Below are 115,164 nucleotides of genomic sequence, written 5' to 3'. Positions count from 1 at the left end.
TTCGAGACTTGGTGCCTGGCACTACGGCAGTGAACACCACTGTCACCGATACCCCCGGTACCGACAACACAACGACTGTCACGCTGACTGCCCCAAGTGTCGTTAATGAAGGTGGCCAGATCACCTACACCGCGACCTTGAGCAATAAGGCCGGTACTGACGTCACGTTGAAACTCGACAACGGCTCAAGCATCACCATCAAAGCTGGCGACACTGTCGGCACTGTGACCATTCCAGCACCTACCGATGACGTGTTCATCGATAAGAGCACCCAGACGGTCAAGATCACCGACGCTTCCGGCGGCAACTTCGAAAAGCTCGAAGTGGCAGGCAACGGCGCAACCACCACCATCAACGACACCATCGACAAGGTCGATGTGGTCCTGACCGCTACCACCACCGTCGGTGAAGGCGGCAATATCGTTTACACCGCAAGCCTTGTGGATAAGAACGGCGCCCCGGTGACTAACATCACCAATCCGCTGACCGTCACCCTGGACAACGGCGAGACCATCACCATCGGTGTGAATCAGTCGAGCGGCACTGTTTCGGTCTTGGCACCGGATGACGTCTACAAAGGCGATCAAACCGTCACTACTGCTATCAGCGGCGTGACCGGCGGCGATCACTTTGAAAATCTGATTCCAGGTACCGATAAAGTCACCACGACTGTCACTGACACTCCGGGCACCGATAACACTACGACTGTCACGTTGACCGCGCCAAACGCAGTGAGCGAAGGTGGCCAGATCACCTACACCGCAACTTTGAGCAACAAGGCCGGCACCGACGTCACCTTGAAGTTGGATAACGGCTCGTCGATCACCATCAAAGCGGGCGACACGGTCGGCACTGTGACCGTCCCTGCGCCTACCGATGACGTGTTCATCGATAAGAGCACCCAAACGGTCAAGATCACCGAGACCACTGGCGGCAACTTCGAAAAACTCGAAGTGGCAGGCAACGGCGCAACCACCACCATCAACGACACCATCGACAAGGTCGATGTGGTCCTGACCGCCACCACCACTGTTGGAGAAGGCGGCAATATCGTTTACACCGCAAGCCTTGTGGATAAGAACGGCGCGCCAGTAACCAACATTACTAACCCATTGACTGTCACTTTGGACAATGGCGAGACCATCACCATCGGTGTGAATCAGTCGAGCGGCACTGTTTCGGTCTTGGCACCGGATGACGTCTACAAAGGCGATCAAACCGTCACCACCGCTATCAAAGGCGTCACTGGCGGCGAGCACTTCGAGAACCTGGTCCCGGGCACTACGGCGGTGAACACTACCGTTACGGATACACCGGGTACCGACAACACTACGACTGTAACGTTGACTGCGCCGAGTGCTGTCAACGAAGGTGGCCAAATCACCTATACCGCTACCTTGAGCAACAAGGCCGGTACCGACGTCACGTTGAAACTCGACAACGGCTCAAGCATTACCATCAAAGCTGGCGACACCGTCGGCACCGTGACCGTCCCTGCGCCTACCGATGACGTGTTCATCGATAAGAGCACCCAGACCGTCAAGATCACCGAAACCACGGGCGGCAACTTCGAGAAGTTGGAAGTTGCAGGCAATGGTGCGACCACCACGATCAACGACACCATCGACAAGGTGGACGTAGTTCTGACCGCCACCACCACCGTCGGTGAAGGCGGCAACATCGTCTACACCGCCAGCCTTGTGGATAAAAACGGCGCGCCGGTGACCAACATCACCAACCCGCTGACCGTGACCTTGGATAACGGTAAAACCATCACCATCGGCGTGAACGAATCGAGCGCTAGCGTTTCGGTTATTGCTCCTGATGATGTGTACAAAGGCGATCAAACCGTCACCACCGCCATCAAAGGCGTCACTGGCGGCGAGCACTTCGAGAACTTGGTGCCTGGCACTACGGCAGTGAACACCACTGTCACCGATACCCCCGGTACCGACAACACAACGACTGTCACGCTGACTGCCCCAAGTGTCGTTAATGAAGGTGGCCAGATCACCTACACCGCGACCTTGAGCAACAAGGCCGGTACTGACGTCACGTTGAAGCTGGATAACGGTTCTTCGATTACCATCAAAGCTGGCGACACCGTCGGCACTGTGACTGTGCCTGCTCCTACCGATGACGTGTTTATCGATAAGAGCACTCAAACCGTCAAGATTACTGACGCTTCCGGCGGCAACTTCGAAAAACTCGAAGTGGCAGGCAACGGTGCAACGACCGCGATCAACGACACCATCGACAAAGTCGATGTGGTTCTGACGGCCACCACCACCGTTGGCGAAGGCGGCAATATCGTCTACACCGCCAGCCTTGTGGATAAAAACGGCGCGCCGGTGACCAACATCACCAACCCGCTGACCGTGACCTTGGATAACGGTAAAACCATCACCATCGGCGTGAACGAATCGAGCGCTAGCGTTTCGGTTATTGCTCCTGATGATGTGTACAAAGGCGATCAAACCGTCACCACCGCCATCAAAGGCGTCACTGGCGGCGAGCACTTCGAGAACTTGGTGCCTGGCACTACGGCAGTGAACACCACTGTCACCGATACCCCCGGTACCGACAACACAACGACTGTCACGCTGACTGCCCCAAGTGTCGTTAATGAAGGTGGCCAGATCACCTACACCGCGACCTTGAGCAATAAGGCCGGTACTGACGTCACATTGAAACTCGACAACGGCTCAAGCATCACCATCAAAGCTGGCGACACTGTCGGCACTGTGACCATTCCAGCACCTACCGATGACGTGTTCATCGATAAGAGCACCCAGACGGTCAAGATCACCGACGCTTCCGGCGGCAACTTCGAAAAGCTCGAAGTGGCAGGCAACGGCGCAACCACCACCATCAACGACACCATCGACAAGGTCGATGTGGTCCTGACCGCTACCACCACCGTCGGTGAAGGCGGCAATATCGTTTACACCGCAAGCCTTGTGGATAAGAACGGCGCCCCGGTGACTAACATCACCAATCCGCTGACCGTCACCCTGGACAACGGCGAGACCATCACCATCGGTGTGAATCAGTCGAGCGGCACTGTTTCGGTCTTGGCACCGGATGACGTCTACAAAGGCGATCAGACCGTCACCACCGCTATCAAGGGTGTGACCGGCGGCGAGCACTTTGAAAATCTGGTTCCAGGTACTACGTCAGTAAACACCACCGTTACGGACACACCGGGTACCGACAACACCACTACCGTGACGCTGACAGCTCCGTCCGAAGCGAACGAAGGTGGTCAAATTACGTACACCGCTACGCTTTCGAATAAAGCGGGCACTGACGTCACCTTGAAGTTGGATAACGGTTCGTCGATCACCATTAAAGCGGGCGACACCGTCGGCACTGTGACTGTGCCTGCGCCTACCGATGACGTGTTCATCGACAAGAGCACCCAGACCGTTCAAATCACCGAAACCACCGGCGGCAACTTCGAAAAACTGGAAGTTGCGGGCAACGGCGCCACCACCACGATCAACGACACCATCGACAAGGTCGATGTGGTCCTGACCGCTACCACCACCGTCGGTGAAGGCGGCAATATCGTCTACACCGCCAGCCTTGTGGATAAGAACGGTGCACCGGTGACTAACATCACCAATCCGCTGACTGTCACTTTGGATAACGGCCAGAGCATCACTATTGGTGTGAACCAAAGCAGCGGTTCTATCTCGGTTTTGGCACCGGATGACGTGTATAAGGGCGACCAGACCGTCACTACCGCCATTACTGGTGTCACTGGCGGCGAGCACTTCGAGAACTTGGTGCCGGGCACTACGGCGGTGAACACCACTGTCACCGATACACCGGGCACCGACAACACTACGACTGTCACGCTGACCGCGCCGAGTGCAGTGAACGAAGGTGGCCAGATCACCTACACCGCGACCTTGAGCAATAAGGCCGGTACTGACGTCACGTTGAAACTCGACAACGGCTCAAGCATCACCATCAAAGCTGGCGACACTGTCGGCACTGTGACCATTCCAGCACCTACCGATGACGTGTTCATCGATAAGAGCACCCAGACGGTCAAGATCACCGACGCTTCCGGCGGCAACTTCGAAAAGCTCGAAGTGGCAGGCAACGGCGCAACCACCACGATCAACGACACCATCGACAAGGTCGATGTGGTCCTGACCGCCACCACCACCGTCGGTGAAGGCGGCAATATCGTTTACACCGCAAGCCTTGTGGATAAGAACGGCGCCCCGGTGACTAACATCACCAACCCGCTGACCGTCACCCTGGACAACGGCGAGACCATCACCATCGGTGTGAATCAGTCGAGCGGCACTGTTTCGGTCTTGGCACCGGATGACGTCTACAAAGGCGATCAAACCGTCACTACTGCTATCAGCGGCGTGACCGGCGGCGATCACTTTGAAAATCTGATTCCAGGTACCGATAAAGTCACCACGACTGTCACTGACACTCCGGGCACCGATAACACTACGACTGTCACGTTGACCGCGCCAAACGCAGTGAGCGAAGGTGGCCAGATCACCTACACCGCAACTTTGAGCAACAAGGCCGGCACCGACGTCACCTTGAAGTTGGATAACGGCTCGTCGATCACCATCAAAGCGGGCGACACGGTCGGCACCGTGACCGTGCCCGCACCGAGCGATGACGTGTTCATCGACAAGAGCACGCAGACGGTCAAGATCACCGACGCTTCCGGCGGCAACTTCGAAAAACTGGAAGTTGCAGGCAATGGCGCAACCACCACCATCAACGACACCATCGATAAAGTCGACGTGGTTCTGACCGCCACGACTACCGTGGGCGAAGGCGGCAATATCGTCTACACCGCCAGCCTGGTGGATAAAAACGGTGCGCCGGTGACCAACATCACCAACCCGCTCACCGTGACATTGGATAACGGCAAAACCATCACCATCGGCGTTAACGAATCGAGCGCTAGCGTTTCGGTTATTGCTCCTGATGATGTGTACAAAGGCGACCAGACTGTCACCACCGCGATCAAGGGTGTGACGGGCGGCGAGCATTTTGAAAACCTGGTACCGGGCACTGCGGCGGTAAACACCACCGTCACCGATACCCCCGGCACTGACAACACCACGACTGTCACACTGACTGCACCAAGTGCTGTCAACGAAGGTGGTCAAATTACGTACACCGCCACGCTTTCCAACAAAGCGGGCACTGACGTTACCTTGAAGTTGGATAACGGCTCGTCGATCACCATCAAAGCGGGCGACACCGTCAGCACCCTGACTGTGCCTGCTCCTACCGATGACGTGTTTATCGATAAGAGCACTCAAACCGTCAAGATTACTGACGCTTCCGGCGGCAACTTCGAAAAACTCGAAGTGGCAGGCAACGGTGCAACGACCGCGATCAACGACACCATCGACAAAGTCGATGTGGTTCTGACGGCCACCACCACCGTTGGCGAAGGCGGCAATATCGTCTACACCGCCAGCCTGGTGGATAAAAACGGCGCCCCGGTGACCAACATCACCAACCCATTGATCGTCACCCTCGATAACGGCAAGACCATCACCATCGGTGTAAACCAATCGAGCGGTAGCGTTTCGGTTATTGCTCCTGATGATGTGTACAAGGGCGATCAGACCGTCACCACCGCTATCAAAGGCGTGACAGGTGGCGAGCACTTCGAAAACCTGGTCCCTGGCACGACGGCGGTGAACACCACCGTTACGGACACACCGGGTACTGATAACACCACCACCGTTACGCTGACAGCGCCAAGTGCCGTTAACGAAGGTGGCCAGATCACCTATACCGCTACCTTGAGCAACAAGGCCGGTACTGACGTCACGCTGAAACTCGACAACGGCTCAAGCATTACCATCAAGGCTGGCGACACCGTCGGCACCGTGACCGTCCCTGCACCTACCGATGACGTGTTCATCGATAAGAGCACCCAGACCGTCAAGATCACCGAGACCACTGGCGGCAACTTCGAAAAACTCGAAGTCGCAGGCAACGGCGCAACGACCACGATCAACGACACCATCGATAAAGTCGATGTAGTCCTGACCGCCACGACTACCGTGGGCGAAGGCGGCAACATCGTCTACACCGCCAGCCTTGTGGATAAGAACGGCGCGCCGGTGACCAACATCACCAACCCATTGATCGTCACCCTCGATAACGGCAAGACCATCACCATCGGCGTGAATCAGTCGAGCGGCTCCATTACCACCGTAGCGCCTAACGACGTCTACAAAGGCGACCAGACCGTCACCACCGCCATCAAAGGCGTGACCGGCGGCGAGCATTTCGAAAACCTGGTCCCTGGCACTACCGCAGTAAATACCACCGTCACCGACACGCCGGGCACCACCGACCTGACCACCGTCACCCTGACCGCCCCGACGGCTGTCAACGAAGGCGGCCAGATCACTTACACCGCTACCTTGAACAACAAGGCCGGCAGCGACATGGTGGTCCAGCTCGATAACGGTTCGAGCATCACCATCAAGCAAGGCGCGACCGTGGGCACGGTGACCGTCCCTGCGCCGACTGATGATGTGTTCATCGACAAGAGCACCCAGACCGTCAACATCACCGGCACTACCGGCGGCAATTTCGAGGGTGTGAGCATCACACCGGGCGGCGCCACGACTACCATCAACGACACCATCGACGACGTGACTGTGGTGCTCAAAGCCACTGGTTCTGTCAGCGAAGGCGGGCAGATCGTGTACACCGCGTCCCTGGTCGACAAGAACGGCGTGGCGGTGAACAACGTTGGCTCAGACCTGGTCGTCAAGCTGGATAACGGCTCGACCATTACCATCGGCAATGGCAAGTCCACCAGCTTCACCACCGCCACAGCACCTAACGATGCGTATGTCGGCGCCAATGACGTCACCACCAAAATCACGGGTGTGGTCAGCGGTGGCGACAAGTACGAACACTTGATCGTCGACGGCAGCACCGTGGTCACCAAAGTGACCGATGTGGTCAGCAACACCACCATCAGCATTACCGGCGATGCGTCGGTGACTGAAGGCGGTACGGCGCACTACACGCTGACCCTGAGCAACCCGCCGCAAACCGACGTGACCGTGACGCTCAAGTACAGCGGCACCGCTACCGACGGTTCGGACTTCAATGGCGTGTACACCGTGAAGATCCCGGCAGGCTCCAGCAGCGTACCGTTTGATATCCGCACGCTCGACGACAAGATCACCGAGCCGACGGAAAATATCGTCATCACCATCGACAAGACCACTGGCGGCAACTTCGAAAACCTGGTGGTCGGCAATGGCAGTGTTACCACCAACATCATCGACAATGATGCGCCGCCGGTCATCGACCTGGATGCCAACAACTCCAGCGGCGCCAGCGGTGCGGACTTCAAGACCACCTTCACCGAAGGCGGCACCGGTGTGTCAATTGCTGACACTGACATCAAGATCACCGACCCGGACAGCACCCAACTGACCGGCGCCACCGTGGTATTGACCAACAGCCAGCCAGGCGACTCGCTGAACTTCAGCGGCGTGACAGGCATCAACGTGACCCCGACCACCGACCCTGTGACCGGTAAAATCACCTTGACCCTGACCGGCACGGCGTCGCTGGCCGACTACATGCAGCAGATCAAGAACATCACGTTCACCAACAACAGCCACGACCCAAGCACCACGCCACGCACCATTACCGTGAGCGTGACCGATGGCGGCAACTACTCCAACGTTGCCACCACCACCGTCAACGTGGTGGCGGTCAATAATGCGCCGGTGGCGACTGGCGGTGCCGTAACCGGCACTGAAGACACCGCGCTGGCCCTCACCTGGGCCAACTTCGGCGTGACCGATGTGGACTCGCCGCAAGCCAGCCTGGGGGTGAAAATCACCGAGCTGCCAGTCGCCGGCAAATTGCAGTTCCTGGCAGCGGATGGCAGTACCTGGACCAACGTGACCAACGGCCAGACCTTCACCAAGGCCCAGATCGACGGCGGCCAGTTGCGCTTTATGCCTAACGCCAACGAATCCGGCGCCGATGGTTACGGCGGCACCGGTGTGGGCAACAAGCAAGCGGACTACGCACAGTTCAAGTTCCAGCCAACCGATGGCAAGGACCTGGGCACCAGCGCCACGGTGAAAGTCGATATCACACCGGTAGCCGACGCGCCGACCCTGAGCGTGGCAGACAACAACGTTGCCTCCACCGGCCTGGTCAAACAGGGCTGGAACAGCATTGCCGGCCTCGGCAACAACGGCAACGGCGCTGCACCGGACGTGCTGAAAAAAGCCATCGATAACGCGGGCACGCCGAACAACACCTCGGTGGTGACCAACGTCGAATCTGTCGACAACGTCACCGCCGGCTCTGGTTCCAAGATTTCCGGCCTGATCTACATGGAAGCGGGCAAGAGCTACACCTTCAGCGGCATCGCCGATGACAGCGTGGTGGTCAACGTTGGCGGTAAAGACGTGGCCAGCGGCTTGTGGGGCACCAACAGCGGCAAGTTCAGCGGCTCGTTCACGCCAACCACCACCGGTTACTACAGCCTTGAGATCTACCAGGCCAACCAAGCGGGGCCTGGCAGCTTTGACGTCAACCTGTCGATCAACGGCGGGGCGGTGCAGAACCTGAGCACCAGCACCGTGCCGTTGTACACCGGCCTTACCGACCTGACCAACGCCGGCGTCACCGTGTCCGACCTGCATGGCAGCAACGGTGACGGTTACTACGTGGGTTACAAGCTCAACGAAGGCCAGGAAAACGGCACGGTCAAACTGTCCAAGGTCACCACCGCACTGACCGATACCGACGGCTCGGAAACCTTGAGCGTGAAGGTCAGTGGCATTCCGGCAGGTTCGGTACTCACCGACGCGTCGGGCCACACCTTTACCGCAAGTAAGACCGTGGGTGAAGTCAACGTCACCGGCTGGGACCTGAACACGCTGAGCATCAAGCCGCCGACCTACTACAGCGGCCAGTTCAACCTGACGGTCACCTCGACCTCCACCGAAAGCATTGGTGGTTCGGCGACTACCACCGCGCAATTGCCAGTCACGGTGCATCCGGCAACCTACAACCCGGTAACCGGCACTTCGGGCAGCGACACCATCAATGGCAGCGATGGCAACGACATCGTCGTGGCCGACGTCGCCGGCCTGAACGTGGTGCAGGGCAAGAACTACAACATCGCGTTCATGATCGATACGTCGGGCAGTATGGGCGCGAACTCGATAGCGGCGGCGAAAGCCTCGCTGACCACCACGTTCAACTCGCTGAAAAACAGTATCGGCTCCAGCACCTCTGGCACGGTGAACATCTTCCTGGCTGACTTCAGTGACCAGGTCAATCGCACGGTCACAGTCAACCTGAAAGACCCAGGTGCGTTGGATTCGCTGCAGAAAGTCCTGGATTCCATGGTATCTACCGGCGGGACCAACTACGAAGACGTGTTCAAGGCCGCGTCCAACTTCTTCAAAAGTGCCCAGGCGACTGGCAACACAGACGCAATCAACACAACGTACTTCATCACCGATGGTCAACCGACGTTTTACCAGGCGGCCGAGCAGACCAACCCGTACTTGTACGGCAACGTCAGGCTTGATGATGTCGTCACCATGAACAACTACACCATAGGTACCGCCACCCGGATCAACATCGACTCGAGTCATTTAATTGATATCGACTCTGCTGGCAAGGTAACCCTGTGGACCAACAACTGGTGGGGCTGGACGCAGTCCAACCCTGGAACAATCCATGCCCAAGGGGATGGCACCTATGAAATATCCGTACAAGGCGGCCTCGGGTACGATACCGACTACTCCACCACCCTCAACTCCAACAGCGCGTTCGCACTGCTCAAAGGCCTGTCCACAGGTGGTGTAGAAGCCATCGGCCTCAACAGCGGGGTCAGCTTGAACCAGCTGGCTCCGTACGACAGCGATGGCAAGCCGCAAGCCAACATCGATCCGAAGGACCTGGCCAACGCGATCCTCGGCCACACCGAGGCGACGTTGCCTGGCGCAGACACCGTCATCGGGGGCGATGGCAACGACATCCTGTTCGGCGACCTGGTGAGCTTCAGCGGGATCAACGGTGAGGGCTACAACGCACTGCAGGCATTTGTGGCGCAGAAGACCGGCGTGACCGTCTCTTCGGTGACCGCCTCTAACGTTCACCAGTACGTTACCGAGCATTACGTGGACTTCGACGTCTCCGGCGCCAAGGACGCCAACGACACGCTGCTGGGCGGCGCTGGCGATGACATCCTGTTCGGCCAGGGCGGCAACGACCTGCTGGACGGCGGCAAAGGCAATGACATCCTGTTGGGCGGCACCGGCAACGACACGCTGATCGGCGGCCAGGGCAACGACATCCTGATTGGTGGTTCGGGTGCCGACACCTTTGTGTGGAAGGCGGGTGACATCGGCAACGATGTGATCAAGGACTTCAAGGCCTCGGAAGGCGACCGCATTGATCTGCGTGATTTGTTGAAAGGTGAGACTGACAGCACCATCGACAACTACCTGAAGATCACCACGGTAGATGGCGTGTCGACCCTGCAAGTCAGCAGCGAAGGCAAGCTCAACGCCGCCGGTGGCCTGGCCAATGCCGATGTGACCATCAAGCTGGAAGGCAATGATTGGTCCCATGTCAGCATCAACTCGCTGATCACTGGCGCCGACCCTACCATCAAGATCGACCATAGCTAAGATGCAATGGATCGGCCGCCTTCCCGGGCGGCCGATTTTTTTTGCCTTATGGGCCGCTGGCCCTGGCGGGCGGTGCGTCGCATACTCACGCTCATACACGCAGCGTTGACCTATGCTGTTGAACGCATGTGGCTCATATTCGAGGGGTTCTTATGTTTTACGTGCAACGTGATGCACTGGGCGCGCTGATTCGCGTAGAGGCGGCCGCCTTTACCGAGTCCACCGAAACCCTGCCGGCCGATCACCATGAGATCCAGGCCTGGTACGCCAACGAAGTGGTGGAAACCAGCCTGGCCCAACTCAAGCAGAGCGACCTGGAGATGATCCGGGTGCTGGATGACTTGATCCAGGTGCTGACCCGCAAAGGCGTCATCAGCGTGACCGACCTGCCGCCGGCGGCACAGGCCAAGTTGATGGACCGTAACCACGCGCGGGAAGCGTTGGGTGGGTTGAGCCAGTTGATTGATGATGACGAGAAAGGACTGATCTGAGCCCTGACGCCGAACCTTTATTCAAATGTGGGAGGGGGCAAGCCCCCTCCCACATTTGAATGTCCTGATGTCAGTGTGATTTCCAGGGCGCAGGCTCGCCAAACAGCTGGCCCTGCACACCAAAAATCCCCATCTCGCGAATGACCTTCAGCTCGCCCTCGGTCTCCACACGTTCGGCAATCAACGGCAGATCGATGCTGTGGGCTGCACGCTGGATGGCTTCGATAAACAGACGCTTGTCACTTTCCTGGTCGATGTCGCGAATGTAGCTGCCATCGATCTTCAGGTAGGCCAGGCCCAGGCGTGCCAGGTTGCCGATCATGCTGAACCGCCCACCAAAACGCTGCAGGCTGAGGGAAAAACCCAGCTCGCGCAGGCGGTGGGTAATCTGTTCCAGCACCGGCTGCTCGGGGAGTTGCTCTTCACCAATCTCCAGGGTGAGGCGTGAGCCCAGGTTGCTGTGCTGGCGCAGCAGGTCATAAATCCGATTCAGGGCCTGGGTATCCTGGAACGTTGCGGCCGAGAGGTTCAGCGCCAGGTTATGGTTGTGGCTGGCCATCTGCTTGAGGACTTGTTCCAGCATCAAACGGTCCAGGCGGGCCGACCAGCCGAAGCGCTCGAGCCACGGCAGAAAGCGCCCGGCCGGTATCGTGTGGCCTTCCTCGTCCTGCAGGCGCGACAGTACTTTGTAATGCAAGACCAATTGTGGGTCCTGGCTGGCGACGACCGGCTGGAAGTACAGCTGGAAGCGCTGCTGGGTCAGGGCCTGGTCCAATAATGTGTGCCAGGCATGGTGATCGTCACCGACGCTGGCGGCGGCGCTGCTGTCCAGGCACACCCAACTGGTATCGCCCTGCGCTTCGGCCTGGGCCAGCGCCTGATCGGCGAGGGTCAGCAGTGCTTGTGGCGCATCGCCATGGCTGAACGGCGCCAGGCCGATATAGGCCACCGGCATCACATCGCTGGCGCCGGTCGCCTGCAAGCTGAGCAAGGTGCTTTCCAGGTTCTGCGCCAATTGCAGCGCTTCTTCACGCATCAGTCCCGGTGCCAGCACAGCGAATTCGCCGCCGCGGATACGGGTAACGAGGTTATGGGTTTCCGGGTACGGCTCGCACTGACGCAGCAGTTGTTGGCCGACCGCTTGCAGCAATTGGTCGGTGCGCTGGCCGCCCAGGCGTTGGTTGAGGCCGGCAAGGTCCTTGACCCGCAGTAGCAGCAAGTAACCGGAGTTGGTGTCTTCCGGGTTACTGACACGGGCGTTGAGCTGCATTTCGAAATAACGCCGGTTAGCGAGGCCGGTGAGGTTGTCCTGATAGGACTCGGTGCGCAGTTTTTCGCTGCGTTCGGCCTGTTCCTGGAACAACGCCTTGAGCTTTTCCACCATCTGGTTCATGGCTTGCACCACTCGCCGCAGTTCCGGCGTGCGAGGCAGGTCGGGCAGGCTGAGGAATTCTCGGCGGGCAATCGCGTGGGACTGTTTGACCATGTAGTCCAACGGCTTCAATTGCCGGCGCAGTAACAGCCCACCGAGCACCACACTGACCGCACCGCACAGCAGTAGCCAGCCCAGGCTACCCAAGGCGCTTTGCCAGAGCTTGGCCAGGGCGAACATTGGATGGCTGACCACTTCGACTCGCGCCGCCTGCTCCCAGCCACGGCTAACCAGCGCATCACCACCTGCCGGCTCCAGGCCGATCAACTTTACGAACCAGTTGGGCACGCCGTTGTTATCAGGAATGCCGCTGCGCTCGACGATGGTTTTATCCGTCGCCAGGTCCACCACACGGATGCTGGCGTAGTAGCCGCTGTCGAAGATCGAGCTGACCAGCAGCTCCACCATGGCTGGGTCGTCGATATTGGGGGTCAACGACAGCGCCAACGCCGTCGCGGCATCCTGAGCATGGGAGCGCAGCTGGTTGACGTATTGGGTGCGCGAGCTTTCCAGGCTGACCATGAAACTGCCGCTGAAGGCGACCACCAGGAACAGACAGATTGCGATCAATAGTTGTTTGAACAGAGACATCCGATCAGTTACTCCTAGTTGGCAGGCTCGGCTGGGAAGCCTTCCGCACGCATTTTTTTCAACACATCCTGCCAGCGCGACAAGCGTTTGGTATCACCGATTTTCTTGTTGCCCTTGGCGCCGGGCAAGTACAAGCCCTCGGCGTTGAATGAATACACCGGGACCAAATCGGTGCGGCGGGTAGCCGGCAGGATTTCGTCCATCAGGCTGTCGAGCACCAGCGGGATAGCGTCAGGCGTCGAATAATAGGTCAGAACCATGTGCGCGCGATTCTGCCGCAAAGCCTTGACGTAGGTAATGCGTAATTTGTCGCTGGACACACCCAGATGACGCAAACTGAAATACTTTGCGATCGCGTAGTCTTCACAGTCACCGGCCCCCTTCCAAAGGGCCTCGACGGGCGTCTCCCAATAATCGACAGCGTGCCAGAGGTCGATGTCTTCCACGTAGGTCATTTGCTTGTTGAAGAACAAATTCACGACCTTGAGCTGCTCCGGCTCGCTGACCTGTTTTTGGCTCGCCAATAGCCGCTGCCAGGCGTCGATACGCTGCTGCCCTTCGCCGAGCGGCCCGTACACGGCGGTAGCCTTGCGGCTGATCTGAGAGAAATCCCAATCGGCACGCAGCCCGCCAAGCATCAAGCCGGCCAACAGAATTGCTGATAACAGCCAGCAAAGAACTCGATAGGGAATAAAACTTACCGCCAAGGCGTTCTGTCCATGAAAGAGACGGAATTTCGAGGAATGGTGAAGCCTGGCCCTACAAAAAACAATGGCACAGTGCAATCATTCATAGGAGGACCGAGTTTATAACCGCCCCTTGTGGGAGACACAAAGTATGCTGTGTAAGCCCTTACAAACGGAAACTTTGGCTGTTTGACAAGCGCTTGGGCCGTCTTTAGTGTGCATTGGATCCAATTGACCACACTATTATTCAAGAAAGGAGGATAGCGTAACCGTGACGCAGAAGCCGAACCCTTTAAGCAGCATCAAAATAAGCGGGCCTATTCCCGCCCATCTTGCTCGCGCCGTCATTGAAGAAACGTTGCGCAACGCCATCCTCGATGGGCGATTACCCTGTGGCACCGCGATGCGCCAGCAGGAACTGGCGAGTCTGTTCGGCGTCAGCCGTATGCCCGTGCGCGAAGCCTTGCGCCAACTGGAGGCGCAATCCCTGCTGCATGTGGTGACCCACAAGGGGGCCGTGGTGGCGCCGTTGATCGAGGACAATTCGGCTGAGACCTATGCACTGCGCATGTTGCTCGAATCTGAAGCCCTGCGCTTGTCGATCCCGTTGCTCAGTGACGCCGACCTTGCCGAGGCCGAGGCCTGTATCAATGCGCTGGAATGTGAGAAAGACTACAGAGAGATTGGCCGCCTCAATCGCCTGTTTCACATGGTCTTGTACGGCAAGGCCCCCAATCAGCGACTGCTCGATCTGGTGGAGCACGGGCTGAATGAAGAGGAACGCTTTCTGCGCTTCAATCTTGAAGCGATGGGATTGGGCGAAACGTCTCAGGAGGATCACCGTGAACTGTTGAGCCTGGTGGCGCAGAAAAAGATCGACGAGAGCATTCTGACGCTGCGTAATCACTTGATGCGCGGTATGGAAGTGATCGCTAACTACCTCAAGGGTCTCGAAAGCGCCGACAAAAAAGTCGCGCAATAGGGCCTTCATTACTCGCTGATCATTACACTATGCGGGGTAACTTTCCATCAGGAAAGTTACCATAATGACAGGCAGTAAAACTTACAAGGCTACTAACACCGAGGAACTCTCCCACACTTAAACAACCCGTTGCTCCTGCAACAGCTTGCGGACAAAACATCTAATACTTTTATAATCCGCCCCTAACGTTTAATCAGCTTATTATCTTCGCCCGACCAACCGCACCCCTTCAATCCACTGGGCACAACTCTATCAAGAGTTGCGCTATCTGCGCGGCCTTGACTAAACGTTACACTTCCAACACAACTAAAAAAATCCCAACACTGCTTTTAGAGCACTTGCAACAACTTATAGGCGTCAACCATGCATCAACATTTTATCGAACAAAGAAAACAAAAACTTTTCGGCCATCCGTTATTTATAGAAATAACCTCACTCGCCAAGTTGCGATACTTTATGGAGCACCATGTATTCGCCGTTTGGGACTTCATGACTCTGACCAAGCGCCTGCAACAAGACCTGACGTGCACTCAAATCCCCTGGCTCCCTCCCGCAGACCCCCACGCTGCCCGCTTGATCAATGAAATTGTGCTGGGCGAGGAATCGGATGAGCATCCAACACGCGGCCATTGCAGTCATTTCGAGCTTTACCTGGACGCCATGACAGAGGTAGGCGCCAACACCGCCGCCATCACACGCCTCATTGATCTGCAGCATCAGGGCGTGGAAGCCAGCGCGGCTTTGCAGATGATCGATGCGCCGCGTGGCGTGGTGCAATTTGTCGACAGCACATTGCAAATCGCGCTCAGTGCGCCCACCCACTGTGTGGCGGCGGCCTTCCTGCATGGACGCGAGAGTGTCATTCCCTCGATGTTTGAAGGCTTGATGCACAGCAACGCGTTCATTGAGCGTGAAACACCTACCTTCTTCCACTACCTCAACCGCCATATCGAAGTGGACAGCCACGACCATGGGCCAGCGGCAGAACAGTTGCTCCAGCGTTTGATCGGCACAGATCCGCTTCGCCAGAAACAAGCCGATAACACCGCCCTTGGCGCCGTGGAGCGCCGTATTATGTTCTGGGACAGTGTGCTGGCTACGCTGCAAGAGGTTCGCCCATGAACGCCGTCAATTACCAATCCTTTGCCGATGATTGGGAGCGTCGCGCTACCATCCGCACACGCCCCCGACGCGTACTGGAAAACGACGGCAAACTCATCTTTCCCCTGTGCCGCCAACCGCTGGTGCTGAGTGCAACTTTCCTTGAACACTGCCCGCAGTGGCGCAACTTCGTGCTGACGCAAAGCTTCTATAAATTCGTCAATGATGTGGTGATCTTCGAAACCGAAATCGTCGACAAGACCGCTCGCAGCATCGCGAAAAACCGCTTCTCCCTGCCCTTCCCACTCGCTTGCCGCTACGACGCGATGACGGTCGTTGTGGACGAGGATTACCACGCGTTGGTCGCGCTGGATTTTCTTCAGCAAGCCGTGGAAATGACCGGGATCGAACCGCTCAATCTACCCGGGCAAATTGAATTGAGCCGCGCGCTACCGGCAGCGCAGGCAAAGGTGCCGGCGCACTTGCACGATGCCGTTGAATTAATCGTCGTGGCCATTGCTGAAAATACCGTTACCCATGATGTGGCAGCGTTCTCAAAAGACGCCAGCGTCAAATCGTCTGTGCGCGGCCTGATGGCCGATCACCTGTTCGATGAGGGCCGTCATGCGCGGTTCTGGGCTCAGTTGGTGCGTATTTACTGGCAGTCGGCAACCCCGCAAGATCGCGACAGCATCGCTCAAGCGCTGCCTGTTTTCCTGGCGCGCTACCTGACCAACGATCTGCAACAAGACTTCGACCTGCAACTGATCGAACACCTGGACATCAGTGCCGATACTCGTCTTGCGCTACGTCATGAAATCCATGCGCTGGATTTTCCCATCACCCACCAACATCCACTGGTGGCCAATATCATGGGGTTGCTGCGCCACAGCGGTGTACTGCAAACGCCCAGCGTCGCCCAGGCATTGAGCGCCTACCTGCCGGTACCAGGGAGGTTGGCATGCGGCGTTTAAAGATCGCGTGGAGTACCTCCAGCAAAGCCCTGGACGAGCTCAAGCAAGTGCTGGAGCAATACGGCCATATCGCAGGAGCAGGGTCTGTCGACCTGATAATCGAAGATGGGGGGCAGCCGCTGCCGCCATTGCCAACCGACGTGCCATGGATAAGCCTGCGCGTGGGTATCGGCCCGCTATCCGAGCACGGGCTGCCCTCGCTGCAGTTGCGCTGCTATGACCGCGAGCGCCGCCTGTTGGCTGTGCAGGGCGTCGCCGAGGAACCCAGCGGCAACGGCCAGCGATTACACCAGCAGGCAACGCACGCATTGGTGGAGTGGGCAGCTTGGTTGGTCTGTGGTTTTTCAAGGGATCCAGGTTATTTCTCTATAGCCGCTACCGCTAACGACTGGCCCGAACAGGGCCTGCAAGGGCTGGAAGCAGTGGCATTCATGCATCGGTTCAACCGCACGACAGACCCGGCCTTACTGCGGGCAGCCCAGATGCCCATGATTGAAGCGCTACAGGCCAGTCTTGAGACCTTCGCGAATCGAACAGCGTTGAATATCGCGGGGGGCATGCTGACTTATCAGCAACTTCATCGCCATGCCATAGCGATCCAGCAACGCCTGCTTCCCTTGCTGGGAGGCGTGCAAGCACCACGGGTGATCGGCGTGTGCCTGGAAAAATCCACCGAGCTGTATGCAAGTATTCTTGCGGTGCTGGGTTGCGGCTGTGTGTATTTGCCGTTGGCCCCGGATCACCCGGTGCAGCGTCAGCGCAGCATGTTGGAAAGCCTCCAGGCCTTTGTGCTGCTGGATAACGGTCATCATCCTTTGCGAGATGGCTTCGCGTCCCTTGATGTCAGCCAAATCGCTGTGCACGACGTCGACGCGATACAACCGCTGATGCGCCATCACCCCCTTGCCGACGAGCCTTGCATGGCCTTGTTCACGTCGGGGACCACCGGCCAGCCCAAGTGTGTACTCCTGAGCCACTACAATCTGGCGCATTTCAGCGCGTGGCTCACAACCTGTGTGGGGTTGGATCAACACAGTCGCGTCCTGCAGTTTTCGCCACTGGGCTTCGACTCGTCATTGATCGATATTTTCCCGGCCTTGATCGCCGGCGCTGAATTGATTGTCCCCAGCGCAGATCAACGTCACGACCCTCACCAACTGGTAGAGCTGATTCGCCAGCAACGCATCAGTCATGGATTTCTGCCACCGGCGCTGCTCAGCATTCTGCCGCTGGATAAGCCACTGGGCCTTACTCACTTGCTGACCGGCGGCGATTTCTGCGAGCCCTATGTGATCGAACAACTGGCGGGGCAATGCCAGTTGCATAACCTTTATGGGCCCACCGAGACCACGGTGTTGGCAACACACCGGGTATTCCAACAAGGTGATAGCCATCGCAACATCGGCTACCCCATCGCCAACAGCCAGGTGTTAATCCTCGACGAAAACCTGCAACCGGTGGATGAACAGGTCACGGGCGATTTGTACATTGCCGGTCCAGGCGTCAGCCTCGGCTATTGGAATGCACCGCCGCAACCCGACAGTCCATTCGTTAGGCTGAGGCTGCCGAATGGACAGGTTCTCAAGGCTTACCGCAGCGGCGATTTGGCGAAATGGACGCAAGATGGCATCGAGCTCGGCGGGCGTCGGGATGATCAAGTCAAGATCCGTGGCTTTAGAGTCGAGCCTCAGGAGATTGAGCAGTGCCTGCGCAACAGTCGATTGTTTCGCCAAGTGGCAGTGGTGATCGATCCGACGCACAGAGTCATAGGTTTTGCCGCCCAGCCCGAACCCGGCGCTACGCTGCAGAGCCTGAAGGAACATGCCCGGCAGTGGTTGCCTGTACATATGCAGCCGGTCGCCTGGAGCGAGTTGGCCTGTATGCCCGGTACGAGTAACGGCAAGGTCGATCGGAAGGCATTATTGGCCCTGCCAATATCCACGCTGGCCGGGGCGACTCGCAACCCTGTACAAACACCTCTGCAGGAACAGTTGGTGGACTTATGGGCAGAGTTGTTGGCCTTATCCGCAGGCGAAATTTCGATCGATGACAGTTTCTTCAACCTCGGCGGCCACTCCATCCTGTTGTCGAGCCTATTGTTGCGCCTGCGTGAGCAGTTTGGTCGTAGCTTCTGCCTGAGCCCCTTTTTCGAGACACCGACCATCCGCACGTTGGCCGCACTGATGGACGGCGGGGCGCTGCCTGATACCCCTACCCACCGGATGGAAAAAGATGCAGCAAGAATGCTGGGGATCGAGGTGCTGCCTGATACCCGCATGGGTGACCCACGCAAAGCGATCGTCACCGGGGCGAACAGTTTTGTCGGGGTACATATCGTCCAAGCGCTACTGGCCGGCGGGGCGCTGGAAGTAGCGTGTCTGGTGCGGGAACTGCCCGGGCATTCAGCGGCGGCGCGATTCACCCAGGCACTGCGGGAATACCGCCTGGAACATTTGGACCTGAGCCGAGTGCGGGTGTATGCCGCTGACATGCGCGAACCCCGCCTGGGCTTGGCCGGCAATGTGTATGACTATCTTGCCCGTCATTATGGTGTGCTGGTGCATAACGCCGCACAGGTCAATCATGTACTGGATTATGCGTCACTCGCCAGAGACAACGTCGAGCCGGTGTTTGAGTGCCTGCGCCTCTGCGAGACCCACTGTAAGAAGGTCCTTAACTTCATCTCGACGCTGTCGGCCTGCAGCAGCGTGGACGCCGATGGGCACGTCCTTGAATCGCCCGCCGGGCGCGCGCAGCCGCTGTATGTGAAAAATGGCTACAACCTCTCGAAATGGGTAGCTGAGCGATTGTTGGGAAGGGCCGTCGAACAAGGGGCCTGGGTCAATATTCATCGGCCGGGAAATATCAGTTTCAACAGCCAGAACGGAGTCTGCCAACCTCAGAAGAACCGCCTGATGCTGATGCTCAAGGGGTCTCTGCAATTGGGGCTGGTCCCCCGGTTGGAGGTGAACTTCGATCTGATGCCGGTGGATTTCCTGGCCGGCTTCATAGCCTTCCACAGCGCCCAATTTGCCTTTGGGCGAAACGTGTTCAACCTGCACAACCCACAGCCCTTGAGCTGGGATAAGTACCTCGACGCATTCAGCCAGGCCGGGCACGCCTTCGACCGGGTAAGCGTTGAAGACTGGCAGCAGGCGCTGCGAACGGTTGGCCGTGATAACGCGTTGTTCGGTGTGCTGGGTTTCTACCTGGACGAACTGGACGAAGACATCGGCGATACGTCGATGATCCGTTACGACAATGCCCGATGGGGTCTGGAAAGAATGGGTATGGACTATCCGTCAAAGAGCCCGGCGCTGTTACGCAAAGGCTGTGATTACCTCAGGGCCATCAGCTTCCTCTGAACAGCTTCAGAAATTGCCGACAACACTACTGCGCCAATCAGCATTCGGAGCGAGAGGCCTCGCTCCAATGCAAACAGGATCAGATCTTGAAGCTATCAACCAATTGCTTCAATCGACTGGCCTGCTGGGACAGTGCATCACAGTCTTTGAGCGTCTCGTTGAGGTTGGCCACACCCTGCTGGTTCAACAGGTTGATCTGGTTGATGTCGACGTTGAGGGTTTCAACAACAGCGGTCTGCTCTTCGGTGGCAGCTGCAACCGACTGGTTCATTCCATCAATCTCAACGATACGCTGCGTCACGCTGATCAGGCGCTCACCCGCCTGGTTGGCCACTTCAACGCTTTCTTCGCTGGAAGTCTGGCTGGCATTCATGGTGGTCACCGCTTCACGCGAGCCCACCTGCAACGAAGTGATCATCTTGTGGATCTCCTCTGCCGACTCTTGGGTACGGTGTGCCAGGTTGCGCACTTCATCTGCCACTACGGCGAACCCACGCCCGGCTTCGCCAGCACGGGCGGCTTCAATTGCCGCATTGAGGGCGAGCAAGTTGGTCTGCTGGGAAATGCCTTTGATCACATCCAGAATATGCCCGATGTTGTCGGTACTGGCGTTAAGGGTTTCGATCTGAGTGCAGGACAGACTGATCTTCTGCGACAGCTCTGACATCGCCAGGATGGTTTGCTCAACCACCTTGCGGCCATCGTCAGCCTGTTCGCTGGCACCGCTGGCATGCTGCGAAGCATCTGCTGCATTGCGGGCGATTTCCTGGGTGGCAGCGCCCAGTTCGTTGATGGCCGCAGCTACGCTGTTGGTACGCGCACTCTGTTCGTCGGAACCGATGATCGAAGCATTGGACGATGCCATTACGCGCTGGGACAAATCATGCACCTGACGCGTTGCCGAAGACACCTCGGAAATCGAGGCGTGGATGCGTTCGACGAATTGATTGAATGCACTGCCGACTTCGCCGAATTCGTCTTTGCTGGTCACTGCGAGTCGTCGGGTCAAATCGCCTTCGCCTTGGGCGATGTCTTGCATGGCGACGCCCATGGTGGTCAACGGACGCAGCAACACTTGAATCAACAGGCTCAAGAGCACGGCAATGGCCACAACGGCGATCAGCATTGCAATCAAAGCCGAGGTACGGAACTTGCCCAGCGGGGCGTAGGCTTTTTCTTTATCAATGGATAGACCGATGTACCAGTCGGCGCCGGGCAAACCGCTGATAGGCGTGAACGAAAGAATACGATCCTGGCCATTGAGAACAACGTCCTGGTTGAGCTTCTCGATGCGCACGTTGGTGCCAGGGTAGATGTCCTTGAGATTTTTCATCACCTGGTCCTGGTCAGGGCTCACGATGACCTGACCATCGCCACTGACCAGAAACGCATGGCCAATGCCGCCGAAGTCTACCGAGTTGATGATCTTCACCAGGGTTTGCAGGCTAAGGTCACCCCCAACAACACCCAACAGTTCGCCGTTCTTCTTCACCGGCATGGCAATTGTCACGATCTGACCGCCTACAGCCGCCATATAAGGCGGGGTAAGCATTGTTTTGTCTGCAGCTACTGCCTGCTTGTACCAAGGGCGCTGACGAGGGTCATAGTCGTCAGGCATCTTCGCGTCAGGGCGTTGTGTAAATACGCCATTGGTTTGGCCCACGTAGGTGAACTGGAAGTTGGAGGTAAACGCTGGCTGATCCACCAACCCGGGAAGATCGACGGCACTGCCTTGATGGGCAACGTTCTGCGCCAGGTTCTCGAGGACCAGGATGCGACCACTGAGCCAGTTCTGCACACTGCTGGCGGTAAGCTCGCCGGATTGCTCGATAGACGAGGCCAGGTTTTGCCTGATCGTGCTGCGTTGCAGGTAGTCGTTGTAGAGGGTGAATAACGCGAAGGCTAAAACCACGACGCCTGACGCGGCCAACAGAATTTTATGACTGAACTTGAGATTCATTTCATCGACTTCTTTTTGCCAAAGGGGGGTGAGCGTGCCGAGTAGAACATTCCATGTAACGGGATAGGCGGACTCTGCGGTCGCTCTATTTCGGTGCACGCATGGCTCGTCAGGCTTTCGGCCAAACATCGGCAAAGCTTAGAAATTTGTGTGAAGCATCTTCTTTTTACGTAGGAAACCGACAGGCGGTAGCTGAAGGCGGGAGGGTGTGAAATAGAGCCTTAAACGACAAAACCCCTGTCTGCGTTAGCAGACAGGGGTTTCGGAATTCAATCTTGACGATGACCTACTCTCACATGGGGAAACCCCACACTACCATCGGCGATGCATCGTTTCACTGCTGAGTTCGGGATGGGATCAGGTGGTTCCAATGCTCTATGGTCGTCAAGAAATTCTGTGTACCAGACCGTTGCGTTGGCAACGTGCCGGTGAAATTCATGAGCTTCTACATAAACAAAACCCCTGTTTGCGTTAGCAAACAGGGGTTTCGGAATTTAATCTTGACGATGACCTACTCTCACATGGGGAAACCCCACACTACCATCGGCGATGCATCGTTTCACTGCTGAGTTCGGGATGGGATCAGGTGGTTCCAATGCTCTATGGTCGTCAAGAAATTCGGGTACTGAGTCGCGACCAGTTGGTCTCGCTTCAGCAAATTGGGTATGTGACAGCTTTCGGTGTTTTGTGAGCGTCGAACTTTCGGTTCATCTTCGTCTTCACACACCGCAATCTGATGCTCTTTCGAGAAACAAATTGCTTGGGTGTTATATGGTCAAGCCTCACGGGCAATTAGTATTGGTTAGCTCAACGCCTCACAGCGCTTACACACCCAACCTATCAACGTCGTAGTCTTCGACGGCCCTTCAGGGAACTCAAGGTTCCAGTGAGATCTCATCTTGAGGCTAGTTTCCCGCTTAGATGCTTTCAGCGGTTATCTATTCCGAACATAGCTACCCGGCAATGCCACTGGCGTGACAACCGGAACACCAGAGGTTCGTCCACTCCGGTCCTCTCGTACTAGGAGCAGCCCCTCTCAAATCTCAAACGTCCACGGCAGATAGGGACCGAACTGTCTCACGACGTTCTAAACCCAGCTCGCGTACCACTTTAAATGGCGAACAGCCATACCCTTGGGACCGGCTTCAGCCCCAGGATGTGATGAGCCGACATCGAGGTGCCAAACACCGCCGTCGATATGAACTCTTGGGCGGTATCAGCCTGTTATCCCCGGAGTACCTTTTATCCGTTGAGCGATGGCCCTTCCATACAGAACCACCGGATCACTAAGACCTACTTTCGTACCTGCTCGACGTGTCTGTCTCGCAGTCAAGCGCGCTTTTGCCTTTATACTCTACGACCGATTTCCGACCGGTCTGAGCGCACCTTCGTACTCCTCCGTTACTCTTTAGGAGGAGACCGCCCCAGTCAAACTACCCACCATACACTGTCCTCGATCCGGATAACGGACCTGAGTTAGAACCTCAAAGTTGCCAGGGTGGTATTTCAAGGTTGGCTCCACGCAGACTGGCGTCCACGCTTCAAAGCCTCCCACCTATCCTACACAAGCAAATTCAAAGTCCAGTGCAAAGCTATAGTAAAGGTTCACGGGGTCTTTCCGTCTAGCCGCGGATACACTGCATCTTCACAGCGATTTCAATTTCACTGAGTCTCGGGTGGAGACAGCGCCGCCATCGTTACGCCATTCGTGCAGGTCGGAACTTACCCGACAAGGAATTTCGCTACCTTAGGACCGTTATAGTTACGGCCGCCGTTTACCGGGGCTTCGATCAAGAGCTTCGCGTTAGCTAACCCCATCAATTAACCTTCCGGCACCGGGCAGGCGTCACACCCTATACGTCCACTTTCGTGTTTGCAGAGTGCTGTGTTTTTAATAAACAGTCGCAGCGGCCTGGTATCTTCGACCGGCATGAGCTTACGGAGCAAGTCCTTCACCCTCACCGGCGCACCTTCTCCCGAAGTTACGGTGCCATTTTGCCTAGTTCCTTCACCCGAGTTCTCTCAAGCGCCTTGGTATTCTCTACCCAACCACCTGTGTCGGTTTGGGGTACGGTTCCTGGTTACCTGAAGCTTAGAAGCTTTTCTTGGAAGCATGGCATCAACCACTTCGTTAACTAAAAGTTAACTCGTCATCAGCTCTCGGCCTTAGAATCCCGGATTTACCTAAGATTCCAGCCTACCACCTTAAACTTGGACAACCAACGCCAAGCTGGCCTAGCCTTCTCCGTCCCTCCATCGCAATAACCAGAAGTACAGGAATATTAACCTGTTTTCCATCGACTACGCTTTTCAGCCTCGCCTTAGGGACCGACTAACCCTGCGTCGATTAACGTTGCGCAGGAAACCTTGGTCTTTCGGCGTGGGTGTTTTTCACACCCATTGTCGTTACTCATGTCAGCATTCGCACTTCTGATACCTCCAGCAAGCTTCTCAACTCACCTTCACAGGCTTACAGAACGCTCCTCTACCGCATCACTTACGTGATACCCGTAGCTTCGGTGTATGGTTTGAGCCCCGTTACATCTTCCGCGCAGGCCGACTCGACTAGTGAGCTATTACGCTTTCTTTAAAGGGTGGCTGCTTCTAAGCCAACCTCCTAGCTGTCTAAGCCTTCCCACATCGTTTCCCACTTAACCATAACTTTGGGACCTTAGCTGACGGTCTGGGTTGTTTCCCTTTTCACGACGGACGTTAGCACCCGCCGTGTGTCTCCCATGCTCGGCACTTGTAGGTATTCGGAGTTTGCATCGGTTTGGTAAGTCGGGATGACCCCCTAGCCGAAACAGTGCTCTACCCCCTACAGTGATACATGAGGCGCTACCTAAATAGCTTTCGAGGAGAACCAGCTATCTCCGAGCTTGATTAGCCTTTCACTCCGATCCACAGGTCATCCGCTAACTTTTCAACGGTAGTCGGTTCGGTCCTCCAGTTAGTGTTACCCAACCTTCAACCTGCCCATGGATAGATCGCCCGGTTTCGGGTCTATTCCCAGCGACTAGACGCCCTATTAAGACTCGCTTTCGCTACGCCTCCCCTATTCGGTTAAGCTCGCCACTGAAAATAAGTCGCTGACCCATTATACAAAAGGTACGCAGTCACCCAACAAAGTGGGCTCCCACTGCTTGTACGCATACGGTTTCAGGATCTATTTCACTCCCCTCTCCGGGGTTCTTTTCGCCTTTCCCTCACGGTACTAGTTCACTATCGGTCAGTCAGTAGTATTTAGCCTTGGAGGATGGTCCCCCCATATTCAGACAAAGTTTCTCGTGCTCCGTCCTACTCGATTTCATGACTAAGAGATTTTCGCGTACAGGGCTATCACCCACTATGGCCGCACTTTCCAGAGCGTTCCGCTAATCTCAAAGCCACTTAAGGGCTAGTCCCCGTTCGCTCGCCACTACTAAGGGAATCTCGGTTGATTTCTTTTCCTCAGGGTACTTAGATGTTTCAGTTCCCCTGGTTCGCCTCTTGCACCTATGTATTCAGTACAAGATAACCATCTTATGATGGCTGGGTTCCCCCATTCAGACATCTCCGGATCAAAGTCTGTTTGCCGACTCCCCGAAGCTTTTCGCAGGCTACCACGTCTTTCATCGCCTCTGACTGCCAAGGCATCCACCGTATGCGCTTCTTCACTTGACCATATAACCCCAAGCAATCTGGTTATACTGTGAAGACAACATTCGCCGAAAATTCGAATTTCTCGATTAAGAGAACTCACAAATTTTACCTTAGCCTGATCCGTTACCAGTGAAAGTAACGTTCAGTCTATCTTTCTATCACATACCCAAGTTTTTAAAGAACGAACTAGTCAAAGACTAGAAATCAACATTCACCATCACAACGATGGAATGCTCATTTCTAAGCTTTATACAAACAGAAGCAGTAGTGGTGGAGCCAAACGGGATCGAACCGTTGACCTCCTGCGTGCAAGGCAGGCGCTCTCCCAGCTGAGCTATGGCCCCGTATTTCTACAGGCGTTTCCCACACAAAATTGGTGGGTCTGGGCAGATTCGAACTGCCGACCTCACCCTTATCAGGGGTGCGCTCTAACCAACTGAGCTACAGACCCAATTTCGGGCTGCTTCTTTCGTCTTCTTCAATGAATCAAGCAATTCGTGTGGGAACTTATGGAGCAGCTGATGTCGTCGATTAAGGAGGTGATCCAGCCGCAGGTTCCCCTACGGCTACCTTGTTACGACTTCACCCCAGTCATGAATCACACCGTGGTAACCGTCCTCCCGAAGGTTAGACTAGCTACTTCTGGTGCAACCCACTCCCATGGTGTGACGGGCGGTGTGTACAAGGCCCGGGAACGTATTCACCGCGACATTCTGATTCGCGATTACTAGCGATTCCGACTTCACGCAGTCGAGTTGCAGACTGCGATCCGGACTACGATCGGTTTTATGGGATTAGCTCCACCTCGCGGCTTGGCAACCCTCTGTACCGACCATTGTAGCACGTGTGTAGCCCAGGCCGTAAGGGCCATGATGACTTGACGTCATCCCCACCTTCCTCCGGTTTGTCACCGGCAGTCTCCTTAGAGTGCCCACCATGACGTGCTGGTAACTAAGGACAAGGGTTGCGCTCGTTACGGGACTTAACCCAACATCTCACGACACGAGCTGACGACAGCCATGCAGCACCTGTCTCAATGTTCCCGAAGGCACCAATCTATCTCTAGAAAGCTCATTGGATGTCAAGGCCTGGTAAGGTTCTTCGCGTTGCTTCGAATTAAACCACATGCTCCACCGCTTGTGCGGGCCCCCGTCAATTCATTTGAGTTTTAACCTTGCGGCCGTACTCCCCAGGCGGTCAACTTAATGCGTTAGCTGCGCCACTAAAAGCTCAAGGCTTCCAACGGCTAGTTGACATCGTTTACGGCGTGGACTACCAGGGTATCTAATCCTGTTTGCTCCCCACGCTTTCGCACCTCAGTGTCAGTATTAGTCCAGGTGGTCGCCTTCGCCACTGGTGTTCCTTCCTATATCTACGCATTTCACCGCTACACAGGAAATTCCACCACCCTCTACCATACTCTAGTCAGTCAGTTTTGAATGCAGTTCCCAGGTTGAGCCCGGGGATTTCACATCCAACTTAACAAACCACCTACGCGCGCTTTACGCCCAGTAATTCCGATTAACGCTTGCACCCTCTGTATTACCGCGGCTGCTGGCACAGAGTTAGCCGGTGCTTATTCTGTCGGTAACGTCAAAATTGCAGAGTATTAATCTACAACCCTTCCTCCCAACTTAAAGTGCTTTACAATCCGAAGACCTTCTTCACACACGCGGCATGGCTGGATCAGGCTTTCGCCCATTGTCCAATATTCCCCACTGCTGCCTCCCGTAGGAGTCTGGACCGTGTCTCAGTTCCAGTGTGACTGATCATCCTCTCAGACCAGTTACGGATCGTTGCCTTGGTGAGCCATTACCCCACCAACTAGCTAATCCGACCTAGGCTCATCTGATAGCGCAAGGCCCGAAGGTCCCCTGCTTTCTCCCGTAGGACGTATGCGGTATTAGCGTCCGTTTCCGAACGTTATCCCCCACTACCAGGCAGATTCCTAGGCATTACTCACCCGTCCGCCGCTCTCAAGAGAAGCAAGCTTCTCTCTACCGCTCGACTTGCATGTGTTAGGCCTGCCGCCAGCGTTCAATCTGAGCCATGATCAAACTCTTCAGTTCAAACATCTTTGGGTTTTTAAGAAACCCTAAACTTGGCTCAGCAATCGTTGGTTACATCTTTGATTTCTCGCGGAGTAACTTGTGATGCTGATAATCTTGTTGACTATCAGTCTGACTCCACAAGCACCCACACGAATTGCTTGATTCAGTTGTTAAAGAGCGGTTGGTTAAGATCTTTCGTCTCAACCGAGGCGCGCATTCTACAGCAGCCTCATTTGCTGTCAAGTGATTATTTTCAGAAGCTTTCGAAGATTTCTTCAACAACTTCAACCACTTGCGCTTAAGATCTCTCCGAAGCGGGAGGCGAATTCTACAGCGTTACACGCTGCTGTCAACACCTCTTTTTCAACTTCCTTTTGGCTTCGATGAACTGAAGCAACTTGCTGTCGAAAACTGCGTAACTCATTGTTTACCAAGGAGTTTTCCGTTTCGACTGCGCCGGAAGTGGGGCGAATTATAGGCTTCCAGAATCTGCCGTCAACTCTTAATTCCGCTTTTCTATCAATTAGTTAGAATTGATTAGAAAACCACCACCACTTATAGGAACGCCATGATTTCCCTCTATATAGAAGGAAATCATTCAGACGATACCCGCCTCCTTCAACGCAGCCACATTAGCTGCCCCTAGCCCCAAAATCCCCTGCAGCACCTGAAGCGTGTGCTCCCCCAGGAGAGGTGGTGCATTTCGATATTCCACTGGCGTCTTGGACAAGCGTATCGGGCTGGCCACCTGAGGCACCATCCCCGCCAGCGCATGGGGAAGCTCCATCGCCAGGCCGCGCGCCTTGACCTGAGGATCGGAGAAAACTTGCGCCAGATCATTGATCGGTCCACAGGGCACGCCCACTCTCTCCAATTGCGACACCCACTCAGCCGTTGCCTTGAAGACAGTCGCCTGGCGGATCAACGGAATCAGTGCAGCACGGTTGGCCACTCGCGCCTGGTTAGTGGCGAAACGCGGGTCATCCCCCCATTGCGGCTGCCCAGCAACTTCAGCGAACTTGCGGAACTGGCCGTCATTACCCACCGTCAGGATGAAATCACCATCAGCCGTAGGAAAATCCTGATACGGCACGATGTTCGGATGCGCATTGCCCAGGCGTTTTGGCGACACTCCGGTGGTCAGGTAATTCATCGCCTGATTAGCCAGGCAAGCCACCTGCACATCCAGCAGCGCCATATCGATATGTTGCCCACCGCCATCATGATCGCGGTGAGCCAACGCTGCCAGGATCGCGACGGTCGAATAGAGCCCCGTGAGAATATCGGTCAATGCCACACCGACTTTCACCGGTCCTGCGCCCTCATCACCTTCAGGCCGGCCGGTCAGGCTCATCAACCCACCCAGCCCTTGAATCATGAAGTCGTAGCCGGCACGCGCTGCATAAGGCCCCGTCTGCCCAAAGCCCGTGATCGAGCAGTAGATCAACTCAGGATTTATCTCCTTGAGCGACTCGTAATCCAGCCCATAAGCCGCTAGACCACCGACTTTGAAGTTCTCGATCAGGATGTCCGACTTGGCCGCCAGATCACGCACCAGTTTCTGCCCTTCAGGCTTAGTGAAGTCGATGGTCACCGATTCTTTATTTCGGTTAGCGGACAGATAGTACGCCGCCTCACTGGTATTTTCGCCGTATGCGTCCTTGAGGAAGGGCGGCCCCCAGGCGCGCGTGTCATCACCGCTGCCTGGCCTTTCGACCTTGATCACCTCGGCCCCAAGGTCCGCAAGAATCTGCCCGGACCAAGGGCCCGCCAGTACACGCGATAAATCCAGTACCCGCAGGTGGGAAAGCGCGCCCATGTCCGTGCTCCTATTAATAGAACGCCTGAAGACCGGTCTGTGCGCGCCCAAGAATCAAGGCATGCACGTCGTGGGTTCCCTCATAGGTATTGACCACTTCGAGGTTGACCAGGTGGCGCGCCACCCCGAACTCGTCGGAGATGCCGTTGCCGCCCAACATATCGCGGGCCATGCGGGCGATGTCCAGGGACTTGCCACACGAGTTACGCTTCATGATCGATGTAATCTCGACCGCTGCGGTCCCCTCGTCTTTCATCCGCCCCAGACGTAGGCACCCTTGCAGAGCCAAGGTGATCTCGGTCTGCATATCGGCCAGCTTCTTCTGGATCAACTGCGTTGCGGCCAATGGCCGACCAAACTGCTGACGATCCAGGGTGTACTGACGCGCGGTATGCCAGCAGAACTCAGCAGCCCCCAACGCCCCCCAGGAGATACCGTAGCGCGCCGAATTCAGGCAAGTAAAAGGCCCCTTCAAGCCACGTACATCCGGAAAAATGTTCTCGTCCGGCACAAACACGTTATCCATGACAATTTCGCCGGTAATGGACGCTCGCAAGCCGACCTTGCCGTGAATCGCCGGGGCGCTAAGGCCCTTCCAACCTTTTTCCAGGACGAAACCACGGATATCGCCTGCATCATCTTTGCCCCACACCACAAACACGTCGGCTATCGGGCTGTTGGTGATCCACATCTTCGCGCCGGTCAGGCTGTAGCCGCCATCTACCTTTCGCGCACGGGTAATCATCGCGCCCGGATCAGAACCATGGTTGGGTTCGGTGAGCCCGAAACAGCCAATCCATTCGCCGGACGCCAATTTCGGCAAGTATTTTTGTTTTTGCGCCTCGGTGCCGAACTCATTGATCGGCACCATGACCAGTGACGACTGAACACTCATCATCGAACGATAGCCGGAGTCGACACGCTCCACCTCACGCGCAATCAGCCCGTAGCTGACGTAGTTCAAGCCGCTGCCACCGTATTGCTCCGGAATCATCGCGCCCAGCAAACCGGTTTCTCCCATCTCACGGAAGATAGCGGGATCAGTCTTTTCATGACGGAAGGCTTCGAGCACGCGAGGGGCCAACTTGTCCTGAGCAAACTGCTCGGCACTGTCACGCACCATGCGCTCCTCTTCAGTGAGCTGTTGATCCAGCAGCAGTGGATCGATCCAGTTGAAGCTTGCCTTGCCAGCCATGAATAAGTCCTCGCGGATAAAAACGGAAGTCGTGATTCAGACTAGGCCGGCCACGCGCAGAGGGCAAACGAGGTTTCTGCATAGGGTTGTGCTAATTTCTCACTCCGTAATACTCGAAAAGCCCATAAATGCGCCTTATCTGTGAGGGCAACGTACATGCGCAGAAAAATCCCTAGCACCACCGCGCTTATCAGCTTCGAAGCGGCAGCCCGTCACGAAAGCTTCACCAAGGCGGCACAGGAGCTTTCCATCACCCAAGGCGCCATCTGTCGACAGATCGCCAGCCTTGAGGAGTTTTTAAGTGTCGAACTGTTTCGCCGATCGCGTCGAGGGGTGAAGCTGACAGAGGCAGGGCTCTCTTACAGCCGCAGAGTTGCTACACAGCTGGACGCCGTAGAGCGCGACACCCTCTCGGTCATGGGTCAGCAGGGCACCAACGCCATCGAGTTGGCGGTGGTACCGACCTTCGGCACGCAATGGCTGATTCCACGCCTCAAGGACTTTCAGGACCGGCACCCGGAGGTGACCGTGAATCTGACCAATCGGACACGCCCGTTCCTGTTCGCCGACACTGCGTTCGACGCCGCGATCTACTTCGGCGATGCCGATTGGTCCGGCACAGAGTCACACCGGCTGATGGGAGAAAACCCTGTCCCGGTGTGCAGTCCACACTTACTTGGAGGCCGCGCGCACTTAACTCCTCAAGAGATCGCCGAATTACCGCTGCTACAGCAGACAACACGCCCCTATGCCTGGCGTCAGTGGTTCAACGCGCAACAGCTGAGCCTGCCGCGCGACATGACAGGCCCTCGATACGAGCTATTCTCGATGTTGTCCCAAGCGGCTATGCATGACATGGGCATCGCACTCATACCTCCCTTCCTCATCCAGCGCGAGCTGAAGGAGCAGCGACTGGTGATTGCGAGCACCGAAACGCTAAGCAGCGAAAAGGCGTACTACCTCATGATTCCCGATAAAAAAGTCGAATCGGCCTCGCTACACGCATTCAAGGACTGGCTGATTGAACAATCAAAGCGCTACAACCCCGGCATTTAAAGGATAAAGCTAACTTGCTGACCCTGTAGTCAGGTTATTTTTAATCCTACAGATATACGTATATGTCGCATTTAGACAGTCTGTACCGGTCGAGCGAAAACAAGGCTCAAGGCCATGATCTACATGGCTTGTAGCGACTAATACCAGCCTATAAGCGACCATTCACGTCGGCGATTGGAAAACATCGAATAAATGCCCTTGACCCTTTAAAGACTTGTATTTAAAGAGGTTATTTAAGTCGGTTGCGACAATCAGTCACAGGGTGACTTGTAGTTAATTTTTCGTCACCCGTCATAATCTCTTGAAGGCCGTAAAGTTCGCCTGCAAAATGCCGCGCCCCGCTGTCATTTCAGCGGGATCGTGCTGATCGGTCGCCCCAGTTGCGCCACTCGCGGTGCACTGGCCTTTTTACAAAAAGATCAAAAGCAAAAAGATCATGCAGGAGATTTGACGTGCACATTGGTGTTCCTCTCGAAACCCAGACCGGTGAAACGCGGGTGGCTGCCACCCCGGAAACCATCAAGAAGCTGATCGGCCAGGGCCATAAGGTCACTGTACAAAGCGGTGCAGGCATTAACGCCAGCATCGTCGACAGTGCTTATGAAACGGCAGGCGCAACCATTGGCAGTGCCAGCGATGCGTTCGGCGCCGAGCTGATCCTCAAGGTGGTTGCCCCCAGCGACAGCGAACTGGCGCTGATCAAAAGCGGCACCGTATTGGTGGGCATGCTCAATCCGTTCAGCAACGAAACCATCGCCAAGCTTGCCGAATGCGGCATCACCGCCTTCGCCCTCGAAGCCGCGCCGCGCACTTCACGGGCCCAAAGCCTCGACGTGCTGTCTTCGCAAGCCAACATCGCCGGTTACAAGGCTGTGTTGCTGGCCGCCCATCACTACCCGCGCTTCATGCCGATGCTGATGACCGCCGCTGGCACTGTGAAAGCTGCGCGCGTGTTGATCCTCGGCGCCGGTGTCGCGGGCCTGCAAGCTATCGCCACGGCAAAACGCCTGGGCGCGGTCATCGAAGCGTCCGACGTCCGTCCGGCGGTAAAAGAGCAAATCGAATCCCTGGGCGCCAAGTTCGTCGACGTGCCCTACGAAACCGATGAAGAGCGTGAATGCGCCGTCGGTGTCGGCGGCTACGCGCGCCCGATGCCCACCAGTTGGATGCAGCGCCAGGCCCTGGCCGTGCACGAACGTGCCAAGCAGGCCGACATCGTCATCACCACCGCACTGATCCCAGGCCGCAAGGCGCCTACCCTGCTTAGCGCCGATACCGTCGCGCAGATGAAACCCGGCTCGGTGGTCATCGACCTCGCCGCAGCTCAGGGCGGCAACTGCCCGTTGACCGTCGCTGACCAAGTCGTGGTGGAAAACGGCGTGATCATCTGCGGCCCGACCAACCTGGCAGGCGCTGTCGCCGCGGATGCCTCGGCCTTGTACGCACGCAACCTGCTGGACTTCCTGAAGCTGGTCTTCACCAAGGAAGGGCAGTTTGAAATCAACCTCGAAGACGACATCGTCGCCGCGTGCCTGATGTGCCGCGACGGCCAAGTCATCCGCAAAAACGCCTAAGCAGGGATTCAGACGATGGAAGAGCTTATCTCCCCCGGTATCTACAACCTGATCATCTTTGTGCTGGCGATTTATGTCGGTTACCACGTGGTCTGGAACGTTACCCCCGCGCTGCATACGCCATTAATGGCAGTGACAAACGCGATTTCCGCGATCGTGATTGTGGGCGCCATGCTGGCCGCCGCCCTCACCGTGACGCCGTTGGGCAAGACGATGGGCACCCTGGCGGTAGCTTTGGCTGCGGTTAACGTGTTCGGCGGTTTCCTGGTTACGCGTAGGATGCTTGAGATGTTCAAGAAGAAAGCGCCCAAAGCTGTGAAAGAAGAGGTGCAGAAGTAATGAGCATGAATCTGGTGACGACGCTCTACCTGATCGCGTCGATCTGCTTCATCCAGGCCCTCAAAGGCCTGTCGCACCCCACCACCTCCCGACGCGGCAACCTGTTCGGCATGCTCGGCATGGCACTGGCGGTGCTGACCACCGTAGGCCTGATCTATAAGCTCGGCGCGGAGCTGGCCACCGCCGGTATCGGCTACGTCATCGTCGGCCTGCTGGTCGGCGGCACGGCCGGCTCGATCATGGCCAAACGCGTAGAGATGACCAAGATGCCGGAGCTGGTGGCGTTCATGCATAGCATGATCGGCCTGGCAGCGGTGTTTATCGCGATTGCAGCGGTCGTCGAGCCACAGTCCCTGGGTATCGTCAAACACCTGGGCGATTCGATCCCGGCCGGTAACCGCCTGGAGCTGTTCCTCGGTGCCGCCATCGGTGCTATCACCTTCTCCGGCTCGGTGATCGCATTCGGCAAGCTATCCGGTAAGTACAAGTTCCGCCTGTTCCAAGGCGCACCGGTACAGTTTGGTGGGCAACACAAGCTGAACCTGGTGCTCGGTTTGGCAACCCTGGGTCTGGGCCTGGCGTTCATGTTCACCGGCAACCTCACTGCGTTCGCGCTGATGCTGGCCCTGGCCTTCGTGCTGGGCGTGCTGATCATCATCCCGATCGGCGGCGCCGACATGCCGGTAGTGGTATCGATGCTCAACAGTTATTCCGGCTGGGCAGCGGCGGGCATTGGCTTCTCGCTGAACAACTCGATGCTGATCATCGCCGGCTCCCTGGTCGGCTCCAGCGGCGCGATCCTGTCTTACATCATGTGCAAGGCGATGAACCGCTCCTTCTTTAATGTACTGCTGGGCGGTTTCGGCAATACGCCAGACGCCGGTGCAGCAGCTGGCTCTAAAGAAGCTCGCCCGGTGAAGTCCGGCTCCGCCGACGACGCTACCTTCCTGCTGACCAACGCCGACACGGTCATCATCGTGCCGGGCTATGGCTTGGCCGTTGCGCGGGCACAACACGCGCTTAAAGAGTTGACCGAAAAGCTCACCCATCGCGGCGTCACCGTGAAGTACGCGATCCACCCGGTGGCGGGCCGTATGCCTGGGCATATGAACGTGCTGCTGGCCGAGGCCGAAGTGCCTTACGACCAGGTATTCGAGATGGAAGACATCAACTCTGAGTTCGGCCAGGCTGACGTGGTGCTGGTGTTGGGCGCCAACGACGTGGTCAACCCGGCGGCCAAGAACGATCCGAACTCACCGATTGCCGGTATGCCGATCCTCGAGGCGTTCAAGGCCAAGACCATCATCGTCAACAAGCGCTCGATGGCCAGCGGCTATGCAGGCCTGGATAACGAGTTGTTCTACCTGGACAAGACCATGATGGTCTTCGGTGATGCCAAGAAGGTCATCGAAGATATGGTCAAAGCTGTCGAATAACACTGCGCCAGCGCAATACCCGAAACCCTGGCCTCACGTAGGCTGGGGTTTTTTATTAGCGGATGAAACCCGACCAAAGGCTCTAAATCGCCACCTGGCATTCGACCATGGTAGCGGGCCGAAACTTTTTGAAATCACTACACTGCCCACCTTGCTTCCGTAGCCTGAGATAACAATTCATGTACCGTGATCGTATCCGCTTGCCTTCGTTGTTGAACAAGGTCATGAGCGCGGCAGACGCCGCTGCACTGATCGAGGACGGCATGACCGTCGGCATGAGCGGCTTCACCCGTGCCGGTGAAGCCAAGGCCGTCCCCCACGCCCTGGCCGAACGCGCCAAGACTTCGCCCCTCAAAATCACGCTGATGACGGGCGCCAGCCTGGGCAATGACCTGGACAAGCAACTGACCGAAGCTGGCGTACTGTCGCGACGTATGCCGTTTCAAGTCGACAGCACGCTGCGCAAGGCGATCAATGCTGGCGAGGTGATGTTTATCGACCAGCACCTATCGGAAACCGTCGAGCAACTGCGCAACAACCAGCTCAAGTTGCCGGACATTGCGGTAATCGAAGCGGTCGCAATCACTGAACAAGGGCACATCGTGCCCACCACCTCCGTAGGCAACTCAGCCAGCTTTGCAATTTTTGCCAAACACGTGATCGTCGAGATCAACCTCGCGCACAATCCGAATCTGGAGGGGCTGCACGACATCTATATCCCGACCTACCGGCCGACGCGCACGCCTATCCCGCTGGTTAAGGTCGACGACCGCATTGGCAGCACTGCGATTCCGATTCCGCCAGAGAAAATCGTCGCTATCGTGGTCACTAACCAGGCCGACTCTGCCTCAACCGTGACGCCGCCTGACGATGACACTCAAGGCATCGCCAACCACCTGATCAACTTCCTCAAGCAGGAAGTTGACGCCGGACGCATGACCAACAAACTCGGCCCGCTGCAAGCCGGGATCGGCAACATTGCCAACGCGGTGATGTGTGGCTTGATCGATTCGCCCTTCGAAGATCTGACGATGTACTCGGAAGTGCTGCAGGATTCGACCTTCGACCTGATCGACGCCGGTAAGCTGAGCTTCGCCTCCGGCAGCTCGATTACCTTGTCGGAGCGCCGCAATGCCGACGTTTTCGGCAACCTGGAGCACTACAAGGACAAGCTGATATTGCGCCCACAGGAAATCTCCAACCATCCTGAAGTGGTGCGCCGCCTGGGCATCATCGGTATCAACACCGCGCTGGAGTTCGATATCTACGGCAACGTCAACTCCACCCACGTCTGCGGCACGCGGATGATGAATGGCATTGGCGGCTCCGGGGACTTCGCGCGCAACGCGCACCTGGCAATCTTTGTCACCAAATCGATTGCCAAGGGGGGCGCGATTTCCAGCGTGGTGCCGATGGTCAGCCATGTGGACCACACCGAACATGACGTGGACATCCTCGTCACCGAAGTGGGCTTGGCCGATCTGCGCGGCCTGGCACCGCGGGAGCGTGCGCGGGTGATCATCGACAACTGTGTGCATCCGGCCTACCGCGACGCGCTCAATACTTACTTCGAAGCCGCCTGTGCCATCGGTGGGCACACGCCGCATATCCTGCGCCAGGCACTGAGTTGGCACATCAACCTGGAAGAAACCGGGCATATGCTCAAGGCTTGATGAATACAGATCCGAGCTGATGCAACTACAGTTTCATCAGCTCGGCAGCCTAGCCAGTGTCTATGCAATAAACTGTACTACTGTACCGCTCATTTCCTACTTAAATATCCCACAACTCATCTTGAAAACACCCATTTCGCACCTTTTAGGTGCGCACAGGTACAGTTGCCCCATTTCCGTACCGTACAGCCGTATTAAACAGTTAACTGGCCCCTCACAATACAGGTGAACTGTATCTAGAGAGTCTTGCGCCGGAGGAGGATCATTGGCATCAGTTAAACCACTACCTAATCCCGCCACAAGCGGAAGGATGTCATCATGGAACGTACACTCAGTTCCGAACTGTTCTTCGAAGAGAAAGCTGTAAACACCAACGCTTCCCTGCCTTTGCGCGTTCTCGCCAACCTGATGTTGTGGCAGCGCCGCATCTCCAGCCGCCACCAATTGGCTCGCCTGGATTCGCGTCTGCTGGCTGACGCCGGTATCAGCGAAGCTCAACGCTACGAAGAGCTGAGCAAGCCGTTCTGGCGCTAAGCAGCGCCCGCTGGCCCTGACCCACCGGGTCCACCGCCAGCACTCTGATTTGTTAAAGCAAAGCCCGCCCCGGGTAACCGGAGGCGGGCTTTGTTGTTTCTGCGAAAGGGCATTGAATCGGTAGGATTTCCACCTACAGGTACAGTTTTAATAAAATAATTATTAACCAGTACAGTTAAATTACAGGCTTCCTGTTGCACCGGTCCAAGCCTAATATCCACTCACCACGTGGCGAACCCTGTAGAGCGAGCGTCTGATGCTCAACAGTCCCAGTCCGTCTCACTGTGGCCGCGTCGCGCCACCTTATTTCGTCTACAGGAGTTACCCCATGCCCCGCCTTCGCCTGCTGTGCACCGCCGCCGTGCTCACCCTGGCCGCCAACGCTAACGCGAGCAGCTTCATCATGACCACTGACTCGATCGTTGGCGCCCTGAAAGCCACTTCCGACGCCACCTCCGATGCGACCTCCTCCCTGCGCGACAATAAGGTCGTACAGGCCGCCCGTGATGACGCAGCCAGCTTCGTCGCCAGCGAAGGCGCTATCCGTGGCGTGAAACTGGAAAGCGCCCTGGCCCACATCCGCCAGCAAGCGCCGCAACTGGCCATCGCTACCGATGCACAGCTGGCACAGGCAATCCTGGCGATCTGATCTGCGGCAACAGACGGGAGCGCCTGCCGCTCCCGAATGCCTCGGCGCTGGCCCTCGCCTGGTCATTGCGCTAGCCTTGGCGCTCGTTTTCAGTTGTCGAGTCCCATGGTTTTTTCATACCGCCTGTTGATTGTTCCCGTACTGTTTTGCGCCTGCTGGTCACCCTTGGCTTTGGCCATGGATGTGTCCACCCAGAGCACCGTTGTCAGCGTGTATGCCAGCGGCAAGGTGACCTCTGCTCCGTTCGACAACAAGTTGGTGATGGCCGCTCAGGATGATGCTGCCGCTTTCATTGCCACTGACGGCCAATGGCGGGGCGCACGCCTGGAGTCCGCGCTGGATTATCTGCGCCACAGTCGGCCAAAACTTCATGCGAGCGACCTTGAACTGGCGCAAGCAATTCTCGTCCAATAGTTATCTTTGTATTTCGGAGTCACTCGATGCGTAGCCCGTTGATCGTCGCCGCCCTCGGCCTGCTGTTTTTGGTCGATGTCGCCCAGGCGCAAACCTTGAAGGCCACCAGCAACATCATCGTGCGTGCATCGGCGCGCACCATTGATTTCACCTCGGACACCACCACGTCCATCCGCGACTCCAAAATCGTGCGCGAAGCCCACGACGACGCCGCCAGCTTCGTCGCCACGAATGGCGAGATCCGCGGCGCCCAGCTTGAAGCCGCGTTCGATACCCTTCGCACCCGCGTGCCAGAAGCCCGTGATGCCAGCGACCAGACCCTCGCCGAAGCTATCCTCGCTCTGTGAGGCGCATCAAAACCTGGCTCCTGGCCGGGGTTGTGCTGTTGTGTGCAAGTACAGCCCAGGCCAGCCTGCAACTGCGGCTCAAAACCGATGGTTTGAGCCCGGCCGAACAGCAGGCCAGCCAGGCATTGCTCGATGAAGCGCTGCGCGCCTTGCCGCCACGTTTTGTCGAGCAATTGGATCGGCGGATTGATGTCGGCTGGACCGACAAGATGCCTGAAAATGCCTATGGCCAGGCGTCCCTGGTGTCCGAGCTGGACCTTAATCAAAACCTGCTCGCCAGCCTGACCGACGGCAGCGCCGCCGCCCTCAAAACCAATCGCCCCCACGGCACAGTGCGCAAGGAATTGCTCGCCACGTTGCTGCATGAACTGACCCACATCTACGACCGCGCACGCCTGTGGCCCAAAGACGAGCGCGCACTGATCCAGCGTTGCAGTCGCCAGAACAACATCACCGGCTTGATCGGCCTGCCCGATCAATGCCGTGGCCAGCACGACCGGCGCTTTACCCTCAGTGATGATCCACGCCTGCTGGATCTCGCTGGCTGGCCACAATATGTCGGCCGCCGCGGCGAACGTGAACAGCACAACAATCAGGTGGTGCGCAGCCCGGACATCTACGAAACCACCAGCCCGTTGGAGTTCGTGGCAGTCAACATGGAGTACTTCCTCCTTGACCCCAGCTACGCCTGCCGACGCCCTGCGCTGTTCCGCTATTACAAGGAACATTTCGGCTGGGCGCCGCTCGACCAGCAACCCTGTGCCAAGACATACCCTTTCCTGAACGCCGGCAATGACTTCGCCAAGACGCCACTGGGGCAAATAGACCCGGAACGGGTGTATGAAATCGATTACCTGCTCGCCGAAGCCAACCAGAATCTGGTGAGCCGCTGGGGCCATAGCATGTTGCGCCTGGTGATCTGCGCGCCAGGTCGCCCGCGTGGCCCCGATTGCCGGCTGGATCTGGACCGCCACCTGGTGCTGTCCTACCGCGCCTTCGTCGGTGACGTACAGCTGTCGAGCTGGGATGGGCTGGTGGGCAAGTACCCGTCGCGACTGTTCGTATTGCCGCTGGCCCAGGTCATCGATGAATACACCAAGACCGAATTGCGAGGCCTGGCGTCGGTACCGCTGAAGCTCAACCGCCAGGAAATCAACGACACCGTCGAGCATGCGGCTGAAATGCACTGGAGCTATGACGGCAACTATTTCTTTATCTCCAACAACTGTGCGGTTGAAAGCCTGAAACTGTTACGCAGTGGCAGTGCCAACCCGCAATTGACCGGCCTGGACAACATCACCCCCAACGGTTTGCTCGAAGTCCTCAGCGCACGTGGCCTGGCCGATACCAGCGTATTGAATGACAAGCGTGAGGCGTTGCGCCTGGGGTACCACTTCGACTCATTCCGCGAACGCTACCAGGCGATGTTCGATGTGTTGCGCAAGCGCCTGCCGATCAAGCAGACCCAGGTCGAAGACTGGCTGGCCCTGGATGCGCAAGCGCGCCGCCAGTGGTTCAGCCAGGCCGACCTGCGTACCAGCGCTGCGTTGTTGTTGCTTGAACAAGCCAGCTATCGCAAGCAACTGATGCTCGCCCAGGACGAAGTCAAACAGCGCTATCTCAATGCCCGCGAGCTGAAAAATGGCGGCATGGAAAAAGCCAACAACACGCTGCAACAGATCCTCGCCAACAGTGGCTTTCTCAGTCGCCCGGCCGAGTTGCTCGACAGTGGCGGCTATGGCCTGCCGCAACCTTCGGAAGCCAAGCGCCTGGAGTCGGAGAGCGCCGAACGTCAGAAGCAGTTGCAATCATTGACCGGCGAGCTGGATAAAGAGGTAAGGGCGCTGCTCGATCCGGCCCGTGCTGCCGAGATTGCGGCGTGTGAGGCCAACCTCAAGCAGCTGGGTGAGCATTTGCGTGCGCTGCATAAAGCGGCCGGCGGCCTCGAACTGCCCTGATATTTTCGTAGCAACCACTGTTCTAATGTGGGAGCTGGCTTGCCTGCGATGACGATGTCACAGCCATAGGAAATGTCGGCTGATACACCCTCATCGCAGGCAAGCCAGCTCCCACATTTTGTTCTGCATGAGCCTCAAGACCAGATGTCGCCCCTTCATCAACAGTTTTAGTGGCGAAAGCTGGCTGAAAGCTTACCCGTCTAGGATCGCCCCAACTGCCGGCAACAGACCGGCTGTAAACAACAACAATGGTGATTCCCGATGTCCGCTCGTACCCGCCTGTTCGCACCCACTCCCCCCGTACGCCTCGTGCCTTTCGTTCTGCGCTGACCCTCACCCGGTTCGCCATTCCCTAGCCGCGCTACGCCTGGAGTATTCCTATGCTGACTTTCCTTGGCTTTGCCATGGTCATCACGTTCATGTTCCTGATCATGACCAAGCGCCTGTCTGCGCTGATCGCCTTGATCATCGTGCCCATCCTGTTTGCACTGTTCGGCGGTTTCGCGCCGAAGATCGGCCCGATGATGCTCGAAGGCATCACCAAGCTCGCGCCAACTGGCGTGATGCTGATGTTCGCCATCCTCTACTTTGCCTTGATGATCGACTCCGGCCTGTTCGACCCGGCCGTGCGCAAGATCCTCAAGATGGTCAAGGGCGACCCGCTGAAAGTCTCGGTCGGCACTGCCGTGCTGGCTTTGGTGGTATCCCTGGACGGTGATGGCGCCACCACCTACATGATCTGCGTCGCCGCCATGCTGCCGCTGTACCAGCGCATAGGCATGAGCCCGCGGATCATGGCCGGTCTGATCATTCTCGCCGGCGGTGTAATGAACATGACACCCTGGGGTGGCCCGACGGCTCGTGCGGCCAGTGCGTTGCATGTGGATCCGTCCGACATCTTCGTACCGATGATTCCGGCCATGGCCGCTGGCGTCGTGGCGATCCTGGTAATTGCCTACATGTACGGCAAGCGTGAGCGCGCACGCCTGGGTGAACTGCACCTGCAGGGCGACGAGATCGACCACAGCGAAATCAGCGTGTCGCAATTCCCCGACGCCCGCCGCCCGAAACTGATCTGGTTCAACGGCGCCCTCACCCTGGCCCTGATGTGCACCCTGATTGCCGGCCTGTTGCCGCTGCCGGTGCTGTTCATGGTGGCGTTCAGTATCGCGATGATCGTCAACTACCCGTGCCTGCAACAGCAGAAAGACCGCGTCGCAGCCCACGCCGGCAGCGTCTTGGCGGTCGTCGGACTGATCTTCGCCGCCGGGATCTTCACAGGCATCCTGTCGGGTACCGGCATGGTCGACGCCATGTCAAAAAGCCTGCTGGCGGTCATCCCGGAAGCCATGGGCCCGTACCTGGCAGTGATCACTGCGCTGGTGAGCATGCCGTTCACCTTCTTCATGTCCAACGATGCGTTCTATTACGGCGTACTGCCAGTATTGGCCGAAGCGGCCAGCCACTACGGCATCACCGCGGTCGAAATGGCCCGTGCGTCGATCGTCGGGCAACCCGTGCACCTGCTCAGCCCGCTGGTACCCTCGACTTACTTGCTGGTGGCGCTGGCGGGTATTGAGTTCGGCGACCACCAACGCTTCACCTTGAAGTGGGCAGTGCTGGTATGCCTGTGCATAATGTTCGCCGCATTGCTGATGGGGATTTTTCCGCTGTTCAGCACTCTATAATCGTACTGACTCACCGCGCGGCGCTACAGCTTGCGCGGTTTAACACTTGCTCAAAGGAATACACATGGAATGGCTGACCAATCCGGAAATCTGGATTGCCTTCTTCACCCTGACGGCTCTCGAGATCGTCCTGGGCATCGATAACATCATCATGATTTCGATCCTGGTCAGCCGCATGCCCAAGCATATGCAGGCGCGTACCCGGATCTTCGGCCTGGCACTGGCCATGGTCACGCGCATCCTGTTGCTGCTGTCGATCACCTGGGTCATGCAACTGACCGCCGACCTGTTCGTGGTGTTTGGCCAGGGTATTTCCGGCCGTGACCTGATCCTGTTCTTCGGCGGCCTGTTCCTGCTGTGGAAAAGCTCCCAGGAGATGTACCACGCCCTGGAAGGGGAAGACGAAACCAACGACGAGCCCAAAGGCGCCGGTGGCAAGTTCATCTACACCATCATCCAGATCGCCATCATCGACATCGTGTTCTCCCTGGACTCGGTAATCACCGCCGTCGGCATGGTTTCCCATGTGCCGGTGATGGTGGCTGCAATCGTCGTGGCCGTACTGGTGATGATGCTGGCTGCCGGCACTATCAGCGAGTTCATCGACAAGCACCCGTCGCTGAAAATGCTGGCGCTGTCGTTCCTGCTGGTGGTGGGTACTGTGCTGATCGCCGAATCCTTCGACGTGCATGTGCCAAAAGGCTATGTCTACTTCGCCATGGCGTTCTCGCTGGCAGTGGAAGCGGTGAACATCAAGATGCGCACCGCCATCGCCAAAAAGAAGAAGCAGCAGGATCCAGTGAAACTGCGTAAAGACATTCCGGGTCAATAAACCTGACCCGCTGCTGAAATGGGGCGCTTGCGCCCCATTTTTTCGTCTGCCAAAAAGTTGATTTCATGACAGTTTTGTTTCAATCCGGAGTTTAGCTATGCGATGCTGGCGCAGAGCCCATTAGCCAACTACAGCTTAAGTACAAGACGTAGAACGGCACGCGGTAACTTTCCTTCGCTCCTCCTGGAGCGCACCTACACGGGGGGCCGAGCATGCTGACCCTGCTCAATCTGCTTTCCGCCGTGACCCTGCTTATCTGGGGCACGCACATCGTCCGTACCGGCATCCTGCGGGTCTACGGCTCCAACTTGCGCCAAGTCATCGGGCAGAACATGTCCAAGCGCTGGCTGGCCTTTATCGCCGGGATCCTGGTGACCGCCATGGTGCAAAGCAGCAACGCCACGGCGATGCTGGTCACTTCCTTTGTCGGCCAGGGGTTGATGAGCCTTACACCGGCCTTGGCCACCATGCTTGGTGCCGACGTCGGTACCGCGCTGATGGCGCGGGTACTGACTTTCGACTTGTCCTGGCTGTCGCCGCTGCTGATCTTCCTTGGGGTGATTTTCTTCCTGTCGCGCAAACAGACGCGGGCAGGGCAGTTGGGCCGGGTGGGGATCGGCCTTGGGCTGATCATCCTCGCGCTGCAATTGATCGTCGAGGCCGCCGGACCCATCACCCATGCCCAGGGCGTCAAGGTGATCTTCGCCTCGCTGACCGGCGATATCTTGCTCGACGCCCTAGTCGGCGCGCTGTTCGCAATGATTTCCTACTCCAGCCTCGCCGCCGTGCTGCTTACGGCCACCCTGGCCGGCGCCGGCGTGATCGGTTTGCACGTGGCCATCGGCCTGGTGATCGGCGCCAATATCGGCAGCGGTGTGCTGGCATTTCTAAGCACCAGCATGCAAAACACCGCCGGCCGCCAAGTGGCCCTGGGCAGCCTGTTGTACAAACTGATCGGCCTGTTGCTGATCATTCCTGTACTTGACCCGCTCGTGGGCTGGATGGACGGCCTGGACTACAGCGCCCAAGGCATGGTCATCACCTTTCACCTGCTCTATAACGTCACGCGCTGCTTGATTCTGCTGCCCACCATTGGCCCTATGGCGCGGCTGTGCGCCTGGCTGTTGCCCGAGCGCGAAGAAACCAATGGCAAGGCCAAACCACGCCACCTCGACCTGGCCGCGCTCACCACGCCGAGCCTGGCCTTAGCCAACGCCGCGCGAGAAACCCTGCGTCTGGGTGACCTGATCGACAATATGCTCACCTCCATGCAGGAGGTGCTGCGCGGTAATCAAACCGCAATCACCCAGCAAATGCGCAGCCTCAGCGATGACGTCGAGGCGCTCTACAGCGCGATCAAGCTCTATCTGGCGCAAATGCCCCGTGAAGACCTGAGCGAACAAGACAACCGCCGCTGGGCGGAGATCATCGAGTTGTCGATCAACCTGAAACTGGCAGGTGACTTGATCGAACGCATGTTGCGCAAGGTCCAGCAGCAGAAAACCTCGCAGCGACGGCAGTTTTCCGAAGTGGGCCTGGAAGAACTCAGCGGTCTGCACAGCCAGTTGATCGCCAACCTGCGCCTGGGTCTGTCGGTGTTTCTCAGCGGCGACCCGGAGAGCGCTCGCCAATTGCTGCGTGAAAAACGCCGCTTCCGCGCCCAGGAACGTCGCCTGGCTCACGCCCATGTCAGCCGCCTGCAGCGCAAGATCGTACAGAGCCTGGAAACCAGCTCCCTGCACCTGGAGCTGATCGCCGACATGAAACGCTTGAACTCGTTGTTTTGCAGCAGCGCTTATGTAGTCTTGGAAACGTCCGACACTGGCGCACTCTCCACCGAAGATATTGCCGACATCACCCATTCGCCCTGAACGTACGACGGCCAGTGAAGTCAGTTAACAATGGACCTCACTCGCCAGGAAGCTTGTTATGCGTCGCCTGTTACTCGCCTGCCTGCTTCTAGGATCGGCACACACCTTTGCCTTCGACCGTCAGCAAGTCGAGGGCTACACCTTGCCCAACGGCCTGCAGCTGCTGCTCAAACCGGGCACCGAACGCGGGCACGTGGCCATCCGCCTGGTGGTCGGCGTGGGCCTGGATGACTTCGGTTGCGAAGACAAAGAGCTTCCCCACCTGTTCGAACACCTGCTGTTCAGCGGCATCGACGGCGGTGGCGAAGGCGACCTCGAAGACCGCATGCAAGCGTTGGGCGGCGAATGGAACGCCTACACCAGCAACGCCGACACTACATTCGTCATCGAGGCCCCCGCGCACAACCAGCGCAAGGTGCTGGACCTGCTGCTGGCAATCCTGACCCGCACGCAGTTGACCGATGCCAATATCAACGCCGCCAAGCAGGTGGTCGAGCGCGAAGACGGCGGCCATTATTCGCACCTGCAACGTTTGCTGGATCGCCAGGACCTGGGCCACAGCGCCAGCAACCAATTGGCCGTCGAGTTGGGGCTCAAATGCGCCGAACGCGCGCAGGTCGGCCACCTGACCCGCGATCAGTTGGAGAAACTGCGCAATGCCTGGTACGCGCCCAACAACATGACCCTGATCGTCGTCGGCGATCTGGACAAGCTGCTGCCAGCCTACCTGGAACGCACCTACGGCCAGCTCGACCCGGTAGACCCAAGCGAGCATCGCCCGCTGCCGCAGATCCAGCACACCGCCGCCACCCAGCGCGACCTGGTCCATGGCTGGGTCGGCGATGGCGCCAAACTGCACTGGCTGTTCCCCGAGCCGGTGCTGGACGACCAGCATGACGAAACCTACGACCTGCTCAAGGATTATCTCGATTGGGCGCTGTATCGACAGCTGCGTCTGAAGCACGGTTTGTCCTACGGCCCTTGGAGCGAACGCGAAGTGCTCGGCGGCGTAGGCTTCCTGAGCCTGAACGCCGACCTCGAACGGGAAAATCTCCCTGAAGCCGAGCAAGTCTTGCAAGACCTCAAGGCACAACTGCTCAAGGACGGAATCGACCCGAAGGTGTTCACTCGCCTGCAGCAGGCTGCCATTGCCCGCCAAGCCTGGGCGGTACAGGGCAACAGTGCGCTGGCCGATTATTACTGGAGTGCCGCCGGCGACTACGCTGACGGCCGTTTCAGCGACCCGGTCAAGCGCATCAAGGCAGTGAGCCTTTCGCAAACCAACCAGGCCATGCGCGAGGTCTTCAAGCAACCGGGCTACTGGCGCATCGAAAAGCCGTTGTTGAGCTATGACGCCCTGACCTGGATAGGTGCGGGCGTGCTTGGGCTCATCGCCATAGTGTTGATTGGCATTCGGCGTTATCGCCAACGGATCGTGGAATGAAGCACCGGGCCCAGCGCTAAGACGTTATTCTGTCTGGGATTTTTTCCTACAAAGACTGCGAACCGCCGAATGCCAAACCTGACCCATCTAATCCAGCGCATCCTCGAACTGATCAAGCGCTACCCAGGGGTAATTGCACTCGGCGGTTTTATCTCGGGTGTGGGCAGCTTTATCCTGGTGGACCGCCAGCAAGGCATGGCCAGCTGGATCGCCGTCATCATGCTGGTCAGTTGGTTGTGGCTGATGCTGGAAAACAGCTTCACCCAACTGTTTGCCAAGCTCTTCAAGCGCGAGATCCCGGAACCGCTGCTGCGCTATGCCACGCAGATGATCCACCAGGAAAGCCTGTTCTTTGTCCTGCCCTTCTTTTTCGTCACCACCGCCTGGAACAGCGGCCAGTCGTTGTTCACCGGCCTGCTCGGCGCGGCGGCACTGGTGTCGATCATCGACCCGTTGTACTACAAGTGGCTGGCGCCCAAGCGCTCGCTGTTCCTGGCCCTGCACACCCTGACCTTGTTCGCCGCATTGCTCACCGCGCTGCCCATCATCATGCACCTGACCACTGCCCAGAGTTACAAGCTGGCACTCGGTGTGGCCATGGCGCTGTCGATCCCGAGCCTGGCGGTCAGCCTGCCGCTGCGCAGCCTCAAAGGCTGGGCGATGCTGCTGGGGGTCACGGCGGCGATCGGTTGCGCCGGCTGGTTCCTGCGTAGCTGGGTGCCGCCGGCCACCCTGTGGATGACCGAAGTCGCCATCAGCACCCAACTGCAGGATCGCACCCCGGGCGATGACCTCAAGGAGGTCACCGCCGACCAGTTGCGCAGCGGTGGCCTCTACGCCTATACCGCAATCAACGCCCCACGCGGGCTGGATGAGCGGATCTACCATGTGTGGAAATTCAACGGCAAGGAAGTCGACCGCATTGCTCTGGATATCCACGGTGGGCGCAAGGAGGGCTATCGCGCCTGGACGCACAAGCAGAATTTCCCGGGCGACGCAGCGGGGCGCTGGCAAGTGCAGGTCCTCACCGAGGACGGCCAGGTGATCGGCGTCTTGCGCTTCAAGGTGATCGACACAGCACAAGCGGACAACCCAAAGTAGGTCAGATCGTGCTATTACGTAGCCATTGTGGATAGCCAAACAAGCTCGGAGCTTATGACCACTCGCACGACCGCCGGCGCAGCCCATCTTGATACGTCCAGCACCCCGCCCTCACTGCGGATTACTGGCGACTGGACGCTTGCCCACTACGCCAACCTGAAAAAGCTGTCGGACACACTCGATGGCCAGTACGACGGCGGCGCCCGCATCGACCTTAACGGCCTCGGTGCGCTGGATACCGCCGGCGCGTCACTGCTGGTCGAGCTGCTGGGCCCCGACCGCATCCAGCACTGCGCCGAGCAGACCGATTGCAGCCTGTCGGCCGCCGACCGGGCGCTGCTCAAGACGGTCTACCGCTCCCTCAATGATTTTTGCGTCCCGCTCAAAGAGCCGGAAGAAAGCGCCGGCATCCAGGTGCTGGCCCGTATCGGCCGCGCGGTGGACACCGTCTGGCAAGACGCCAAGAAACTCCTGGGTTTTATTGGCCTGATCCTTGAGACCTTCGTCCGCGGGATGTTTCGACCCAAGCGCTGGCGCCTTACGCCGATGGTCGCCCATATCGAACAGACCGGTCTCGATGCCGCACCTATCGTGGCCCTCCTGACCTTTCTGGTGGGCGCGGTGGTGGCGTTTCTTGGCGCCACCGTGCTCAAGAGTTTTGGCGCGACGATATTTACCGTGGACCTGGTGGCGTTCTCTTTCCTGCGCGAATTCGGCGTGCTGCTCACCGCGATCCTGATCGCCGGCCGTACCGCCAGTGCGTTCACCGCGCAAATCGGCTCAATGAAGGCCAACGAAGAAATCGACGCCATCCGCACCCTGGGCCTGGACCCGATGGAGCTGCTGGTATTGCCGCGGGTTCTGGCGCTGCTGGTGGCGCTGCCGATGCTGACTTTCCTGGCGATGCTCTCGGGGATTGTCGGCGGTGGCGTGGTGTGTGCGGTGGCCCTGGATATTTCACCGGCGATGTTCCTCTCGCTGTTGCAATCGGACATTGGCGTGCAGCACTTTTTGGTGGGCATGGTGAAGGCGCCGATCTTCGCTTTCCTGATCGCGGCCATTGGTTGCCTGGAAGGCTTCAAGGTCAGCGGCAGCGCCGAATCAGTCGGCGCGCACACCACATCCAGTGTGGTGCAGTCGATTTTTGTGGTGATCGTGCTGGATGCGGTCGCCGCGATGTTCTTCATGGAGATGGGCTGGTGAGTCGTCTACACCGTACGCCCACTGAGGCGGTTATTGAGGTACGCGGCCTGTGCAACCGCTTTGGTAGCCAGAGCGTGCATGAAAACCTCGACCTGGATTTATACAAAGGCGAGATTCTGGCAGTGGTCGGCGGCTCCGGCAGCGGCAAGTCGGTGCTGCTGCGCAGCATCGTCGGCCTGCGTCGGCCCAGCGAAGGTGAGGTGCGGGTGTTCGGCAAGAACCTGCCGAGCCTGTCTGAGCACGAACGCTCGCTGGTGGAGCGGCGCTTTGGCGTGCTATTTCAGAAGGGCGCGCTGTTTTCCTCGCTGACCGTTACCGAGAACGTTGCCCTGCCATTGATCGAACATGCCGGCCTCAGCCGCGCCGACGCCGAGCACTTGGCGGCAGTCAAGCTGGCCCTGGCCGGGCTACCCCTGTCAGCGGCCGACAAATACCCGGCTTCCTTGTCCGGCGGCATGATCAAGCGCGCGGCCCTGGCCCGTGCGCTGGCACTGGACCCGGACATCCTGTTTCTCGATGAACCCACCGCTGGCCTCGATCCGATTGGCGCAGCGCAGTTCGACCAACTGATCCTGACCCTGCGCGATGCGTTGGGCTTGAGCGTGTTCCTGGTCACCCACGACCTCGACACGCTGTACACCATCACCGACCGCGTGGCGGTGCTGGCGCAGAAGAAAGTGCTGGTGGCCGACGCCATCGATGTTGTCTCGGAAACGGACGACGCCTGGATTCACGAATATTTCCACGGCCCCCGGGGCCGCGCGGCATTGGATGCCGCTCAATCGTTCAACGAGGTATGACATGGAAACCCGAGCCCATCATGTGATGATCGGACTGTTCAGCGTAATTGTGGTGGTCGGCGCTATGCTCTTCGGCCTGTGGCTGGCCAAATCCAGCGTCGACAGCGCCTTCCAGGATTACGAAGTGATCTTCAACGAAGCGGTCAGCGGCCTGTCCCAAGGCAGTGCGGTGCAGTACAGCGGGATCAAGGTAGGCGACGTCACCAGCCTGCGCCTGGACCCCAAAGACCCGCGTCGCGTCCTCGCCCGCATCCGCCTGGCCGGGCAGACGCCGATCAAGGAAGACACCCAGGCCAAGCTGGCGCTGACCGGCATCACCGGCACCTCGATCATCCAGCTCAGCGGCGGCACCCCGCAGAGCCCGGAACTCAAGGGCAAGAACGGCAACCTGCCGGAAATCATCGCGTCCCCATCGCCCATCGCGCGCCTGCTCAATAACAGCAACGACCTGATGACCAGCGTCAACCTGCTGCTGCACAACGCCAACCACATGTTCTCCCGGGAAAACGTCGAACGCTTGAGCAACACCCTGGATAACCTGCAACAAACCACCGGTGCCATCGCCGAGCAACGCGGCGACATCAAGGTGGTAATGCAGCAATTGATGCAGGTGAGCAAACAGGCGGGTGCCGCGCTGGAACAAACCACCGTGTTGATGCGCAGCGCCAATGGCCTGCTCAACGAGCAAGGCAAGCAAGCCTTCGGCAGCGCCGAGCAGGCGATGAAATCCCTGGAACAAAGCACCGCCACCATCAACAGCTTGCTGACCAACAACCAGGACTCGGTGAACAGCGGTATGCAGGGCCTCAACGAACTGGCGCCAGCGGTGCGTGAGCTGCGTGAAACCCTCGGTTCGCTGCGCGCCATCTCCCGTCGCCTGGAAGCCAACCCCAGCGGTTACCTGCTGGGCAGTGACAAGAACAAGGAGTTCACGCCATGAAGCGTGCTTACCTGATGATCGCCCCTGTGGCCCTGGCACTGCTCAGCGCCTGCTCGATTCTGCCCAAGCCTGACCCGTCAGACGTGTACCGCCTGGTGTCCACCCAACCAACCACCCAAGGCACGCCGGTGAGTTGGTCGCTGCGCGTAGCCAAACCCCAGACCAGCGAGTTTCTCGACAGTCCACGCATTGCCGTGGTGCCTGACGGCAACCTGATCAGCAGCTATGCGAACTCACGCTGGAGCGACCCGGCGCCGGTACTCTTACGCAACCGCCTGCTGGACGGCTTCCAACGCGATGGACGGGTAACGCTGCTGAGTACGGACGAGACCAACCTGCAAGCCGACTATGAGCTGGGCGGGCAGTTGCAGGCGTTTCAAAGTGAATACCGGGGTGACGCGGTGGAGGTGGTGATTCGCCTGGATGCGCGTTTGGTGCGCGGCAGCGATCAGCGGATTATTGCCAGCCGGCGGTTTGAAGTGAGGCAGCCGGTGAGTGACGCCAAGGTGCCAGCGGTGGTGGCTGCTTTTGGCCAGGCCGGGGATCAGTTGAATAAGCAGGTGGTGGATTGGGTAGTGGCGCAGGGCAATACAGCACCTAGACGCTGAGGGCCTCATCGCAGGCAAGCCAGCTCCCACTTTTGAATGTATTCACAAATCAAAATGTGGGAGGGGGCTTGCCCCCGATAGCAATCTAAGGCTTAACCGAAGAACCAGTAGCACACCGCAATAGCCGCCACGACACCGGCAAACTCCGCCAGCAACGCACAGCCCACCGCATGTCGCGCGCGCTGGATGCCCACCGAACCAAAGTACACCGCCAACACATAGAAGGTGGTCTCAGTACTGCCCTGTATTGTCGCCGCCACCAAGGCCGGGAAGCTGTCCACGCCCTGGGTCTGCATGGTCTCGATCAGCATCGCCCGCGCCGCACTGCCGGAGAACGGCTTGACCATCGCAGTCGGCAGCGCGTCGACAAACCGTGTATCCATGCCCGTCCAGGCCACCACATGGCGAATCCCTTCCAGGCCGAAGTCCAACGCGCCCGAGGCCCGCAACACGCCCACCGCACACAGCATCGCCACAAGGTAGGGCAACAGGTTCTTGGCCACGTCGAAGCCTTCCTTGGCCCCTTCGACGAAGGCCTCGTATACCTTGACCTTGCGCAACGCGCCGATCACCAGAAACAGCATGATCAGGCCAAACAACGTGAGGTTGCCCAGGATCGAGGATAAACCGGCCAGCGCCGTGGCCGAGAGTGTCGCCAGCAGCGCCATGAAGCCGCCCAGCACCAACGCGCCAGGAATCAGATAAGCCAGCACCACCGGGTCCCACAACCGCAGGCGTTGCATCACCGCCACCGACAGCAGGCCCACCAGGGTCGATGCGCTGGTGGCCAGCAGGATCGGCAGGAACACCAGCGTCGGGTCGGCGGCGCCTTGCTGGGCGCGGTACATGAAGATGGTCACCGGTAACAGGGTCAGCGAGGACGCATTGAGCACCAGGAACAGGATCTGCGCGTTGCTCGCCGTGTTGGGGATGGGGTTGAGTTCCTGCAAGGCCTTCATGGCTTTCAGGCCGATGGGCGTGGCGGCGTTGTCCAGGCCCAAACCGTTGGCGGCGAAGTTGAGGGTGATCAGGCCGATGGCCGGGTGACCGGCAGGCACTTCCGGCATCAGCCTTCGAAACAGCGGGCCGAGCGCCTTGGCCAGCCAATCGACGATCCCGGCTTTTTCAGCGATGCGCAAAAAGCCCAGCCACAAGGTCAGGGTGCCGAACAGCAGCACCATGACTTCCACCGACAATTTGGCCATGGCGAAAATGCTTTCGACCATTGCCGCAAAAATCCCGGCGTTACCGCCCACCAGCCATTGCGCCAGTGCTGACACCATTGCCACGACAAAGAAGCCAAGCCACAGGCCATTTAGCATCAGTTGAATCCCCCGAAAGATGGGGCGAATGATAGCGGGGCTGACAGAAACGACAAACCCCGGAATTATCCGGGGTTCGTGTCAGCGCAATCGTGCTATCAGCCGCGAGTGGTCTCGCCGGCCGGCAACGCTTCCTTGCTGCGCCAGTGCGGCAGGGAGTTCCAGTAGCGCTCGCCCTTGGCGTCGTCGTACATGCCTTCCCAACGGGAGATGACCAATACGGCCAAGGCATTGCCGATCACGTTCAGTGCGGTACGCGCCATGTCCATCACACGGTCGACACCGGCGATAAATGCCAAGCCTTCCAGCGGGATGCCCACGCTGCCCAGGGTAGCCAGCAACACTACAAAGGACACACCCGGCACGCCGGCGATACCTTTGGAGGTCACCATCAGGGTCAGGACCAGCATCAGTTGCTGGCCGATCGACAGGTCGATGCCATACAGCTGGGCAATAAAGATTGCCGCGATGCTCTGGTACAGGGTCGAACCGTCGAGGTTGAACGAATAACCGGTCGGCACCACGAAGCTGCAGATCGCCTTCGGCGCGCCGTAGGCTTCCATCTTCTCGATCACCCGGGGCAGCACGGTTTCGGAACTGGCGGTGGAGTAAGCCAGTACCAGCTCATCCTTGAAGATGCGCATCACTTTCAGGATCGAGAAGCCAAACAGACGGGCGATCAGGCCCAGTACCGCGAAGGCGAAGAACAGGATGGCGACGTAAACCAGGATCACCAGCTTGGCCAGCGGCAGCAAGGAGGCAAAGCCGAAGTTGGCGACGGTCACCGCGATCAGGGCAAACACGCCGATAGGGGCGTACTTCATGATCATGTGAGTGACTTTGAACATGCTCTCGGACACGCCCTGGAACATCGTCACCAGCGGCTCGCGCAGCTCAGGCTTGAGGCTCGACAAGCCCAGGCCGAACAGCACCGAGAAGAAGATGATCGGCAGCATTTCACCACGGGCAACCGCCGCGAAGATGTTCGATGGGATCAGGTTGAGGATGGTTTCGATGAACGCATGTTCGTGCTGCACCTCGGCGGCGGTCGCCTGGTACTTGGAGATGTCGACGGTACCCAGGGTACTCATGTCGATGCCGGCGCCCGGGTGGAACAGGTTGGCCAGCAGCAGGCCAACCACGATGGCGATGGTAGTGACCACTTCGAAGTAAAGGATGGTTTTGACGCCGATGCGACCGAGCTTTTTCGCGTCACCCACACCGGCAATGCCGACGATCAGCGAGGAAATCACAATCGGGATCACGATCATCTTGATCAGGCGGATAAAGATATCGCCTGCCGGCTGCAATACATTGCTGATCCACCAGGCCTTTTCAGCACTGAAATGGTTGAGCACTGCACCGATTGCGATCCCCAGTACCAAACCGATGAGGATCTGCCAGGCGAGGCTTAGCTTTGCCTTCTTCATGTCATTACCCTTACTTCAAGTGGACTTATGGCAAATGCGCCAGCTGCAACGCTCGAAAGCGAAAAAGTGTGTGCATCAGCCTCCATGGAAGGTCACCGCAGCGTGGCCGAAATGGCTTACTGGTAGGCGAAAAAAGGCGCAACTATTCCCATGCAAGGGAGCGACGTCTAATGCCGTAAACGCCTACCCTATGCCGAATCGGCATGGCTTTTTTTGAAAATAATTGTCCAAACGGTCAGTTCGAATACGCCATTCAGGCGGGTGAATATGCCGTGAGGCGGCCAAATCAGGCTCGCTCAGTGATGCTGAACGACTTGCAACGTTTGGCAGAAATGCGTGAGAAATCCACCACCTAGCACCGGAAATGTCCTATGGCGCGTATGAAAATTTCTCGATAGATGGTCGCCTCGACATACCCGGTAATGGTTGGCGAGAGGCAAAAAGCAAAATTGCGACTATGAGAGGCATAAAGCGAGAGCCATGAAGCGAGAGCCAAGCGCGGGCATGAGAGTCGTAAGCCCGCCGCAAGTTCAGCAAGCTTGAGGACTTGTGAACTTGCGTCGCAGCTTTTCGCCTGACCCGGCCCTTTCGCAGGCACTCTCTGTACCCGTAGGTCACGCCGATCTTGATCGATCAGAGCAACCCGGCCCCCTGGTCATGCACCACCCTTGGCGAGTGATGCAAACAGAAAGAAGCGCAGGGGCTTCTTTCTATGGACGCTGGCTCCGTCTCAGACGGAACCTAGTACCAATTCGGATCTTTCTTCAGTTGTTCCATCAACAGCTTTTGCATGCCTTCATCCGGCTTACCGAGGAAACGGTAATCAGCATGCCGTGTCGGGGACTTGTCGGCCGGCAAACCGGCTGGGACTTCCACCAACATCGCGTAGGCATCTTCCTTATCGAAACTGAAGGCCACAATGAGGCGCTTGTTCAAGCAGGTATCCGCAGTTTCGCAAAGCGGGCCCACCAGATACTTGTCACCGTCCTCTTCAACAGCATTCATTTGTTCGGCCGTACCCGACAGGTTCATGACCCATTCCGGCAGGCGCTGTTCTTTCTTCACCACGTCTTGCCAAGTCTCACGGTACTGCGGGTCCGCGCTGAGCAATTCGTTAGCCCGGGACTGACCGTCATTGGCGGCCGACGCCAGGCTGCTGCCGCCCAAGAGCAGGGCGGCAGCAATGGCTTTAAAGGGCAGAGTGGTCATATTCAACCTCGGCCTTTACGACCAAAGAAGAACGAAGCAATGAACATCACCAGGAAGACGACAAACAGGATCTTGGCGATGCCGGTGGCGGTGCCAGCGATACCACCGAAGCCCAGGACTGCAGCGACAATGGCGATGATCAGAAATGTGATTGCCCAACTCAACATGGTGATTCTCCTTATGCTTCTATAGGGGTAACAGCGGTAGTGCCGTGCAGTCGCTCAACACAAGCGACTTGTTCTTGCCTAGAACACCCAGCGCTCTTGAGCAGGCAGTTCGTCCAGAGTGGAATCCTGATCGACCAAGCTCAATTGCGGGGCAGTTACATTAGCGCTGGCGCTGCCAATGGAACGGAAATGGGTCTGGGTCATGACCGGACGCTCAAATTGCGGGGCTGGCTGCTCACTCTGCTGCCAGTGCTGCATCTGCTGGCCGGCAATCAACGTGACCATCAAGGCCAGGCTGGCAAAAAGGCCCTGCTGCATACGCAGCGGCGATACACGCAATTGGCTGAGGCTTTGGCGAGTCATGCTGCTGTTCTCCCGCATTCTGATTATTCGTTCATGACACTCTTGGGAGGAATATTGCAGACTGCGTGCCAGCTTTATTGCAAAATAAAACACAATAAAATCAATATGTTATGTGGCGCGCAAGGATGTAGCACCCAGCATCCTGCACGATGCCTCTTTAGATGCCGTGCGAAATGCACGATGGCCAGTGGTCGGGTCAGAGGATCGAAAGCGCACGCTCAGTTGCCTAAGTCGCGATAACGCACAAGAAGGCCATCAGCCGGCGCTTTGTAGGAAGGCGTGTAGATACCTACACGAAGATGCCTTTTATGAATCAGAATAAACCATGCAACTTGCCCGATTATTCCGGGACTAAACACCATCTTATTTAATAGTTAAGGAGCGCGGGACAGATGGATTCAGCCAAGGAGCTTCAAGGCCGCATTCTTTTAGTGGATGACGAATCCGCAATCCTCCGCACGTTCCGTTATTGCCTGGAAGACGAGGGCTACACCGTTGCCACCGCCAACAGCGCCGCCCAGGCCGATGCCCTGATGCAGCGCCAGGTGTTCGACCTGTGCTTTCTGGACTTGCGCCTGGGCGAGGACAACGGCCTGGATGTACTCGCGCAGATGCGTATCCAGGCTCCGTGGATGCGTGTGGTGATCGTCACGGCCCACTCCGCCGTGGATACCGCCGTGGACGCAATCCAGGCCGGTGCCGCCGACTACCTGGTCAAACCCTGCAGTCCGGACCAATTGCGCCTGGCCACCGCCAAGCAACTGGAAGTGCGCCAGCTCTCTGCGCGACTGGAGGCCCTGGAAGGCGCAGTGCGCCAGCCCAAGGATGGCCTCGACTCTCACAGCCCATCGATGATGGTGGTACTGGAAACTGCGCGCCAGGTGGCCGGGACCGATGCAAACATCTTGATCCTTGGCGAGTCCGGCACCGGTAAAGGTGAGCTGGCCCGTGCCATTCACGGCTGGAGCAAACGCGCCAAGAAGTCTTGCGTGACCATCAACTGCCCGTCACTGACCGCCGAGCTGATGGAGAGCGAACTGTTCGGCCATAGTCGCGGCGCGTTCACCGGCGCCAGTGAAAGCACCTTGGGACGCGTTAACCAGGCTGACGGCGGCACGTTGTTTCTCGACGAGATCGGCGATTTTCCCCTCACGTTACAACCAAAGCTGCTGCGCTTCATTCAGGATAAGGAATATGAGCGTGTGGGCGACCCAGTCACCCGCCGCGCCGACGTGCGCATCCTCGCCGCCACCAACCTGAACCTGGAAGACATGGTGCGCGACGGCCGCTTCCGGGAAGACTTGCTGTACCGCCTCAATGTCATCACCCTGCACCTGCCGCCGCTGCGCGAACGCAGTGAAGACATCCTTACCCTGGCTGACCGCTTCCTGGCACGCTTCGTCAAGGAATACGCCCGCCCCGCGCGCGGCTTCAGTGATCAGGCCCGTGAAGCGCTGCTCAACTATCGCTGGCCCGGCAACATCCGCGAGCTGCGTAACGTAGTGGAGCGCGCCAGCATCATCTGCCCCCAGGAAAAGGTAGAGATCAGCCATTTGGGGATGGCCGAGCAACCGACCAACAATGCGCCCCGTATCGGCGCGGCGTTGAGCCTGGACGAGCTCGAAAAAGCCCATATCGGGGCCGTGCTCGCCACCAGTGACACGCTGGATCAAGCAGCTCGCACCCTCGGAATCGACGCGTCGACCCTGTACCGCAAACGCAAACAGTACAACCTGTGAGCAGGACCTTATGAAGCTCGCGATGAAACTGCGCACTCGGTTATTTCTGAGCATTTCAGCGCTGATCACCGTGGCCTTGCTGGGATTGATCCTGGGCCTGGTCAGCGTCATGCAAATGGCCAAGACCCAGGAATCGCTGATTCGCAGTAACTTCATCACCCTGGACCTGGGGCTCAAGTTGCGTCAGAGCCTGGGCGACCAGCTGATCATGATGCTGGAGAAACGTCCCGACCCTGAGGCCCTGAGGGCCTCCAAGCAGCATTATTTCGACCTGCTGGACCAAGGCGTCGCCCATGAGCAGTCGATCGGTAAAAGCCATGGCTTTGGCCAGGCCCGCTCCGACTATCAGAACCTGCTCGAAGCGTTCGACCAATCCCAGCAGGAAACACCGCCGCCGGGCAGCAAGGAAAAAATCACTGAAACCTTCAACATACTGCGCAACGGACTGATTGCCGATCACAAGCAGGCACTGGAGAACATTAGCGCCAGCGAGCACAAGTCCCGTGAGCGCGCGTTATTGATTGCAGGGCTGCTCGGGTTGGTGGGACTGGCAGTGTTGATCATTGGCTTTGTCACGGCCCATGGCATCGCGCGGCGCTTTGGCGGACCGATCGAGGCACTGGCCAAAGCCGCCGACAAGATCGGACAGGGCGATTTTGAAGTGACCCTGCCTATCTCCTCAGCAGCGGAAATGAATCAGCTGACCCGCCGTTTCGGCATCATGGCCGAAGCATTGCGCCAGCATCAGGCTACCAATGTCGATGAGCTGTTGGCCGGCCAACAGCGCCTGCAAGCAGTGCTCGACAGTATTGATGACGGCCTGCTGATGATTGATCGTCAGGGCTGCCTGGAGCACCTCAACCCGGTTGCACAGCGCCAACTGGGCTGGGACGAGGAGCGCCTCGGCCAGGGCTTGGGCGAAGCCCTGGGTCGTGCAGAGATGGATGAACAACTGCAACTGGTGCTGCGCGGCGGCAATCTGGAGCGGGCGCCGGATGATCTGGAAGTGGAGGTCGAGGGCGAACTGCGCCTGCTGACCTACAGCCTGACCCCTGTGAGCCATACACAGGGTCATATTCTGGGGGCTGTGATGGTGCTGCATGACGTCACCGAACAGCGCGCCTTCGAACGAGTGCGTAGCGAGTTCGTGTTACGCGCCTCTCATGAGCTGCGCACGCCGGTGACCGGCATGCATATGGCCTTCGGCCTGTTTCGCGAGCGCGCGAAGTTCCCGGCAGACTCCCGTGAAGCGGACCTGCTGGATACGGTCAACGAAGAAATGCAGCGCCTGATGCAGCTGATCAACGACTTGCTCAACTTCTCGCGCTACCAGAACGGCCTGCAAAAACTCACCCTGGGGGCCTGCGATGTGACCGACCTGCTGGAACACGCACGGGCACGATTTGCCGAACCCGCCAATGCGCAGCACATTGAGTTGCTGGTGGAGGCCCAGCCGGAGTTGCCGCGACTGTATGCCGACCAGGTGCAACTGGAGCGCGTGCTCGACAATTTGCTCGGCAACGCGTTGCGCCACACCGCCGAAGGCGGGCAGATTCGCCTGCAGGCACGGCGTCATGGCGAACGGGTGATTATCAGTGTTGAAGACAACGGCGAAGGTATCGCCTATGGTCAGCAAGGGCGAATCTTCGAACCCTTTGTGCAGGTGGGTCGCAAGAAAGGCGGCGCGGGCCTGGGGCTGGCCCTGTGCAAGGAGATCGTGCAGTTGCACGGCGGCCGCATGGGCGTGTATTCACGGCCGGGGCAGGGTACGCAGTTCTATATGGCATTACCGTTGTAGAAGCGAGCTTGCTCGCCCCTACATCTACACAATCAGCGCTGGTTCAAGGCCCGCAGGATCGCAGCACTTTCAGCATCCGGAGTGCCATCAAACAATGAAGGGCGGAAGCGCATCTGGAAGGCGGCGATCACGTGCCGCGTGGCCACATCCAGCTCCCCGGTCTGCGGCGTCTGATAGCCCAGGCGAGCGAGCTCTTCCTGGAACCAGGTGATGCTCGGCAGCTGAGCGCCGTACTGCACCTGGAACCGGGCCACGGCCTGTGCATCCGGCCAGACGGCCAGACCTTCTGCGGCCAGACGCTTCCAGGGAAACAGCGGCCCCGGGTCCAGCTTGCGCAGTGGGGCAATGTCGCTATGCCCGATGATGTTCTTGGGTTCGATACCGTTACGCTTGCTGATGTCCTTGAGCAGCACGATCAGCGACTGCACCTGCGCTTCGGAATACGGGTACCACACACGCCCTGTGGGCGTATCACGGAACCCAGGGTTGACGATTTCGATGCCGATGGAGCTGGAATTGAGCCAGGTGCGCCCCATCCACTCGCTTTCCCCCGCGTGCCAGGCACGCTGGCTTTCATCCACCAGCTTGTAGATGGTGCCTGAGGCGTCGTCGCCGATCAGGTAATGGCTGCTCACCTGGCCATGGGTCAGCAACGCCAGCGAGCGCTCAAGGTTGGTAGAGGTGTAATGCACGACAACGAACTGCACGCGGTTGTCGTGGTTCACCGAAGGGTGGCTGGTATTCAGCCGCGGGCCGCTGGCGCAACCGGCGAGCAGGAGAAACACAAAAGCAATAGACAAGGATTTCATGGCAGGAGCAGTACACTGAGAGACGATAATGCAACAGTGTAACGTAACGTAATTAGCCCGGCGGTCAAATTACAAAATGGAACATCTTTTATGCCCCCTGCACTTGATTGCGTCCCGCTGCCTTGGCCCTGTAAAGCGCTTCATCGGCTCGCTTGAGGGCCAAGTCGCTGCGCTCGCCAGGTTGAAACTGTGCTACGCCCATGGACACGGTGATCGTCACCGGCTCGCCCTTGAAGTGGAACGGGCATGCCTCGATGGCGGCGCGCAATACTTGAGCGACAGCCAGGGCATCCGCCAAGGCTGAGTCGGGCATCAGCAGCACAAACTCCTCACCGCCGAAACGCGCGATGAAGTCGGTGGGCCGCAGGCGCTTGCTCAGCACGTTGGCGATGATCTTGAGTACCTTGTCGCCCGCCAGATGACCGTAGCCATCATTGATGCGTTTGAAATGATCCAGGTCGAGCATCGCCAGCGACAGGCTGTTGCCGCGTTGATGCCAGGCGTTGACCTCGTGATCAAGGCGTTCGCTCCACGCTGCCCGGTTGGGCAGACCGGTCAGCGGATCGAGCAAGGCCTTCTGGCGCTGTACTTCCAGGTGCTCACGGTAGCCCTGGGCTTCCTGCTCCATGTTGGCCACTCGCTCAGCCAGGGTTTTGAGGCGCGCCGCCACTTCCTGCTCACGTTGGTCACGCTGCTGCTGATGCTCGTCCATGGTACCGAGCAAGCCTTCGAGATGGCTTTCGAGTACCTGCTTGAGGCTGTTCAGATCGGCGGCTTCCTGCACGCTGCTTTGCAACCCGTCGACCTGTTCACGAATCTGCGTATCCAGCTCCCGCGCGGCCAGGCTGCTATCGGCATGGCCCTCGCTGGCAACCTGCAGGTGGCCCTGAAATGCCTCAAGGCGCTCGTTGAGTTGCTTGAGATAAGCCTCGAACTCGTGCTGGCCACTGTCGGTGATCGCCAGCATCAGCACCGCCAGGTCATCCAGGATCGGGATCAGTTCGTACCAATTCAAGCCGTGGGCAAGCCGTTCGCGCATGGCTTCGGCCTGGGGCCGGTGACGTTCAGGCAGGGACAGGTCTTCCAACAAGCCCAGTAACGTATCTTCAATGTGCTTGGCCACCGAGCTGTAGGACGGCTCAGGCGAGTCGGGCAGGGCGTATATCCCATCGGACTGCAGTTCGTCGGGCTCGGGAATTTCCAGCACCGGCGGGAGAGACAGGCTACCTATGCTGGTTTGATCCGGCGCGTCGACTTCAACCTGCGGCGCTTCAATAAAGGCGGCGAGCGCGCTTTCAGGGGCCGGCTCTTCTAACGGCGGCTCAGGGGCCTGCGCAGGTGAAACAATCGGGGCCGCTGGAGGCGGTGCCTCGAATGCGAAGGTGTCGCGGGCCGCTTCCACCGGGGCCGGCGCTACCGGTTCCGATGCGGGAGCGATGGCCGTTTGTGGTTGCGGTGCAAAGGCACGCAAGGCCTGGGTCAACTCTTCGGACTGTACGGGCTCCTGCGGCTCGGGCGAAGGTGGCGGCGCAGCGGGCTTTGACGGCGCCACCTGTGCGGTGGGCAGTGGCGCAGCGTCAACCTGCGGCGCATCACTTGATGCCTCCTTACTGCCAAACAGGCGCTGCAGCAGCCCAGGACCTGCGCGCGAGGCTTCGCTTTCAGGCTCCAGATTATTCAGCGCTTGCCCTTGCAGGCTGCTTAGCTCACTGAGCAACAGCGGTATCTCCCGCGCTTGGCCGACGCGGCTATCGAGCTGTTTGGCAAAGGCTTTCAGCGGGCGGGCCACCTCGCGGGGCAACGCAAGCTTTTGCAGCTGGGCAACCAGGGCCGTGAGTGCGGTGCTGATCTGGTCAACCCGGGTTTCGCGGCGCTGCTCGGAATCCAGCACAGCCTTTTCCAGGCGCGGCAACAGCGCGGCGAGGGCTGCGTCCATGTCGTCCGTACGCACCACATCACGCATTTCTTTCATGCATTGATCAACGGCGCGGTCAGTTCCTTCAGCCGCCAGCGTGCTGCGTACCAGGCCGCGGCGCAGCAGGTCGAGGCGGGCGGCCCAGCGGCGTTCGAGCTTGTCTTGTTGCTCTATGCTCTTGAGGTATTTCTCTTTCCAGCGCTGGGCGTCGTCGCTCATGCAAGAGGTCCGCGAGGGCCTGGGCTCAACGCGGGTAATGCATCAGCGGTAAGCGAACCCGGCAGACGAATCTCTACCGCGACGGGCAGGTGATCGGAAATGGGCTGCGCCAGCACTCGCACACTTTCCAGTGTAAGGCTCGGGCTGAGCAGGATGTGGTCAAGGCAGCGCTGCGGGCGCCAGCTGGGAAATGTGGCTTCGACTTGCGGGGCCAACAGGCCCAGGTCGCGCAGCGGGGAATTCTGCAACAGGTCGTTGGCATGGGTGTTCATGTCCCCCATCAACACCTGGTGCTTGTAGTTACCAATCAGGTCACGCACATAGGCAAGCTGCAGGTTGCGGGTACGCCCACCGAGTGCCAGGTGCATCATCACCACCACCAAGGCTTCAGGACCTTCACCGAAACGCACGAGGATCGCACCGCGGCCTTTCGGCCCCGGCAACGGGTGATCCTCGATGGCGGTCGGCTTCAAGCGGCTGAGCACACCATTACTGTGCTGTGCCAGGCGCCCCAGGTTGCGGTTGAGCTGCTGATACCAGTACGGGAACGCGCCGAGCTGGGCAAGATGCTCCACCTGGTTGATGTAGCCCGAGCGCAGGCTACCGCCGTCAGCCTCCTGCAAGGCGACCAGGTCGAAGTCGCTGAGCAGGTCGCCGATCTTTTGCAGGTTACCGGTACGCCCCTTGTGCGGTAGAACGTGCTGCCAGCCACGGGTGAGGTAGTGCCGGTATTTCTCGGTACTGTTGCCCACCTGAATGTTGAAGCTGAGCAGGCGCAAGCGGCTGTCTGCCGGCAGGCCCGTGGCTTGCAGGTGGTGTTCGTTGACCTGCGGCTCGTGCAAGCCAACGACGCGTTCGGTACCCCAGCGGCGCATGGCGGGCCCCTTACTTGGCTGCGCGTTCTTTGGCGATCAGTTGGTCGGCAACATTGAGGACCGCTTCAGGACCACCGGCAGTGCCCAGGTCGAAACGGTACTTGCCGTTGACGATCAGGGTTGGAACGCCTTGCACACCGTACTTCTGCGCGAGTTCCTTGGCCTGCTTGATCTGGCCCTGGATGGCGAAGGAGTTGAACGTTGCCAGGAACTTGTCCTTGTCCACGCCCTGGGTGGCGACGAAGTCAGCCATTTCGTCCGGCTTGGTCAGGCGCTTGCCCTGTTTCTGGATCGCTTCGAAAACAGCGTTGTGTACTTTGTGTTCCACGCCCATGGCTTCGAGGGTCAGGAACAGTTGGCCGTGGGCATCCCATGGGCCACCGAACATGGCGGGAAGGCGACGGAAGTTAACGTCCTTGGGCAGTTTTTCAACCCATGGGTTGATGGTCGGCTCAAAAGCGTAGCAATGCGGGCAGCCATACCAGAACAGCTCCACCACTTCGATTTTGCCGGGTACCGACACCGGTACAGGGTTAGCCAATTCAACGTAGGTTTTACCGGCTTCAAGCGGCACATCGGCTGCTTGCGCGGTCATGCCGAAGAGGCTGGCAGTGACGAGAGCGGCGCTGAGGATCAGATTACGCATGCTTTACTCCTGGACAAATAAAGTCGCCTCACGCGACCTTTGTTGTGACAGGTCTACGCGGGCATGAGTTCGTTAGTGTAACGGCAGCGGCCACAAAAAAGGGCGGCCTGAGCCACCCTTTTTATGCTTGCATCGCGGGATTAATCGAGCGTTAACGTCGAGCCCGGTCAGTGCAGGCCCTGGATATAACTGGAGAGGGCTGCGATGTCTTCGTCGCTCAGCTTACGAGCGATGGTGCGCATGGTCATTGCATCGCCATCATTGGCCCGGCCGGCTTCTTCTTTACGGAAGTCAGTCAACTGCTTGGCGATGTAGGTGGCGTGCTGGCCGCTCAGGTGCGGGAAGCCAGCGGCGGCGTTGCCTGCGCCATTTGGCGAGTGGCAACCGGTGCAGGCTGGCAAGCCTTTTTCCAGGTCACCGCCACGGAACAGCTTTTCTCCGCGAGCGACCAATTTAGGATCAGCAGCTCCCACACTGCCTTTCTGGCTGGCAAAATACGCCGCGAGGTCCGCCAGGTCCTGATCGTTGAGATTGGTCAGCATGCCGGTCATTTCCAGCACTGTGCGCTTGCCGTCCTTGATGTCGTGCATCTGCTTGCTCAGGTAACGTTCACCCTGGCCGGCCAGTTTGGGGAAGTTCGGCGCCGGGCTGTTGCCATCCGGCCCGTGGCAGGCACCACATACGGCGGCTTTCGCTTGACCGGCAGTGGCATCACCTTTGACGGGGCCCTCTGCAGCGACGGCAGCGCCTGTGATGCCCAAGGTCAACAGCAGACTCACGATCAGTTTGTTCATCAGCTAATCCAACTACGGCTAAGGGTTTAAGAGTTATCTACCGGGTTTACTCACCGCCAACTCAATGACGGCCTGGTAATCCTCAGTACTGCAGTCCATGCACAAACCACGCGGCGGCATTGCCTTGAAACCCTGGGTCACGCGCTGCATCAGCGTGACCACACAAACACGGTTGTACAGCGCTTGTGGATCCTGTGTAGCCTGAGCGCCATAAAGCGGGTTCAGGACACCAAAAGCGGCAACCATTGAGGCCATACATCGACCTTTTCAGGGTTTGAGAGCGTTTTGCGTTCTAATGCGCAATAAAGGTCTTTCGCTCCCGTGAGCTTCATCCTTCGCTGGGACAAAGCACACACAAAATCTGCGGCATTATATACTGGCGCTACTGAAACGGAAACGACACCGCTTGCCGCACCCTTTTTCGGCACCGCCCACATCGGAAATCTCATGCAACTCAAGAATCCCATCCTCGGCCTGTGCCAACAGTCCACGTTCATGCTCAGCGCCGCCAAAGTGGACCAATGCCCCGATGACGAGGGCTTTGAAGTCGCCTTTGCCGGCCGCTCCAACGCTGGCAAATCCAGCGCACTGAACACCTTGACCCACGCCAGCCTGGCGCGCACCTCGAAAACCCCGGGTCGCACGCAACTGCTCAATTTCTTCAAGCTAGACGATGATCGGCGTCTGGTCGACCTGCCGGGCTACGGTTATGCAAAAGTACCTATCCCGCTGAAGCTGCACTGGCAGCGTCACCTTGAGGCTTACCTGGGTGGCCGGGAGAGTTTGAAGGGTCTGATTCTGATGATGGACATCCGCCATCCGATGACTGACTTCGACCTGCTGATGCTCGACTGGGCCGTCGCCAGCGGCATGCCGATGCACATCCTGCTGACCAAGGCCGACAAGCTCACCTACGGCGCAGCCAAGAACACGCTGCTCAAAGTGCAGTCCGACATCCGTAAGGGCTGGGGCGATACGATCACTATCCAGCTGTTCTCGGCGCCGAAGCGCATGGGCCTGGAAGAGGCTTACACCGTGCTGGCCGGCTGGATGGAATTGGCGGACAAAGGCGCAGAAGCTACCGAGTAACTTTTCTGCGGGCAAAAAAAACCCCGGACTTCGTATGGGGAGGGAAGTTCGGGGTCCAAGTTCCGGACCGCTAGGGCGGGGTCCAGATATCTGCCAACACTTAACACAACATAGGAGCATTGAAGGGCTTCACCACCCATTCAGTAACTCTGAGTGGCAGTTCACAGGTTAAGTTCCGGCAGCTCCAAAAAACTATTGGAAATAACTGACGGCGATTTGCGCTCTAAAGCACTGCGCCAGCACCCTCGGTGTTGGCGCAGCTCTGCAATCAGTGCGCTTCGTCCCAGTTATCGCCCACGCCCACATCCACCACCAACGGTACGTCCAGTTGGGCTGCAGCACTCATATGTTCGCGAATCTTCTCGCTGACTTGTGGGACCAGGTCCTCACGCACCTCCAGCACCAATTCATCGTGCACTTGCAGGATTACCTTGGCATCCAGGCCCGACTCGGTCAGCCAGTTATCCACCTGCACCATGGCTTTCTTGATGATGTCCGCCGCCGTGCCCTGCATGGGCGCGTTAATGGCTGTGCGCTCTGCCGCAGCGCGCTCCTGAGGCTTGTTGGAGTTGATATCCGGCAAGTACAGGCGCCGCCCGAAGAAGGTTTCCACATAGCCTTGGTCCGCTGCCTGGGCACGCGTGCGCTCCATGTATTCGCGAACACCTGGATAGCGGGCGAAGTACACATCGATGTAAGCCTTGGCGGTCTTGGTATCGACGCCGATGTCCTTGCCGAGCTTCTGGGCACCCATGCCGTAGATCAGGCCGAAGTTGATCGCCTTGGCACTGCGGCGCTGGTTGGACGTGACTTCAGCCAGCTCAACCTTGAATACCTCGGCAGCCGTGGCGGTGTGCACGTCCAGATCGTTTCGAAAGGCGTTCATCAGCCCTTCGTCCTTGGACAGGTGCGCCATGATCCGCAGCTCGATCTGGGAATAGTCCGCCGCCAGCAGCTTGTAGCCCTTGGGCGCGACAAACGCCTGGCGAATCCGCCGCCCTTCGGCGGTGCGCACCGGGATGTTCTGCAGGTTCGGGTCGCTGGAGGACAAGCGCCCGGTTGCCGCTACCGCCTGATGGTAAGACGTATGAATGCGCCCGGTGCGAGGGTTGATCTGCTCCGGAAGGCGGTCGGTGTAGGTACTTTTGAGCTTGCTCATGCTGCGGTACTGCATCAGCACCTTGGGCAACGGAAAATCATCTTCGGCCAGTTTGGCCAGCACTTCTTCGGCGGTGGAAGCCTGCCCCTTGCCGGTCTTTTTCAACACCGGCATCCCCAGCTTCTCGTAGAGAATCGCCCCAAGCTGCTTGGGTGAGCCAAGGTTGAATTCTTCACCGGCGATCTCGAAGGCCTGGCGCTCCAGCTCGACCATCTTGTTACCCAGCTCGATGCTCTGGATGCCCAGCAGCTCCTTGTCCACCAATGCGCCCTGGCGCTCGATGCGTGCCAGTACCGGCACCAACGGCATCTCGATATCCGTCAGCACACTGGCCAGGCTCGGGATCGCGGCCAGCTTTGCGTGCAGCTCCTGATGCAGGCGCAAGGTCACATCGGCATCTTCGGCCGCGTAAGGGCCAGCCTGTTCAAGGGCAATCTGGTCGAATGTCAGCTGCTTGGCGCCCTTGCCGGCAATGTCCTGGAAGCTGACCGTGTCGTGGTCCAGATACTTTTTCGCCAGGCTGTCCATGTCATGGCGGGTCGCCGTGGAGTTCAGCACGTAGGATTCGAGCATGGTGTCGAAGGCGATGCCACGCACAGTGATGCCCTGTGCAGGGTCGCCACCGATGGCGCAGTTGGCGAGGATGTTCATATCGAACTTGGCGTGCTGGCCAACCTTGAGTTTGGTCGGGTCTTCCAGCAGCGGTTTCAAGGCCAGCAGCACGGTGTCCCGATCCAATTGATCCGGCGCGCCGATATAGGAATGGGTCAGCGGGATGTAGGCGGCTTCATGGGGCTGCACAGCAAACGAGACCCCAACCAATTGCGCCTGTTGAGCGTCAATGCCGGTGGTTTCGGTATCAAAGGCAAACAACGGCGCATCGTTGAGTTTTTTCAGCCACACGTCGAAGGTGGCCTGGTCCAGGACGGTGGTGTAAACCGCCTCTACCGGTACCGATATAACGGCCTCGACCGGCGTTTCGGCGGCAGGTGCAACCTCGCTCGCCGACTTGAGCTCCACACGCTTGGCATCGCGCTGGATCTCGTCGTACCAGCTCTTGAACTCAAGCAGCGTGTACAGCTCCAGCAGCTTTTCGCGATCCGGCTCGATCAGGTGCAGGTCATCCAGGCCCACGTCCAGTGGCACATCGATCTTGATCGTCGCCAACTGATAGGACAGGAATGCCATCTCCTTGTGCTCTTCAAGCTTGGCTGGCAGGGTTTTGGCCCCGCGGATAGGCAGCGTCGGCACAATATCCAGCTGCTCATAAAGCTCTTTGAGGCCGCCATTCACTCCCACCAACAAGCCCGAGGCGGTCTTCGGCCCAATACCCGGGACGCCTGGGATGTTGTCGGACGAATCGCCCATCAACGCCAGATAGTCGATGATCTGCTCGGGAGCGACGCCGAATTTCTCCTTTACGCCCTCAACGTCCATCGAGCTACCGGTCATGGTGTTGACCAAGGTAATGTGCCCGTCCACCAGCTGTGCCATGTCTTTATCGCCGGTCGAAATCACCACCGGGCGGCTGGCGGCCGCGCTGCTGCGGGCCAGGGTGCCGATCACGTCGTCAGCCTCGACGCCTTCGACGCACAGCAACGGGAAGCCCAGGGCGATCACGCTTTGATGGAGCGGCTCGATTTGCAGGCGCATGTCATCGGGCATACTCGGGCGGTTGGCCTTGTACTCGGCGTACATCTCATCGCGAAAGGTCCCACCCTTGGCGTCGAACACCACCGCGAACGGGCTGTCCGGGTACTGCTTGCGCAGGCTTTTGAGCATGTTCAACACGCCCTTGACCGCACCGGTCGGCAGGCCTTTGGAGGTGGTCAACGGTGGCAGCGCGTGGAAGGCGCGGTACAGATAAGAAGAACCGTCCACCAGGACGAGGGGCGCTTGGCTCATGAGCAGGATCAACCTTTTCGGCGGGTCAGGCGCTAGAATAGCCGGACCAATGAAAACAAAGGGACAAGGTTATCATGCGTACATTCAATCGCCTGCTGTTGACCGGTTTGATTGCACTCGCTCCGATGGCTGCCATGGCGGCAGACGATGCCCCTTCGGCAGACCCGGAAGTTACCATTCGCACGGAAGGCGACAAGACTATCCAGGAGTATCGCCAGAACGGCTTCCTGTACGCCATCAAGGTTACCCCGAAGGGCGCTCCACCTTATTTCCTGGTGCGCGCTGACGGAACCGATGCGAACTTCATCCGCTCTGACCAGCCGGATATGCTGATCCCGTCATGGAAGATCTTCGAATGGAAATGATTTCTTAATTTTAACCGGCGCTGCTAAGCCAGCGCCCGTAACGGCAGTTTTAACCATGTCTGTGTTCACCCCCCTGGCTCGGCCCGAGCTGGAAACCTTTCTCGCCCCTTATGGGCTCGGCCGCCTGCTTGATTTCCAGGGGATTGCCGCTGGCAGCGAAAACACCAATTTCTTTATCAGCCTGGAGCAGGGTGAGTTTGTCCTGACCCTGGTTGAGCGCGGCCCCGTGGCAGAAATGCCGTTCTTCATCGAACTGCTCGACGTGCTCCACGACGCCGACCTGCCGGTGCCGTACGCCTTGCGTACCACCGACGGCATCGCTTTGCGCGAACTCAAGGGCAAACCCGCCTTGCTGCAACCGCGCCTGGCCGGCAAGCACATCAAGGACGCCAACGCCCAACATTGCGCCCAGGTCGGCGGCCTGCTCGGCCACCTGCACTTGGCGACTCAGGGCGAAAAAGTGCTGGAGCGCAAGACCGACCGCGGGCTGGACTGGATGCTCAGTGAGGGCGCGCAGCTGATTTCACACCTCAACGACGCGCAGCAGCGCCTGTTGCAGGACGCGTTGAGCGAGATCGAAACCCACAAGGCTGACATCCTCGGCCTGCCACGGGCCAACGTTCACGCCGATCTGTTTCGCGACAATGCGATGTTCGAAGGCACGCACTTGACGGGCTTGATCGACTTCTACAACGCCTGCTCGGGGCCGATGCTCTACGACGTGGCGATTGCCTTGAATGACTGGTGTTCGGACGCCGATGGCGCGATCGACGGGCAACGCGCCCGGGCGCTGCTGGGGGCTTATGCAGGGCTGCGACCGTTTACTGCGAAGGAAGCCGAGCTATGGCCGACCATGCTGCGCGTGGCGTGCGTACGGTTCTGGTTGTCACGGTTGATCGCGGCGGAGTCGTTTGCCGGGCAGGATGTGTTGATTCATGACCCAGCGGAGTTCGAGCACCGGCTGCTGCAACGCCAGCAGGTCAGCGTCCACCTGCCGTTCGCGCTCTAAAGAAATGTGGGAGGGGGCAAGCTCCCTCCCGCATTTAAAGCGATTCCAGGCAACCGGCCAGGTCATTGCCCAGCTTTTCCAGCACCTGCTCATAGCCCTGCGCCGTCGCCGGGGTATAGCCGCCCAACGCATCCAGCTCCGCCAGCTTCACCGGTAATCCAGCAACCAGTGTCTCGGCCAAACGCGGGCGCAGCGGCGGCTCGCTGAACACACAGGTCTTACCCACCTCCTGCAACCGCGTACGCATCGCCGCCACATGCTGGGCGCCTGGCTGCACCTCGGCGGCCACGCTGAACACGCCGGCGTGCTTGAGGCCGTAAGCCTCTTCGAAGTAATCGAAGGCTTCGTGGAACACGAAGTAAGGCTTGCCTTCGACACCCGCCAAACGCTTTTTCAAGCGTGCATCCAGCGCGTCCAGGCGCTCACCAAAAGCTTTGGCGTTGCTCTGATAACGCTCGGCGTTCACTGGATCAGCCGCACTGAGGTCCGCAGCCATGCGCGTGGCAATTACTCGTGCATTGACTGTCGACAGCCACAAGTGTGCATCGACGCTGCCTGGGCGATGATCGTGATCATGGTCGCTGGCTTCGTCAGCGTGAGAGTGGCTATCTTCGCCGAAAATGCGCAGTTTCATGCCCGGCAGGTCCTGCACCGCCACGGTATTTGCCGTACGGCCTTTCAACACGCGCGGCAAAAAGGTTTCCATGTCCGGCCCGATCCAATACAACAGGTCCACCGACTGCACGCGCCGTACGTCGGATGGGCGCAATGCGAAGTTATGCGGCGACGCACCCGGCGGCAGCAATACCTCCGGAACCGCCACACCGTCCTGCACCGCCGCGGCAATCAGCTGCAACGGCTTGATGCTGGTCAGCACCTTCACATCGGCCTGAGCGGCACCCGCAACGAACAAACTGGTGACAAATACGACAAAAACGGGAAAAAGTCGGGACACGATGACCACTCAATGGCGTAGGAACGGGTAACATAATAACGTCTCTATCAAATATCTGTCGCCGCTCATGCCTAAAACACCGCTTGCCAGCCGTCCCCACGACCACTCTCACTGCGTGCACACCGCATTGTCAGAGGCCGATACCCTGTGCGCACAAAAAGGCTTGCGCCTGACCGCCTTGCGTCGCCGGGTGCTGGAGTTGGTGTGGCAGAGCCACAAACCGCTGGGCGCGTACGACATTCTTGGCGTACTCAGCGAACAAGACGGCCGCCGCGCTGCACCGCCCACCGTGTACCGCGCACTGGATTTCCTGCTGGAAAATGGCTTGGTTCACCGTATCGCCTCGCTCAACGCGTTTGTCGGCTGCAACCACCCGGAGCACGCGCACCAGGGCCAGTTTCTGATCTGTCGCGAGTGCCACGCGGCCATCGAGCTTGAACAAAAAAGCATCAGTGACGCCATTATCCAAAGCTCTGCCGACGTCGGCTTCAAGGTCGAGGGGCAAACGGTTGAAGTGGTCGGCCTGTGCGCGGGCTGCCAGGGGGCTTGATGAGCAACGCGTTGATCCGTCTGGAGCAGGTCGGCGTCACGTTCGCCGGGCAGAACGTGCTGGAAAACATCGCGCTGAGCGTGGAGCCGGGGCAAATCGTCACGTTGATCGGCCCCAATGGCGCAGGCAAGACCACCTTGGTGCGCGCCGTGCTTGGCCTGCTCAAGCCCGACAGTGGCAGTGTATGGCGCAAGCCCAAACTGCGCGTGGGCTATATGCCGCAAAAACTGCATGTGGACCCGACCCTGCCGCTGTCCGTATTGCGCTTCCTGCGCCTGGTGCCCGGTGTCGACCGCGCCCGTGCACAGGCCGCGCTCAAGGAAGTCGGCGCCGAGCAGGTGATCGACAGCCCGGTACAAAGCATCTCCGGCGGCGAAATGCAGCGCGTGCTGCTGGCCCGCGCCTTGTTGCGCGAGCCAGAGTTGCTGGTGCTCGATGAGCCCGTACAAGGCGTCGACGTCGCCGGCCAGGCCGAGCTGTACAGCCTGATCACCCGCCTGCGCGACCGCCATGGCTGCGGCGTGCTGATGGTCTCCCATGATCTGCACCTGGTGATGAGCACCACCGACCAGGTGGTCTGCCTCAACCGCCACGTGTGCTGCTCCGGCCACCCGGAACAGGTCAGTGGCGACCCGGCGTTCGTGGAACTGTTCGGCAAAAACGCCCAGAGCCTGGCGATCTACCACCATCATCACGACCACGCCCATGACCTGCATGGTGCCGTTGTCGATACTCCCCACGTTCATGGAGATAGCTGCAAGCATGGCTGATTTTCTGCTCTACGCCCTGCTGGCAGGCTTGGCTCTGGCACTGGTGGCAGGCCCGCTGGGCTCGTTTGTGGTCTGGCGCCGCATGGCCTATTTCGGTGACACCTTGTCCCATGCGGCGTTGCTGGGCGTGGCCATGGGCTTTCTGCTGGACGTGAGCCCGACCATCGCCGTGACCGTGGGCTGCCTGCTGCTGGCGGTACTGCTGGTGACCTTGCAACAACGCCAGCCGCTGGCCTCCGACACCCTGCTGGGCATCCTCGCGCCAAGCACCCTGTCCCTGGGCCTGGTGGTATTGAGCTTCATGCATGAAGTGCGCATCGACCTGATGGCCTACCTGTTCGGCGACCTGCTGGCGATCAGCCCGACTGACCTGGCCTGGATCCTCGGCGGCAGCGCTGGCGTACTGGTGTTGTTGGTGGCCCTGTGGCGCCCGATGCTGGCGATCACCGTGCATGAAGAACTCGCCAGGGTGGAAGGCTTGCCCGTCGCAGGGCTGCGCATGGCCCTGATGTTGCTCATCGCCGTGGTGATCGCTGTCGCGATGAAGATAGTCGGCGTATTGTTGATCACGTCGCTGCTGATCATTCCCTCCGCCGCCGCCCAGCGTCATGCCCGCTCACCGGAGCAGATGGCAATCGGCGCCAGCCTCCTGGGAATGTGTGCAGTGTGCGGGGGCCTGGCGCTGTCCTGGTTCAAGGACACGCCAGCCGGGCCGTCGATTGTGGTTACGGCGGCCGCCCTGTTTCTGCTGAGTTTTGTCCTGCCCCGTCGAGGGGTGTAGACTTGCTCGCTTTTTGCGCAAATAGAGAGTCGCAGGAATGAAGCCGTTCACCTCCCGTTATCTGCTCCTTGCCGCATTTTCCCTGCTGCTGGGTGCCTGTCAAAGCACGCCGCCCGCTGCCCCCGAGGCCCCGGACGCACGCGCTGTGGCCATCGCGCAGCTGGAGCAAAACCTGGCCAGCAGCGAGCTGGCAACCGCCGAAGACCAACTTGCGGCGTTGCAGGCCCAGTCCCCCAACGATCCCGCACTTGAGGCCTATCAGCGTCAACTGGCCGAAGCCTACCTGCAGCGCAGCCAGATCGTGCTGCAAAAAGGCGATGTCAACGCCGCCGCCACCGCCCTGAGCCGGGCCCGCGCACTGATGCCAAAAGCCCCGGCACTGACCGGTGGCGTCAACAGCGCCATCAGCCATGCGCGCAAGGCCGAGCTGGATCAGGCAGAAGCCGCGTTGAAAGCCGCCGAAGCCAAGCCTGCGGCCAAGGTCATCGACCCCGCAGCGCCGAGCACCACCGTGGCGCTGAACCTCGCGGATGTCGAAGACATGCGTCATCAGTTGGATGCCATCGCCACCGACGTGGTGAATTACCAGTGCGATGTCAGCATCCAGGTGCCACGCACCCAGGATTACCCGTGGCTGGCCACATTGCTGACCAAACGGGTGAAGCGAATTGATTCGGGGTATGACCTGAAGATTCACCGGCAGATCCTGAAACACATTCCGGCGCAGGTTGTGCTGATTCCGCGCAAGGCGGACTAAAAGCATCGCAGGCAAGCCAGCTCCCACATTTGAAGGGTGAACACATTCAAGTGTGGGAGCTGGCATGCCTGCGATGACGATCTAACAAAAAACCGATAATTTAAGCCGGAATCGCCTTGGATTTCGGCTCCCGCTCCCAAACCCGATGCTGGGCAATCGCAGCAAAGAACGCCTTGAAGGCCTTGGCATCAGCGCCCACGATCAACCCCGCATCCGCTTCCAGCTTCAGCAAGTCCAGCAACGGTTTCACATCACTGGCCACCGCAATCGCCTTGAGGTGCTTGTACGCTTCCAGTACGTAATGCAACGCCACGCCATCGCCGCTCAACGCCTTCACCGACTCCTTACCGCCCGGGATAAACACCGCGTCGAAGGCAATGGACGGCATGCCTTCCATCGAAGCGTCTACGGGTAGCGTCTTGCCATCGGCAGTGGTCACAGGCGCCGAAGTCGGGCCCAGCAACTTGGCATGGGCACCCTCTGCCTCCAGCGCTGCCTTGAGCGCATCAATTGCCGCACCATCAACGCCGTTAGCCGCCAGAATCGCCACTTTGCGCGTCTTGATATCGCCAGACAGCAAATTCACCTGGCTTAATGCCGGTGATTCCTTCAGCGATGTTTCACGTGCGGGCACTGTGCCTTTGGTCGGCGCAGGCAAGCCCAGGTTCTGCGCCACGCGCTTGGCCAGTTCCAGGTCAATGTTGGCCAGGATCTCGTTGACTTGGCGCGCCCGGATAAACTCGCGCTCAACCTTGCCCAACTCGAAGCTGTAGGCCGCGATGATGTGCTCTTTCTCGTGGTGGCTCATGCTGTTGTAGAACAACGTGGCCTGGGAGAAATGGTCGCCGAACGACTCGCTGCGCTCGCGCACCTTATTGGCATCGACGCGCTCGTAGTAGGACTCGAAACCTCCATCGGCAGGACCGGCAGGCGTTTCTTTCGGCCAGCCACCATCAATCGAGTTCGGCTCGTACGAGGCCCGCCCTTTATCGATCACGGTGCGATGTTGAGCGTCGCGCTGGCCGTTATGGAAAGGCACCACCGGGCGGTTGATCGGAATCTCATGGAAGTTGGGGCCGCCCAACCGACTGATCTGCGTATCCGTGTAGGAAAACAAGCGGCCTTGCAGCAGCGGGTCGTTGGTAAAGTCGATGCCCGGCACGATATGGCCAGGGCAAAACGCGACCTGCTCGACTTCAGCGAAGAAGTTATCCGGGTTACGGTTGAGCACCATCTTGCCCAGCGGCGTGATCGGCACCAGCTCTTCAGGGATAATTTTGGTCGGGTCGAGCAAGTCGAAATCGAACTTGTGTTCGTCTTCTTCCGCCACGATCTGCACACCCAGTTCCCACTCGGGGTAATCGCCGCTCTCAATCGATTCCCATAAGTCACGGCGGTGATAGTCGGTGTCCTTACCGGCCAGCTTTTGCGCCTCGTCCCATACCAGGGAGCAGGTGCCTACTTTTGGGCGCCAGTGAAATTTCACGAAGCTGGATTTACCGTCGGTGTTGATCAAGCGGAAGGTGTGCACACCAAAACCCTGCATGGCGCGCAGGCTTTTTGGAATCGCCCGGTCAGACATGGCCCAGATCACCATGTGCGCCGACTCCGGCTGCAACGACACGAAATCCCAGAAGGTGTCGTGTGCCGAGCCGCCGGTAGGAATCTCGTTGTGCGGCTCAGGTTTTACCGCGTGTACAAAGTCAGGAAACTTGATCGCATCCTGAATGAAAAACACCGGCATGTTGTTGCCCACCAGGTCGAAGTTGCCTTCGTCGGTGAAGAACTTCACGGCAAAACCGCGCACATCGCGCACGGTGTCGCCGGAACCGCGCGGGCCCTGCACCGTGGAAAAACGCGCGAATACCGGCGTTTTATGCTCGGGCGTACGCAGGAAACCGGCCTTGGTCAGCGCCGAATGGTCACCATAGCTCTGGAAATAACCATGGGCGCCGGTACCACGGGCATGCACGATGCGCTCAGGGATACGCTCATGGTCAAAGTGCGTGATCTTTTCACGCATGATGAAGTCTTCCAGCAGCGAAGGGCCACGGGCGCCGACTTTCAGGCTGTTCTGGTTGTCGGAAATCTTCACGCCCTGGTTGGTGCGCAGGGCCTGGCCGGTCGCATCGGAACGGAATTCTTCCAACGCCTGCAATTTGGCGTTGGTATTGCCTCGGTCCAGGGTATCAGTGCCCGCGACTTCACTCTTGGGCGGGGTGGCTGGCTTCTTGGTACTCATCAGTCAAAACTCCTTAGTCAAAGTGGCCAGAGCGGTCCCCGGCTCGTTTGAGCGAAACCCCAGGCACGGCACCCGGGAGATCGAATTGCTTAAGTAGTGACTGACAGGGTTTTGCGCCGTTCCTTTTTTATGACCTTTGGTCTCGTTATTGCCAAATCGCTGGATGGATACGAAATAAATGCTAAGAAACACTAGATGGACAGGCTAAAATGCGCGCCCGGCTAACCGCTGATCCCTTTTCAATGCGCCCCACAAGGTTCGCTACGTGATCGAGTTTCAAAACGTCCATAAAACCTACCGCGTCGCCGGTAAGGATATCCCCGCACTGCACCCCACCAGTCTGCGCGTCGCCAATGGCCAGGTGTTTGGCCTGATTGGCCACTCGGGTGCGGGTAAAAGCACACTGCTGCGCCTGATCAACCGCCTGGAAGAACCCAGCGGCGGGCAGATCACGGTCGACGGTGAAGAAGTCACCGCCCTGGATGCCAACGGCCTGCGTCGCTTCCGCCAGCAGGTCGGGATGATCTTCCAGCACTTCAACCTGCTGGCGTCCAAGACCGTGGCCGACAACGTCGCTCTGCCACTGACGCTTGCCGGTGAATTGTCGCGCAAGGAGATCGACCAGCGTGTGGCTGAGCTGCTTGCTCGCGTCGGCCTGTCGGACCACGCCAGGAAGTACCCGGCGCAGTTGTCCGGCGGTCAGAAACAGCGCGTCGGTATTGCCCGCGCTCTGGCGACCAAGCCAAAGATCCTGCTGTGCGACGAAGCCACCAGCGCCCTCGACCCACAGACCACCGCGTCGGTTTTGCAACTGCTGGCCGAGATCAACCGCGAACTGAACCTGACCATCGTGCTGATCACCCATGAAATGGATGTGATCCGCCGCGTGTGTGACCAGGTCGCAGTAATGGACGCTGGCGTGATCGTCGAGCAAGGTTCGGTCGCCGATGTGTTCCTGCACCCAAAGCATCCGACCACCAAGCGTTTCGTTCAGGAAGCCGAACAGGTTGACGAAGGCGAGCAGCGCGACGACTTCGCCCACGTGCCGGGCCGTATCGTACGCCTGACGTTCCAGGGCGATGCGACCTACGCGCCATTGCTAGGTACCGTCGCTCGCGAAACAGGCGTGGACTACAGCATCCTGGCCGGTCGTATCGACCGCATCAAAGACATCCCTTACGGGCAACTGACCCTCGCCGTCACCGGCGGTGACATGGACGCCGCGTTTGCGCGCTTCACCGCCGCCGACGTTCACATGGAGGTCCTGCGCTGATGGACGTTTTCCTGAGCTTCTTTGCCAATATCGACTGGTCCGAAATCTGGCTCGCCACCGGCGACACCATGACCATGCTGTTCGGCTCGCTGTTCTTCACCGTGCTGTTGGGCCTGCCTCTGGGTGTGCTGCTGTTCCTGACCAGCCCGCGCCAGCTGTTCGAACAAAAAGGCCTGTACGCGCTGCTGTCGCTGATCGTGAATATCCTGCGCTCGCTGCCGTTCATCATCCTGTTGATCGTGATGATTCCGTTCACCGTCCTGATCACCGGTACATCGCTGGGCGTTGCCGGCGCGATCCCGCCGCTGGTCGTAGGTGCTACGCCATTCTTTGCGCGGCTGGTAGAAACGGCCCTGCGCGAAGTCGACCGCGGCATCATCGAAGCCACCCAATCCATGGGTGCAAGCACTCGCCAGATCATCACCAACGCCTTGTTGCCCGAGGCGCGCCCCGGCATTTTCGCGGCGATTACGGTGACTGCGATTACACTGGTTTCCTACACGGCCATGGCCGGTGTAGTCGGTGCTGGTGGCCTGGGTGACCTGGCGATCCGTTTTGGTTACCAGCGCTTCCAGACCGATGTGATGGTAGTCACCGTGGTAATGCTGTTGATCCTGGTGCAAATTCTGCAAACCGTCGGCGACAGGCTGGTGGTGCATTTTTCTCGAAAATAACGGCCATTGCCGGCTCACAGCCGGCAGATGCCCGAACAAGGAGCTTGCTGGATGAAAAAACTACTGGTTGCCTTCGCTGCCGTTGCCGCGTTTTCCGCCCATGCCGAGACGATCAAGGTCGCCGCCTCGCCGGTGCCTCATGCGGAAATCCTCGAATTCGTGAAGCCTGCCCTTGCCAAAGAAGGCGTGGATTTGCAGGTCAAAGTTTTCACCGATTACGTGCAGCCAAACGTGCAAGTGGCTGAAAAACGCCTGGACGCCAACTTCTTCCAGCACCAGCCGTACCTGGATGAGTTCAACAAGGCCAAGGGCACTCACCTGGTGAGCGTTGGCGGCGTGCACCTGGAACCCCTGGGTGCCTACTCCAGCAAGTACAAGAAACTGGCCGACCTGCCTGACGGCGCCAACGTGGTGATCCCTAACGACGCCACCAACGGCGGTCGTGCGCTGTTGCTGCTGGCCAAGAACGGTCTGATCACCCTGAAGGACCCGACCAACATCCTGTCGACCATCAAGGACATCACCGGCAACGATAAAAAACTTAAGTTCCGCGAACTGGAAGCCGCCACCCTGCCACGCGTGCTGACCCAGGTCGACCTGGCGCTGATCAACACCAACTACGCCCTGGAAGCCAAGCTGGACCCATCCAAGGACGCCCTGGTCATCGAAGGCAGCGACTCGCCTTATGTGAACATTCTGGTGACCCGCGAAGACAACAAGGATTCGGACGCAGTGAAGAAGCTGGTTGCAGCTTTGCACACGCCTGAAGTGAAAAAATTCATCGAAGAGAAGTACAAAGGCGCGATCAAGCCGGCGTTCTGATGCCCCGATCTCCAACACACCGGAGATCAAAATGTGGGAGGGGGCTTGCCCCCTCCCACATTTGCTTTGTGTTGCCTGCTACTTGCGCTGTAGCAAGCCTGGTAACTGCGCTACCAGCTTCTGGTTGTTCAACGGCGCACGGATAAACCCACGCTGGGTACCGTCCGGGCCGATCAGCGCCAGGTTGCCGCTGTGGTCCACGGTGTAGTTCGGCTTGCTGGTATCTGCCGGAATGAAGGGGATGCTCACGGCATTCGAAACCTTCTGCACATCCTCAACATTCGCGCCGGTCAGGCCCTGGAATTGCGGGTCGAAGTAACCCAGGTACTGCTTGAGCTGGGCCGGAGTATCGCGGTTCGGATCGACGCTGACCAAAATCACCTGCAACTTATCCACAGCCTCTTTGGGCAGCTCGCTCTTGATCTGGCGCAGCTGGGCGAGGGTGGTCGGGCAGATATCCGGGCAGAAGGTGTAGCCGAAGAACAACAGGCTCCACTTGCCTTTCAATTCATTGGCCAGCACCGGCTGGCCGTCCTGGTTGGTCATGCTCACTGCGGGCAACTGGCGGCTTTGCGGCAGCAGGATGATGCCGGCGTCGATCAGCGCGGTGGGGTCACCCTGGCCTTTGCCCGAGAGCACTTTGTTGACGGTCAGGCCCATGATCAACGCCACCAGGGCCACGAGGATGAAGACGGTTTTTTGAGTTCGAGTCATAGGTTCAACAGTAAGTAGTGGTCTACGAGCAGGGCGATAAACAGCAACAGCAAGTACCAGATAGAGTACTTGAACGTGTTGATCGCCGCGTGCGGCTGGGTGCCACGGTACAGCACCCAGGCCCATTGCAGAAAGCGTGCGCCCAAAACCAGGGCGCAGGCCAGGTAGAGCACGCCACTCATATGGATGACATAGGGCATCAGGCTCACCGCCAGCAAAGCGAAGGTATATAGCAGGATATGCACCTTGGTGTAGTGCTCGCCATGGGTGACCGGCAACATGGGGATGTCGGCCTTGGCGTATTCCTCTTTGCGGTGAATGGCCAGGGCCCAGAAGTGCGGCGGGGTCCAGGCGAAGATAATCAGCACCAACAGCAGCGGCTCGGCACTCACATGCCCGGTGACGGCCACCCAACCCAGCAGCGGCGGTGCTGCCCCGGCGAGGCCACCGATGACGATATTTTGCGGGGTCGCTCGCTTGAGAAAGCCGGTATAGATCACCGCGTACCCGAGCAGCGACGCCAATGTCAGCCAGGCCGCCAGCGGGTTGGTGAACGCCAACAGCAGCGCCAGGCCCGCCACCGCCAGCAACAACGCAAAGGCCAATGCTGCAGCGGGCGATACACGGCCCTCAGCCAGTGGCCGCTTATGGGTGCGCGCCATCAGCGCATCAATCCGCCGATCAACCACATGGTTCACCGCCGCCGCGCCGCCTGCACACAGGGCAATGCCCAGGTTACCGAACACCAGCACCGTCCACGGCACGCCAGCGCGGGTGGCCAGGAACATGCCCACCAGCGAGGTGATCAGCATCAGCACCACCACTTTGGGCTTGGTCAGCTCCAGATAGTCACGCCAGATTGCCCGATCGTGACCTGCGCCGATCAGGGTCGCCATGGCATCTCTCCTTTAAGGGTGATCAGGCCTGATACCTGTTTGCGCGGGACAAACCGCCAACCCAGCGGCAGTGGGTCGCGAACCCGGACCAGGCTCGTGCGGGCGTGGTAATTGACCAGCACCAGGCTCAGCAACAAGGCCGCTCCACCCGCGTTGTGACCCACCGCCACCGGCAGCGGCAGGCCGAACGCCACATTGCTCACACCCAGGCAGATTTGCGCAGACAGGGCGATCAGCAGCAAGCCCGCCAACCGCGTCATGCCCACTGCACGCAGTTGCCAGGCCAACCCCAATAGCACCAAGGTGACCAGTACCGCGCCGATGCGATGGGTCAGGTGGATCGCCGTGCGCGCCTCGCTATCAAGTTGGCCGCCCAGGTAATTGGGGCCGATATGCTGGGTCAGGTGAAAGCCATTGGCAAAATCCGCCGCCGGCCACCACTGGCCGTGGCAGGTCGGCAGGTCGACACAGGCCACGGCCGCGTAGTTGGAACTGACCCAACCGCCCAGCGCGATCTGCCCGATTACCAGTACCAGCCCCGCCGTTGCCCAATATTGCAGGCGCCTGGGCACGATCAGCGCCGGCAGCACGCCGGATAAACGCAGGGTCAGCAAAAACAGCAAGCTCAAGGTCGCAAAACCACCCAACAGGTGCCCGGTGACGACTTGTGGCCACAGCTTCAAGGTCACCGTCCACATGCCAAAGGCCGCCTGGGCGAACACCACCACCAATACAAACAATGGCAGCTTCACCGGATGGCCCGGGTCGCGTCGATGGCTCCACGCACGCGCCGCCAGCAGCGCGATCAGCAGACCCAGGGTGCCGGCGAAGTAGCGATGGGTCATTTCTGCCCAGCCCTTATCGGCCTCTACCGGCGTATCCGGAAAATGCAGTTCGGCGTGGGCCAACTGGGCTGCGCTTTGCGGCACGCTGATAAAGCCGTAGCAACCGGGCCAGTCCGGGCAGCCGAGCCCCGCGTGGGTCAGCCGGGTATAGGCGCCGAGCAGCACGACGATCAGCGCCAGCAAGGTGGCAAACAGCGCGAGGCGAAATCCAGGCTTGGCCATGACGGTGCCCCTATCCGATGTTCGACAGTTTCAGCAGCAGGCGCAGGTCGTTGAGCAAGTCCTTGCCCTTGACCTTGGCGTCGTAGCGCAGCACCAGGTTGCCGTGGGGGTCGACGATCCACAGTTGAGCCTCGCCGGGCGCCGCGGCGTTCCTGGCAAAGGTCGACACATCCAGCGGGTAGCGCTGCAGTTGTGGGTATTCAGCCTTGAGCTTGGCCTCGTAGTCGGTGCTCAGCGGTTGCGCAGCCGCCAGGGCATGATTGGCGCGGGACGCATCACGGCCAAGGCTGATTTGCAGCTGGCGCGCCAGGTACACCAGTTGTTGGCAATCGGCGGCGCAGGCGGTGGGTGCAGTGACCAACAGTTGCCACCGACCTTCGCCGGCCTGCACGCCGATATCGGCACGGGTCTGGCCGTTGCCGATCAGTTCACCGTGATAGCTGCGGCTGTCCGGCACCCAGAACTGCAACTTGTACATGAAGGTGGCCAGCGCCATCGGACCGATCACCATCATGAGGATCAAAATCAGCTGCCAGCGCCCTTTGCGCCGGTCCGGCGTTTCAGACGTGCTGGGTGGATTCATGGCCGCTCCCATGGGGCTTCTCCTTTTTGTTGTGCCATCCGAGGTAGAGGTAAAGCACCAGCAACGCCAGTGCCATGGCGAACCACTGCACGGCGTAGGCCAAGTGTTTTTCCGGGCCCATGGCAACGATTGGCCAGGTGGTTTCGTACGTACCGGGGCCCGCTTCGGCACGTAGTTCGTAGGCAAAGCCGCTGCGCCCCAGCTCGCTCCACAGCGCGGCGGGATGCAGTGCAGTGAGCAAGCGTGGCCATTGCGCGCTGGCAGGGTCGGGATGCAGCTGGAAGGTCTCGCCGGGGGCGACGTACACCCACGCGTCGAGATTCAATGCCTGCTCAGGCGTGGAGAAGGCCGGCGGCGTGCGCCGGTCCGGCCACGGCAACCAGCCACGATTAAGCAGTAGCCACAGGCCGCTGGCCTGGTCCTGAAAGGGTTGCAGCAGCTCGACACCCGCCTTGCCGTCACGCATACGGTTATCCAGCAATACGCTGTGCGCAGCGTCTAATTGCCCGCGAAGATGGACGCGGCGAAAGGCAGGGTCGGCCATATCATTGAGCTGCGCGCTGCTGATCGGCTCGGCAGCGCGGCGCTCGGCATAACGCTCCACCAGCAGCTGTTTTTCATGCCCACGGGACAGTTGCCAGAACCCCAGGCTCACCATGAGCGGCAGCAACACCAGCACCACCAGCGTCGGCGCGATACCTGGACGAAAGCGCTGCATGGCACTGGCTATACTGGATCTCATCGCCCCTCCCTCTGTAGCCCTGGAGCCAGACCATGCTCAAAGCAGCCATTGCCATGATGCTGATCGCGACTGTCGTGAGCCTGTTCAGTGGCCTGTTCTTCCTGGTCAAGGACGAGGGCAACTCCAACCGCCTCGTCACTGCCTTGACCGTGCGTGTGGTACTGGCCGTGATCACCGTGGGCTTGATCGCCTGGGGCTTTTTCAGCGGCCAACTGGTCTCTCATGCGCCTTGGTAATCCGCCTCACAGCACATAAACAAAGAAAAACAACCCGATCCACACCACGTCCACAAAGTGCCAATACCAACTGGCCGCCTCGAAGCCGAACTGGTGCTCGGCGTTGAAATGCCCACGCAGGATGCGCATCAGCATCACGAATAAAATGATGGTGCCGATGGTTACGTGGGCGCCGTGAAAGCCCGTTAGCATGAAGAACGTGGCGCCGTATACCCCTGAACCCAGAGTCAGGCCCAGTTCTTTATAGGCGTGGATGTACTCCTCGGCCTGGAACCCGAGAAACGCCAGGCCCAGCAGCACGGTGATCGCCAGCCAGATCTTCAGCGCACCCCGATGGCCTTTACGCAGGGCATGGTGGGCGATGGTGATGGTCACGCTGGAACTCACCAGCAGGATGGTATTCACCAACGGCAGGCCCCACGGGCTGATGGTGCCTTCAGGCGCAGGATAGAGCTTGGGGTCAGGGTTATTGAGCAAGGGCCAGGCGAACTCGAAGTTCGGCCACAGCATATGCGCAACGCCTTTAGAGCCCTCACCTGCCAGCCACGGCGCCGACATGTGCCGCACATAAAACAGTGCACCGAAGAACGCGATAAAGAACATCACCTCCGAAAAGATGAACCAGGTCATGCCCCAGCGAAACGAGCGGTCCATTTGCGCGCTGTACAGCCCGTCGCGACTTTCCTTGATCACAGCACCGAACCAGCCAAACAGCATGTAGGCCAATAACAGACCGCCGACGAAAAAGATCCACGGCCCGTGGGATTCGGGGCGCGCAGCCTTCAAGTCGTTGAACCACACCGCCAGGCCGTACACGGTGACCAGCAGGCCAATCGTGGCAATTATCGGCCATTTGCTTTGCGCTGGTACGTAGTACGTATCATGAGTCGACATGTATTCGCTCTCCTGATTGAGGGGGCAAACAGTAGCTAGCCCCCGGTCCTCGCGGCCACCGGCGGTTGGCGCGCAGTGATATCGAACAGCGTGTACGCCAGGGTCAAATGCTTCACATCCTTGGGCATCGCCCGATCGACGATAAAACGCACCGGCATCTCGATACGCTCACCCGGCTGAAGCACTTGCTGGGTGAAGCAAAAGCATTCGGTCTTGTGGAAATACATGGCCGCTTCGGCCGGGGAAATACTCGGGATCGCCTGGGCGGTCATCGGCTTATTGGTGGGGTTGTAAGCCACGAACAGCATCTCGTTGACCGCCCCCGGGTTGACCACAATCTCATCGGCCTTGGAATGAAATTCCCAGACCATGTCGATGGCGTTGGTGGACAGAAACTGCACCCGAACCTGACGTGAGGGGTCGACCATTTGCTCGCCCTCGTACTGCCCGGCGGTCTTGCCATTGATGCCGAAGGCCTTGCACATCACGTCGTAGATCGGCACCAGCGCGAAGCCGAAGGCGAACATCGCCAGTACCAGGATCAGCAGGCGGGTGACCAGGCGTTTGATCGGTACGGACTCAGCCATGACACTCACCCAAGGCTGGTGCGCCCCTCCCACATGGACCGCGTTCGCAACACACAGAGGTATTCATTTGACCTCCGGCGGTGTGGTGAAGGTGTGATACGGCGCGGGCGAGGGCACGCTCCATTCCAGGCCCTCGGCGCCATCCCAGGGCTTGGCCGGTGCCGGCGTACCCCCACGGATGCACTTGATGACAATGAACAGGAAGAAGATCTGTGTGGCGCCGAACATAAAGGCACCAATGGACGAAACCATGTTGAAGTCGGCGAATTGCAGGTTGTAGTCCGGCACCCGCCGCGGCATACCCGCCAGCCCTACAAAGTGCATGGGGAAGAACGCCATGTTCATGCCCACGAAAGACAGCCAGAAATGCAACTTGCCCAGGGTTTCGTCGTACATGTGGCCAGTCCATTTCGGCAGCCAGTAGTAGGCCGAAGCGAAGATCCCGAAGATCGCGCCGGGCACCAGTACGTAATGGAAGTGCGCCACCACAAAGTAGGTGTCGTGGTACTGGAAGTCCGCCGGGGCAATCGCCAGCATCAGCCCGGAGAAGCCGCCAATGGTGAACAGGATCACGAAGGCCACCGCAAACAGCATCGGCGTCTCGAACGTCAGCGAGCCCTGCCACATGGTGCTGACCCAGTTGAATACCTTCACCCCCGTGGGCACGGCGATCAGCAGGGTGGCATACATGAAGAACAACTCACCCACCAGCGGAATGCCCACCACGAACATGTGGTGCGCCCAGACGATAAACGACAGGAACGCGATGCTCGCCGTGGCGTAGACCATCGAGGTGTAGCCAAACAGCGGCTTGCGCGAGAAGGTCGGGATGATCGAGCTGACGGCGCCAAACGCCGGCAGAATCATGATGTACACCTCGGGATGGCCAAAGAACCAGAACACATGCTGGAACAGCACCGGATCACCGCCACCGGCCGCGCTGAAGAAGCTGGTACCGAAGTGGATATCCATCAGCATCATGGTCACGCAGCCCGCCAGCACCGGCATCACCGCGATCAGCAGGAACGCAGTGATCAGCCAGGTCCACACGAACAAGGGCATTTTCATCAAGGTCATGCCGGGGGCACGCAGATTGAGGATGGTGGCGACCACGTTGATCGCGCCCATGATCGAACTGATGCCCATCAGGTGGATGGCAAAGATAAAGAACGTCACGCTTTCCGGCGCATAGGTGGTGGAAAGCGGCGCATAGAAAGTCCAACCGAAGTTCGGCCCGCCACCGGGGCTGAACAAGGTGGAAACCAGCAGCAGGAACGCCGCCGGCAGCAGCCAGAAGCTGAAATTGTTCATGCGCGGCAGGGCCATGTCCGGCGCGCCGATCATCAGCGGGATCATCCAGTTGGCCAGCCCGACGAAGGCCGGCATCACCGCGCCGAACACCATGATCAAGCCGTGCATGGTGGTCATCTGGTTGAAAAACGCCGGTTGCACGATCTGCAGACCCGGCTGAAACAGCTCGGCGCGGATCACCATGGCAAACGAGCCACCGAGCAGGAACATGGTGAAGGCAAACCACAGGTACATCGTGCCGATGTCTTTGTGGTTGGTGGTCAGCACCCAGCGCATCAAGCCTTTGGCGGGGCCGTGGGCATGGTCGGCATGACCGTGGTCAATCACAGTGCTCATGGCCGTTCTCCTGCAAGCGAGTGAGCGGGGCGATTCAGGGTATTGGCGTTGAAAGTAGTCATTTGCTTTCGGCCTGTTTCAAAGCCAGCACGTCTTTGGGCGTGACCATGTCGCCTTTGTTATTGCCCCAGGCGTTACGCTCGTAAGTCACCACGGCGGCGATATCCACTTCCGAGAGTTGTTTGCCGAAGGCTGCCATCGCGGTGCCGGGCTTACCGTGGAAGACGATGCCCAGGTGATCGGCGGCGGGGCCGGTAGCGATTTTCGAGCCCTTGAGCGCCGGGAACATCGGCGGCAAACCTTGGCCCTCAGCCTGGTGACAGGCAACACAGGTGGTGTGATAGACCTTGTCGCCACGGGCCACCAGTTCGTCCAGCGTCCACTCTTTGGAGGTCAACTCCTTGAGCTTGGCCGCTTCTTCCTTGCGCTCGCCGAGCCAGGTGTCGTAGTCGGCCCTGGACTTGACCTCGACCACGATGGGCATGAAGCCGTGGTCCTTGCCGCAAAGCTCGGCGCACTGGCCGCGGTAGATGCCGGGTTTCTCGACACGGGTCCAGGCCTCGTTGACGAAGCCCGGGATGGCATCGCGCTTGACCGCAAAGGCCGGCACCCACCAGGAGTGGATCACGTCGGCGGCGGTCACCAGAAAGCGCACCTTGGCACCCACCGGCAACACCAGCGGCTGGTCGACTTCCAACAGGTAATGTTCGCCCTTGGTGGCCTGGTTATGAATCTGCTCGGCGGGCGTGGCCAGGTTGCTGAAGAACTCCACATCCTGGCCCAGGTATTTGTAGTGCCACTTCCACTGGTAGCCGGTGACCTGGATATCGATATCCGACTCACTGCTGTCGTAGATGTTGATCAGGGTCTTGGTCGCCGGAATCGCCATGGCCACCAGGATCAGCAGAGGCACGACCGTCCAGAGAATTTCCACCGTGGTGCTCTCGTGGAACTTGGCCGCGACCTGGCCCGTGGATCGCCGGTGCAAAATCATCGACCAGAACATCGCGCCAAACACGACGATGCCGATCACCACACAGATCCAGAAAATGGTCATGTGCAGGTCAAACACGGCGTGACTGACTTCAGTAGCCCCTGGCGCCATATTCGTTGTCCAGGCGGCGTGCGCCTGGCCGAATACCGACCACAACAGGAGGCCCATCCATACGTGTGGATGTCGCGTCATTGCGGGTTCCCCTTTATGTTTCTTGTTATCCCGCCGGTTTGCACCTGCGGCCAAGGGAGCGGCTTCCATACTGCTTACAACCGCCAAGCCTTGCCTGCGCCATGCAGTTGGGCGTCATCAGCTAATTGCGTACAAAATCGAGTATAGACAGCCCTAGCAACCCCGCAATGTGTGGGGGCAAATGAATAGAAACAGACAGACGGACCCCGTAAAATGGGCGGCGGAATCGTTTATCCGACGAACGATGGCATTTCGATATAACGCCTGCGTATAACCATGAAATAATTATGACAAATGCGTCTTAGGCGCTCGTATAAACGAACTACCTTATCCTCTCCCTTTTCCTACGCCTGTTTCACTGGAGCCTTCATGAACACCGCCGCATTGCGCGAGCAGATTTCCCGTGCCCATCAACACGAAGCCAGCACCGGCCAACTTGCCACTCAGTTGGGACAACAATTGCCGCACCTGCACTCGGCCATTTCCCTGGCTGACGGTGATCGCAACATCGTTATGACGCGCTTTGTCACCGCTTACATCGACCTGGTTCCCGATTTGCTGGACGCGGCCAATGACGTGGCCCGCGAGGCCGGAATTGAAAGCCAGATCAAGCCGGTGCTGAAAATCGCCGAACACTTCTTCCTGCAACCCCCCGCGATCCTGGCCGGCCACGAAGGTCTGGACGGCCTGCTGGACGAAGCTTACCTGGCCCATCGCTTGGTGGAGGAGGTCAACGATCTGTATATCAAGCATTTCGGCCAGCCGTTGATTCCGGCGGATACCACCGTGGCCAACGTGATTGCCCATCAATTGATCGGCGAAACATTCGCCAACCAATTGGATGAAGCCGTACACCATGCGGTGGATGAAATGCTCAACGAAGACAGCTTTGCGCTGGAGTCGGTCGAGGCCTATCGCGAACAGCTCAAAAGCCCGGAAACCGAAGCGGCGTGGAAGCGCTGGCCATGCCTGTCACGCCAGCTTGGGGTTGAGCTGACGCTGGATCAGATGGCGTAAATTTCAGATCCGATAAAGATCCAATGTGGGAGCCGGGCTTGCCCGCGATGGTGGTGGGTCAGTCAGCTAATTTGTTGGCTGACACTACGCCATCGCGGGCAAGCCCGGCTCCCACAATTTTTTGGCGCTCAGACAGGCGCTGATCCTATCCCCACCGTCGTACGCACCCGGCCTTCCAGCCGGCGCTTCAATCCCCGTGCCTCGATCACCAGCGTCGAGCCCTTGGCCGCATTGGCCCGTCCCCACTCCTCCAGCAACTCCAGACAAGAGTGGTCGATGTAACTCAAGTTACTCAGCGGAACATGCAACGTGGTCCCCGCAGGCACCGCCGACAGCACCTGAGTCAGCGCCGGCACTTTCAGAAAGGTCGCCGCACCCGTCAAGCGCAGCTCCATCTCCCCCTCTTGAGGCAGGTCGATCAAGCTGACTTTCAGCCGCGAAGCCTTGAAGGCCAGTTTGAGCAGCGTAAGTCCGAAGCCCACCAGCACACCGGTCAGCAAGTCGGTGAAGATGATCGCCAGTGCCGTGGCCGCATAGGTGAACATCGGCATCCGCCCGTAACGCCCCAGCGCCTTGAACGCCTTGACGTCCACCAGCTTGATCCCGGTGTACACCAGCACACCCGCCAGGCTCGCGACCGGAATGCTTTGCAGCACGCTCGACAGCAAGAGCACGAAACCGAGCAACCACAGGCCATGGAACATCGCCGACAACCGAGTGGTGGCCCCGGCCTGGACGTTGGCCGAGCTGCGCACGATCACGCCGGTCATCGGCAGGGCACCCACCAGGCCGCAGAGCATGTTGCCGACACCTTGGGCAGACAATTCCTTATCGAAATCGGAACGCTGGCCGCTGTGCATACGATCCACCGCTGCGGCAGACAGCAGGGTTTCGGCGCTGGCGATAAACGCTACGGCGAAAGCTGCGATCAATAGCTGTGGGTCGGCTAGGTTGAGCAGATCGCTGGGGCGCAGCCAGTCAATGGCATCCGCGAGATTTTCCGGGACCTCCACGCGCTTGACCTGCAGGGCCAGCACCAGGCTGGTGACGGTCGCCAGCCCCACCCCCAGCAGGGCGCCCGGCACAAAACGCAATTGCCGCGGGCGGAATTTGTCCCACAGGTACATGACCAACATGGTCGACAGACCGAGCAGGCCGGCCTGCCACCCGAGCCCGCCACCCAGGGTCGGAAGCGCTTCAGCCACCGCCGCCGGGAAGCCTGCCAGGTTATCCAGCCCGGATGGCTTGGGCGCCCCATCGAGCATCACATGGATCTGCGAAAGCACAATCAACACGCCGATCCCCGCCAACATGCCGTAGACAACCGCCGGCGCGGTGACACGAAACCAGCAACCCAGGCGCAAGCGCCCGGCCACCAGCTGCAGGAAGCCGGCCAGCAGCAGGATCGGCCCCAGCATCATCATGCCGTGTTGGCGCACCAGTTCGAACACCAGTACCGCCAAACCAGCCGCCGGGCCGCTGACTTGCAGCGGCGACCCAGCCAACCAGCCCACCACCAGGCCACCGATGATCCCGGTGATCAGCCCCTTGGCCGGCGGCATACCGGATGCGATCGCAATGCCCATGCACAGCGGCAAGGCAACCAGAAAAACAACCACCGAGGCGAGCAGCTCTCGTGGCAAAACAGCTTTCAATTGAGCAGCACGCATGATGACTCTCCCGAGGCATTCGCCGGGCGCGGTAAAGCCTGGCTGCGTCCATGGCAGCCACCGCGTTACCCGGCAGGGAAGTGTTTTAGAAGCGCGCTTTAGGCGTCGCTGAAGGGATCGGCTCGGTGCCGTTCAGCGGTCGGAACGCCGCTTTGTCCGCATCGTAGGCCCGAATTTCGCTGGTCTCGATGTTGTAGATCCAGCCATGGATAAACAAATGACCATTGGCCATGCGCGAAGCCACGGAAGGGTGGGTGCGCAAATGTTGCAGTTGGGCGATAACGTTTTCTTCGGTCAGCACCGCCATGCTCTCGCCTTCGTTGGCGCAGTCGCAGTTGTCATGGACCATGGTCTTGGCGACCTCGGCGTGACGCAGCCATGCCTTGACCGTCGGCATCTTTTCCAGGCTGTCTGGGTTGAGTACCGCGCGCATCGCGCCGCAGTCGGAGTGCCCACACACAATGATGTGCTGTACGCCAAGGGCAAGCACCGCATACTCGATGGCCGTGGAGACGCCACCGTTCATTTGGCCGTAGGGAGGCACCACGTTACCGACGTTACGGGTCACGAACAGGTCGCCCGGGGAGCTTTGGGTAATCAGCTCGGGCACGATGCGCGAGTCGGCGCAGGTAATGAACATTGCCCGCGGGCTCTGGGCCGTGGCAAGTTTCTTGAAGAGTTCTTCCTGCTGGGGGAAGACGTCGTGATGGAAATGCAAAAAACCGTCAACGATGTGTTGCAGCGCTGCATCGGCGGACTCCGCCACAGGGGCTGAAGCCGACGCAGCCAACGGCTGTTTATCCTTGTCACTCATGATTCATCCTCTTGATCAATGCAGGGGAGGGTTCAGGTCAGTTCGACGCCAGGGCACTGAAATAGTTGTAAAAACCACCGCAGACCAGGGCACCGACTCGTCAGTCACTCGCTGAACAAGGTAACCGCTGAAACTTAACTCAAACTGAATGAAACGCTCTAGATCGCGGGTTTCATTGATGTCAAAAGGCGACTATTCCTACGGTAAATTCACCGCCATCTTCTTCAGTTTACAACAATGCCATCTGTCTGCCCGGGGGGCAGAATGCGGTGCAATCCAGGTTGAATCCTTCGCGTCGATTCAGCCCCAAACGCTTGATCGCCTTGCTGAAGCGTTGAGCCAGCAAATCGGCAAAGGGCCCTTCACCCCGCATGCGCACACCGAAGCGGCTGTCATACACCTCACCGCCGCGTACCTGACGCACCAGGCTCATCACATGAGCCGCACGCTGCGGGTAGTGTGCCGCCAGCCACTCCTCGAACAGCGGCGCCACTTCCAACGGCAGGCGCAGCATCATGTACGCCGCGCTTTGCGCACCGGCCGCATGAGCCTCGGCCAGCAGGCTTTCCAGCTCACTGTCGTTGATCATCGGAATCATCGGTGAGCACAGCACACCCACCGCAATACCTGCGTCGCGCATCACCCGAATGGCCCGCAACCGCGCCTTGGGCGCCGCCGTGCGTGGCTCCAGGATGCGCTTGAGCTCGTCATCCAGGCTGGTGAGGCTGATCATCACCGCCACCAGGCGCTGACGGGCCAACTCGGTGAGCAGGTCCAGATCACGCAGGATCAGCGAGCCCTTGGTGATGATCGTCACCGGGTGACGGTAGCGTAGCAGCACTTCAAGGGTTTGCCGCGTGATCCTGTATTCGCGTTCGATAGGCTGGTACGGATCGGTGTTAGAGCCCAGGTTGATCGGCGCGCACACATAGCCAGGCTTGGACAGCTGCTGCTCCAGCACATCGGCCGCATTGCTCTTGGCAATCAGCCGGGTCTCGAAGTCGAGCCCCGGGGACATGTCCCAATAGGCATGGCTGGGCCGCGCGTAACAATAGATGCACCCATGCTCACAACCACGGTAAGGGTTGATCGAGCGATCAAACGGCAAGTCCGGCGAGTTGTTGCGGGTGATGATGGTCTTGGCCGTTTCGATACGCACTTCGGTGCCTTGAGTGGGCGGCACTTCCTTGTACCAGCCATCGTCCTCGGCCACGCTGAGCGTAGGTGCAAACCGGTTGTGCAGGTTGGTGGCCGTACCCCGACCCCGGGGCGGCAGCGCAGTAGTCATGAAAACGCCTCGATACTGTTTTTATATACAGTATCGAGGCGCGGGGTTGCTGACCAGTGCCGTTGGGCGGCTAGAGTGGGATCAGTGCTTTTGCGTCACCTGCCCCAGATCATCACCCGACGTAGTGCGCATATCGCTTTTGCGCAGGCCTGCCACATCGCTGGCGTTTACCGGCGCACCTTGGTTACCCCAGCTGCCACGGATAAAACTGACCACATCGGCTACTTCCTGGTCCGACAGGCGCCAGGCGAACGCCGGCATGGTGAAGGTGGACGGCGCGGTATGCGTCGCCGGCAAGGTACCGCCGTTCAACACAATGTTGATCAACGACGTGGCGTCCGCCGTCTGCACTACAGGGTTACCCGCCAACGCCGGGAACACCCGCGTATAGCCATGACCATCGGTGCGGTGGCAGGCCGCGCAGTTGTCGATATACACCGAGGCGCCCGGTTTGCTGTCATCACCTTTCCAAAGCGCCTCGGCCACCTGCTTGTCGTACTGGTGCGGCTGATCCTTGGGGTCCACCGCCGGCAGGCTCTTGAGGTAACGGGCGATAGCGGTCAAGTCATCTTCTGACATGTACTGCATGCTGTGGACGACAACATCGCTCATACCACCGAACACCGCACTGCGGTCACTGCGACCGGTCTTGAGAAACTGCACCAGTTGCTCTTCGCTCCAGCTGCCGAGGCCGTCCTTGTGGTCGCCACGCAGGCTTTTCGCAATCCAGCCCTCCAACGGCGCGCTGCCGGACAGGAAGTCGTTGCCGTCAGTGGCGCTCAGGGCTTTTTCCTGCATGGTCAGGGCACGCGGCGTATGGCAGGCGCCGCAGTGTCCCAGGCCTTCCACCAAATACGCGCCACGGCTGATCACCGGATCCGCTGCGGCTGGTGACGGTTGCGCCTCGACCGCCGGCGCAAACATCCAGCGCCACGCGGCCAACGGCCAACGCATACTCAAAGGCCAGGGGATATCGCTGTCCTTGTTCTCTTGGACGACCGGCTCGACGCCCTTCATGAAGTACGCATACAGCGCTTGCATATCGCTATCGCTGACACGCGCGTAGGACGGATAGGGCATCGCCGGGTAAAGCGTACTGCCGTTCTTGGCGACGCCATGGCGCACAGCCTTGTCGAAGTCTTCGAAGCTGTAGTCGCCCAGGCCGGTCTTGTCTGGGGTGATGTTGGTGGAATAGATCACGCCGATGGGCGTTTCCATCGGCAGGCCACCGGCGAAGGGTTTGCCGCCTTTGGCGGTGTGGCAAGCCACGCAGTCGCCGGCACGTGCCAGGTATTCACCCTGCTTGATCAAGTCAGATTCCGCAGCGCTCACCGAGCAGCTGCTGAAGAGCGCCAGGGAGGCGATAACGAGTGCTTTCATGGTCATCGCTCCTTATGCCTGAACCAGTGGGCCGGGGTTTTTCAGGTACTGCTCGCGGATTGCTCGAGCTGACCAATAGGTCAAAGCTGCCACCAGGCCGGTAGGGTTATAGCCCAAGCCCTGTGGGAAAGCAGACGCGCCCGGGACGAACACGTTGTGCACATCCCAACACTGCAGGTAGCGGTTCAACGCACTGGTTTTCGGGTCGGTGCCCATGATGGCGCCACCGTTGAGGTGGGTGGTCTGGTAAGAGGCGGTATTGAAGTGATCACCGACTTTTTTACCCAACACGGCGATGGCCTTGGGGTTCATCGCCTGTGCGACCTTGCCCATTTTCTCGACCATGAAGCGGTTCATCTTGATGTCGTTTTCCTGCCAGTCGAAGGTCATGCGCAGCAGCGGCAGGCCGTAGGCATCGCGGTAAACCGGATCCAGATCCAGGTAGTTACTCCGGTAGGATTGATGGGCACCGTGGGCATCCATCGACACCTGGTGGGTGTAGTAATCGGCGGTGGCACGCTTCCAGGCGCTGCCCCAGGCCGGCGTGCCCGGCGGGTTGGAAGTACCGGCAATCGGCCGGCTGCCCGCCTGGTTGACCCACATCGGCGAGCCCCCCACGAAGCCGTGGGGGCCGTGGTCGAAGTTGTCGGCGTTGAAGTCGTCGATGGCCACGCCATTGCCGCCCGCGCCAATGAAGTTGTTGGTGTGGGTGTCCTTATCAAAGAACGCCTTGATGGTGCCCATGTTCTGGTAGGCGAAGTTGCGGCCCACCACGCCCTCATTGGTAATCGGGTCGTAGGGTTTGCCGATGCCCGACAACAACATCAGACGCACGTTGTGGAACTGGAACGCGCCGAGAATCACCAGGTCTGCCGGCTGTTCGCATTCGCGGCCCTGGGCATCGATATAGGTCACGCCGGTGGCTTTTTTCTTGGTGCTGTCGAGGTTGACCTTGAGTACGTGGGAATTGGGCCGCAACTCGAAGTTGGGCACCTGGCGCAGGGCCGGCAGGATGTTCACGTTCGGCGACGCTTTGGAATACATGTAGCACACGTAGCCACTGCAAAAGCCGCAGAAATTGCACGGCCCCATCTGCGCGCCGTAGGGGTTGGTGTATGGCCCCGACGTATTGGCCGAAGGCAGGTTGTAAGGCTTGTAACCCACCTCCGTCGCTGCTTTCTGAAACAGTTGTGCGGAGACCGTATTCTTCTGCGCCTCCAACGGGAACGGGTTGGAGCGATCCGGCGCGTAAGGGTTGCCCCCACGGCCTTCGCCTACCAACTGGCCCTTGACCGTCCAGGCCTGCCCGGAGGTACCGAAGACTTTTTCCGCATAGTCGAAAAACGGCTCCAGCTCTTCATAGCTGACGCCGAAATCCTGGATGGTCATGTCCTTGGGAATGAAGTTCTTCCCGTAGCGTTCCTCGTAATGGCTGCGCATACGCAACTCGATCGGATCGACACGAAAATGCACGCCCGACCAGTGCAGCCCCGCACCGCCCACGCCATTACCCGGCAGGAACGCACCGAGTTGACGGTTGGGCAAGGCCACATCATTCACACTATGGCGAATGGTTACTGTCTCTTTGGAAATGTCCTGGAACAGCTTCTTACGCACGCTGTAGGTCAATTCGTCGATGACCTGGGGATAGTTGCCGTCCGGATAAGTGTCCTGCATCGGGCCGCGCTCCAGCGCTACCACGTTGAGGCCTGCTTCCGTCAGCTCCTTGGCCATGATCGCGCCGGTCCAGCCGAAGCCTACAATCACTGCATCCACTTTCTTCATGATGGTCGCCACGTTTATGCCCTCTCGCCGCGAATGGAAACAGCCGGGAAGGGGTATTGCTCGTTGCGTTCCACCCAATCCATGAAGTCGGCGCGGGCGCCGGGGAAGCCGATCATGGTCCAGCCGACCATGCCTTTATTGCCGCCATGGATCGGGTCGCAGAAGAAACCTTCCTTGGTGTTTTGCAGCAACAGGTTAAAGAACATCTTTGGCGGCACGGCGTCGAAATGCGCGGCAACTTCGCTGCCGCCAGCCTCCAGACGGCGCAACATATCGTCTCGGGTAGCGCTGTCTTGCGCAGCAAAAGCCTTGCCGTTGAACGCTTTCGACCAAGCGTCCGTTGCGGCGATACCCAGGCGATAGATTTCCTTGGGTACCAATTTGCTCTGCCAGCCCATTTCCGGCGGCGCATCGGCGTTGAAGGGACCTTGCATGAACCACAGGGCGCCGCTGGCGTAGGGCGTGCTCATCTGACGGTCGATGTATTCCGGCGCGCCAGCTTCCAGTGCGCCAGGGCCTTGGGCATCAGCCGGAATCAAGCGCTCGACGGCGGCGTTGATGAACGCCCATTCCTCGGCCGTGAAATAGCTCGGCTCATAGGCTTTATCGCTCGTCGCAGGTTTGGCCGGCGCCGCTTGGGCAGGCTCCGGCGTGGCCATCAGCATCGAACCACCCAGGCCGGTGCTGGCAACCGTGACCACCGGGATCAAGGTCAAGGATTTGCGTAGAAAGTCACGCCGGGGGTTGTCTTGATCTTGATCAGACATGGGTACACCTCATCATGTGGTCACGGGTTTATCCGCCGCTTCTGGGAGCAGCGTGAAGGCTTGCCAAGCAATGGGATCCAAAAACATAGAACACATTGGCAAACAATAGTTACAAATGATAGCAGGCTAAGAATTGAGAAGAGTCGATTCAGCGAGAAAAACACCGGATCAGATCGGATGAATCACAATTCTTTGACGAAGACCTCACGCGACATTGACCGCCCTTAAGTGACTCTGCGGCCCATCAGCCACTTCCTTATTCGGTCACACTGTCCATGTTCAACACACGATTACTGCCTATCCTCGGCTTGGCGGTCATGGCCCTGTTCAACACACTTCAAGCCCAGGCCGATGACGCGGTCTCGATCCGCTCACCGGAATGGGCCCAACCAGTGGGTGACCAATACAACCTGCATCAAATGACACCCACGCTCTATCGCAGTGCATTGCCAGACGGTGATGCGCTGCCCATTTTGGAAAAACTCAAAATCGCTACCGTCATCAACTTTTTGCCGGAATCTGATGCGCAGTGGCTTAAATCATCTGATATCAAACAGGTGCAGTTGAGCTATCGCACCAACCATGTCGACGATTCCGACGTGTTGGCGGCGATCAGAGCGATTCAGACAGCAGAAGCAGATGGCCCGGTGTTGATGCACTGCAAGCACGGCGCCGACCGGACCGGCCTGATGGCAGCGATGTATCGAGTGGTGGTTCAGGGATGGAGCAAGGAGGACGCGCTGAACGAGATGACCTTGGGTGGTTTCGGCAGCAGCAATGGCTTCAAGGACGTGGTTCGCTACATGATGAAAGCCGATGTCGACAAGTTGCGTACAGCTTTGGCGAATGGCGATTGCAGCACCAGTGCGTTCGCGTTGTGCTCAATGAAAGACTGGGTCACCACGACGGGTAAGGAAGAGAAAAAACTGTAGGAGCGAGCTTGCTCCTACAGTGAGTCAGGTTTTAGTCTTTTTTGAGCTTCGGGTTAGGAAAGAATTGCACCGCCTGCACTTTCGGATCCGCCGGCGCTTTCAACGCAGACGTATTGACCCGCGTGCCCAGCTCCTTGGGCACCGACAAGCCTTGATCATTCAGCGTATCGGTATACCCGCAGGCCACGCATTCGCGGTGCGGCACGTTGTCTTCGGTCCACATCTTCAATTTGTCCGGCTCACTGCACGCCGGGCAGACCGCCCCGGCGATAAATTGCTTTTTGGTAATCACAGGCGCTTCACTCATGCTGCCGCGTCCTCACTCAGGCCGCTGTGGCGCAAGAGTGCGTCAATCGACGGCGCCCGTCCGCGGAAGTCGACGAACAGCACCATCGGCGCCTGGGAACCGCCACGCGCCAGGATCGCTTCGCGAAACGCACGCCCGGTCTGGGCATTGAGCACACCGTCTTCTTCGAACTTGGAGAAGGCGTCGGCCGAGAGCACTTCGGCCCATTTGTAGCTGTAGTAACCCGCCGCATAACCACCGGCGAAGATGTGCGCGAAGCTGTTGGGGAAGCGGTTGTAGGCCGGCGGACGCATCACCGAGACTTCATCGCGTACACCTTCAAGCACCTGCGCCACGCTGCGGCCATCGCCATGAGTGGCGTGCAGCTCAAAGTCGAACAACGAGAACTCGAGCTGACGCACCATCATCAGGCCGGACTGGAAATTCTTCGCCGCGAGCATTTTTTCCAGCAGGTCCTGGGGCAATGGCTCGCCCGTTTCGTAGTGGCCGGAGATCAGCGCCAGACCCTCGGGCTCCCAGCACCAGTTCTCCATGAATTGGCTCGGCAATTCCACCGCGTCCCACGCCACGCCGTTGATCCCGGATACACCGGCGTGCTCGACGCGAGTCAGCAGGTGATGCAGGCCGTGGCCGAATTCGTGGAACAGGGTGGTGACTTCATCGTGGGTCAGCAGCGCAGGCTTGCCGCTGTCGGCTGGCGTGAAGTTGCACACCAGGTTGGCGACCGGGCTTTGCAGCACACCATCGACGGTGCGACGACGATCGCGGGCACCGTCCATCCAGGCACCGCCACGCTTGTTGGCGCGGGCATACAGGTCGAAGAAGAAGCGCCCGACATGCTCGCCATTTTCTTTGATTTCAAACAGGCGAACGTCCGGGTGCCAGGTGTCGAAGCCCTTCTGTTCGGCAATCTCGATGCCGTACAGGCGTTGCACAATGGCAAACAGGCCGCCCAGCACCTTGTCGATCGGGAAGTAAGCACGCAGGGCTTCCTGGGACACGCTGTAACGCTGCTCACGCAATTTTTCGCCATAGAAACCGCTGTCCCAGCTTTGCAGGTCGGCGCAGCCTTGTTCGGCGGCGTAAGCCTTGAGCTGTTGCAGATCCTGGGTGGCGAACGGCTTGCTGCGTTTGGCCAGATCCCGCAGGAAGCTCAGCACCTGGTCGCTGGAGTCGGCCATCTTGGTAGCCAGGCTCAGCTCGGCGAAGGACGCGTAACCCAACAATTGGGCCAGTTCCTGACGCAGGTCGAGAATCTGTTCCATCACCGGGCCGTTATCGTTCTGACCGGCATTCGGGCCCTGGTCCGACGCACGGGTGCAGTAGGCCGCGTAGACCTCTTCACGCAGGGCGCGGTCCTGGGCATAGGTCATCACGGCGTAATAGCTGGGGAATTCCAGGGTGATCAGCCAGCCGTCGAGGCCCTTGGCCTGGGCGGCGGCAGCCATTTGCGCCTTGGCCGAGTCGGTCAGGCCGGCGAGGGTGGCTTCATCGGTGACGTGTTTGGTCCAGGCCTGGGTAGCGTCCAGCAACTGGTTGGAGAATTTGCTGCCCAGCTCGGACAGCTTGCTTTGCACTTCGGCGTAGCGCTTTTGCTGCTCCGGCGGCAGGTCGATGCCCGACAGGCGGAAATCGCGCAGGGAATGTTCCAGAATGGTTTTTTGCGCCACGTCGAAACCAGCGGCCTCTGGGCTGTTGGCCAGGGCTTCAAAAGCCTGGAACAGTTCACGGTTCTGGCCCATCTCGGTGGAGTAGGCGCTCAAGGCGGGCAGGCAAGCCTCGTAGGCTTCACGCAACTCGGCGCTGTTGCACACTGCATTGAGGTGGCTGACCGGGCTCCAGGCAGCGCCAAGGCGGTCGTTCAGTTCATCCATGGCCAGGACCAGACCGGCCCATGTCGGATTTTTGCCCTGGCTTTGCAGGATGTCTGCGATAGCCACACGGTTGTCGGCGAGGATCTGTTCGATGGCCGGCTGGACGTGCTCGGCACGGATCGCCGAGAACGGCGGCAGGTCGTAGGACTGCAAAAGAGGGTTGTTCGCGCTCACGGTTGGCACCTTGGCTGAAGAAACATGTAAGAACAAAGATGGGGCCATCTTAATTACAATCAACACCCACCGCAGCTATCAGCAGAAGAGAGAGAGGCTATCGTGACCCTTCGCACCTATCAGAACCACACGCCAACCCTGGGCGCCGGGGCTTTTGTCGATATTTCGGCGGTGGTGATCGGCGATGTCGAAATCGGCCCCGACAGCTCGGTTTGGCCGCTGACGGTGATTCGCGGCGACATGCACCGCATCCGCATCGGCGCACGCACCAGTGTGCAGGACGGCTGCGTGTTGCACATTACCCATGCAGGGCCGTTCAATCCTGATGGTTTCCCGCTGCTGATCGGCGACGACGTGACCATCGCCCACAAAGTCATGCTGCATGGTTGCACGGTGGGCAACCGCGTCTTGATCGGCATGAGCAGCATCGTGATGGACGGTGCCGTGGTCGAGGACGACGTGATCATCGGCGCCGGCAGCCTGGTGCCACCCGGCAAGAAACTCGACAGTGGGTTTTTGTATGTGGGCAGCCCGGTTAAACAGGTCCGCGCGCTGACTGACAAGGAGCGCGCCTTTTTCACCTACAGCGCTGCGAACTACGTGAAGCTCAAAGACCTGCACCTGGCAGAAGGATTCGATCAATGACCCTCAACCACCCAACGGTCCTCTTCGACCTGGACGGCACGCTCACCGATCCGCGTGAGGGCATCACTCGTTCGATCCAGTACGCCCTTGGCAAATTGGGTATCGACGAACCTGACCTGACCAAGCTTGAACACTTCATCGGCCCGCCGCTGCTGCAAGCGTTCATGCAGTTCTACAGTTTCGACGAGGCCAGGGCCTGGGAAGCGGTGAATTTCTACCGCGAGCGCTTCAAGGTCACCGGGCTGTATGAAAACCGCGTATTCGACGGCGTCCTGCCGCTGCTGGAAGACCTGAACAGCCAAGGGCGCCGGCTGTACGTGGCCACCTCCAAACCGTGGGAATTTGCCCGCGAGATTGCGCGGCATTTCGACTTTGCCAAGCACTTCAAGGTGATTTACGGCAGCGAACTGGACGGCACGCGTACCAACAAGGTCGAGTTGATCGCCCACTTGATCCGTGAGGAAGGGCTGGACCCGGCCACTACCTTGATGATCGGTGATCGCAAGCATGACCTGATCGGCGCACGCAGCAATGGGTTGGATTCGGCGGCAGTAGGGTATGGGTTCGGCAGTTTCGAAGAGTTGAGTGCCGAGGCGCCGACCTGGCACTTCGAGACGTTGGCACAGATGCACCAGGCATTTTTGCAGCGCTCTTGAAACCGCTTTCGCGAGCAAGCCCGCTCCCACACTTGAATGTGTTCACATATCAAAATGTGGGAGGGGGCTTGCCCCCGATGAGGCCCTAAGGGCCAACACTCTCCAACTGCCTCAACGCTGCTTTACGCTGCGCAACCGGCAACCCGCCCAACCTTTCCACCGCCTTATAAAACCTCACCCAATCCCCACCCTCCTGCGCAAACAACGCCGCAAACGCCGGCACCCACCGGTCATACAGCCCGAATGGCAGCAGTCGCGCATTGTTCATCGGCTGGTTGATCCAAGCGTCATAGCGCTTGTCGCCACCCCATTGGCTATCACGCATCTGCCGGTATTCAGTGCGCAAGCGCTCGAACTGCACGGCCTTGGCCTGCCGCATCACCTGCGCTGCCAACGGCTGCGCATACAATGCCTCCAGGCGTTTGCGGGTATCGAGAATCAGCCGGATGAATTGATCACGTTGCTTCAACGCCGCATCGCTGACAGGCGCCAGGCCCCGTGCCGCCCGCCACTGACGGGTGCCTTCCTGCTCGACGAACGTGGCGAATGACTCGTTGAACTCGGTGTCATCCTTCACGTAGAAACGCTGGTGGGCCAGTTCGTGGAAGATCAGAGTCGCGAGGCGCTCATCACCCCAACTCATCATCGAACTCATGATCGGGTCGTTGAACCACCCCAGGGTGGAATAGGCTTCGACGCCACCGATCGACACGTCCATGCCTTGTTGCCGCAACAGCGCCGCCTCGCCACGCGCCGCGCCTTGGTTGTAGTAGCCGCGATAGGCAACGCAACCGGCGATAGGAAAGCAGTGGTTTTCAGGAGCCAGAGAAAATTCCTGCGTGGCGAAGACATTCCAGACCACATAGGGCCGGCCGATATCGGCGTATAACCGGTAGCTTTGATTATCAGGCAGATGCAAGTGCTCACTGGCAAAGGTGCGAGCTTTTTGCGATTGCACGAGATGCTCGCGCAATAGTTGAGGGCGAGTCTGGTCGGCGATGACTTCGGCAACCGGCTCCCGGGCCCGCAATAACTGCCACTGACCGCTCGCCAACTGGCTGTAATAACTGACGCTGGAACAACCGCTGAGTAGCACAACCATCAACCCTGGAAGAAAACACCTGATCATGCCCCGACTGCTCCTGGGTGATTTATTCGCCAGACTATCGCGCTTGAACGGAATTTTTCCATGGCGCGGCATGTTTATACTCAAGGCTCTTCTCGCGTTGAGTACCTGCCATGCGTCAGTTTCCATTGCCCGTTGCCGCCCTCCTGCTCAGCGCTTGCACTTCGGCCCCCATCCCGCCTGTCGACCCGCAACAGGCCTGGGTGGATTTCACCACGCCGACGCCGGGCTCCAAATTGGTCATGGCTCAGCGCCTGGACGGGAAAAACCTCAACGACGGGCGCTTCTTCCAAATGCCTCCCGGCCCTCACGAGCTGATGGTGCGCTTTGACTTTGAAGTGCCCGCCGGCGGCGGTTTGGGGGGCCTTAGCCAGATGATGTATCGCACCTGTTTCATGACCCTGCAGTACGACCATTTCCAGGCCGGCCAACGCTATGTGCTCGAAGGTCGCTCGCTGGCGTTCACGCCCAACATCCGGCTGTATGACTCAGCGCGCCAGTTGCTGGCCGAAGAACGCAGCGTCAACTGCATCTGAGTCAGTCATTGTTTTTCTGATAGATGATGCGCTTGGTACCGTTTTCGCACGAACCGACGATCATGGCGCTGTCATGGTTCTCGGCTTCTTCGGCAGTGATTATTTCCAGGGTGTAGGACGGAATCGCCTTGGCCTGGATCTTCACTTCGATTTCTTTCCTGAGCTCTTCACAATCTTTTGGCGCGGCCACGGCCGAAGTGGCCAATACACCGCAGATGATTGCCAAGGCAAAACGTTTCATGTGTGTAGCTCCCTGAATGCGCTGCGCACGAGTGTGCGCCTAGGCTGCATGGGCTATTCGACCACATTTTACAAACACGAGTTCTGATTTAACGCACAACTGAAAATGTGGGAGCGGGCTTGCTCGCTCCCACACATGAGTACTGCTGTGTCAGTTGACCAGCGTGGCATCCAAGGTGATGGTTGCATTCAGCACTTTGGACACCGGGCACCCTTCCTTGGCCTTTTTGCTCAATTCATCGAACTGCGCCTGGCTCGCGCCCGGGATCTTGGCTTTGAGGATCAGGTGCACGGCAGTGATCGCGAATCCGCCCTCGACCTGGTCCAGGGTCACTTCGGCCTGGGTATCAATGCTGTCAGCCTTGAGCCCGGCATCGCCGAGAATCATGGAAAACGCCATGGAGAAACAGCCGGCGTGAGCTGCGCCGATAAGCTCTTCAGGGTTGGTGCCCTTGCCGCCCTCGAAACGGGCCTTGAAGCCGTAGGGCGCTTCGCGCAGCACGCCGGTTTCAGTGGAAATGGAGCCCAGGCCTGTCTTCAGATCACCTTCCCAATGCGCGGATGCCTTTTTAACGATACTCATAGCTTTCTCCTCGAACGGTGGTTTTGCGTCAGTAAGGGTTCTGAGGATAGACCCGTGGGCAAAGTTCACCTTGTCGGAGAAACCTAGCGATACAGTAGGAAATTTCGGAGCCACCTATTGAATCTCGGGTATATGCCCTCATTGCATGAAGTATGCACATGCAGCGGCAGGTTTTAGCTGGTTTAAAAAAGCCTGTACGCCCTATTGGAGAAGCAGGCTGATGAAATCGCTGTCCGACGTAAAGTTTTCGACCCTCGACCTGGTGCCCGTGCGTGCCAATGGCAGCCCGGCGCAATCGCTGCGCAATTCCCTGGACTTGGCCCAACACGTGGAAAAGTTCGGCTACAACCGCTTCTGGGTGGCTGAGCACCACAATATGGATGGCATCGCCAGTTCGGCCACTTCAGTATTGCTCGGCTATCTGGCTGGCGGCACCTCGACCATTCGTGTCGGTTCCGGCGGCGTCATGCTGCCTAACCACGCGCCATTGGTGATTGCCGAACAGTTCGGCACTCTGGAAAGCCTCTACCCAGGCCGTATCGACCTGGGCCTGGGCCGCGCGCCCGGTTCTGACCAGATGACCGCTCGCGCCCTGCGCCGTGAACGCTCCGGCAGTGCCGATGACTTCCCCGAAGACGTAGCCGAACTCATGGCCTACCTGGGCCCGCGTACGCCCGACCAACGGGTGATCGCTGTACCGGGCACGGGCACCAATGTGCCAGTGTGGCTGTTGGGTTCGAGCCTGTTCAGCGCGCAATTGGCCGGTGAGCGTGGCTTGCCCTACGCCTTCGCCTCCCACTTCGCACCGCGCCTGATGCATGAGGCGATTCGTGTGTACCGCAATCACTTCAAGCCTTCGGCGGTACTGGACAAGCCCTACGTGATGCTCGGCATTCCACTGGTGGCAGCCGATACCGATGAACAGGCCGATTACCTGGCCACCTCGATGTACCAACGCATCCTCGCGCTGATGCGCGGCCAGAGCCTGGTGCAGCGCCCACCGGTAAACACCATGGACGGCTTGTGGCTGCCCCATGAAAAAGACGCAGTGGGTAGCTTCCTTGGCCTGGCCATGGTGGGTAGCCCGGCGAAGATTCGCGCCAAGCTGGAGGTGTTGATCGAGCAGACCGGCGCCGATGAGCTGATTTTTACCAGTGACCTTTATGAGCACGCCGACCGGATTCATTCCTACGAGCTGCTGGCACAGGTGATGAAGGGCTAAATCCCAGGCGAAAAAAACGACGCACCTGTGCGTCGTTTTTATGTCTGCAACACGAGATTAACCGCGTTTGTAGACGATTTCCTTGGTGCCACCTTCGCAGGTGCCGACCACTTTAGCGTCGGTCGAAGCGCCTTTATCCACGACTTCCAGCGAATAACCCGAAGCGCCCTTGGCGTCGATTTTCGCTGCAATTTCGCTTTTCAGCTCTTCACAAGGCTTACCGGCCGCCAGAGCCGTACCCGCAATGCTCAACAAACCCACCGCCAACAGAAACTTCTTCATCCGTTACCTTCCTTGCGCTGATCAAAAAAGAGCGTGCCGACGCTCATCGCATCGGCACCCGTTGTTTGTAGCGCAGGTTATGGCAATCGGCCAGCGGGCAAAGTTCAATTCACCCGGTCAACTACTGGCAATTCGGAATCCCACTTTAAGGGTGACCTGGAAGTGCGCAGCCTTGCCATCCTTGATGTGACCACGGGTTTCAGTCACCTCGAACCACTCCAGGTGCTTGATGCTTTTGTTGGCTTCAGCCAGAGCATTGTTGATTGCGTCTTCGATGCTGGTGGTGGAAGAGCCCACCAATTCGACTTTCTTGTAGGTGTGATGATCACTCATGGCGTTTCTCCTGTAGGTCGTCAATCAAGACTAGCAGCGAATGTGCTTACTGCTTCTGGCGACCGCTTGGAGGTGAAAGTTCAGAATTACTGCACTTTCTGAAACCGGCGCAGTCGGTATCTACACACGCCACTCAATCACTTCAGGAGATGTCCACATGGCCAACACTTCTTTACGCAAAGCGTCGCTGGAAAGCATGGAAGCCGAGATTTCGAGCCTGCTCAAATCTCTGGAGAGCCTCAAGGACGACGCGTCCGATGAGTCGCGCAAAACGCTGAAGGCCCTGAAAAGCAATGCCGAGAACGCCCTCAAGCACTCTCGCCACCTGATCAGCGACGCCTATGAAGAAAGCAAAGTCAAAATCCGCGAAACCAGCGCTGCCACCCGTGACTACGCACAAGAGCACCCATGGACGACCGCGGGCGTCGCCGTGGGCGCGCTGGGCCTGCTGGCGGCTTACCTGCTGTGCAAGCGCGGTGACTGATTGACCGGTTACACCGGTTGACGCAACAGCTCAGCCTTGAGCCATTGCGCCAACTGCCCGGCGCGCCCGTCTGCGGCGCGCTTGGGTAGCCACAAAGCCAGGTGCGCCGGGGTTTCGCTGAAGCCCCACGGCGCCACCAGGCGACCCGCTCGCAGGTCCTCTGCCACCAGTGGTTCTGGCGCAATCGCCACTCCCAATCCTGCTACTGCCGCTTCCAGCAAATAATACAAGTGCTCAAACCCCTGGCCGAGTTTCAACGCGCCGGGCTCGATGCCGTGTTGCCGCGCCCAGCTGGGCCAGGCTTGGGGTCGTGAGGTGGTGTGCAACAACGCTTCGCTTAGCAATGCCGTTGCTGGAGCCTGACGCAACTGTTCAAAACCTGCGAAACGAGGGCTCAACACCGGGCCGATTCGCTCGCTGGCCAGCTCATACACCTGCATATCGGCCGGCCACGGCGGCTCGGCGAATACCAGTAAGGCGTCCAGGCCAGGCCGCCGGGGGTCCAGATCGCCTTCGCCCGCCGACAGGTGCAGGCGCAAATCGGGCAAGTCGGCATTCAAGCGCCCCAGCCGGGGGATAAACCAGCGCGCCAGCAAGCTACCCGAACAACCGAGCACAAAGGGTGCGTCGGCGCTGCTTTGGGTAAGTTCGGCGCACGCGTCCCGCAACCGCTCGAAAGCCTCCACGCTGGCATCCCGAAGCCGAACGCCTGCATCTGTGAGTTTAAGGCCACGTCCATCCTTGACGAACAGGCTCACACCCAAATGTTCTTCCAGTACTTTCAACTGCCGGCTGACCGCACCGTGGGTCACGTGCAGTTGCTCGGCGGCTTGGCTGACGCTACTGAGGCGGGCGGTGGCTTCAAACGCGCGCAGGGCATTGAGGGGTGGAAGGTCGCGGCTCATCTGTGAGTTTTCCTGACAGGTTATGGCGATCTTATCGGTTTTCAGGCCAAGGCGTCACGAGTAGAGTGACCGTCATTGCCTTTAAACACATCTCTTCCTGGAGCGTCCCATGACCCAGTCCCAGACCGATCTACGCAACGGCCCTGACGCCAACGGCCTGTTTGGTGCGTTCGGCGGCCGCTACGTGGCTGAAACGCTGATGCCGTTGATCCTCGACCTGGCCCGTGAATACGAAGCGGCCAAGGTGGATCCAGCGTTCAATGAAGAATTGGCCTACTTCCAGCGCGATTACGTCGGACGCCCAAGCCCGCTGTACTTCGCCGAACGCCTGACCGAGTTCTGTGGCGGCGCCAAGATCTATCTCAAGCGCGAAGAGCTGAACCACACCGGCGCGCACAAGATCAACAATTGCATCGGCCAGATCCTGCTGGCGCGACGCATGGGCAAGAAGCGCATCATCGCCGAGACCGGTGCCGGTATGCACGGCGTAGCCACCGCTACCGTTGCCGCGCGCTTCGGCCTGCAATGCGTGATCTACATGGGCACCACCGATATCGAGCGCCAGCAGGCCAACGTGTTTCGCATGAAGCTGCTGGGTGCCGAAGTGATCCCGGTGGTCGCCGGCACCGGCACCCTCAAAGACGCCATGAACGAAGCCCTGCGTGACTGGGTGACCAACGTCGACAGCACCTTCTACCTGATCGGCACCGTGGCCGGCCCACATCCTTACCCGGCCATGGTGCGCGACTTCCAGGCCGTGATCGGCAAGGAAACCCGCACCCAACTGCAAGCCCAGGAAGGCCGCCTGCCGGACAGCCTAGTGGCGTGCATCGGCGGTGGCTCCAACGCCATGGGCTTGTTCCACCCGTTCCTGGATGACACCAGCGTCGAAATCATCGGCGTCGAAGCAGCGGGCCATGGCATCGAAACCGGCAAGCACGCCGCCAGCCTCAACGGCGGCGTACCCGGCGTGCTGCACGGCAACCGCACCTTCCTGCTGCAGGACGACGACGGCCAGATCATCGACGCTCATTCGATTTCCGCCGGCCTCGACTACCCCGGCATCGGCCCTGAGCACGCCTGGTTGCATGACATCGGCCGCGTCCAGTACACCTCGGTAACTGATGACGAAGCCCTGGATGCATTCCACAAATGCTGCCGCCTGGAAGGGATAATTCCTGCGCTGGAAAGCGCCCACGCCCTGGCTGAGGTGTTCAAGCGCGCGCCGACCCTGCCCAAGGATCATCTGATGGTGGTCAATCTCTCGGGCCGTGGCGACAAAGATATGCAGACCGTGATGCATCACATGGAACAGTCCAAGCAGGAGAAACACTAAATGAGCCGCCTGCAAACCCGCTTTGCGCAACTCAAGGAACAAAACCGCGCCGCCCTGGTGACCTTCGTCACCGCTGGCGACCCGGGTTATGACGCCTCGCTGGCGATCCTCAAGGGCTTGCCGGCCGCCGGCGCCGACGTGATCGAGCTGGGCATGCCCTTCACCGATCCGATGGCAGACGGCCCGGCGATTCAACTGGCTAATATCCGTGCGCTGGACGCCAAGCAAAACCTGGCGAAAACCCTGCAAATGGTCCGCGAGTTCCGCACCGACGACAGCGACACCCCCCTGGTGTTGATGGGCTACTTCAACCCAATTCACAAATACGGTGTGCCGCAGTTTATTGCCGATGCGAAGGCAGCCGGCGTCGACGGCCTGATCGTGGTCGACATGCCACCTGAACACAACGGCGAGTTGTGCGACCCGGCTCAGGCCGCGGGCATCGACTTTATCCGCCTGACCACGCCGACCACCGATGACGTGCGCCTGCCGACGGTGCTCAACGGCAGTTCCGGGTTTGTGTATTACGTGTCGGTAGCAGGCGTGACCGGTGCCGGCGCCGCCACGCTGGAACACGTCGAAGAAGCGGTCACGCGTCTGCGTCGCCACACCGACCTGCCGATCAGCATCGGTTTCGGTATTCGTACACCGGAACAAGCTGCGGCCATTGCGCGCCTGGCCGACGGTGTGGTGGTGGGTTCGGCACTGATCGATCACATCGCCAATGCCGGCAGCGACCAGCAAGCGATCGATGGCGTGCTGAGTCATTGCGCGGCGCTGTCGGCAGGTGTGCGCAACGCACGCAAGTAAGCACCTGCGTTTTGATACTTGCGCTACGCTGAGGGGTGACACCACGTCACCCCAACGCACTTCCATGCCTATTGCCGTCTAACCACCCTCGCAAGCCCCCCGCATTTCTTGCTTCCCGGTCGTTAAGTTAGTTGCATCAGAAGTCATCCCTGGCTCTCAGGAGTACATCATGGCCTTTGATCTCATTACCTCTTCAGACTCCCGTCACTCAACCTTGCAAAAGGGCTTCAACCTACGCTGGCCGTTGGGCAATGTGCAGGGTCAGTCTTCGCAAAATGGCGCCAACCTGATCTACCTCTGCCGCAGCCCACAAGACATCATTGACGCCGCCGCGCAGGCATTGGCCCTTCCCGAGGGACGCATCACCGTACGCAGTGGTGGTCATTGCTACGAAGGCTTTGTCGCCAACAAGATGCCCGACAGTCCACTTGAGGTACTGTCGATTCTGGATATCAGTGCGTTGAACCAGGTGGTCTACGACGCCAATGGGCAAATCGGCTCCGAGCTGGACCCCAGCGCTGCTGAACGCCACAGCTTTCGCCTGGAAGCCGGCGGACAAAACTGGGATGCCTATGTCGCGTTATACAAGCTGGCCAACAAAACCCTGCCCGGTGGCTCGTGTTATTCAGTGGGTTTGGGCGGGCATATTTGCGGAGGCGGCTATGGGCTGCTGTCGCGCAAGTATGGACTGGTATGTGACTGGCTCAGCGGTGTGGATATCCTGGTGCCCGACAGCCTTGGCAAAGGCCTCGAACCGCGCCACGTTTCTCGCAACAGCACCAATCAGGACGAACTGGACCTGTTCGCCGCGTGTTGCGGTGCCGGTGGCGGACAGTTCGGCATCATCACCAGCTATTACTTCAAAGACCTGCCACCGGCACCGAAAGAGGTACTGTGGCTGGTGCTGGAATGGGACTGGTCGGTACTGACCAAGCCTGCACTCGATAACCTGCTGGTGGCCTATCAGTCATGGTTCGCCAGCAATCAAAGCAACACGGACACTTGGGGCCTGGCGACCAAGCTGGAGATGCGCCACCAGCACACAGGCAATGTGACCCTGGGTATTCACTATGTGGACAAGGATGGCGAGCTGAACGATCGGGCGCCCTTCGATGACTTCGTCGACAAGATGCTCACAGCCATTGGCCTGCCCGCTACAGAGTCCCTGGTCCCATTTCACGTCATCCATCTGCCGCGCAGCACTACCAACGGGCGCACCATCGACTCAGTGTCATCCGCCCGAGCAGCCTCTCAACGCTTGGACTGGCTGGTGTGCCAACAGACATTGAACGGTTCGGGGGACAACCAGCGTGGGCGCTATAAATCGGCCTACCAGAAGGGCCCTTTCAGCCCTCAAGTGCTGGACGCCATCTGGACCACATTGACCTGGCCAGACCCTGATAACCACCTGACACAAAGCCTCATTCAGATTCAGTCTTTCGGCGGCCAGATCAACGCCGCCAGCGGGCCGGTGCGCCGGGATTCGTCGGCCGCTCAGCGCTCGTCATACCTCAAGTGGCAACCACAATGTTACTGGCGCGGTGACAGCGCCGCCTCGGATCAAGCCCATGCCGACTGGATCCGAGGGTTGTACTTCAACGCGTTCGCCGATGATCAGGGCGTACCGATCAACGACGAGTTTGAAGGTTGTTACATCAATTATCCCGACCTCGATATGACCTACATCGGTGGCAATCCGGCCAATGGCAAAAACCCACAGTGGTACAAGATCTTCTTTCCCGACCTGATCATCGAAAGCCGCCTGCGGCGTACCAAGCAGCGCTGGGACCCACACAACATTTTCCATAACGAAATGTCGGTGCCGTAATCGCGAAAGAAGGGCGACTCCAAGGTCGCCCTTTTTTACAGCTCGATCCGCTCGACCTTGCCTACCAGTAATATGTAGGAAAGCGCGCCGAGCAACGCCAGCACCGCGATGTAAGTAATCGCCGGTGCAAACGATGAACCACTGGCCAGAAAGCCAATCACGATGGGCGTAGCGATTGCCGACAGGTTACCGATGAAGTTGAACACGCCTCCGGTGAGCCCCAGCAACCGCGCAGGCGCCAAGGTCGAAACCAGCGACCAGGTGATCGACGCCAGGCCATTGCCGAAAAATGCCACCGCCAGAAACGCGATGACCCACGCCGTGGAGTCCACGTAGTTGGCACCGATGATCGCCGTGGAAATCAGCAGCCCACTGATGATCGGCAACTTGCGGGCAAAGCCCACCGAGGCGCCACGACGGATCAACCAATCGGAAAACACCCCCGAACACAGCACGCCCACAAAAGCGGCCAGGAACGGCAAGGAGGCCAACAAACCAGACTGGATAAAGTCCATGCCGCGGTATTTCACCAGGTACGTCGGGAACCAGGTCAGGAAGAACCACAGCGTGGAGTTCAGGCAAAACTGGCCCAGGTAAATGCCCCACAGCTTGCGCTTGCTCAGCACGATGCCGAGGTCGGTCCAACTGAAGGGTGCCTTGACGGTTTTCGCCTGCATGTCCACCAGCCCGCCACCGTCGCGGATCAATTGGATTTCGGCTTCGTTGGCGCCTTTGAAATCTTTGGGCTCGCGATACACCGCGTACCAGATCGCGGCCCACAGGATGCCAACGCCACCGGTCACCACAAACACCATGTGCCAGCCGTACTGATGCTGCAGCCACGCCAGTACCGGGGTGAGGAACGCCAGGCCGACGAATTGCCCGGAGGTGTAGACGCCGATAGCCGTGGCGCGCTCGCGCTCGGGAAACCAGGTGGTGACCACTCGGCTGTTGATGGGATAGGCCGGCGCCTCCAACGCGCCAACGGCCATGCGCAACACGAACAACGCGATAAAGCTGGCGGCGAAACCGAGCATCACGGTGGCAATCGACCACAGCAGCAGGGCGGCCGTGTAGAGAATGCGCGGCGGCACGCGGTCAACCAGCCAGCCGCCGGGGATTTGCATGGCCGCGTAAGTCCAGCCGAAAGCGGAAAAAATAAGCCCGACCTGCACCGGGTCGATACCCAGCTCGCTGGTCAGCGCAGGCGCGGCAATCGACAGGTTGCTGCGGTCTAGGTAGTTGATCACCACGGTGATGAACAGCAGCACCATGATGAAAAAACGCTTTCGGCTGGGCGTGACTAAGGGTGCCTGCCCTGTGAGGGATTCAGGGTGCATGGGGTGCCTCTTTTTATGTTTGTTGAGGACAAAACGTGCTGAAGGAACGCGGTCAATGTGGGAGCGCATTCCTTCAGATAAAAATCACCACTCGGCAAAACTGCCATCGGCATGGCGCCAGATCGGATTGCGCCAGCGATGGCCGATAGCCGCACGCTCAATCACGTACTCCTCGTTGATCTCGATGCCCAGGCCCGGGCCGTTGGGGATCTTCACAAAGCCCTGGTCATAGTCGAACACGCCCGGGTCGCGCACGTAGTCGAGCAGGTCGTTGCTTTCGTTATAGTGGATACCCAGGCTTTGCTCCTGGATAAATGCGTTGTAGCAAGCCGCATCCAGTTGCAGGCACGCTGCCAGGGCAATCGGGCCCAGTGGGCAGTGCAGGGCCAGCGCCACGTCGTAGGCTTCGGCCATGTTGGCGATCTTGCGGGTTTCGGTAATCCCGCCCGCGTGGGAGGCGTCCGGCTGGATGATGTCGACGTAGCCTTCGCTGAGCACGCGCTTGAAATCCCAACGCGAAAACAGGCGCTCGCCCAGGGCAATCGGCGTACTGGTCAGCGGCGCCAGCTCTTTCAATGCTTCGTAGTTTTCGCTGAGCACCGGTTCTTCAATGAACATCAGTTTGTAAGGGTCGAGCTCTTTCATCAGCACCTTGGCCATGGGCTTGTGCACGCGGCCATGGAAGTCGACGCCGATACCGACGTTAGGGCCCACCGCATCGCGCACGGCAGCGACATTGGCCAGTGCCAGGTCGACTTTGTCGAAGCTGTCGAGGAACTGCAGTTCTTCGGTGCCGTTCATTTTCACCGCAGTGAAGCCACGAGCCACGGCCTCTTTGGCTGCACGGGCAGTGTCGGCGGGGCGGTCGCCACCGATCCACGAGTACACGCGAATCTTGTCACGCACCTGGCCGCCCAGCAGATCGCTGACCGAGACGCCCAGCGCCTTGCCCTTGATGTCCCACAACGCCTGGTCGATACCGGCGAGGGCGCTCATGTGCACGGCACCGCCGCGATAGAACCCGCCGCGATAGAGGACCGTCCAGATATCTTCGATATTGCGTGGGTCTTTGCCGATCAGGTAGTCGGACAGTTCTTCGACGGCGGCGGCCACTGTGTGAGCGCGGCCTTCGACCACGGGCTCACCCCAGCCAGTCACGCCCTGGTCGGTTTCGACCTTGAGGAAGCACCAGCGCGGCGGGACGATAAAGGTCGTCAATTTGGTGATTTTCATCTCTTGTCTCTCTTATGGATGCAGCGCCTGCGGGCGCGGAACTTGCTATCAGCTCAGGGCTTTCCAGGCGGCGACATAAGCCTGGGCACGGCTCGCGACCTGATCCACTGTCATTCCCGGCTTGAACAAGCCGGAGCCCAACCCGAACCCTTTCGCGCCGGCGTCGATAAACACCTGCATGTTGTCCGGCGTAACACCGCCTACCGGCAGCAGCAGCGTGCCCGCCGGCAATACCGCCAGCCACGCCTTGATCACCGAAGGACCGATCTGCTCGGCCGGGAACAGCTTCAATACGTCGGCGCCTTCGGCCAGTGCGGCAAACGCCTCGGTTGGCGTCGCCACGCCAGGCGACAAGTACAGGCCTGCGGCCTTGGCGGCGCGCAGTACTTTGGCATCGCTATGGGGCATGACAATCACCTGGCCACCAGCCGCCTTCACCTGCTCGACCTGTTCAGGCGTCAACACCGTGCCGGCGCCGATCAGGCAATCGGCGGGCAGGCTGTCGCGCAGGGTGCGAATGCTGGTGTACGGCTCCGGCGAATTGAGCGGGACTTCGATCACACGAAAACCCGCGTCGTACAACACCTGGCCGATGGCCTGGGCTTCGTCCGGGCGTATGCCACGCAGGATTGCGATCAAACCGTTTTGCGCGAGTGCTTGCTTGAGCATGTCAGGCCTCCGTTACAGGTTGAGTGAGCCCAGCCGCCACGGCCAATTGCCACAGGCCGCGCTCGGTGGCTTCCTGCGCCAGGCTGACGTGGTCAAAGCCGCAAAGGGCCAGAGCGCGTTGATAGCGGGCGCAGAGTGGGGCGGCGCCAACCAGGATGATCGGCTTGGTTTTGGCGCTGTCTGGCAAACCGGCGAGTTCGTGGCCGATCAACAGGCCGGACAGGTAGTCGGGCTGCTGGTTGGGCGCAAGCTCAGCCGTCAGGCCCAGGGTACGGGCACTGAACAAGGTCGACAGCACGCCACGCCTGCCATCCTTTGAAAGCGCCACGTGCACGCCACGGTCAAAGGCCTCGGCCTGGAATTGTTCGCTCGGCTGTTGAGTGCGGCCCAGGATGCTGTGTTTGCTCAACACCGCGAACAGTTCGCCGGTCATGAAGGTGTCGAAATGCGTAATGCGGCCTTCACTCACCTCGACCCATTTGGAGTGGCTGCCGGGCAACCCGATCAACACTTGGGCCCCCAGCCCCTGCAGCACGCCGAGTACCTGGGTTTCTTCGCCGCGCATCACATTGGGCAAACCCGCTTGCTCGATAACCCCCGGCACAATATGCACATCCACCCCACGCAGGCTGCGCACGCGGTGCAACGCCTGGCCCAGGCTGGCGACATCCACAGGCGTAGCGCGATACGCCGCCTCGCTCCAGCCCTGTGCGCTGCCGACCATACCGCAGGCAATCACTGGCAATTCAGGCTGGGCGTCGAGCCAATCGCCGCAGGCGCTATCGAACGCCAACTCGAAGCCGTCAGTGCAATGAATACCGTGGATGTCCCGTGGCTCGCTGGGCAAATGCATGATGCCCCAGGCTTGCGCGCGCTGTTCCAGCACAACGCCCGCCGAGCCGAGTTTGTAAGCACGAAGGGAGCTGGTCCCCCAATCGAGCGCGATCAATTGCGCCTGCATCGCTTCACCTGAAATGAGTGGGTGCTGAAAAAAGCAGATGGGCGAATATAAACCTACGGAACGGAATATCTCAATATATAAATATCAATCCCACATAATGAGACGAAGCAAGATTAATCCTACACCTCTCCCTGTTTTTACTTAGGGAAAGGCAAGGCTTTATCTGATAAGGAAAGTTAAAAAACCGACAGATTTAGCTCGCGCATCGCACCCATCCAGATCGCGTATTCGGTGTGGTCCTTCAGGTCATCGCCGGTTTCAGGGTGCAGGAAGACCACCAGGCCATCGCGGTGCAGCGCCAGCCACGGCAACACCA

At 59.0% G+C, this 115,164-nt stretch carries 95 protein-coding genes, 2 tRNA genes and 4 rRNA genes (1 of these 101 cut by a window edge); 48 read left to right on the top strand and 53 right to left on the bottom strand.

Annotation, left to right across the window (positions count from 1 at the left end; translation table 11 throughout):
- Both PSEBG33_RS29875 and PSEBG33_RS26055 read left to right on the top strand, forming a co-directional pair.
- On the top strand, positions 1-10,706 hold a 10,706-nt coding region (locus tag PSEBG33_RS29875; protein WP_420066305.1), incomplete at its 5' end, for an immunoglobulin-like domain-containing protein.
- Between the two features lie 152 nt (positions 10,707-10,858).
- On the top strand, positions 10,859-11,197 hold the full coding sequence (locus PSEBG33_RS26055) for a hypothetical protein (RefSeq protein WP_005783528.1): 339 nt from the start codon (positions 10,859-10,861) through the stop codon (positions 11,195-11,197).
- Between the two features lie 70 nt (positions 11,198-11,267).
- Here the strand turns inward: PSEBG33_RS26055 and lapD are convergent, their stop codons facing one another.
- Positions 11,268-13,220, bottom strand: coding sequence for a cyclic di-GMP receptor LapD (gene lapD / locus PSEBG33_RS26060; RefSeq protein ID WP_005783526.1), 1,953 nt, complete (start codon positions 13,218-13,220; stop codon positions 11,268-11,270).
- 14 nt (positions 13,221-13,234) lie between these two features.
- Entirely contained in the window at positions 13,235-13,858 is a 624-nt protein-coding gene (gene lapG / locus PSEBG33_RS26065; protein WP_413817833.1) for a cysteine protease LapG, read from the bottom strand.
- Between the two features lie 319 nt (positions 13,859-14,177).
- Between lapG and PSEBG33_RS26070 the strand changes: the two genes are divergently transcribed.
- The 4 genes from PSEBG33_RS26070 (at position 14,178) to PSEBG33_RS26085 (ending at position 20,328) form a co-directional block, all read left to right on the top strand.
- Positions 14,178-14,888, top strand: coding sequence for a GntR family transcriptional regulator (locus PSEBG33_RS26070; RefSeq protein ID WP_005783523.1), 711 nt, complete (start codon positions 14,178-14,180; stop codon positions 14,886-14,888).
- A gap of 363 nt (positions 14,889-15,251) precedes the next feature.
- Entirely contained in the window at positions 15,252-16,010 is a 759-nt protein-coding gene (locus PSEBG33_RS26075) for a DUF3050 domain-containing protein (RefSeq protein ID WP_005783521.1), read from the top strand.
- On the top strand, positions 16,007-16,963 hold the full coding sequence (locus tag PSEBG33_RS26080) for a diiron oxygenase (protein WP_005783519.1): 957 nt from the start codon (positions 16,007-16,009) through the stop codon (positions 16,961-16,963). Before PSEBG33_RS26075 ends, PSEBG33_RS26080 begins: the two co-directional genes overlap by 4 nt.
- Positions 16,951-20,328: an amino acid adenylation domain-containing protein gene (locus PSEBG33_RS26085; protein WP_005783518.1), complete on the top strand. Its 3,378-nt coding sequence runs from the start codon at positions 16,951-16,953 to the stop codon at positions 20,326-20,328. The genes PSEBG33_RS26080 and PSEBG33_RS26085 overlap by 13 nt, the downstream gene beginning before the upstream one ends.
- A gap of 79 nt (positions 20,329-20,407) precedes the next feature.
- Here PSEBG33_RS26085 and PSEBG33_RS26090 read toward each other — a convergent pair whose 3' ends face one another.
- The 9 genes from PSEBG33_RS26090 to PSEBG33_RS26130 all read right to left on the bottom strand — a co-directional run bounded on the left by PSEBG33_RS26090 (position 20,408) and on the right by PSEBG33_RS26130 (position 30,995).
- Positions 20,408-22,288 (bottom strand): methyl-accepting chemotaxis protein, encoded by a 1,881-nt coding sequence (locus PSEBG33_RS26090; RefSeq protein WP_005783516.1) that lies wholly within the window; start codon positions 22,286-22,288, stop codon positions 20,408-20,410.
- A gap of 273 nt (positions 22,289-22,561) precedes the next feature.
- Positions 22,562-22,677, bottom strand: a 5S ribosomal RNA gene (gene rrf / locus PSEBG33_RS26095).
- Between the two features lie 109 nt (positions 22,678-22,786).
- Positions 22,787-22,902, bottom strand: a 5S ribosomal RNA gene (gene rrf, locus PSEBG33_RS26100).
- 157 nt (positions 22,903-23,059) lie between these two features.
- Positions 23,060-25,951 (bottom strand): 23S ribosomal RNA (locus PSEBG33_RS26105).
- A 247-nt stretch (positions 25,952-26,198) separates the two neighbouring features.
- Positions 26,199-26,274: transfer RNA gene (locus tag PSEBG33_RS26110), tRNA-Ala, on the bottom strand.
- A 30-nt stretch (positions 26,275-26,304) separates the two neighbouring features.
- Positions 26,305-26,381 (bottom strand) — tRNA-Ile (locus tag PSEBG33_RS26115).
- Between the two features lie 81 nt (positions 26,382-26,462).
- Positions 26,463-27,999 (bottom strand): 16S ribosomal RNA (locus PSEBG33_RS26120).
- Together the 16S, 23S and 5S rRNA genes with 2 tRNA genes alongside form the textbook arrangement of a ribosomal RNA operon.
- A 580-nt stretch (positions 28,000-28,579) precedes the next feature.
- Positions 28,580-29,800, bottom strand: coding sequence for a CaiB/BaiF CoA transferase family protein (locus PSEBG33_RS26125; RefSeq protein WP_005783514.1), 1,221 nt, complete (start codon positions 29,798-29,800; stop codon positions 28,580-28,582).
- Between the two features lie 13 nt (positions 29,801-29,813).
- Positions 29,814-30,995 (bottom strand): acyl-CoA dehydrogenase, encoded by a 1,182-nt coding sequence (locus tag PSEBG33_RS26130; protein ID WP_005783512.1) that lies wholly within the window; start codon positions 30,993-30,995, stop codon positions 29,814-29,816.
- Positions 30,996-31,151: 156 nt separating this feature from the next.
- On the opposite strand from PSEBG33_RS26130, the gene PSEBG33_RS26135 reads away from it, so the two are divergent.
- The 19 genes from PSEBG33_RS26135 (at position 31,152) to PSEBG33_RS26225 (ending at position 51,462) form a co-directional block, all read left to right on the top strand.
- Positions 31,152-32,051, top strand: coding sequence for a LysR family transcriptional regulator (locus PSEBG33_RS26135; protein WP_005783510.1), 900 nt, complete (start codon positions 31,152-31,154; stop codon positions 32,049-32,051).
- 452 nt (positions 32,052-32,503) lie between these two features.
- Positions 32,504-33,625 (top strand): Re/Si-specific NAD(P)(+) transhydrogenase subunit alpha, encoded by a 1,122-nt coding sequence (locus PSEBG33_RS26140; RefSeq protein WP_005783509.1) that lies wholly within the window; start codon positions 32,504-32,506, stop codon positions 33,623-33,625.
- A gap of 15 nt (positions 33,626-33,640) precedes the next feature.
- Positions 33,641-33,964 carry an NAD(P) transhydrogenase subunit alpha gene (locus PSEBG33_RS26145; protein WP_005783507.1) on the top strand — a complete coding sequence of 108 codons (324 nt, stop codon included), beginning with the start codon at positions 33,641-33,643 and terminating at the stop codon, positions 33,962-33,964.
- Positions 33,964-35,400, top strand: coding sequence for an NAD(P)(+) transhydrogenase (Re/Si-specific) subunit beta (locus tag PSEBG33_RS26150; protein WP_005783504.1), 1,437 nt, complete (start codon positions 33,964-33,966; stop codon positions 35,398-35,400). Before PSEBG33_RS26145 ends, PSEBG33_RS26150 begins: the two co-directional genes overlap by 1 nt.
- Before the next feature lie 179 nt (positions 35,401-35,579).
- The gene (locus PSEBG33_RS26155; RefSeq protein ID WP_005783502.1) at positions 35,580-37,073 is read left to right on the top strand and encodes an acetyl-CoA hydrolase/transferase family protein; all 1,494 of its coding nucleotides are present in this window, start codon (positions 35,580-35,582) and stop codon (positions 37,071-37,073) included.
- Between the two features lie 318 nt (positions 37,074-37,391).
- The gene (locus PSEBG33_RS26160) at positions 37,392-37,607 is read left to right on the top strand and encodes a DUF1127 domain-containing protein (protein WP_005783500.1); all 216 of its coding nucleotides are present in this window, start codon (positions 37,392-37,394) and stop codon (positions 37,605-37,607) included.
- A gap of 328 nt (positions 37,608-37,935) precedes the next feature.
- A complete protein-coding gene (locus tag PSEBG33_RS26165) occupies positions 37,936-38,256 on the top strand; it encodes a DUF2388 domain-containing protein (protein WP_005783498.1) in 321 nt (106 codons plus the stop codon).
- Between the two features lie 177 nt (positions 38,257-38,433).
- Positions 38,434-38,670, top strand: a complete 237-nt coding sequence (locus PSEBG33_RS26170; RefSeq protein ID WP_232289399.1) for a DUF2388 domain-containing protein — start codon at positions 38,434-38,436, stop codon at positions 38,668-38,670.
- 26 nt (positions 38,671-38,696) lie between these two features.
- Positions 38,697-39,017: a DUF2388 domain-containing protein gene (locus PSEBG33_RS26175; protein ID WP_005783494.1), complete on the top strand. Its 321-nt coding sequence runs from the start codon at positions 38,697-38,699 to the stop codon at positions 39,015-39,017.
- Complete coding sequence (locus PSEBG33_RS26180) at positions 39,014-40,975, top strand: DUF4105 domain-containing protein (protein ID WP_005783492.1); 1,962 nt, start codon at positions 39,014-39,016, stop codon at positions 40,973-40,975. The genes PSEBG33_RS26175 and PSEBG33_RS26180 overlap by 4 nt, the downstream gene beginning before the upstream one ends.
- Before the next feature lie 380 nt (positions 40,976-41,355).
- Positions 41,356-42,663: a CitMHS family transporter gene (locus PSEBG33_RS26185; protein ID WP_003187405.1), complete on the top strand. Its 1,308-nt coding sequence runs from the start codon at positions 41,356-41,358 to the stop codon at positions 42,661-42,663.
- A gap of 64 nt (positions 42,664-42,727) precedes the next feature.
- Positions 42,728-43,495, top strand: a complete 768-nt coding sequence (locus PSEBG33_RS26190) for a TerC family protein (RefSeq protein WP_005783489.1) — start codon at positions 42,728-42,730, stop codon at positions 43,493-43,495.
- A 212-nt stretch (positions 43,496-43,707) separates the two neighbouring features.
- Positions 43,708-45,366, top strand: a complete 1,659-nt coding sequence (locus tag PSEBG33_RS26195; protein ID WP_005783487.1) for a Na/Pi cotransporter family protein — start codon at positions 43,708-43,710, stop codon at positions 45,364-45,366.
- 58 nt (positions 45,367-45,424) lie between these two features.
- The gene (locus PSEBG33_RS26200) at positions 45,425-46,810 is read left to right on the top strand and encodes a M16 family metallopeptidase (RefSeq protein WP_005783486.1); all 1,386 of its coding nucleotides are present in this window, start codon (positions 45,425-45,427) and stop codon (positions 46,808-46,810) included.
- A 69-nt stretch (positions 46,811-46,879) separates the two neighbouring features.
- On the top strand, positions 46,880-47,911 hold the full coding sequence (locus tag PSEBG33_RS26205) for a DUF5924 family protein (protein ID WP_005783485.1): 1,032 nt from the start codon (positions 46,880-46,882) through the stop codon (positions 47,909-47,911).
- Between the two features lie 54 nt (positions 47,912-47,965).
- Positions 47,966-49,114 (top strand): MlaE family ABC transporter permease, encoded by a 1,149-nt coding sequence (locus PSEBG33_RS26210; protein ID WP_005783484.1) that lies wholly within the window; start codon positions 47,966-47,968, stop codon positions 49,112-49,114.
- The gene (locus PSEBG33_RS26215) at positions 49,111-49,914 is read left to right on the top strand and encodes an ABC transporter ATP-binding protein (RefSeq protein ID WP_005783482.1); all 804 of its coding nucleotides are present in this window, start codon (positions 49,111-49,113) and stop codon (positions 49,912-49,914) included. The genes PSEBG33_RS26210 and PSEBG33_RS26215 overlap by 4 nt, the downstream gene beginning before the upstream one ends.
- A 1-nt stretch (position 49,915) precedes the next feature.
- The gene (locus PSEBG33_RS26220; RefSeq protein ID WP_005783479.1) at positions 49,916-50,854 is read left to right on the top strand and encodes an MlaD family protein; all 939 of its coding nucleotides are present in this window, start codon (positions 49,916-49,918) and stop codon (positions 50,852-50,854) included.
- Positions 50,851-51,462, top strand: a complete 612-nt coding sequence (locus PSEBG33_RS26225) for an ABC-type transport auxiliary lipoprotein family protein (RefSeq protein WP_005783478.1) — start codon at positions 50,851-50,853, stop codon at positions 51,460-51,462. Before PSEBG33_RS26220 ends, PSEBG33_RS26225 begins: the two co-directional genes overlap by 4 nt.
- A 92-nt stretch (positions 51,463-51,554) precedes the next feature.
- On the opposite strand, the gene PSEBG33_RS26230 is transcribed toward PSEBG33_RS26225, so the two are convergent.
- The 5 genes from PSEBG33_RS26230 to PSEBG33_RS26250 form a co-directional block, all read right to left on the bottom strand.
- Complete coding sequence (locus PSEBG33_RS26230; RefSeq protein ID WP_005783476.1) at positions 51,555-52,784, bottom strand: nucleoside recognition domain-containing protein; 1,230 nt, start codon at positions 52,782-52,784, stop codon at positions 51,555-51,557.
- Between the two features lie 98 nt (positions 52,785-52,882).
- Positions 52,883-54,214: a glutamate/aspartate:proton symporter GltP gene (gltP, locus tag PSEBG33_RS26235; RefSeq protein WP_005783475.1), complete on the bottom strand. Its 1,332-nt coding sequence runs from the start codon at positions 54,212-54,214 to the stop codon at positions 52,883-52,885.
- A gap of 741 nt (positions 54,215-54,955) precedes the next feature.
- Complete coding sequence (locus PSEBG33_RS26240; protein WP_005783473.1) at positions 54,956-55,423, bottom strand: inhibitor of vertebrate lysozyme family protein; 468 nt, start codon at positions 55,421-55,423, stop codon at positions 54,956-54,958.
- Between the two features lie 2 nt (positions 55,424-55,425).
- Positions 55,426-55,590, bottom strand: coding sequence for a DUF1328 domain-containing protein (locus tag PSEBG33_RS28285; protein ID WP_003187386.1), 165 nt, complete (start codon positions 55,588-55,590; stop codon positions 55,426-55,428).
- 78 nt (positions 55,591-55,668) lie between these two features.
- Positions 55,669-55,953, bottom strand: a complete 285-nt coding sequence (locus PSEBG33_RS26250; protein WP_005783470.1) for a hypothetical protein — start codon at positions 55,951-55,953, stop codon at positions 55,669-55,671.
- 392 nt (positions 55,954-56,345) lie between these two features.
- Here PSEBG33_RS26250 and algB point away from each other — a divergent pair, with 392 nt between their 5' ends.
- Together algB and PSEBG33_RS26260 are read left to right on the top strand one after the other, a co-directional pair.
- A complete protein-coding gene (gene algB, locus PSEBG33_RS26255) occupies positions 56,346-57,692 on the top strand; it encodes a sigma-54-dependent response regulator transcription factor AlgB (RefSeq protein ID WP_005783468.1) in 1,347 nt (448 codons plus the stop codon).
- Positions 57,693-57,702: 10 nt separating this feature from the next.
- Positions 57,703-59,490 (top strand): ATP-binding protein, encoded by a 1,788-nt coding sequence (locus tag PSEBG33_RS26260; protein WP_005783466.1) that lies wholly within the window; start codon positions 57,703-57,705, stop codon positions 59,488-59,490.
- 32 nt (positions 59,491-59,522) lie between these two features.
- Here PSEBG33_RS26260 and PSEBG33_RS26265 read toward each other — a convergent pair whose 3' ends face one another.
- From PSEBG33_RS26265 to PSEBG33_RS26290, 6 genes are all read right to left on the bottom strand, one after another.
- On the bottom strand, positions 59,523-60,299 hold the full coding sequence (locus PSEBG33_RS26265) for an N-acetylmuramoyl-L-alanine amidase (RefSeq protein ID WP_005783464.1): 777 nt from the start codon (positions 60,297-60,299) through the stop codon (positions 59,523-59,525).
- 88 nt (positions 60,300-60,387) lie between these two features.
- Positions 60,388-62,433, bottom strand: a complete 2,046-nt coding sequence (locus PSEBG33_RS26270; RefSeq protein WP_005783462.1) for a GGDEF domain-containing protein — start codon at positions 62,431-62,433, stop codon at positions 60,388-60,390.
- Positions 62,430-63,308 (bottom strand): endonuclease/exonuclease/phosphatase family protein, encoded by an 879-nt coding sequence (locus PSEBG33_RS26275; protein WP_005783460.1) that lies wholly within the window; start codon positions 63,306-63,308, stop codon positions 62,430-62,432. The genes PSEBG33_RS26270 and PSEBG33_RS26275 overlap by 4 nt, the downstream gene beginning before the upstream one ends.
- Positions 63,309-63,318: 10 nt before the next feature.
- Entirely contained in the window at positions 63,319-63,954 is a 636-nt protein-coding gene (dsbA, locus tag PSEBG33_RS26280) for a thiol:disulfide interchange protein DsbA (RefSeq protein WP_005783457.1), read from the bottom strand.
- 167 nt (positions 63,955-64,121) lie between these two features.
- Complete coding sequence (locus tag PSEBG33_RS26285; RefSeq protein ID WP_005783455.1) at positions 64,122-64,748, bottom strand: c-type cytochrome; 627 nt, start codon at positions 64,746-64,748, stop codon at positions 64,122-64,124.
- A 33-nt stretch (positions 64,749-64,781) separates the two neighbouring features.
- On the bottom strand, positions 64,782-65,003 hold the full coding sequence (locus tag PSEBG33_RS26290; protein ID WP_005783453.1) for a hypothetical protein: 222 nt from the start codon (positions 65,001-65,003) through the stop codon (positions 64,782-64,784).
- A gap of 192 nt (positions 65,004-65,195) precedes the next feature.
- On the opposite strand from PSEBG33_RS26290, the gene yihA reads away from it, so the two are divergent.
- The gene (gene yihA / locus PSEBG33_RS26295; RefSeq protein ID WP_005783451.1) at positions 65,196-65,837 is read left to right on the top strand and encodes a ribosome biogenesis GTP-binding protein YihA/YsxC; all 642 of its coding nucleotides are present in this window, start codon (positions 65,196-65,198) and stop codon (positions 65,835-65,837) included.
- A 268-nt stretch (positions 65,838-66,105) separates the two neighbouring features.
- Here yihA and polA read toward each other — a convergent pair whose 3' ends face one another.
- The gene (gene polA / locus PSEBG33_RS26300) at positions 66,106-68,901 is read right to left on the bottom strand and encodes a DNA polymerase I (protein ID WP_005783450.1); all 2,796 of its coding nucleotides are present in this window, start codon (positions 68,899-68,901) and stop codon (positions 66,106-66,108) included.
- A gap of 74 nt (positions 68,902-68,975) precedes the next feature.
- Between polA and PSEBG33_RS26305 the strand changes: the two genes are divergently transcribed.
- Together PSEBG33_RS26305 and PSEBG33_RS26310 are read left to right on the top strand one after the other, a co-directional pair.
- Positions 68,976-69,266, top strand: a complete 291-nt coding sequence (locus PSEBG33_RS26305) for a DUF2782 domain-containing protein (protein ID WP_003187366.1) — start codon at positions 68,976-68,978, stop codon at positions 69,264-69,266.
- A gap of 55 nt (positions 69,267-69,321) precedes the next feature.
- A complete protein-coding gene (locus PSEBG33_RS26310) occupies positions 69,322-70,275 on the top strand; it encodes a homoserine kinase (protein ID WP_005783446.1) in 954 nt (317 codons plus the stop codon).
- A 34-nt stretch (positions 70,276-70,309) separates the two neighbouring features.
- On the opposite strand, the gene PSEBG33_RS26315 is transcribed toward PSEBG33_RS26310, so the two are convergent.
- Complete coding sequence (locus tag PSEBG33_RS26315; RefSeq protein WP_005783444.1) at positions 70,310-71,239, bottom strand: zinc ABC transporter substrate-binding protein; 930 nt, start codon at positions 71,237-71,239, stop codon at positions 70,310-70,312.
- Between the two features lie 58 nt (positions 71,240-71,297).
- On the opposite strand from PSEBG33_RS26315, the gene zur reads away from it, so the two are divergent.
- The 4 genes from zur to PSEBG33_RS26335 are packed head-to-tail and all read left to right on the top strand — an operon-like array spanning position 71,298 to position 74,088.
- Entirely contained in the window at positions 71,298-71,780 is a 483-nt protein-coding gene (gene zur / locus PSEBG33_RS26320) for a zinc uptake transcriptional repressor Zur (protein WP_005783442.1), read from the top strand.
- Entirely contained in the window at positions 71,780-72,550 is a 771-nt protein-coding gene (gene znuC / locus PSEBG33_RS26325) for a zinc ABC transporter ATP-binding protein ZnuC (RefSeq protein WP_005783440.1), read from the top strand. The genes zur and znuC overlap by 1 nt, the downstream gene beginning before the upstream one ends.
- Entirely contained in the window at positions 72,543-73,331 is a 789-nt protein-coding gene (gene znuB / locus PSEBG33_RS26330) for a zinc ABC transporter permease subunit ZnuB (RefSeq protein WP_005783439.1), read from the top strand. The genes znuC and znuB overlap by 8 nt, the downstream gene beginning before the upstream one ends.
- Positions 73,332-73,368: 37 nt before the next feature.
- Complete coding sequence (locus PSEBG33_RS26335) at positions 73,369-74,088, top strand: PA5502 family lipoprotein (protein ID WP_005783438.1); 720 nt, start codon at positions 73,369-73,371, stop codon at positions 74,086-74,088.
- Between the two features lie 100 nt (positions 74,089-74,188).
- Here PSEBG33_RS26335 and katE read toward each other — a convergent pair whose 3' ends face one another.
- Complete coding sequence (gene katE / locus PSEBG33_RS26340; RefSeq protein WP_005783437.1) at positions 74,189-76,330, bottom strand: catalase HPII; 2,142 nt, start codon at positions 76,328-76,330, stop codon at positions 74,189-74,191.
- Between the two features lie 265 nt (positions 76,331-76,595).
- Between katE and PSEBG33_RS26345 the strand changes: the two genes are divergently transcribed.
- The 3 genes from PSEBG33_RS26345 to PSEBG33_RS26355 are packed head-to-tail and all read left to right on the top strand — an operon-like array spanning position 76,596 to position 79,099.
- Complete coding sequence (locus tag PSEBG33_RS26345) at positions 76,596-77,603, top strand: methionine ABC transporter ATP-binding protein (protein WP_005783436.1); 1,008 nt, start codon at positions 76,596-76,598, stop codon at positions 77,601-77,603.
- Entirely contained in the window at positions 77,603-78,277 is a 675-nt protein-coding gene (locus tag PSEBG33_RS26350; protein ID WP_005783435.1) for a methionine ABC transporter permease, read from the top strand. The genes PSEBG33_RS26345 and PSEBG33_RS26350 overlap by 1 nt, the downstream gene beginning before the upstream one ends.
- Before the next feature lie 51 nt (positions 78,278-78,328).
- Positions 78,329-79,099, top strand: coding sequence for a MetQ/NlpA family ABC transporter substrate-binding protein (locus PSEBG33_RS26355; protein ID WP_005783434.1), 771 nt, complete (start codon positions 78,329-78,331; stop codon positions 79,097-79,099).
- Between the two features lie 78 nt (positions 79,100-79,177).
- On the opposite strand, the gene PSEBG33_RS26360 is transcribed toward PSEBG33_RS26355, so the two are convergent.
- The 5 genes from PSEBG33_RS26360 to PSEBG33_RS26380 are packed head-to-tail and all read right to left on the bottom strand — an operon-like array spanning position 79,178 to position 83,101.
- The gene (locus tag PSEBG33_RS26360) at positions 79,178-79,813 is read right to left on the bottom strand and encodes an SCO family protein (protein WP_005783433.1); all 636 of its coding nucleotides are present in this window, start codon (positions 79,811-79,813) and stop codon (positions 79,178-79,180) included.
- Entirely contained in the window at positions 79,810-80,709 is a 900-nt protein-coding gene (cyoE, locus tag PSEBG33_RS26365; RefSeq protein WP_005783432.1) for a heme o synthase, read from the bottom strand. Before cyoE ends, PSEBG33_RS26360 begins: the two co-directional genes overlap by 4 nt.
- Positions 80,697-81,776: a COX15/CtaA family protein gene (locus tag PSEBG33_RS26370; RefSeq protein ID WP_005783431.1), complete on the bottom strand. Its 1,080-nt coding sequence runs from the start codon at positions 81,774-81,776 to the stop codon at positions 80,697-80,699. The genes cyoE and PSEBG33_RS26370 overlap by 13 nt, the downstream gene beginning before the upstream one ends.
- 10 nt (positions 81,777-81,786) lie before the next feature.
- Entirely contained in the window at positions 81,787-82,371 is a 585-nt protein-coding gene (locus PSEBG33_RS26375; RefSeq protein WP_005783430.1) for a hypothetical protein, read from the bottom strand.
- Positions 82,337-83,101 carry an SURF1 family protein gene (locus PSEBG33_RS26380; protein ID WP_005783429.1) on the bottom strand — a complete coding sequence of 255 codons (765 nt, stop codon included), beginning with the start codon at positions 83,099-83,101 and terminating at the stop codon, positions 82,337-82,339. Before PSEBG33_RS26380 ends, PSEBG33_RS26375 begins: the two co-directional genes overlap by 35 nt.
- A 32-nt stretch (positions 83,102-83,133) precedes the next feature.
- Here PSEBG33_RS26380 and PSEBG33_RS26385 point away from each other — a divergent pair, with 32 nt between their 5' ends.
- A complete protein-coding gene (locus PSEBG33_RS26385) occupies positions 83,134-83,337 on the top strand; it encodes a twin transmembrane helix small protein (RefSeq protein ID WP_005783428.1) in 204 nt (67 codons plus the stop codon).
- A gap of 6 nt (positions 83,338-83,343) precedes the next feature.
- Here PSEBG33_RS26385 and PSEBG33_RS26390 read toward each other — a convergent pair whose 3' ends face one another.
- The 4 genes from PSEBG33_RS26390 to coxB all read right to left on the bottom strand — a co-directional run bounded on the left by PSEBG33_RS26390 (position 83,344) and on the right by coxB (position 87,651).
- On the bottom strand, positions 83,344-84,231 hold the full coding sequence (locus PSEBG33_RS26390) for a cytochrome c oxidase subunit 3 (protein ID WP_005783427.1): 888 nt from the start codon (positions 84,229-84,231) through the stop codon (positions 83,344-83,346).
- 35 nt (positions 84,232-84,266) lie between these two features.
- Positions 84,267-84,818 carry a cytochrome c oxidase assembly protein gene (locus PSEBG33_RS26395; RefSeq protein WP_005783426.1) on the bottom strand — a complete coding sequence of 184 codons (552 nt, stop codon included), beginning with the start codon at positions 84,816-84,818 and terminating at the stop codon, positions 84,267-84,269.
- A gap of 63 nt (positions 84,819-84,881) precedes the next feature.
- The gene (ctaD, locus tag PSEBG33_RS26400) at positions 84,882-86,465 is read right to left on the bottom strand and encodes a cytochrome c oxidase subunit I (RefSeq protein WP_005783425.1); all 1,584 of its coding nucleotides are present in this window, start codon (positions 86,463-86,465) and stop codon (positions 84,882-84,884) included.
- 58 nt (positions 86,466-86,523) lie between these two features.
- A complete protein-coding gene (gene coxB / locus PSEBG33_RS26405) occupies positions 86,524-87,651 on the bottom strand; it encodes a cytochrome c oxidase subunit II (protein WP_005783424.1) in 1,128 nt (375 codons plus the stop codon).
- Between the two features lie 369 nt (positions 87,652-88,020).
- On the opposite strand from coxB, the gene PSEBG33_RS26410 reads away from it, so the two are divergent.
- Positions 88,021-88,668 (top strand): hypothetical protein, encoded by a 648-nt coding sequence (locus PSEBG33_RS26410; RefSeq protein ID WP_005783423.1) that lies wholly within the window; start codon positions 88,021-88,023, stop codon positions 88,666-88,668.
- 128 nt (positions 88,669-88,796) lie between these two features.
- Here the strand turns inward: PSEBG33_RS26410 and PSEBG33_RS26415 are convergent, their stop codons facing one another.
- The 6 genes from PSEBG33_RS26415 to PSEBG33_RS26440 form a co-directional block, all read right to left on the bottom strand.
- A complete protein-coding gene (locus tag PSEBG33_RS26415) occupies positions 88,797-90,338 on the bottom strand; it encodes a SulP family inorganic anion transporter (RefSeq protein ID WP_005783422.1) in 1,542 nt (513 codons plus the stop codon).
- Between the two features lie 85 nt (positions 90,339-90,423).
- Positions 90,424-91,152: a carbonic anhydrase gene (locus tag PSEBG33_RS26420; protein ID WP_005783421.1), complete on the bottom strand. Its 729-nt coding sequence runs from the start codon at positions 91,150-91,152 to the stop codon at positions 90,424-90,426.
- A gap of 229 nt (positions 91,153-91,381) precedes the next feature.
- On the bottom strand, positions 91,382-92,440 hold the full coding sequence (locus tag PSEBG33_RS26425) for a PA0069 family radical SAM protein (protein ID WP_005783420.1): 1,059 nt from the start codon (positions 92,438-92,440) through the stop codon (positions 91,382-91,384).
- Positions 92,441-92,521: 81 nt separating this feature from the next.
- Positions 92,522-93,820 (bottom strand): cytochrome c, encoded by a 1,299-nt coding sequence (locus PSEBG33_RS26430; protein WP_005783419.1) that lies wholly within the window; start codon positions 93,818-93,820, stop codon positions 92,522-92,524.
- Between the two features lie 12 nt (positions 93,821-93,832).
- Positions 93,833-95,617, bottom strand: a complete 1,785-nt coding sequence (locus tag PSEBG33_RS26435; RefSeq protein WP_005783418.1) for a GMC family oxidoreductase — start codon at positions 95,615-95,617, stop codon at positions 93,833-93,835.
- A gap of 2 nt (positions 95,618-95,619) precedes the next feature.
- Positions 95,620-96,372, bottom strand: a complete 753-nt coding sequence (locus PSEBG33_RS26440; RefSeq protein WP_005783417.1) for a gluconate 2-dehydrogenase subunit 3 family protein — start codon at positions 96,370-96,372, stop codon at positions 95,620-95,622.
- A gap of 275 nt (positions 96,373-96,647) precedes the next feature.
- Here PSEBG33_RS26440 and PSEBG33_RS26445 point away from each other — a divergent pair, with 275 nt between their 5' ends.
- A complete protein-coding gene (locus PSEBG33_RS26445; protein WP_005783416.1) occupies positions 96,648-97,304 on the top strand; it encodes a dual specificity protein phosphatase family protein in 657 nt (218 codons plus the stop codon).
- 31 nt (positions 97,305-97,335) lie between these two features.
- Here PSEBG33_RS26445 and PSEBG33_RS26450 read toward each other — a convergent pair whose 3' ends face one another.
- A complete protein-coding gene (locus PSEBG33_RS26450) occupies positions 97,336-97,611 on the bottom strand; it encodes a YheV family putative zinc ribbon protein (RefSeq protein WP_005783415.1) in 276 nt (91 codons plus the stop codon).
- Entirely contained in the window at positions 97,608-99,707 is a 2,100-nt protein-coding gene (gene prlC, locus PSEBG33_RS26455; RefSeq protein WP_194439675.1) for an oligopeptidase A, read from the bottom strand. Before prlC ends, PSEBG33_RS26450 begins: the two co-directional genes overlap by 4 nt.
- Before the next feature lie 54 nt (positions 99,708-99,761).
- Between prlC and PSEBG33_RS26460 the strand changes: the two genes are divergently transcribed.
- Together PSEBG33_RS26460 and PSEBG33_RS26465 are read left to right on the top strand one after the other, a co-directional pair.
- Positions 99,762-100,304 (top strand): gamma carbonic anhydrase family protein, encoded by a 543-nt coding sequence (locus PSEBG33_RS26460; RefSeq protein WP_005783413.1) that lies wholly within the window; start codon positions 99,762-99,764, stop codon positions 100,302-100,304.
- Positions 100,301-100,960, top strand: a complete 660-nt coding sequence (locus PSEBG33_RS26465) for an HAD family hydrolase (RefSeq protein ID WP_005783412.1) — start codon at positions 100,301-100,303, stop codon at positions 100,958-100,960. The genes PSEBG33_RS26460 and PSEBG33_RS26465 overlap by 4 nt, the downstream gene beginning before the upstream one ends.
- 85 nt (positions 100,961-101,045) lie before the next feature.
- On the opposite strand, the gene PSEBG33_RS26470 is transcribed toward PSEBG33_RS26465, so the two are convergent.
- Positions 101,046-102,089 carry an aminopeptidase gene (locus PSEBG33_RS26470; protein WP_005783411.1) on the bottom strand — a complete coding sequence of 348 codons (1,044 nt, stop codon included), beginning with the start codon at positions 102,087-102,089 and terminating at the stop codon, positions 101,046-101,048.
- A 110-nt stretch (positions 102,090-102,199) separates the two neighbouring features.
- Here PSEBG33_RS26470 and PSEBG33_RS26475 point away from each other — a divergent pair, with 110 nt between their 5' ends.
- Positions 102,200-102,622, top strand: coding sequence for a hypothetical protein (locus PSEBG33_RS26475; RefSeq protein WP_005783410.1), 423 nt, complete (start codon positions 102,200-102,202; stop codon positions 102,620-102,622).
- 1 nt (position 102,623) lies between these two features.
- Here PSEBG33_RS26475 and PSEBG33_RS26480 read toward each other — a convergent pair whose 3' ends face one another.
- Together PSEBG33_RS26480 and PSEBG33_RS26485 are read right to left on the bottom strand one after the other, a co-directional pair.
- Positions 102,624-102,863, bottom strand: coding sequence for a DUF1161 domain-containing protein (locus tag PSEBG33_RS26480; protein ID WP_005783409.1), 240 nt, complete (start codon positions 102,861-102,863; stop codon positions 102,624-102,626).
- Between the two features lie 150 nt (positions 102,864-103,013).
- On the bottom strand, positions 103,014-103,445 hold the full coding sequence (locus tag PSEBG33_RS26485; protein ID WP_003187311.1) for an OsmC family protein: 432 nt from the start codon (positions 103,443-103,445) through the stop codon (positions 103,014-103,016).
- 220 nt (positions 103,446-103,665) lie between these two features.
- Here PSEBG33_RS26485 and PSEBG33_RS26490 point away from each other — a divergent pair, with 220 nt between their 5' ends.
- Positions 103,666-104,667 (top strand): LLM class flavin-dependent oxidoreductase, encoded by a 1,002-nt coding sequence (locus PSEBG33_RS26490; protein WP_005783408.1) that lies wholly within the window; start codon positions 103,666-103,668, stop codon positions 104,665-104,667.
- Between the two features lie 57 nt (positions 104,668-104,724).
- On the opposite strand, the gene PSEBG33_RS26495 is transcribed toward PSEBG33_RS26490, so the two are convergent.
- Both PSEBG33_RS26495 and PSEBG33_RS26500 read right to left on the bottom strand, forming a co-directional pair.
- Positions 104,725-104,949, bottom strand: a complete 225-nt coding sequence (locus PSEBG33_RS26495) for a DUF1161 domain-containing protein (RefSeq protein WP_005783407.1) — start codon at positions 104,947-104,949, stop codon at positions 104,725-104,727.
- A 117-nt stretch (positions 104,950-105,066) separates the two neighbouring features.
- Positions 105,067-105,282 carry a dodecin gene (locus PSEBG33_RS26500; protein ID WP_005783406.1) on the bottom strand — a complete coding sequence of 72 codons (216 nt, stop codon included), beginning with the start codon at positions 105,280-105,282 and terminating at the stop codon, positions 105,067-105,069.
- A gap of 157 nt (positions 105,283-105,439) precedes the next feature.
- Here PSEBG33_RS26500 and PSEBG33_RS26505 point away from each other — a divergent pair, with 157 nt between their 5' ends.
- Positions 105,440-105,766 carry a DUF883 family protein gene (locus tag PSEBG33_RS26505; RefSeq protein ID WP_003187304.1) on the top strand — a complete coding sequence of 109 codons (327 nt, stop codon included), beginning with the start codon at positions 105,440-105,442 and terminating at the stop codon, positions 105,764-105,766.
- A gap of 8 nt (positions 105,767-105,774) precedes the next feature.
- On the opposite strand, the gene PSEBG33_RS26510 is transcribed toward PSEBG33_RS26505, so the two are convergent.
- The gene (locus PSEBG33_RS26510; protein WP_005783405.1) at positions 105,775-106,671 is read right to left on the bottom strand and encodes a LysR family transcriptional regulator; all 897 of its coding nucleotides are present in this window, start codon (positions 106,669-106,671) and stop codon (positions 105,775-105,777) included.
- A 109-nt stretch (positions 106,672-106,780) separates the two neighbouring features.
- Here PSEBG33_RS26510 and trpB point away from each other — a divergent pair, with 109 nt between their 5' ends.
- From trpB to PSEBG33_RS26525, 3 genes are all read left to right on the top strand, one after another.
- Positions 106,781-108,007: a tryptophan synthase subunit beta gene (gene trpB / locus PSEBG33_RS26515; RefSeq protein WP_005783404.1), complete on the top strand. Its 1,227-nt coding sequence runs from the start codon at positions 106,781-106,783 to the stop codon at positions 108,005-108,007.
- Positions 108,008-108,817 (top strand): tryptophan synthase subunit alpha, encoded by an 810-nt coding sequence (gene trpA / locus PSEBG33_RS26520; RefSeq protein WP_005783403.1) that lies wholly within the window; start codon positions 108,008-108,010, stop codon positions 108,815-108,817.
- A gap of 169 nt (positions 108,818-108,986) precedes the next feature.
- Positions 108,987-110,645 carry an FAD-dependent oxidoreductase gene (locus PSEBG33_RS26525; protein WP_005783402.1) on the top strand — a complete coding sequence of 553 codons (1,659 nt, stop codon included), beginning with the start codon at positions 108,987-108,989 and terminating at the stop codon, positions 110,643-110,645.
- A gap of 35 nt (positions 110,646-110,680) precedes the next feature.
- Here PSEBG33_RS26525 and PSEBG33_RS26530 read toward each other — a convergent pair whose 3' ends face one another.
- The 5 genes from PSEBG33_RS26530 to PSEBG33_RS26550 all read right to left on the bottom strand — a co-directional run.
- Positions 110,681-111,985 (bottom strand): MFS transporter, encoded by a 1,305-nt coding sequence (locus PSEBG33_RS26530; protein ID WP_005783401.1) that lies wholly within the window; start codon positions 111,983-111,985, stop codon positions 110,681-110,683.
- 84 nt (positions 111,986-112,069) lie between these two features.
- The gene (gene dgoD / locus PSEBG33_RS26535) at positions 112,070-113,218 is read right to left on the bottom strand and encodes a galactonate dehydratase (protein ID WP_005783400.1); all 1,149 of its coding nucleotides are present in this window, start codon (positions 113,216-113,218) and stop codon (positions 112,070-112,072) included.
- 48 nt (positions 113,219-113,266) lie between these two features.
- Entirely contained in the window at positions 113,267-113,887 is a 621-nt protein-coding gene (locus PSEBG33_RS26540; protein WP_005783399.1) for a 2-dehydro-3-deoxy-6-phosphogalactonate aldolase, read from the bottom strand.
- Between the two features lies 1 nt (position 113,888).
- A complete protein-coding gene (locus PSEBG33_RS26545) occupies positions 113,889-114,848 on the bottom strand; it encodes a 2-dehydro-3-deoxygalactonokinase (RefSeq protein ID WP_005783398.1) in 960 nt (319 codons plus the stop codon).
- A 176-nt stretch (positions 114,849-115,024) separates the two neighbouring features.
- A protein-coding gene (locus tag PSEBG33_RS26550) for a DOPA 4,5-dioxygenase family protein (RefSeq protein ID WP_005783397.1) crosses the window boundary here: on the bottom strand, positions 115,025-115,164 show its end. Its footprint extends 187 nt past the window's final position; 140 of the gene's 327 nt are visible here — the last part of the coding sequence; its start codon lies off the right edge, out of view; it ends in the stop codon at positions 115,025-115,027.

The organism is Pseudomonas synxantha BG33R, assembly GCF_000263715.2.
In the GTDB taxonomy this organism is placed as follows: Bacteria; Pseudomonadota; Gammaproteobacteria; order Pseudomonadales; family Pseudomonadaceae; genus Aquipseudomonas; species Aquipseudomonas synxantha_A.
This window is presented reverse-complemented; position numbering and strand designations above follow the sequence as displayed.

What these genes read in the sequence shown, in the direction of transcription:
- PSEBG33_RS26250 (WP_005783470.1), bottom strand. Translation starts at nt 55,953, where the DNA reads ATGACTCGCCAAAGCCTCAGCCAATTGCGTGTATCGCCGCTGCGTATG.
- cyoE (WP_005783432.1), bottom strand. Translation starts at nt 80,709, where the DNA reads ATGGCGACCCTGATCGGCGCAGGTCACGATCGGGCAATCTGGCGTGAC.
- PSEBG33_RS26090 (WP_005783516.1), bottom strand. Translation starts at nt 22,288, where the DNA reads ATGAATCTCAAGTTCAGTCATAAAATTCTGTTGGCCGCGTCAGGCGTC.
- algB (WP_005783468.1), top strand. Translation starts at nt 56,346, where the DNA reads ATGGATTCAGCCAAGGAGCTTCAAGGCCGCATTCTTTTAGTGGATGAC.
- PSEBG33_RS26200 (WP_005783486.1), top strand. Translation starts at nt 45,425, where the DNA reads ATGCGTCGCCTGTTACTCGCCTGCCTGCTTCTAGGATCGGCACACACC.
- prlC (WP_194439675.1), bottom strand. Translation starts at nt 99,707, where the DNA reads ATGGCCCCATCTTTGTTCTTACATGTTTCTTCAGCCAAGGTGCCAACC.
- PSEBG33_RS26125 (WP_005783514.1), bottom strand. Translation starts at nt 29,800, where the DNA reads ATGGGCGCGCTTTCCCACCTGCGGGTACTGGATTTATCGCGTGTACTG.
- PSEBG33_RS26155 (WP_005783502.1), top strand. Translation starts at nt 35,580, where the DNA reads ATGTACCGTGATCGTATCCGCTTGCCTTCGTTGTTGAACAAGGTCATG.
- PSEBG33_RS26145 (WP_005783507.1), top strand. Translation starts at nt 33,641, where the DNA reads ATGGAAGAGCTTATCTCCCCCGGTATCTACAACCTGATCATCTTTGTG.
- PSEBG33_RS26350 (WP_005783435.1), top strand. Translation starts at nt 77,603, where the DNA reads ATGGACGTTTTCCTGAGCTTCTTTGCCAATATCGACTGGTCCGAAATC.
- PSEBG33_RS26230 (WP_005783476.1), bottom strand. Translation starts at nt 52,784, where the DNA reads ATGCTAAATGGCCTGTGGCTTGGCTTCTTTGTCGTGGCAATGGTGTCA.
- PSEBG33_RS26225 (WP_005783478.1), top strand. Translation starts at nt 50,851, where the DNA reads ATGAAGCGTGCTTACCTGATGATCGCCCCTGTGGCCCTGGCACTGCTC.
- PSEBG33_RS26485 (WP_003187311.1), bottom strand. Translation starts at nt 103,445, where the DNA reads ATGAGTATCGTTAAAAAGGCATCCGCGCATTGGGAAGGTGATCTGAAG.
- PSEBG33_RS26465 (WP_005783412.1), top strand. Translation starts at nt 100,301, where the DNA reads ATGACCCTCAACCACCCAACGGTCCTCTTCGACCTGGACGGCACGCTC.
- coxB (WP_005783424.1), bottom strand. Translation starts at nt 87,651, where the DNA reads ATGACGCGACATCCACACGTATGGATGGGCCTCCTGTTGTGGTCGGTA.
- PSEBG33_RS26395 (WP_005783426.1), bottom strand. Translation starts at nt 84,818, where the DNA reads ATGGCTGAGTCCGTACCGATCAAACGCCTGGTCACCCGCCTGCTGATC.
- PSEBG33_RS26135 (WP_005783510.1), top strand. Translation starts at nt 31,152, where the DNA reads ATGCGCAGAAAAATCCCTAGCACCACCGCGCTTATCAGCTTCGAAGCG.
- katE (WP_005783437.1), bottom strand. Translation starts at nt 76,330, where the DNA reads ATGAGTACCAAGAAGCCAGCCACCCCGCCCAAGAGTGAAGTCGCGGGC.
- PSEBG33_RS26165 (WP_005783498.1), top strand. Translation starts at nt 37,936, where the DNA reads ATGCCCCGCCTTCGCCTGCTGTGCACCGCCGCCGTGCTCACCCTGGCC.
- PSEBG33_RS26240 (WP_005783473.1), bottom strand. Translation starts at nt 55,423, where the DNA reads ATGACCACTCTGCCCTTTAAAGCCATTGCTGCCGCCCTGCTCTTGGGC.
- znuB (WP_005783439.1), top strand. Translation starts at nt 72,543, where the DNA reads ATGGCTGATTTTCTGCTCTACGCCCTGCTGGCAGGCTTGGCTCTGGCA.
- PSEBG33_RS26440 (WP_005783417.1), bottom strand. Translation starts at nt 96,372, where the DNA reads ATGTCTGATCAAGATCAAGACAACCCCCGGCGTGACTTTCTACGCAAA.
- PSEBG33_RS26335 (WP_005783438.1), top strand. Translation starts at nt 73,369, where the DNA reads ATGAAGCCGTTCACCTCCCGTTATCTGCTCCTTGCCGCATTTTCCCTG.
- PSEBG33_RS26170 (WP_232289399.1), top strand. Translation starts at nt 38,434, where the DNA reads ATGGATGTGTCCACCCAGAGCACCGTTGTCAGCGTGTATGCCAGCGGC.
- PSEBG33_RS28285 (WP_003187386.1), bottom strand. Translation starts at nt 55,590, where the DNA reads ATGTTGAGTTGGGCAATCACATTTCTGATCATCGCCATTGTCGCTGCA.
- PSEBG33_RS26175 (WP_005783494.1), top strand. Translation starts at nt 38,697, where the DNA reads ATGCGTAGCCCGTTGATCGTCGCCGCCCTCGGCCTGCTGTTTTTGGTC.
- dsbA (WP_005783457.1), bottom strand. Translation starts at nt 63,954, where the DNA reads ATGCGTAATCTGATCCTCAGCGCCGCTCTCGTCACTGCCAGCCTCTTC.
- zur (WP_005783442.1), top strand. Translation starts at nt 71,298, where the DNA reads ATGCCTAAAACACCGCTTGCCAGCCGTCCCCACGACCACTCTCACTGC.
- PSEBG33_RS26375 (WP_005783430.1), bottom strand. Translation starts at nt 82,371, where the DNA reads ATGGGAGCGGCCATGAATCCACCCAGCACGTCTGAAACGCCGGACCGG.
- PSEBG33_RS26370 (WP_005783431.1), bottom strand. Translation starts at nt 81,776, where the DNA reads ATGGCCAAGCCTGGATTTCGCCTCGCGCTGTTTGCCACCTTGCTGGCG.
- PSEBG33_RS26195 (WP_005783487.1), top strand. Translation starts at nt 43,708, where the DNA reads ATGCTGACCCTGCTCAATCTGCTTTCCGCCGTGACCCTGCTTATCTGG.
- PSEBG33_RS26420 (WP_005783421.1), bottom strand. Translation starts at nt 91,152, where the DNA reads ATGAGTGACAAGGATAAACAGCCGTTGGCTGCGTCGGCTTCAGCCCCT.
- PSEBG33_RS26290 (WP_005783453.1), bottom strand. Translation starts at nt 65,003, where the DNA reads ATGGCCTCAATGGTTGCCGCTTTTGGTGTCCTGAACCCGCTTTATGGC.
- gltP (WP_005783475.1), bottom strand. Translation starts at nt 54,214, where the DNA reads ATGAAGAAGGCAAAGCTAAGCCTCGCCTGGCAGATCCTCATCGGTTTG.
- trpA (WP_005783403.1), top strand. Translation starts at nt 108,008, where the DNA reads ATGAGCCGCCTGCAAACCCGCTTTGCGCAACTCAAGGAACAAAACCGC.
- PSEBG33_RS26130 (WP_005783512.1), bottom strand. Translation starts at nt 30,995, where the DNA reads ATGGCTGGCAAGGCAAGCTTCAACTGGATCGATCCACTGCTGCTGGAT.
- znuC (WP_005783440.1), top strand. Translation starts at nt 71,780, where the DNA reads ATGAGCAACGCGTTGATCCGTCTGGAGCAGGTCGGCGTCACGTTCGCC.
- PSEBG33_RS26285 (WP_005783455.1), bottom strand. Translation starts at nt 64,748, where the DNA reads ATGAACAAACTGATCGTGAGTCTGCTGTTGACCTTGGGCATCACAGGC.
- PSEBG33_RS26270 (WP_005783462.1), bottom strand. Translation starts at nt 62,433, where the DNA reads ATGAGCGACGACGCCCAGCGCTGGAAAGAGAAATACCTCAAGAGCATA.
- PSEBG33_RS26205 (WP_005783485.1), top strand. Translation starts at nt 46,880, where the DNA reads ATGCCAAACCTGACCCATCTAATCCAGCGCATCCTCGAACTGATCAAG.
- PSEBG33_RS26390 (WP_005783427.1), bottom strand. Translation starts at nt 84,231, where the DNA reads ATGTCGACTCATGATACGTACTACGTACCAGCGCAAAGCAAATGGCCG.
- PSEBG33_RS26425 (WP_005783420.1), bottom strand. Translation starts at nt 92,440, where the DNA reads ATGACTACTGCGCTGCCGCCCCGGGGTCGGGGTACGGCCACCAACCTG.
- PSEBG33_RS26220 (WP_005783479.1), top strand. Translation starts at nt 49,916, where the DNA reads ATGGAAACCCGAGCCCATCATGTGATGATCGGACTGTTCAGCGTAATT.
- PSEBG33_RS26190 (WP_005783489.1), top strand. Translation starts at nt 42,728, where the DNA reads ATGGAATGGCTGACCAATCCGGAAATCTGGATTGCCTTCTTCACCCTG.
- dgoD (WP_005783400.1), bottom strand. Translation starts at nt 113,218, where the DNA reads ATGAAAATCACCAAATTGACGACCTTTATCGTCCCGCCGCGCTGGTGC.
- polA (WP_005783450.1), bottom strand. Translation starts at nt 68,901, where the DNA reads ATGAGCCAAGCGCCCCTCGTCCTGGTGGACGGTTCTTCTTATCTGTAC.
- PSEBG33_RS26525 (WP_005783402.1), top strand. Translation starts at nt 108,987, where the DNA reads ATGGCCTTTGATCTCATTACCTCTTCAGACTCCCGTCACTCAACCTTG.
- PSEBG33_RS26470 (WP_005783411.1), bottom strand. Translation starts at nt 102,089, where the DNA reads ATGATCAGGTGTTTTCTTCCAGGGTTGATGGTTGTGCTACTCAGCGGT.
- ctaD (WP_005783425.1), bottom strand. Translation starts at nt 86,465, where the DNA reads ATGAGCACTGTGATTGACCACGGTCATGCCGACCATGCCCACGGCCCC.
- PSEBG33_RS26495 (WP_005783407.1), bottom strand. Translation starts at nt 104,949, where the DNA reads ATGAAGAAGTTTCTGTTGGCGGTGGGTTTGTTGAGCATTGCGGGTACG.
- PSEBG33_RS26510 (WP_005783405.1), bottom strand. Translation starts at nt 106,671, where the DNA reads ATGAGCCGCGACCTTCCACCCCTCAATGCCCTGCGCGCGTTTGAAGCC.
- PSEBG33_RS26410 (WP_005783423.1), top strand. Translation starts at nt 88,021, where the DNA reads ATGAACACCGCCGCATTGCGCGAGCAGATTTCCCGTGCCCATCAACAC.
- PSEBG33_RS26480 (WP_005783409.1), bottom strand. Translation starts at nt 102,863, where the DNA reads ATGAAACGTTTTGCCTTGGCAATCATCTGCGGTGTATTGGCCACTTCG.
- PSEBG33_RS26275 (WP_005783460.1), bottom strand. Translation starts at nt 63,308, where the DNA reads ATGCGCCGCTGGGGTACCGAACGCGTCGTTGGCTTGCACGAGCCGCAG.
- PSEBG33_RS26490 (WP_005783408.1), top strand. Translation starts at nt 103,666, where the DNA reads ATGAAATCGCTGTCCGACGTAAAGTTTTCGACCCTCGACCTGGTGCCC.
- PSEBG33_RS26430 (WP_005783419.1), bottom strand. Translation starts at nt 93,820, where the DNA reads ATGAAAGCACTCGTTATCGCCTCCCTGGCGCTCTTCAGCAGCTGCTCG.
- PSEBG33_RS26260 (WP_005783466.1), top strand. Translation starts at nt 57,703, where the DNA reads ATGAAGCTCGCGATGAAACTGCGCACTCGGTTATTTCTGAGCATTTCA.
- PSEBG33_RS26160 (WP_005783500.1), top strand. Translation starts at nt 37,392, where the DNA reads ATGGAACGTACACTCAGTTCCGAACTGTTCTTCGAAGAGAAAGCTGTA.
- PSEBG33_RS26355 (WP_005783434.1), top strand. Translation starts at nt 78,329, where the DNA reads ATGAAAAAACTACTGGTTGCCTTCGCTGCCGTTGCCGCGTTTTCCGCC.
- PSEBG33_RS26450 (WP_005783415.1), bottom strand. Translation starts at nt 97,611, where the DNA reads ATGAGTGAAGCGCCTGTGATTACCAAAAAGCAATTTATCGCCGGGGCG.
- PSEBG33_RS26475 (WP_005783410.1), top strand. Translation starts at nt 102,200, where the DNA reads ATGCGTCAGTTTCCATTGCCCGTTGCCGCCCTCCTGCTCAGCGCTTGC.
- trpB (WP_005783404.1), top strand. Translation starts at nt 106,781, where the DNA reads ATGACCCAGTCCCAGACCGATCTACGCAACGGCCCTGACGCCAACGGC.
- PSEBG33_RS26265 (WP_005783464.1), bottom strand. Translation starts at nt 60,299, where the DNA reads ATGAAATCCTTGTCTATTGCTTTTGTGTTTCTCCTGCTCGCCGGTTGC.
- PSEBG33_RS26075 (WP_005783521.1), top strand. Translation starts at nt 15,252, where the DNA reads ATGCATCAACATTTTATCGAACAAAGAAAACAAAAACTTTTCGGCCAT.
- PSEBG33_RS26185 (WP_003187405.1), top strand. Translation starts at nt 41,356, where the DNA reads ATGCTGACTTTCCTTGGCTTTGCCATGGTCATCACGTTCATGTTCCTG.
- PSEBG33_RS26080 (WP_005783519.1), top strand. Translation starts at nt 16,007, where the DNA reads ATGAACGCCGTCAATTACCAATCCTTTGCCGATGATTGGGAGCGTCGC.
- PSEBG33_RS26310 (WP_005783446.1), top strand. Translation starts at nt 69,322, where the DNA reads ATGTCTGTGTTCACCCCCCTGGCTCGGCCCGAGCTGGAAACCTTTCTC.
- PSEBG33_RS26540 (WP_005783399.1), bottom strand. Translation starts at nt 113,887, where the DNA reads ATGCTCAAGCAAGCACTCGCGCAAAACGGTTTGATCGCAATCCTGCGT.
- PSEBG33_RS26445 (WP_005783416.1), top strand. Translation starts at nt 96,648, where the DNA reads ATGTTCAACACACGATTACTGCCTATCCTCGGCTTGGCGGTCATGGCC.
- PSEBG33_RS26360 (WP_005783433.1), bottom strand. Translation starts at nt 79,813, where the DNA reads ATGACTCGAACTCAAAAAACCGTCTTCATCCTCGTGGCCCTGGTGGCG.
- yihA (WP_005783451.1), top strand. Translation starts at nt 65,196, where the DNA reads ATGCAACTCAAGAATCCCATCCTCGGCCTGTGCCAACAGTCCACGTTC.
- PSEBG33_RS26505 (WP_003187304.1), top strand. Translation starts at nt 105,440, where the DNA reads ATGGCCAACACTTCTTTACGCAAAGCGTCGCTGGAAAGCATGGAAGCC.
- PSEBG33_RS26055 (WP_005783528.1), top strand. Translation starts at nt 10,859, where the DNA reads ATGTTTTACGTGCAACGTGATGCACTGGGCGCGCTGATTCGCGTAGAG.
- PSEBG33_RS26530 (WP_005783401.1), bottom strand. Translation starts at nt 111,985, where the DNA reads ATGCACCCTGAATCCCTCACAGGGCAGGCACCCTTAGTCACGCCCAGC.
- PSEBG33_RS26085 (WP_005783518.1), top strand. Translation starts at nt 16,951, where the DNA reads ATGCGGCGTTTAAAGATCGCGTGGAGTACCTCCAGCAAAGCCCTGGAC.
- PSEBG33_RS26545 (WP_005783398.1), bottom strand. Translation starts at nt 114,848, where the DNA reads ATGCAGGCGCAATTGATCGCGCTCGATTGGGGGACCAGCTCCCTTCGT.
- PSEBG33_RS26210 (WP_005783484.1), top strand. Translation starts at nt 47,966, where the DNA reads ATGACCACTCGCACGACCGCCGGCGCAGCCCATCTTGATACGTCCAGC.
- lapD (WP_005783526.1), bottom strand. Translation starts at nt 13,220, where the DNA reads ATGTCTCTGTTCAAACAACTATTGATCGCAATCTGTCTGTTCCTGGTG.
- PSEBG33_RS26380 (WP_005783429.1), bottom strand. Translation starts at nt 83,101, where the DNA reads ATGAGATCCAGTATAGCCAGTGCCATGCAGCGCTTTCGTCCAGGTATC.
- lapG (WP_413817833.1), bottom strand. Translation starts at nt 13,858, where the DNA reads ATGCTTGGCGGGCTGCGTGCCGATTGGGATTTCTCTCAGATCAGCCGC.
- PSEBG33_RS26500 (WP_005783406.1), bottom strand. Translation starts at nt 105,282, where the DNA reads ATGAGTGATCATCACACCTACAAGAAAGTCGAATTGGTGGGCTCTTCC.
- PSEBG33_RS26385 (WP_005783428.1), top strand. Translation starts at nt 83,134, where the DNA reads ATGCTCAAAGCAGCCATTGCCATGATGCTGATCGCGACTGTCGTGAGC.
- PSEBG33_RS26415 (WP_005783422.1), bottom strand. Translation starts at nt 90,338, where the DNA reads ATGCGTGCTGCTCAATTGAAAGCTGTTTTGCCACGAGAGCTGCTCGCC.
- PSEBG33_RS26305 (WP_003187366.1), top strand. Translation starts at nt 68,976, where the DNA reads ATGCGTACATTCAATCGCCTGCTGTTGACCGGTTTGATTGCACTCGCT.
- PSEBG33_RS26150 (WP_005783504.1), top strand. Translation starts at nt 33,964, where the DNA reads ATGAGCATGAATCTGGTGACGACGCTCTACCTGATCGCGTCGATCTGC.